Source organism: Streptomyces sp. NPDC057438 (genome assembly GCF_042802995.1).
Lineage (GTDB): Bacteria > Actinomycetota > Actinomycetes > Streptomycetales > Streptomycetaceae > Streptomyces.
This window is the reverse complement of record NZ_JBHVDD010000006.1, coordinates 1-115343: the sequence shown is the minus strand read 5'-3', so window position 1 is coordinate 115343 and position 115343 is coordinate 1. Positions and strand designations below refer to the sequence as shown.

The following is a 115343-nucleotide window of genomic DNA, read 5'->3' as shown; positions in this document are numbered from 1 at the left end:
CCGTGGTCCGCTCTCGCGCGCTTGCCGTTTGAACGAACGGGTTCGGGCAACCCGGTGCGAAACGGCCCGACGGGGCGAGACGCCCGGGCCGAGGACTCTGGAAGGCATTCATGTCCACAGGCTTGATCATCGCTTTGATCGTGATCGTGGCGGTCGTGGTCGTCGCGGCGGCCGTCCTGGCCCTGCGCGCCCGCGCGGGCGCGGGCGGCGGCGGATCCCTGAAGCGGCGTTTCGGACCGGAGTACGAGCGGGCCGTGACCCGCCATGACGGCGACGAGCGGGCAGCCGCCCGGGAACTCGCGGAGCGGGTGAAGCGGCACGGCTCCATGGAGAAGCGGTCGCTGTCGGGCGCGGAGCGCGAGCGCTACGAGTCCCGCTGGGCGGCCGCCCAGGAGCGCTTCGTCGACTCGCCCCGTGAGGCGGTCGCCGAGGCGGACCGGCTGCTCTCCGAGGTCGCCGCGGCCCGCGGCTTCCCGGACGGCGGCCACTACGAGACCCAGGTGGAGGCGCTGTCCGTCCACCACGCCCACCATGTCCACGGCTACCGCCGGGTGCACCTCGCGGCGCACACCGCACCGGGCCGTGACGGCACCGCGGACGGTGCCGGGCCCGGCACCGGTACCGAGGAGATGCGCGAGGCCATGATCGAGGCCCGCGCCCTGTTCGAGGAGCTGGTGACACCGGACCGCCGGGACGCGCGCGCGGACCGTCACGACACCGCCGGGCGACAGGAACCGGCCCGTCGTGAGGGCAGGGCGCGCGACGAAGGGCGCGACGGTGCGGCCACCGACGGCCGCCACCGGTCCCATCTGCCATGGGCGCCCACCAGGCGCCACGCGAAGGGGAGTTGAGGAGGATGGCTGACGACATGACCAGGAGCGACGGCATCCGCGAGCGCGGTGCGCGCGAGACCCGGGGCACGGGTCCGGAGCGTGACGGCATCAAGGAGAACGGGATCACGCCGGGCACGCGGGCGGCGGACGCGACCGGCTCGGCGGCCGGTACGGGTACCGGGGCCCCGCTGGTCGCGGGCCACGACACCACGACGGGCGGCACCGGCGGCCGTATCGGCACGACGATGGGCGTCGACGACGAGCCCGGCCGGGGCCGCGGCGAGGACAGCGGCAGGGGCGCCGCCCCGGGCGGCTCCCACTCCGCCGGGTCCTCCCTGCTGCCGCACGACGAGAACGACAAGCTGACGACGCGGCTGCAGCACGCGGTCGGCGGGTTCGTCGACGAGCCCCGGTCCGCCGTCGAGGAGGCCGACCAGGTCCTCGAAGAGGTCACCGCCCGCTTCACCGACGCGATGACCCGGCGCCGCCGCACGCTGCGCACGTCCTGGGAGACCCCCGCCGGCGACCGTGGGTCCACCGACACCGAACAGCTCCGGCTCGCCCTGCGCGACTACCGCGAGCTGACCGAACGGCTGCTGCGGCTGTAGCACCGCGGACAGCCACAGACGAGGCCGCGCCCCGGTTCGTGCACCGGGGCGCGGCCTCCTGCGTGCGCCAGGGCCTGTCGTCACCCACCCGTCCGCCCCGCGACGCCTGGCAGGCTCGCCCACGTGGCTCGCTCGAGCGGGAGGTGCCCCACCGACGCACCGGACGCCGCGGGGCCGCCCTTCGGGGCGACGACCGGAAAGTGACGACAGGCCCAGGACCGGAACCCCGGTCACACCGGCGCCCGCCGGTCACGCCTCTCGCGTCGCTCCAGGTCCCTCGCGCATCTCGCGCCTCTCTCGGCTTTCCCGCCACTCCCGTACGACCTCTTCCACGTCGTACGGCTTCAGGCCGAGGGGCGGTCCCGGTGGGGGTTTGAACATCATGTCGCGGATCTTGGCGTTGATCTCGGTGACGATCTTGCGGACGGCGTGTTCGGACCGGGCCACGGCGGCGGTCGCGAGAGCGTCCTCCGCCTCCTTGCGCAGGGCCAGGGTCGGGGGCAGGACGGAGAGGCCCTCACGGGCCATCTTCCGCTTGATCCACCAGAGTTCGTCGTAGGTCGTGTCGTCGTCCCCCAGGGGCCGGCCCGCGCCGGGGAGCGACGAGAAGTCGCCGCGCGCCTCCGCGTCGCGGATCTGTTTGTCGACGAAGGACTCGAAGCTGACACCGGGTGGCTTTCGCTCGGTCATGCGTCCATTGTGCCGGAGCCCGCACAGCAGGACGATCCCGCGATTTATCATGCGGCGGCGGCGTGCCAAACGTGCCGTGCGCAGCGACAATTGGAGTTTGACCCGTTAGGAGCGGTACGTGCTCGAACTCACCATGGCCTCGGTCTCCGAGGCGGACGCCGGGGCGACGGCCGGCATGCAGATGGCTGACGCGCCCAGCGAGCCGGGCGGCGTGCTCCGGGTGGGCCGCGATCGGGCGGTGTGCCGGCTCGCGACACCGGACGACTGGCTTTTCGTCTCCCGTGTGCACCTGGAGTTCCTGTGCGCCCCCGACGGGAGCTGGCAGGTCACCTGGCTGCGGGGCTCGCACGCCGACCCCTCCTCCGAGGTGCGGCTGACCCTGCTCGGCCACCAGCCCTCCCCACTGCCGTACGGCGGCACCGCGAAGCTCCCGCACGGCGCCTCCGGCGAACTCGTCATCTACGACCGCACGAGCCCCCGCAGCGTCAACGTGGGCTTCTACCACGAGGCCTGACAGGGGCCCCGGGCGAGGTCAGCCCAGCACCCGGGCCAGCGCGAACCCGTCGTACCCCTTGGTGCCCACCGTCTGGATCGCCGTACCGCTCAGCCTCGGGTGCGCGGCGATGAGTTCGATGGCGGCCCGGGTGCCGCGGACGTCCGGCTCGGTGCCGGCGGCGTCGGCGACCCGGCCGCCGCGTACGACGTTGTCGACGACGATGACGCTGCCGGCCCGGGTGAGGCGCAGGGCCCACTCCACGTAGTGCGGGTTGTTGGCCTTGTCCGCGTCGACGAAGACCAGGTCGAACGGCTCGGGGTTCTCGTCCGTCAGCTTGGGCAGCGACTCCAGGGCGGGGCCGACCCGTACCTCGACGATGCCGTCCAGTCCGGCGCGCGCGATGTTGCGGCAGGCGACCTCCGCGTGCCGGGCGCTGTACTCCAGGGAGACCAGCCGGCCGTCGGCGGGCAGCGCGCGGGCCAGCCAGATGGTGCTGTAGCCGCCGAGGGTGCCGATCTCCAGGATGCGGCGGGCGCCCTGGATCTGGGCGAGGAGATGAAGGAACTTGCCCTGGTTGGCGGCGACGTCGATGGCCGGGAGTCCGGCCGCCTCGTTGTCGCGCAGTGCCGCCTCCAGTGCCTCGTCGTTCGGGGCGAGGTGGGTGGTGAAGTAGGCGTCGACGTCGTCCCAGGTCCGCGACTCGCTCATGAAGCTGTGCCTCCCGCGCCTTTCGTCAGGGCAGTTATTTAGATCGGCTAAATAGGTGCGCTAATGAATATAGGCGCGGGCGGGCTCCCTGTCAGCGGTTCCCGGGGCGTGTTTCAGCCGATCGGACCGGACTTCGGGTCGGCCGGGGCTGCGGGCGCCTGCGGATGAGCCACCGGCGGCATCGGGGCGCCCTGGGGCGGGAACGGGCCCGGTGGCGGATACGCGCCCGGCTGCTGCGGGTACGCGCCCGGCGGCAGGAACGCCCCCGGCGGCGGCACGGGCGGCAGCTGCCGCTTCGCGTTGCGCCTGAGCACGATCGCGACGGCCACCCCCTTGATCGCCAGCAGGGCGAAGCCGATGCCGAACGACACCAGCCAGCCGGGGATGCCCCACACGCTCCACATCTCGTCCACGTGAATGACCTTTCGGTAGGTGTCGTCAGCCGCTGCCCGCCGCAGCGTGTGGTCGCCGGAGATCAGCTCCGGCCGCGGGAAGTCCTGCTCGACGGCGGTGAGGAAGTCCGTACCGCCCCGGGTGAGATCGCCGAGCGGACCCACTCGCCCGGCGAGGCGCCCGGCGAAGGTCACCTCCGGCGCGTCCCCGCCGATCGAGGAGCCGGGCTCCATCCGGTGCCCGGCGAGGACGTACAGGTCGAGGGCCTGCGGGGTGGTGGCCAGGCGGGACAGGCGCATCGGGTAGACCGGCGCGTCGGCGGCGAAGGCGAGATGCAGCGGGTCGAGGGTGCCGGTCAGCGGCCGACCTGCGGCGGTGTCCTCCGGCGCCAGCCGGACCGCCACGTACTCCCACTTCTTCTGCACGTACGGCTCCAGTGCCGTGTCCAGACGGTCCGGGAGCGCGAAGCCGTTCTCGTCGAGCCAGTCGCCGAGGGCGCCGGAGTCGGTGGCGGTCAGCCGGGCCACGTCGAACGGGCCGAGCCGTTCGCGGCCCACGACGTCCACCGGGGCGCCCGGACTCCGGGGCGCGGCGTCCCCGGCCGCGCCGTCGCCCTCGAACATGTCGAACGGCCAGTCGTGCGAGCGCGGCCAGAAGTACTCCCGCCGCTCGTACACGGGCGCGGTCTCCTCGGCGAGCCGCTCGAAGACGGCCGCGTCACCGAGCCTCACCGTCGCGCGGTTCGGCACCGGCATGATCCAGGCGGCCGTGCGGGCGTCGCCGGAGACCGTCAGACGCATGACGATCTGTTCCTCGCGGCCGTCCCAGCGCACCACGGACGTCTCGCGGTTCACGTACACGTTCCGCCGGCCGTCCGGCACCATCGCGCCGCAACCGCAGGCGTACGCCGGTGCCACCAGCGAGGCCAGCTGGAAGCCCAGCAGGGCGAGCACGACGACCAGAAGCCGTCCGCGCCCTCGTGCGCAACCGTTCATCCCCCGTGCTCCCCCCGCCGTGCGTGTGTGCCCGCGGCCATGTTTCCAGGTGATTGTCAGTGGCCTGTCACGGCCCTGCCCGTGCTGGGCATCCGTGATCGGCCTTGTGCCCCGACAGGGCGGACACCTCGCGCGCACTAGGGTCGTCCCGGACACAACAGAGGTGACTCTCAAGTGACGTAGGGGTTGCCCGTGTCCTACGCGGGGACGGTGAGAGCCCTTCTCGGTGGGACGTCGACGGCTCGGAGGGACGACAACGCGTGGCGACGGAGCAGAGCAGACCGGGCGATGCCGCCGGAGCGGGCCGGGCGGTGGGCCGGCTGGGGACGGCACGAGCCGTACTGTGGCTGGTCGCCGCGGTCCTGGCGGCGCGGCAGATCGCCGTCGTGCTCCGCACACCCAAGGGCGAGCGGCTGACGGACCTGGAGACCTGGGTCGGGCCCGGCGGGGTCCTGCACGTGAACGGGTCCCTGTACGACTCGACGCGGTTCACCGGCACCCCGTTGGCGGGCCTCGTCCTCAAGCCCCTCACCCGAACGGCCGAACAGGCCCTCGGCTGGGGCTGGACCTTCGGCACCCTCCTGCTGGTGGTCGCCCTCGGCCTCGTCGCCGCCCGCGCCCTGCCCGGGCCCGTCAGCCGCCGTACCGCCCTGCTCGCGGCCCCCGTGGCCGTCACCCTGCTGATGCTGTCGCTGCCCGTGCGCAACACGCTGTACCTGGGCCAGACCAGCATCCTCCCCGTCCTGCTCGTCCTCGTGGGCTGCTTCCTCGTCCGGGGCGAGCGTGCCAGTGGTGTCTGCGTCGGGCTCGCCGCGGCCTTCCAGCCGACCGTGCTGTTGTTCGTGCCGCTGCTGTGGTTCACCGGCCGCCGGCACGCCGCCGCGAGCACCGGGCTCACGTTCGCCGGGGCCACCGCGCTCGCCTGGGCCACGCTGCCGCACGACTCGTACACGTACTGGGTGCACCACCTCGCCGGTGTCGGCCTCGGCGGCCGGGCCGACGACCTCGCCAACCAGTCCCTGCACGGCGCCCTGCTCCGCTTCGGCCTCTCGGGCCCGCTGGAGATCGCCGTCTTCCTCGCTCTGGCCGCCGCCGTCGCCGTGATCGGCGTGCGACGGGCCGTCCGGTACGCCCGCGACGGGCAGTTGCTGCTCGCGGTCGCCCTCACCGGCTGTGTGGTGGTCGCCGTCTCGCCGACGTCCTGGCAGCACCAGCTGCTGTGGGTGCTGCTCACGGTGGTCGGCCGGGTCGGCACGAGGGCCTCCTCGCGCTACGCGTGGCCGCTCGCCGTCGTCCTGGTGCTGACGCTGCCCGCGAAGATGATGGTGCCGAACGCGGCCGTCCTGCAGCCGGTACGGGACAACGTCGTGCTGCTGGCCGCGCTCGCCGCCGCGCTCGTGGTGCCGTTCCTCTCCCGTACCTCGGAGTACTACCGGACGCCGGTCCCCACGCAGTACGCCCCGAAGGCGGAGACCCGCTTCCGCTGGGCCCCGCTGCTGCGCCGGGTGGTCACCCGCCCCAACCTGCTCCTCGAACTGCTGCTGATCCGCGTCACGTACGCGGCCTACCAGCGCACCCGGTTGAAGGCCACCGGAAGCCGGGGCGCCGCCGAGGAGCACGCGGCGCAGATCCTCGCCGTCGAGAAGGCCCTGTTCCTCGACGTCGAGCACTGGTTCAACCACACGGTCGTCGGGATCGGCTGGCTGCGGGGCTTCTTCGACTTCTACTACACGTCGTTCCACTTCGTGGTCCCGCTGACGGTCCTCGGTGTCCTCTACTGGCGCCGCCCCGCCGACTACCGCTGGGCCCGCACATCCATCGGCTTCACCACGGTCCTCGCGCTCGTGGGCTTCTTCTGCTACCCGCTGGCGCCGCCGCGCCTGATGCCCGGCCTCGGCATCATCGACACCATCCACGGCGTCCAGGACTTCTCCCGCCCGGACTACGGCAGGCTGACCGAGGTGGCCAACCAGTACGCGGCGATGCCGTCCCTGCACTTCGGCTGGTCGCTGTGGTGCGGGCTCACGATCGCGCTGGTCGCGCCCAGGATGTGGATGAAGGTGCTGGGCCTGCTGCATCCCTTCGTCACGGCCCTGGCGATCGTGGCGACGGGAAACCACTGGATCCTCGACGCGGCCGGCGGCGCGGTGGTGGTGGGCGCGGGCTTCGGCCTGACGTACCTCCTGACGGGGCCGAGGGCCGCCACGACCCGGCAGGGGCCCGGCGAACCGGGTGAGCGCCCGCGGGCGGACCGCGGCCTGTCGCCGGTCTCCCGGCACAACGACGGAGGCAGGGGCGGGGCTTAGGGGGGCTGCGCCCCTGCCTCCGTCGGGACGGGCCGACGGCGCCGGGAGGCCGTCGGCCCGAGCACTGCGGGGCGGGGCTCTCAGGCCGTGGTGACCTGGAGGTGCTTCACCCCGTTGATCCAGGCCGAGCGCAGCCGGCTCGGTTCGCCGGCGAGCCGGAGGCCGGGCATCGCGTCGGCGATCGCGTTGAAGATCAGGTCGATCTCCAGGACGGCCAGCGACTTGCCGAGGCAGAAGTGCGGGCCTCCGCCGCCGAAGCCGAGGTGGGGGTTGGGGTCGCGGGTGATGTCGAAGGTGTCGGGGTCGGTGAAGACGTCCGGGTCGTGGTTGGCGGAGGCGTAGAAGATGCCGACGCGGTCCCCCTTCCTGATCCGCTTGCCGCCGAGTTCCAGGTCCTGGGTGGCGGTGCGCTGGAAGGAGTTGACCGGCGCGGCCCAGCGGACGATCTCCTCGGCCGCCGTCGCCGGGCGCTCGCGCTTGTAGAGCTCCCACTGGTCGGGGTGGGTGAGGAAGGCGTGCATGCCGTGGGTGATGGCGTTGCGGGTCGTCTCGTTGCCGGCCACCGCCAGCATCAGCACGAAGAAGCCGAACTCGTCGGAGGTGAGGTTCCCCTCGTCCTCGGCGGCCACCAGGGTGGTGACGATGTCCTTCGCCGGGCACTGCTTGCGGTCGGCGGCCATGTTCATGGCGTAGGCGATGAGTTCCATCGCCGACTGCTGGCCGACCTCCTCGGTGATGGCGTACTCCGGGTCGTCGTACGAGATCATCCGGTTCGACCACTCGAAGATCCGGATGCGGTCCTCCTGGGGGATGCCGATCAGTTCGGCGATGGCCTGCAGGGGGAGTTCGCAGGCGACCTCGGTGACGAAGTCGAACGGGCCCGCGTGGGCGCCGGCCTCCCGGGCGATGGTGAGGGCGCGGTGGCGCAGGTTGTCCTCCAGCGCGCGGATCGCCCGCGGGGTGAAGACGCGCTGCACGATCTGGCGGACCCGGGTGTGCTCCGGCGGGTCCATGTTCAGCAGGATCAGCCGCTGGGCGTCGATCGCGTCGCGCTCGATGTGCTCGTTGAAGCGGATGATCGCGGTGTTGACCGTCGAGGAGAACAACTCCGGGTGCGTGGAGACGTACTTGACGTCCGCGTGCCGGGTGACGGCCCAGTAGCCCTCGTCCGCGAAGCCCGCGATGCCGGGTGCCTGCGGGATCCAGTGGACCGGTTCCGTGCGGCGCAGTTCGGCGAACTCCGGGAGGGGGACACGGTGGTGCAGCAGGTCGGGGTCGGTGAAGTCGAACCCGTCGGGCAGCGCTGGACAGGGCATCGGCGACTCCTGACGGAGCATCAGATAAAGAGAATTGCGGTGACCGTAGTAACGGGTTCTACAACAAGCAAGGGGTACGGGCTTTTCAGTTGCCGCACGCCCCTTGCGGTGGTGGAGCCGCGCTCAGCAGACTGCTGAGGAGAACTAGAACGCGTACTAGTTCTGCGTGGCGGGCCGGGCCGGGACGCCCCGCGCCGCGCGGGTAACCGTTGAGAGGAATCCCCATGGCCGCGGAACCCGTGATCGTCGAAGCCGTACGCACCCCCATCGGCAGGCGCGGTGGCGCGCTCGCCAACCTGCACCCCGCCTACCTGCTGGGCGAGACCTACCGTGAACTCCTCGGCCGCACCGGCATCCCCGCCGACTGCGTCGAGCAGATCGTCGGCGGCACGGTGACCCACGCCGGCGAACAGTCCATGAACCCCGCGCGCACGGCCTGGCTGACCATGGGCCTGCCGTACGAGACGGCCGCGACCACGGTCGACTGTCAGTGCGGTTCCTCGCAGCAGGCCTCGCACATGGTGGCCAACATGGTCGCGGCGGGCGTCATCGACGTCGGGATCAGCTGCGGCGTCGAGGCCATGTCCCGGGTGCCGCTCGGGTCGGGATCCAAGCACGGGCCCGGCAAGCCGTTCCCGGAGGAGTGGAACGTCGATCTGCCCAACCAGTTCGAGGCCGCCGAGCGGATCGCCCGGCACCGGGGGCTCACCCGCGAGGACGTGGACGCGCTCGGACTGCTCTCCCAGGGGCGGGCCGCAGCCGCGTGGGCCGAGGAGCGGTTCAAGAAGGAGACCTTCGCCGTCCAGGTGCCGACGACCGAGGCGGAGCAGGGGGCCGGGCAGGGCATGTGGCGGCTCGTCGACCACGACGAGGGGCTGCGGGACACGTCCGCGGAGGCGCTGGCACGACTGAAACCGATCATGCCGACGGCGGTCCACACGGCGGGCAACTCCTCCCAGATCAGCGACGGCGCGGCGGCGATCATGTGGGCCTCGAAGCGGATGGCGCGGGCGCTGAAGCTGCGGCCCCGGGCGCGGATCGTCGCCCAGGCGCTGGTCGGCTCCGACCCCCACTTCCACCTCGACGGGCCGATCGACGCGACCAAGGCGGTGCTGGGGAAGGCGGGGATGTCGCTCAGGGACATCGACCTCGTCGAGATCAACGAGGCCTTCGCGTCGGTGGTGCTGAGCTGGGCGCAGGTCTTCGACCAGGACCTGACGAAGGTGAACGTCAACGGCGGCGCGATCGCCCTCGGGCACCCGGTGGGAGCGACGGGCGCGCGGCTCATCGCGACCGCCCTGCACGAACTGGAGCGGACGGACAAGGAGTTCGCGCTGGTGACGATGTGCGCGGGCGGAGGGCTGGCGACGGGGACGATCCTCCAGCGGTTGTGAGGCGGGGAGGGCGGCGCCGGTTCTGACGGACTCGGGGCGGTCGCCCGCGCCGCTCGTCGGGCTGCGGGCGGGCGGCTGGCATGGCCGCCCGTAAGCCGAGGGTCCTCCGGCTGGTGTCCGGTGGCCAGGAGGGCCGCTGACCTGGGGGGCGTTCAGCTGATGGCTCGCGGCTGTGCGGCCGGCGGCTCGCGCGGCTGCCGCGGCCGTCGGGCCGTCGGGCCGTGGTCGTTCGGCGGCTGGACCGCACCGCCGGCGGGCTGTGGGGGCCGGTCGGTGGCGGGTTCCTCGGTGGGATGGCCGGTCGCCTGCGGCCGTTCGCCTGCCGGCCCGTGGCAGGGGCCGCCGGTGGCCCGTGCCGTCCGGTCGCGGACGGGGCGGCCGAGGCCATGGGTGACGGGGGCTGAGTCGGCGGTGGCCTTGCCGGTCGTCCCGCGGCCGGCAGGACCTTCCCCCGTGCGGCCACGTCCCCGGTCTGCCGCTGCCGGGCGCGGCCCCCGTACGCTCACTCACCCCGCCGGTCGTGCCGCGGCGGTCACCGGCCTCTGCCGGGCCGTCCACCGTGACCTCACCCCGCAGGAGTGGGCGCCGTATCTGCCGGACGGGGAGCCGGGCCGGGTGTGCCGGCCCTGGGACGTGGGCCGGGGGCGTCGACGACGGCGCTCACAGCTCAGGTGGGTCGAGGGCCGTCAGGTCGGCCGGGAGGAGCCCGGGGTGGTAGGCGGCCAGAGCGGCGCCGCCGAGCCACCAGCCCCGGTGGATCAGGGCCCGGCACAGGGACGGGCTGAGACGGTCGAAGACGGTGGGGACGAGGGCGAGGTCGCGGCCGTCGTGCGAGCGGTGCTCCGGGAAGGCCGCGCGCCAGCGGTGCGGGAGCGAGTCCGCGGCCGGGAAGTCCGTGGAGAGCTGCACCAGGATGCCCCGGCGGGCCCCGTCCGGGAGTTCACCGACGGGGCCGAGCGCCGCGGCGCGCCGGAAACGCTCGATCGTGGCCCGGGTGCGGAGCGTGGTGCTCTGGCGGTAGAGGAGCGAGTTGGCTCTCGCCAGGTCGCGGATCACCGGGACACGGCCGTACAGGCCGGGGCGCAGCAGGCCGCCCGCGTTGAGGGCGCACAGGAACGTATGGCGGTAGCGGTCGCTGTCGATGGCCTCCAGGCCGGTGTTGTCGTAGGTGCCGCCGTCCAGGAGGACCGGGTCGTGTTCGGCGCAGGGGAAGGGGGAGCCGTCGAGGACGACGGGCGGGAGGAGGCCGGGCACGGCCGCCGAGGCCGAGACGGCGCGGCTGAGGCGCAGGCCCGTGCCCGCGGTGCGGGCGAGGCCGATGGAGTAGTCGCCGTACACGTCGCGTTCGAAGGTGAAGCGGACGCCGGTGGTCATGCTGGCGGCGTTGACGATCCAGCGGACCTGGGGGTCCAGGTCCGCCAGCTCGGTTCCGCCGAGGAACCAGTCGTCGAGGCGCCGGGCCAGTAGATCGGTGCGGGTGGTGGGGCCGAGGGTGCGCCAGATGTCGCGCAGCAGCGACCGCTTGAGGGAGTGGGAGGAGACGTGGTCGACGACGGGGGCGGTCACCAGCTCGTCCACCGCGCGCGGGGTGAAGTTCCGCTCCCGCAGCGCCGGCCAGGCGGTGGCCAGGCACGCGTTCGCTATCGAGCCGCCGGACACCGACGACGAGTAGCGCAGGTGGCGGAGCAGCCCGGCGTCGGCCAGCAGACGGACGAAGCCCAGCGCGGAGAGCGTGGCGCGGAAACCGCCGCCGGAGAGGGCGAGGGCGACCGGGGTCCCGGTGGCGGGCGGCGGTTCGGCCGGGCGGAGCGGGTCCCCGCAGGGGCGGGCGGTCAGGCCGGTGCCGAGGGCGGGGGAGTCGACGGCCCACGACGGGCCGGCGGACGGGCCGGTGCGCGCGGCGGGGGAGGGGGCGGCGTCCGGCGGTGCGGGGAGGGGGGCGGGGCGGGTGAAGGTGTCCTGAGCGTGCCGGGACCTGGTCATGGCCGGTCTCCCATCGTGATGACGAGCGCCTGGTCGGCGGGGCCCCTGACATCGACCTCGAAGGCCCGGTCCGCCCGCAGTTCCGCCAGCGCCTCCTCGGCGAAGGGGATGTGGTTGGTGAGGTGGACGACGTACTCGTCCTCGGGCGCGCGGGACTCCACGAGCCACCGCAGGGTGTCCTCGCCCGGGTGGTGGTGGCGGACGCCGTCGGCCGAGATGACGTAGTGGTCGGCCCGGATCCGTTCGAAGAAGTCCGGCTCCACGTTGCGCTCGCTGCCGTGGTGCGGGAGCTTCAGCAGGTCCACGTGGAACGGGGCGGCGTCGTCGAGCAGGTCGAGGGCGCGCAGCCCGGCGAGGACGTGGTCGCCGCGGGCGTCGCCGGTGAGCAGGGCGGTGCCGTCCGCGTGCCGCAGGAGCAGCACGATGCTGGAGAGGTTCGGCACCGAATCGTCCGCGTAGGCCGCCGAGATGACCTCCGGGTCGCCGCGCCGTCTCGCCTCGTGCCACTTCTCCGCCAGCTCGGCCAGCGCGCCCTCGTCCGGTGCGACGACCGTGACGTCCAGGTCGTGCAGGGTCGTCTCGGCACCCTCGGCGAGAGGTCCGCGGAAGGGGGCGTTGCCGTCCAGGCTCAGGGCGACGGCCGCGTCGCGGATGTCCCGCCCCTGGTTGTAGCTGGCCGTCACCGCCGCCTCGGAGGCGGCGGCGCGTTCGAGGAGCGGGTGGACGGAGGCGCTCAGGCCGGGAGAGCGCTGGTCGACCAGCTCCTCCACGGAGTTGAGCCACAGCGCGTCCACCTCGTACGGCAGGGCCTCCCCGTCCTGCTGGGCCTGCCGCATGTCCCGGAAGAGGCGTACGAGTCCGCCCGCGTGGTCGTCGTCGACGTGGGAGAGGCAGACGACGTCGAGGTGGGGAGGGGTGCCCTCACGCGGGGGATCGTGTGCGGGCGGGTCGCCGTCCCGGTCCTGGCCGCCCCGGCGGGCGCGGGCCCCGTCCGGGCCGGTGAGCCGGTGCAACCGGCCCTGGAGGGAGGCCCGGTAGACGCCGGCGGGGCCGCCGTCGACGAGCATGACCCGCTCGCCGTCGGGGCTTCGCCCGTCCTGCGGGGCCTGTCCGTCCTGTTCCGCGTCCCAGCGGACGAGGAAGCAGTCGCCGTGGCGGGCGTCGAGGAAATCGAAGGTCAGCATGGTCGCCTGCCTTGCCGGACCGGTGGCTCGGCCGTCACACGGACTGCATGGCGCGCAGTACGTCGACGAGCCCGTGGCCCTGGAAGTCGCGTTCACGGGCGAGGTCGGTCGCCGTCGCGCAGAGGATGTCCTTCACGCGCTCGGGGCGGCCGAGCAACTCGCGGTAGCGGGCCAGCAGCATGGCCGCGGCCCCGCTGACGTGTGCCGCCGCCTGGCTGGTGCCGTGCATGGCGGCGATGCCCTCGCCGGGGATCGGTCCGTCGATGTCCTCCCCCGGCGCCACCAGGTCGGGCTTGGGACGTCCGTCGCCGGTGGGGCCACGGCTGGAGAAGTAGCTGACGCCGTGGCGGTGCGGATTGCTGCGGTGGGTGGAGCCGACCGTGATGACGGACTCCGCGTTGCCGGGGTCGGAGATGCTGATGTCCTGGAAGCCGGCCCCCAGGGTCCGTACGGTTCCGGTGAACCCGGCGTTCCCGGCCGCCGTCACCACGACCACGCCCGACCGGGTCAGCCGGTCGCACTCCACGCACACCGGTGTCCACCCCGTGGAGTGGGTGGCGACGTCGTGCGGCACCGACAGACTCAGGTTGACCCCGGCGATGACGAACCGCCCGGCCTGCTCGTTGATGTGACGGATCGCCTGCAGCGCGGTGACGATGGAGAACTCGTCGCCCTCACCGTCGTCGTTCAGCACCCGGAAGTCGTACAGCCGGATGCGGGGACAGATGCCCCGGAACTCCTGTTCCGGCCACCACCCGCCGATGATCCCGGCGATGTGCGTGCCGTGCTGGTCGCCCGGCGGTACGTACGGGTCCGGGTGCCCCGGGGTGGGCGGGCCGGGGGCCGGGCCGGTCTCCACGGACGGCAGCGCCGCCGACCAGTTCACCAGCCCGTTGACCAGCGCGTGGTCCGGGAGCTTCGCCCGTACGCAGGTGAAGTCGAAGGAGCGGGCGATGCGCGACTCCAGTCTGCGCGGCGGCGAGACGGCGGTGTCCCAGTCGTGGAACGCCGAGTGCCGCGCGTCGAGGCCGCTGTCCACGACGGCCCAGCCGATGGAGGCGCTGTCCACCGAGAACACCTGCTCGGCGGCGTCGGCCTTGATGGTCCGCCGGGACCGTACGACCGCGCCGGTGGCCCGGCGGTTCGTCGTCACGGAGACGACGGGGTACTTCAGCCGCCGGTCGACGACCTGTCCGACGGGGCTGTGGGCGCCTCGCACCGGGTACGCGTCCGGGACGGCCTCGGCCAGCATCCGGACCAGCGTGCCGGTGACGTCCTGTTCGCGCGTCGGCCCGCCCGCGTCCGCCACCACCCCGGCCAGCAGGTTGAGGAACCAGGTGAGTTGCCGGCCGCGTTCCTGCCGGCGCCGCATGTTGTCGTGGATCTCGCTGGTCGCGGGCGCCCGGATGTGCCCCCGCAGTGCCGCGTCGATCCCCTCCGCCCCGCTCTCGACGGCGAGTTCATGGGCGACCCGCACCACACCGGCGAGACTGGTCAACGGCAGCAACGCCGTCACCAGTTCCTCCAGCGTGAGCTGCGCCACGACGAAGCTCCCGGCCGCGACCGGCCGGGCCGCCTCCGTCAACCGCAGCCCCTGCAGGCGTTCCAGGGCCCGTTCGACCCCGTACTCCTCGCGGACGGCGAGGATCAGGTCCTGCCGGTACGGGAGCGGGGGCGGGGGCGGTGGTGCCGACGGCGAAGCCGGCGCCCGCGCCGAGGACTGCGGCGGTTCGGCGAAGGCCAGCCACACGTCGAAGTGCACGGGACAGTCGGTCGCCCAGAGGACGGGGACGGGACCCTTCCCGTAGAACACCGCCAGGAGTTCCGATCGGTCCATCACGGCTCCCGATGCGCGTGGCGTGGGAGGGACTTCAGGGACTGCCTCCATTCTCCGCCCCGGCCCCGGCCCCCGCATCCGGGACGGGCACGACGAAGAAGGCGGCGGCCCCGGGGATCGGGGGCCGCCGCCTTCGGTCCGGTTCGGCCGGGGTGTCCCGGCCGCATCGGTCATGCGGGTCTGCGGGTCGTGCGGGTCGTGCGGGTGGTGCCGGTGGTGCCGGTGGTGCGGGTCGTGCCGGATCAGTACCAGTTGTTGGCCTGCCAGAAGTTCCACGCGCCACAGGGGCTGCCGTAGCGGTCCTTCATGTAGTCCACGCCCCACTTGATCTGGGTGGCGGGGTTGGTCTTCCAGTCGGAGCCCGCGGAGGACATCTTCGAGCCGGGGAGCGCCTGGACCAGGCCGTAGGCGCCGGAGGACGCGTTGGTGGCGTTGACGTCCCAGTCGCTCTCGTGGTCCACGATGTGGGAGAAGCACGTGTACTGGGCCGAGTTCCCGATCATCTTCTTCGCGACAGCCTGGGCCTGGGAGGCCTCCGACGCGGCCTGGGCGGGCGCGGCGACGAGCAGGGCACCGGTGGCGGCGGCGGCCAGGGTGACACCGGCGAGGGCCTTCTTCGGGGAGGCGATGCGGCGGAGAGCGGAGCGGGTCACGGGGATCCTTTTCTACGGGGACATGGCCGTCGCGGGCATGCCTTCACCACGTGGTGTGCGGTGGGGGCGTACGTCGGCGCCGAGGCCCGGGTGGGCTCGTCGGCGCCGTGCGACTCCTCCAGAGAAACAGCCCGAGCGGGCGTCCGCAATGACCCCTTTTGCTAGTTGTGGTCGTATTCGCGCCGAAGGGTCTGTCTGTGACGTGGCTCTCATTGCGCAGGTCAGCGGGCATTTCCACATGTGCATGCCATGCACTTCGATCTACGACCCCGGTTCGTATGTGATGTGGGTCCTGTGGGGTGCTTCACGGATCGCGCGACGGACGGTGAGCCGCGATGCGCGGAGGGTTCACCGCGGCGGCGGTGTGAAGGTGACCGCGCTCTCGAACGCGGCCCTGCGGGTGGCCGGCGCAGCGCCTGCAGGAGCGGGGTGCCGAGGGTGAGGGAGGTGACGACCGCGCGGCCAGGTCCCAGCCGGGGGCGGGGCCAGGCGGTGCGCGAGGAGACGGGCGGACGCCCGAGCGCCGGGTTAGATTCGGGCCATGCGCACGGGGAGACTGCTGGGATCGGGCCGCACGGCCGACGTGTACGAACTCCACCTCGACGAAGGCGGGTCCGCACCGCCCGCCGACGTCGGCCTCGCCCCCTCCCGCGAACCCTCCGCCCCCGACGGACTGGCCGACCGTGACGGAGCCGACAGACGGACCGGCCACGACCTCCCCGACGGCGGTACCGGCCCCGGCGACCCCGCGAGCCCGGGAGGGACCACCACGGCCTGGGTGCTGAGGCGCTACCGGGGCGACTGGGGGGACGCGGCCGCCGAGGCCGAGGTCATGGCGTACGTACGGGCCCATGGGTACCCCGTCCCGTGCGTGCGCTCGGCGACCCGTACGGACATGGTGCTGGAGCGGCTGTCCGGCCCGACGATGCTGGAGGCGCTGGCCACCGGCCTGCTCGACCCGGCGCGGGCGGGTGCCACCCTGGCCCGCCTCCTGCACGCCCTCCACGCTCTCCCGCCCCGCGACCGGGCTCCTGCCGCTCTCCCCGGCTCCCGCGTCCTCCACCTGGACCTGCACCCCGACAACGTCATCCTCGCGCCCCGGGGTCCCCGGGTCATCGACTGGAACAACGCCGAGGAAGGGCCGCCCGGCCTCGACTGGGGCATGTCCGCCATGATTCTGGCCCAGGTCGCCGTCGACGTGGCCGACTCGCGCGCGGCGATGGCCCACGCCACGCTGGTCTCCCTCCTCGCCCACCGGTCCCAAGGACCCTCCGGCCTGACGGACGAGGGGCTCGCCGAGGCGGGGCGACGCCGGGCGGCCACGCCGACGATGACCGCGCGCGAGGTCGAACTCATCGCGGCCGCGGAGGAGTTGATCCGAACCCTCACGCACCCGGGAGGGGTGGTCCTCAGACCGCCACGTACGTGACCGGATCGCTCCCCGTCACCGCCTCCGCCCGCCCCAGCTTCACCAGCCGCCGGAGGTGTGCCTCCGCCTCGGAGACCGCGATGTTGCGGGAGCCGAAGGGGATCTGGGACCAGGGGCGGTTCCACTCCATGCGTTCGGCGAGCTGCCAGGGAGTGAGGGGGGTCGCGAGGAGGGTGAGCAGGCCGGTGAGCCGGGACTCGTGGTGGGCCAGCAGCTCCCCCACGCGGGCGGCGGCGTCGGTGAACGCGTACTGGTGGGCGGGCAGGACCTCGGCGGAGCCCAGGCGGCCGATGCGTTCCAGCGAGTCGAGGTAGTCGCCGAGCGGATCGGTGACGGTGTCGTCGTCCGGGTCCTCGTACAGGCCGATGTGCGGGCTGATCTCGGGGAGGAGATGGTCGCCGGAGAACAGGCGGCCGTGGCCCGGCAGTTGAGCGGGATGCGCCTCCTCCAGATGGAGGCAGACGTGTCCCGGGGTGTGCCCCGGCGTCCAGATCGCGCGGACGCGGCGGCCGGGGAGGTCCAGGAGTTCGCCGGGCACGATCTCGCGGTCGGGCAGCGCGGGGGAGAAGCCGGGCAGGGCGCGGGGGCGGCGCGGGGCGCGCAGCGGCGCGAGGTGTTCCTCCGGCGCGCCCGCCGCCGTGAGCTTGTCCGTCATGTACGTGAACCAGCGGTCCGGGCCGGTCCCGCGCGTGCGCCGGACGATCGCCGTGTCCGCCGCGTGCATCGCGATCCACGCCCCGGATGCCTCGCGCACCGCGCCGGACAGGCCGTGATGGTCGGGGTGGTGGTGTGTGATCACGACACCGTGGACCTCCGTGACCGACGTGCCGCACGCCGTCAGCCCCGCGGCGAGCGTGTCCCAGGACGCCGGGTCGTCCCAGCCGGTGTCGACGAGGACCGGCCCGCGGTCGGTGTCGACGACGTACACGAGGGTGTGGCCGAGCGGGTTGTCCGGGATGGGGACCTCGATGGACCGTACGCCTCCGCCGTGATCGGTCACGTGTGTCATGAACTCACTATAACTAGAACGAGTTCCACCGGGGCAGGGATGGAGGGGCGCGGTCGTCGGTGGGCGACATGGACTCCTCCCACGGGAACTGGTATCAGTTCCCTATCAGAAAACTGACGGTACGTCAGAGAAGTGGCTCCGGGAGGCAGCGGCCATGACCGAACTCGTGGAACACGGACAGCTGTTCATCGGCGGGGAGTTGACGGATCCCCTGGGCACCGACGTCATCGAGGTGGTCTCCCCGCACACCGAGGAGGTCATCGGCCGCGTCCCGCACGCGTCGCGCGCGGACGTCGACCGGGCCGTGGCCGCCGCACGCCACGCCTTCGACCACGGCCCCTGGCCGCGCATGACCCTCGACGAACGCATCGAGGTCGTCACCCGGATCAAGGACGCCTTCGCCGTACGCCACGAGGAGTTCGCCCGGATCATCAGCTCGGAGAACGGCACCCCCGTCACCTCCAGCGTGATGGTGCAGGCGCTCGCCTCGATGTTGGTGTGGGACGCGGCGATCACGACGGCTCGCGGTTTCACGTACGAGGAGCGGCGCGACGGCGTGCTCGGCAAGATCCTGGTGCGGCGCGAGCCGGTCGGGGTGGTCGCGGCGGTCGTCCCCTGGAACGTCCCGCAGTTCACCGCCGCCGCGAAACTCGCCCCCGCCCTCCTCGCCGGCTGCCCGGCGATCCTGAAGGTCTCGCCCGAAACCCCCCTGGACGCCTACCTGTTGGCGGAGATCGCCGCCGAGGCGGGCCTGCCCGAGGGCGTGCTGTCCATCCTTCCCGCCGACCGCGAGGTCAGCGAATACCTGGTGGGGCACCCGGGCGTCGACAAGGTCTCCTTCACCGGTTCGGTCGCCGCGGGCAAACGGGTCATGGAGGTCGCCGCCCGCAACCTCACCCGCGTCACGCTGGAGCTGGGCGGCAAGTCGGCGGCGGTGATCCTGCCGGACGCGCACGCGCAGACCGCCGTCAACGGCATCGCCCCCTTCGCCTGGATGATCAACGGCCAGGCGTGCGTCGCCCAGACGCGCATCCTCGTACCCCGCTCCCGCTACGACGAGTTCGCCGAGGCCTTCGCGGCCTACGCCTCCGCGCTGAAGATCGGCGACCCGCTCGACCCGGCCACCGAACTCGGCCCGCTCGTCGCCCAGCGCCAGCAGCGCCGCAGCCTCGACTACATCCGCATCGGCCAGGAGGAGGGCGCCAAGATCCTCACCGGCGGCGGCCGTCCCGCCGGCCAGGAGCGCGGCTGGTACGTGGAACCGACGCTCTTCGGTGACGTCGACAACTCCATGCGCATCGCCCGCGAGGAGATCTTCGGCCCGGTGATCTGCCTCCTGCCGTACGGCGACGAGGCCGAGGCCGTACGCATCGCCAACGACTCCGACTACGGCCTCAGTGGCAGCGTCTGGACCGCCGACGACGAACGCGGTATCGACATCGCCCGCCGGGTCCGCACCGGCACCTACTCCGTCAACACCTTCAGCCTCGACATGCTCGGCCCCTTCGGCGGCTACAAGAACTCCGGTCTGGGGCGGGAGTTCGGGCCCGAGGGCTACGGCGAGTACCTGGAGCACAAGATGATCCACCTCCCGGCCGGGTACGAGCCGCCCGGCACCGCCACCGTCACCGTCGACGAGGCGGAGTGACCGGCGATGGGTGACCGCTGGAACGTGGAGGTCGACCGCGCCGTCTGTATCGGCTCCGCCCAGTGCACGCACCTCGCCCCGGACGCCTTCCGCCTCGACTCCGCGATGCAGTCCCACCCCCTCGCCCCCGACACCGACGCCAACGAGCGCATCCTGAAGGCGGCCGAGGGCTGCCCGGTGGAGGCGATCGCGATCGCCCTGGCGGACAGCGGGGAGCCGGTGTTCCCGCCCGAGGAGTAGCGGCCTACGCTCTGCGGTCGGTACGAGAACGATCGGGAAGTCGGGGCGGGAAAGCGTGCGGAAGTCCGAGGCCAGGGAACTGATCAGACTGGCGCGGGAGGCGTGGGACGCCGAGGAGTGGCGGCGCGCCGCCGACCTCTACGAACAGGTGCTCGCCCATTACCCGGACGAGAGGCCGAGCGCGGAGTGGTGGTACGACGCCGCGCTCGGCCACAAGTTCCTGCGCGACTGGGACAAGGCGTACGAGCTGGGTGTCCAGGCCGCCGCCCGCGCACCGCGCGGAGAGGGCGACCCCGCCTTCTGGAACCTGGGCATCGCGGCCACGGTCCGCCGCGACTGGGCCGTCGCCCGCGACGCCTGGGCCGACTTCGGCATCACCCTGCCCGACGGCGAGGGCGAGATCCACGGCCGCTTCGGCCATGCCTGCGTCCGCCTGGACACCGAGGGCTCGCGCGAGGTGGTGTGGATCGAGCGGCTGTGCCCGACGCGCGGGCGCGTGCTGAACGTCCCCGTGACCGGCGGCCGTCGCCACGGCGAGATCGTCCTCCACGACGGAGAGCCCAACGGTGAACGCGTCGTCGACGGCTCGGCCTTCCCCGTCTTCGACGAACTGCTGCTCTTCGAGCCGTCCGACCTGCCCACGTGCCAGGTGACGGTCGCTGCCGGTGAGCCGGAGGACCTGGACGTCCTCACCGCCCTCTTCGCCGACCACGGCTTCGCCGCCGAGCCCGCGGACACCCTGACGACCCACTGCGCCTGCTGCAGCGAGGGCACCCTCCACAAGGAGCCCCGGGCGACCCGCGCGGGTGCCCAGCGCGTCTCCCTCGCAGCCCCGGAGGACGAGGCCCGCCGCCTGCTCGACCGATGGGCGGGGGAGAAGGCGATCGGGCGGAGCTGGAGCGGGCTGGAGGCCGTGGCGTAGCGGGAGGAACGCCCGCTCCGCCCGGAAATGCCGGAAATAGGAAAAAAAGTTCCCTTAGGGGGTTGTCTTCTGCTACGGGCGTTCTATTGTGGAAATCGGCCTACGAGACGAGTGAGGGAGCCGACCGAAGTAGCCGACAGCGGCGTGAGGCAGCAGATCCGCCGGTGCCGACGTCGACGGTCGGGCTGAGAGGCCGGAAGGCAGCACGATGGGGCCTGACGGTGAACCCAGCACCTGATGCCGGATGAGTGGTACCGGCACAGGAACCCGTCTCGTAGGTCTTTTCTCTGACGTTCTCCTCCGCCGTTTCCGGCCTGCTTCCGCCTGCCTCCTGCCTGCTTCAGGCCTGCGTCCGCCGGTCCGGGGCCGTCAGGTCGATCAGGCGGCACACCGTCTCGATGTCTATCTTCACCTGGGCGATCGAGGCGCGGCCGGACAGCCAGGTGATCAGGGCCGAGTGCCAGGTGTGCTCGATGACCCGGACCGCCGACAGCTGCTCCGGGCCCGGGTTCTCCAGCCCCATGGCGTCGAGGATGATCGCGGTCGTCTGGTGGGAGACCTGGTCGACCTCGGGGCTGACGCTGCGGTCGGCGAAGGTCAGCGCGCGGACCATGGCGTCGGCGAGATGGGGCTCGCGCTGCAGGGCGCGGAAGGCACGCATCAGGGTCTCGGCGACGCGCTCGGCCGCCGTCGCGCCGCTCGGCGGCTTCTTGCGGAGCGTGCCGTGCATGTGCTCCAGCTGGTCCTGCATCGTGGCGACCAGCAGATGGATCTTGGACGGGAAGTAGCGGTAGAGCGTGCCGAGCGCGACCTGCGAGGACTCGGCGACCTCCCGCATCTGCACGGCGTCGAAACCGCCCCGGCTGGCCAGCTGGGCGCTCGCGTGCAGGATGCGGCGCCGGCGGGCCTCCTGCCGCTCCGTGAGGGGCGGTGAGTCCGGTCGCCCGGCGCCGGCTTCCACCTTGACTTCCGCAGCCATGGGTCTCGTTCCGTGACAGTCGTGATGGTCGTGACGGTCGGTGAGGGTATGCGATCAAATAGCATGCCAGGGCGTGTGCCGTGGCGTGAATCACCTGATCCACCTCTCACAGCCGTTCTACCAGCCGGTAGATTCAGAGCCTCTTGAACGATCAACTCTGAAACTTGTTCTAGATTACCGTCTCGTCGTAATCTCACGGGAAATCGCAGTGAGAAGGGGGCCAGGAGTGACCGCGGAGGCCAGTCAGGCGGGGTCCCGACGTGACCTCGCCGCGGACGGCGAGCGACCGCTCACCATCGCCCTCCTCACCTATAAGGGGAACCCGTTCTGCGGGGGACAGGGCGTCTACGTACGGCACCTCTCGCGCGAGCTCGCCCGCCTCGGCCACCGGGTCGAGGTGATCGGCTCCCAGCCGTACCCCGTGCTCGACGAGGACGCCGTACCCGCCGACGGCCCGGGCGGGGTCTCCCTCACCGAGCTGCCGAGCCTCGACCTCTACCGCCAGCCCGACCCGTTCCGCACCCCGAAGCGGGACGAGTACCGCGACTGGGTGGACGCCCTCGAAGTGGCGACGATGTGGACCGGCGGCTTCCCCGAGCCCCTGACCTTCTCCCTGCGCGCCCGCCGCCATCTGCGCGCCCGGCGCGGGGAGTTCGACGTCGTCCACGACAACCAGACCCTCGGGTACGGGCTGTTGGGTGACGTGGGCGCACCCCTGGTCACCACCATCCACCACCCCATCACCGTGGACCGGCAGCTGGAGCTGGACGCGGCCGAGGGATGGCAGCGGCGGATGTCCGTGCGCCGCTGGTACGCGTTCACGCGCATGCAGAAGAGGGTCGCGCGGCGGCTGCCGTCCGTGCTCACCGTCTCCGGCACCTCCCGCCAGGAGATCGTCGACCACCTCGGCGTCCGCGACGACCGGATGCACGTCGTGCACATAGGCGCCGACACCGACCTCTTCTCGCCGGATCCGGCGGTGGCCCGGGTGCCGGGCCGGATCGTCACCACCTCCAGCGCGGACGTGCCGCTCAAGGGGCTCGTCTTCCTCGTCGAGGCGCTCGCCAAGGTGCGCGCCGAGCACCCCGCCGCCCACCTCGTCGTCGTCGGCAAGCGGCCCACCGAGGGCCCGGTCGCCCAGGCCGTAGAACGCTACGGCCTCGAAGGCGCCGTCGAGTTCGTCAAGGGCATCTCCGACGCCGAACTGGTCGACCTGGTCCGCTCGGCCGAGGCCGCCTGCGTGCCCTCGCTGTACGAGGGGTTCTCCCTGCCGGCCGCCGAGGCCATGGCCACCGCCACGCCGTTGGTCGCCACCACCGGCGGAGCCATACCGGAGGTCGCCGGACCCGACGGCGAGACCTGCCTCGCGGTGCCCCCGGGCGACGCGGGCGCCCTGGCCGCCGCCCTGAGCCGGCTCCTCGGCGACCCGGAACTCCGGCGCCGGCTCGGCCGCGCCGGCCGCGAACGGGTGCTCCGGCGCTTCACCTGGGCCCGCGCCGCCGAGGGCACGGTGGCCCACTACCGCGAGGCCGTGGCCCGCGCCGAGGGACGCCGGACGAGGACCGCCGCGAGCGCCGCGCCGGCGGGGGACCACTCCGCCGACGCCCCCGAGATCGCAGAACCCGTAGAAGCCGCGGAGGCCGTGGACACCCACGAGGCCGTCCCGGTCGCCGGTGACGTAGTCGAGACCAACCGCGAAAGCGCCAACCGCGAAAGCAGGGCCACGTGCTGACCGTCGATTTCTCCCGCTTCCCCCTCGCCCCCGGGGACCGGGTCCTGGATCTCGGCTGTGGAGCGGGCCGGCACGCCTTCGAGTGCTACCGGCGCGGCGCCCGGGTCGTGGCCCTCGACCAGAACGGCGAGGAGATCCGCGAGGTCGCCAAGTGGTTCGCGGCGATGAAGGAGGCGGGTGAGGCCCCCGAGGGTGCCACCGCGACGGCCATGGAGGGCGACGCCCTCGCGCTGCCCTTCCCCGACGAGTCCTTCGACGTCGTCATCATCTCCGAGGTGATGGAGCACATCCCCGACGACAAGGGCGTCCTGGCCGAGATGGTCCGGGTGCTGCGGCCCGGCGGCCGCATAGCCATCACCGTCCCGCGCTACGGCCCCGAGAAGGTCTGCTGGGCCCTCTCCGACGCCTACCACGAGGTCGAGGGCGGCCACATCCGCATCTACAAGGCGGACGAGCTGCTGGCCAGGATCCGCGAGGCGGGCCTCAAGCCGTACGGCACCCACCACGCGCACGCCCTGCACTCGCCGTACTGGTGGCTGAAGTGCGCGTTCGGCGTCGACAACGACAAGGCGCTGCCCGTGCGCGCGTACCACAAGCTGCTGGTCTGGGACATCATGAAGAAGCCGCTGCTCACCCGGGTCGCCGAGGAGGCGCTGAACCCGGTGATCGGCAAGAGTTTCGTGGCCTACGCGACCAAGCCGCACCTGCCACCCCTGGCCGCCAGGGACGCCGACGGCGTGTCCGAGGCGGCCGCCAAGTGACGACGCCCCGGACAGAACACCTGGTCCTGCCCGGGGTCCTCACCGCGGAGGAGGCCGCCGCCACCGTGCGGGGCATCCTCGCGGTGCAGCGCGCGGACGGTGCCATCCCGTGGTTCCGGGGACACCACCTCGACCCCTGGGACCACACCGAGGCGGCCATGGCCCTGGACGCGGCCGGCGAGCACGAGGCCGCCGAACGCGCCTACGCCTGGCTGAGCCGGCACCAGAACCCCGACGGCTCCTGGTACGCCGCCTACGCCGACGGGGACGCCGACGACGTCACCGACCGGGGCCGCGAGACGAACTTCGTCGCCTACATCGCCGTCGGCGTCTGGCACCACTACCTGGCCACCGGCGACGACACCTTCCTCGACCGCATGTGGCCCGCCGTCTACGCGGCGATCGAGTACGTCCTGCGGCTCCAGCAGCCCGGCGGCCAGATCGGCTGGAAGCGCGAGGACGACGGCACCCCGGTGAACGACGCCCTGTTGACCGGCAGTTCGTCCATCCACCACGCGCTGCGCTGCGCGCTCGCCATCGCCGAACAGCGCGAGGAGCCGCAGCCCGACTGGGAGCTGGCGGTCGGCGCGCTCCGGCACGCGATACGCCGGCACCCCGAGCGGTTCCTCGACAAGGACCGCTACTCGATGGACTGGTACTACCCCGTCCTCGGTGGCGCGCTGACCGGCACCGAGGCCAAGTCCCGTGTGGAGGAGGGCTGGGACCGCTTCGTCGTGCCCGGCCTCGGCGTCCGCTGCGTGGTCCCCAACCCGTGGGTGACCGGCGGCGAGTCGGCCGAACTCGCCCTGGCCCTCTGGGCGATGGGCGAGTCCGACCGCGCCCTGGACATCCTCCAGTCCATCCAGCACCTGCGTGATCCCGGCTCGGGCCTGTACTGGACGGGTTACGTCTTCGAGGACCGGGCCGTCTGGCCCGAGGAACTGACCTCCTGGACCGCCGGATCCGTGCTGCTGGCCGTGGCCGCGCTGGGCGGCGACGAGGCGACCTGCGCGGTCTTCGGCGGGGAGCGCCTGCCGCGCGGGCTGGACGACTTCGACGACTCCGAGTGCTGTTGAGGTGAGGGGGCGCGGCCCCGCTTCTCAAGGAAGCGGAGGCCGCGTGCCCAGCCCTCACGGAACCCGCACCCGCTCAGTGGCGGTGCATCCGGTTGGCGATCGCGTGCCCCACGAACAGGTAGACGACGGCCGCCAGACCGTAGCCCGCCACCACCCGCGCCCACTGCTCGTCGAAGGTGAACAGGTCGTGCGACCAGCCGGCGAGCCAGCGGGCCGCGTCATGGACGAACTGCACGAAGTCGTTCGCGCCGTTGGCGCCCAGCAGATACATCAGGATCCACAGGCCCAGGATGAAGGCCATGACGTCGGCGACGATCGCTATGACCCGCCCCGCCTGGTTGGAGCCGCTATATCGAGACATGCTCAACGGGTTGCCCGGATATCTGTCCTGAAACTCCCGCCCCCGCTACGAGTTGAGCTCCGCCAGCACCCGCAAGGTGCGCGGATCGGGTGCCAGCACCAGCAGATCCGTCACCGGCCCCTTGCGCCACGACTCCAGCCGCTCCGCGATCCGTTCGCGCGGACCGACCAGGGAGATCTCGTCGGCGAAGGCGTCCGGCACGGCGAGCACGGCCTCCTCGCGCCGCCCGTCGAGGAAGAGGCGCTGGATGTGCCGGGCCTCCTCCTCGTACCCCATGCGGGCCATGAGGTCGGCGTGGAAGTTGCGCCTGGCGTGCCCCATCCCGCCGATGTAGAAGCCCAGCATGGCCTTCACCGGCAGCAGCCCTTCGGCGACGTCCTCGCAGACCTGCGCCCGGACCATGGGCGCGACGAGGAAGCCGTCGGGCATCTGGGTCAGCGAGCCCTCGTAGACGTCGGTCCGGAAGGGCGACCAGTACAACGGCAGCCAGCCGTCCGCGATCCGGGTCGTCTGCGCGATGTTCTTCGGCCCCTCGGCGCCCAGCAGGACGGGCAGGTCCGCGCGGAGGGGATGGGTGATGGACTTGAGCGCCTTGCCGATGCCGGAGCCGTCCGGCCCGTCGTAGGGGAGCGGGTGGAAGCGTCCGTCGAGTGCGACGGGCCCCTCACGCCTGAGGACTTGGCGGACGACGTCGACGTACTCCCTGGTCGCGGTCAGCGGGGACCTCGGGAACGGCCGCCCGTACCAGCCCTCGACGACCTGCGGCCCGGAGAGCCCGAGTCCGAGCAGGGCCCGCCCGCCGGAGAGGTGGTCCAGGGTCAGGGCGTGCATCGCGGTGGTGGTGGGCGACCGGGCGGCCATCTGCGCGACGGCCGTGCCCAGCCTGATCCGCGAGGTGTGCGCGGCGATCCAGGTGAGCGGGGTGAAGGCGTCCGAGCCCCAGGACTCCGCGGTCCACACCGAGTCGTAGCCGAGCCGCTCCGCCTCCTGGGCGAGCGGGACGTGGTCCGCGGAGGGGCCGCGCCCCCAGTAGCCGAGTGCCAGACCGAGCCGCATCTGCCTGCCTCCTGACGATGTGTCAGCTGTTCGGGCGGGAGGCGACTGTACGACAGCGGCCCCCCGCTCGGAAGAGCGAGGGGCCGGCCGTACGACTGTGGGCTTCGTGCTGATCAGCCGCGCTGGATACCGCTGGTGTCCTGCAGTACGCCACGACGGCCGTCCTGCGTCTGGGCCACCAGGTTGGCGCCGCGCTGCTCGACCGCCAGGTACCAGGTACCCGGCGCGAGTTCGGCGATCGTCGACTGGGAGCCGTCCTCGGCGAACAGCGGGCGGGCCACCGGCACCGCGAACCAGAACGGCGAGAAGTCACCGGCCGGCGGCTGCGGGGCCGCGGCCTGCTGCTGCGGAGCACCACCGAAAGGCGCCCCCGGTCCCGGCTGGCCGGGCCCCGGCTGCCCCGCACCGAACGGCCCCGGCGCACCGGCGCCCGGGTACCCGTAACCACCGGGCGGCTGGGCCCCGTACGGCTGCGGCGCGGCCGGACGCGGGGCGCCGACCAGGGCGGCCTTGAGGGCGGGGACGAGGGGGGTGGCGATGGCGGCGCCGGCCAGGAGCAGGGTCGCGATCAGGCCGAGGATTAGGCCAGCACCGGAATCGGGCTCCGAGCCTCCGAGGCTGCCGAAGAACTCCTCCATCGCACCCAGCGGGTCGATGATCGACCAGAACGAGGTCCACGCGGCGAAGATCGTCAGCGCCACCCCGAGCTGGCCGAGGTCGAGACCGACGACCTTGGGCGGCTGCGGCAGCGCACGGGCGATGACGATCAGCACCGCACCGATGATGCCGCCGACGTACATGCTCATCACCAAGCCGAGGTTGTCCCAGGCATTGGGTACGTCGTCGCCGGAGCCGTCGAACGTGTCGAGGAACGACGCGATGAACAGCAATACCGCTGCTCCGATCACGACGCCGTCGCCTCTGGTGAGGGAGCGGATATTCACTTCAGGTCCTTCGTCAGTCGTCTCGTCGTCGGTGGAGGCGTCGCCGTCACCATGTCGCCGTCAGGCCGTGGTGGGAAGCGCGGGGGTGGCCCCTCATCGTAGGGACGACCTTATCGTCCGACCGACTTGGGTGTCCTCCGGGATCATCCCGGTGATCACGACCCGCCCGCTACCCTCGCAGGAAACTCACGATTTCCTCAGAGTCCCCCTGCTCCGCTTTCTGCCGCCACGCACCGCTGGTCGACGGTGCCGGGTCATGGATATCGCGCATCGCGGCGCGTAAGACGAACACGGCGGGAACCGTTGACAGATTGAGACCGCTCGCACTTCATTCCGTGGTGCACCGGGTTAGCGGCCGGAGTTCCCCCTAGGGGAGTGTTGTTCAATTTTCGAGGAAGCTCGTGATGCCGTCCGAGATTCCCCGGGCCGCTTTCTGGCGCCAGGGTCCGCTGGTGAGCCGGGCCGCGTCCTTGCTGTCACGCATGTTGCCGCACTCGATGAACACCTTGGGGACGGTGGAGAGGTTGAGACCGCCGAGGTCGGTGCGGGTCACGATGCCGGTGCCGTCGCCCACGTAGTTGGAGGGGGCGCTGCCGGTGGCGCGGACGAAGAAGCCCGCGATGCGTTCGCCGAGGTCGCGGGAGGGCGCGACGATCGGCCGGGTGTCGGCGGAGCCCTCGTGGACCGAGCCCGGCAGGATCACGTGGAAGCCGCGGTTGCCGGCGCCGGAGCCGTCGGCGTGGATCGAGACCACCGCGTCCGCCTTCGCCTCGTTGCCGATCCGCGCCCGCTCGTCGATGCACGGACCCCAGGCCCGGTCGTCGTCCTGCGTGAACTTCACCGTGGCGCCCCGCTGTTCGAGGAGGGTCCGCAGCCGCCGGGAGACGTCCAGCGTGAACCGGGCTTCCGGATAGCCGTCGTTGGTGGTCGTCCCCGTCGTGTCGCACTCCTTCGCGTGCGTCCCGATGTCCACCTTGCGGTTGATCTCGGCCGTGTGCTTGAAGTTGCCAGGGTTGTGACCCGGGTCGATGACGACGACCTTGCCCTTGAGGGGGCCGGTGGCGGCGGGCCCGGAGGCGGAACCGGAGGGGCTCGCCTGCTCGCCGTCCCCGCCGCTCGTGCCCTTGCCGCCGTCCTTGCCGCCGTCGGAGGCGGTCGGTGCGCCGGACGGGTCGGGGGACGTGGCCGGCGTCCCCGTCGACCGGGTCTGCGGCCCCGCCCCGCCGGCCGACCCGCCGTTCCCGCCCCCGGAATCCCCGACGGCCTGCCAGACCCCCCACCCGGCCACCGCCCCCACCACGACCGCGGCCACCGCCACGGTCAGCGGACGGCGCAGCGCGGAACGGCGGGACTGGGGCGGATCGAAGTCCGGACCTACGTACGACACGCCTGCCACCTTACGGGTCGGACCAGCCGCACAACGCCCCCGCCGTGGAAGGCCCCCTTTTCGGGTGCCGCCCGTCGGCGGCCCCTCCCTCCCGGGCCGACCGCCCGGGCGGCGGGCCGCGGGACCGGGCGGGGCCGGGTCGCTGACCAGCGGTAGGCGCGGGCGCCGTCACGGGATAAAGTCGGGCGGTTACGTCTGAAAGCCGGACGGTCACGTCTGGTTGTGGGGGCGGGGTTCCGGCGCGCGGTCGGTGGGCCCCGGTGGGAGGGCCTGCAGCACATGAGTCGTCGCTCCAACGGGTTGGCCGGCATCTGGGCCGAGGCACAACGCCAGCAACAGCGTCAGTCGGAGGAACGGGCCCGGCAGCAGCGCGAGTACGAACGGCAGCAACGCGCCTATCAGCGCGAGGTGGCCCGCAGCCAGCGGGAACAGCAGGCGGCGTACCGGCAGCAGCGCGATGCGGAGGCACGGCGGCGTACCGAGGAACTGGACGCGCAGGTCCAGGCGCTGGAGGGGCTGCTGGTCGCCGGCTGCCGGGCCCCGGCGTTCCGGGCCGCGTCCCTCACCCGCACCGAACGGCTGGAGCCGTTCTCCCCCGGGCCGCTCGCCCAGCCGGTCCCCATGCCGGACCCCGGCCACTATCAGGCACAGGGCGGCTGGACCGCCCAGCGCCGGGCACAGGCGCAGGCCGAGGCGCGCGCCCGGTACGAGCACGACTGGCACGCGGCGCAGGCCGCCGAGCAGCAGCGGCAGCGTCAACTGGCGCAGTACCAGCGGCAGTACGAGGAGTGGGCGGAAGGGCAGCGGGCGGAGATCCGGCGGCACAACGCCGGGCTCGCGCAGATGGCGACGGCCCTGCGCGACGGCGACCCGGAGGCCGCCGTCGACTACTTCTCCGCCGCCCTCTACGCCTCACCCGCCTGGCCCGACGGCTTCCCCCGGGGAGTCTCAGCGGCGTACGACTCGGCGGCACGGCACCTGGTCCTGGACTGGGAGCTGCCCCGGTACGACGTCGTCCCCGAGGCCAAGAGCGTCGTCTACATGCCGAGCGTCGACCAGGACAAGGTGCGCCCGCGTCCGGTCACCCAGCGGCGCGCTCTCTACCGCGACGTGCTCGCGCAGTGCGTCCTGCTCGTGCTCCACGACCTCTTCGCCGCCGACGAGTTCGGCGCCCTGGATTCCGTCGTCGTGAACGGGTTCGTGGACGACCACGATCCGGCGACCGGGCGTCGAACCCAGATCGTCCTGGCGGCCCTCACCGTGTCCCGGTCGGTCTTCGCCGAGCTGCGGCTGGAGCAGGTCAGCGCCGTGGACTGCCTGACGGACGGGCTCCGGGGCAGGCTCTCCGCCCGCCCCGACCAGCGCACGCCCGTCCGCCCCGAGCGCAGGCCCGACGACGTGGGCAACGGCGTCGTCACGCACGGCGGCGAGGACGAGCCCGACCTGCTGGAGATGGATCCCCTCGCCTTCGAGGCACTGGTCGCCGAGTTGTTCCGGGCCATGGGCATGCAGGCGGTCACGACCCAGCGCTCGGGCGACGGCGGGGTGGACGTCGACGCCCTGGACCCGGCCCCGATCCGGGGTGGCAAGATCGTCGTGCAGGTCAAGCGGTACCGCAACACGGTCCCGCCGACAGCCGTCCGCGACCTCTACGGCACGGTCCAGGACGCCGGCGCCAACAAGGGTGTCCTGGTGACGACGTCCAAGTTCGGGCCCGGTTCCCACACCTTCGCCAACGGCAAACCGCTGGAGCTGGTCTCGGGCCGCGAACTCGTCGACCTGCTGCACCGGCACGGGCTCCGGGGACGCCTGGGCACCGGCGAGCGCCCCGCGCCCGCGCCGGCGTCCTCGACGGCCCCCACCGTGGTGCTGCCCGCCCAGCGCACCCCGGCGGACGACCCGGACGCGTCGGGCTCCGCGGGAGTCCCGGGGGTCCCGGGTTCCTCGGACGGCGCGGACGGCACGGACCCGGGCCCGGCTCCGGACGACCACAGCGTGCTCGGCATGTACTGGACCGGCGGCGTCGCCCTGGACGTCTGCGCGCTCGTCTGCCACGGCAACCGGGTCCTCAGCGACGACCACTTCGTGTTCTACAACAACCTCCGCACCCCCGACGGCACCGTCCGCGCCGTCCCGCCGACCACGCCCGACAAGGCCGCGATCCTGGTCGCCTTCGACGCGCTGCCGGCCGAGGCCGACCGTCTGGTCCTGGTGGCGGCGATCGACCCCGAAGCAAACCCCGACGCCGATCTCTCCGGCTTCACCGACGCCGGTATCCGCCTCCTGGACCCCTTCCGGACCGAACAGGGCCGCCTCGACGTCTCCGACGGCCGCGCCGGCGAGACGGCCCTCACCCTCGGCTCCTTCCGCCGCCGCGCGGGCGGCGACTGGGACTTCGTCGTCGGCGGCAAGGGGTACCGGGGCGGCCTGGAGGAACTGGTCCAGGACCACGGCATAGAGGTGGCGTAACCCGCCGGCTCCGTGGCCGACGGACTCCCTGCGGGTGCCGCGGGTCAGATCCCGGCCCCGGTCCGCCGCAGCACCCGCAGGGAGTCCGTCGCGGAGACCTCCGTGAAGGCGCCGGAGGCGAGGGCGCGGAGGTAGACGCGGTACGGGGCCTGCCCGGTGAACTCGTCCTCGGGGTCCGGGAAGACGTCGTGGATGACGAGCAGGCCGCCCGGGGCGACGTGCGGGGCCCAGCCCTCATAGTCGGCGGTGGCGTGCTCGTCGGTGTGGCCGCCGTCGACGAAGACGAGGCCGAGGGGGGTGCCCCAGAAGGCCGCGACCTGCGGGGAACGGCCGACGACCGCGACGACGTGCTCCTCCAGGCCCGCCCGGTGCAGGGTGCGGCGGAAGGTGGGGAGCGTGTCCATACGGCCCACCTCGGGGTCGACGGTGGACTCGTCGTGGTACTCCCAGCCCGGCTGCTGCTCCTCGCTGCCCCGGTGATGGTCGACCGTGATCGCCGGCACCCCCGCCGCACGGGCGGCGTCGGCCAGCAGGATCGTCGACCGACCGCAGTACGTCCCCACCTCCAGCAACGGCAGCCCCAGCCGCCCCGCCTCCACCGCCGCGGCGTACAGGGCCAGCCCTTCACCGGCCGGCATGAACCCCTTCGCCGCCTCGAACGCGCCGAGCACCTCCGGCTCGGGCGCCGGCATGGGCGTGGGGTTCGCTGCCGCGGACATGGGTCCTCCGGGTGGTCGTACGTCACAGGGGGCGCCCCATGCTGCCATGCGGTGATCGACGGGAGGGACCGGGGATCGTGTGCGGGACCGGGGACCGGGGATCGTGTGCGGGTGCGGGTGCGGGTGCGGGTGCGGATCCGGGGCCGGGTGGGAGACAAGGCTTCGGCGGGCCTGGAAGGCAGTGGGCGCGGCCCCTGCCTTCCGGGGTGCGGGGAACTGCGCGAGAAGTCCCACCGGACGTGCACTTGCCCACTCACCCCAGGCGGCGCGGCGGGAAGGGGCGCGAGAGGGCGCCGGGGGCGCGACCTAGCGGGCGACGGCCGACGTGCCCTCCCTGGAGGCCACGTCGGCCTCACCCGCACGCTCACCCTCACTGCTCGCGCGCAGCGTCGGCGCGGGGCGCCGGTTCGGCAGGAGCAGGGCCAGCAGGAGGCCGACGGCGACTGCGGCCGTGGCGATGAGGAAGGAGACACGGAACCCGTGCATGGTCGGGATCGCGACCCCGCCGACGTGGTGCGCGGTGTCGGCCAGCACCATGCCGACGACGGCGCTCGACACGGACGTGCCGATGGACCGCATGAGCGTGTTGAGCCCGGTGGCCGCGCCCGTCTCGGACGGGTCGACGGCGCCGATGATCAGCGCGGGCAGCGAGGAGTAGGCGAGGCCGATGCCCGCGCCCAGGACCACCGACACGACCACGGTCTGCCAGGCGGCGCTCATCAGGCCGAGACCGGCGCCGTAGCCGACCGCGATGATCAGCAGGCCCAGGATGAGCGTGGCCCGGGGGCCGTACTTGGCGGAGATCCGGGCGTAGACCGGCGCGGTGAACATCATCGTCAGACCGAGCGGAGCCACGCACAGACCCGCGACGATCATCGACTGCCCGAGACCGTAGCCGGTGGCGGAGGGCAGCTGGAGAAGCTGCGGCAGGACGAGGGAGACGACGTAGAAGGAGACGCCGACCATGATCGAGGCGAGGTTGGTGAGGAGGACCTCGCGGCGGGCGGTGGTGCGCAGATCCACCAGCGGTGCGGGAACCCGCAGCTCCCAGACGCCCCAGAGGAGCAGGACCACGACCGACGCGGCGAACAGGCCGAGCGTGGTCGTGGAGGTCCAGCCCCAGTCGCTGCCCTTGGTGATCGGCAGGAGGAAGAGGACGAGGCCGGCGGAGAGGCCGACCGCGCCGAGGTGGTCGAAGCTGCCCGGTGCGCGCGTCTTCGTCTCCGGTACGGCGACGAGGGTCAGCACGATGGACAGGACGCCGAGACCGGCGGCGCCGAAGAACAGGAGGTGCCAGTCGGCGTTCTGGGCGACCGCGGCGGCGAGGGGCAGGGCGAGCCCGCCGCCGACGCCTATGGAGGAGCTCATCAGCGCCATGGCGGAGCCGAGGCGTTCGCGGGGCAGCTCGTCGCGCATCAGACCGATGCCCAGCGGGATCGCGCCCATGGCGAAGCCCTGGAGGGTACGGCCGACGATCATCGGAAGGAGCGCACTGGTGAAACCGCTGATCAGCGCGCCGACCACCATCACGGCGAGGCTGGCGAGCAGCATGCGGCGCTTGCCGAAGAGGTCGCCGAGACGGCCCATGATCGGGGTGGCCACGGCGCCGGAGAGCAGGGTGGAGGTCAGTACCCAGGTCGCGTTGCTGGGGGAGGTGTCCAGCAACTGCGGAAGGTCCTTGATCACCGGGACCAGCAGGGTCTGCATCACCGCGACGACGATCCCCGCGAAGGCCAGGACCGGGACGATCGCTCCGGGGGAGCGTGTAGGTCCCGTGCCCTCCGCGGCGGGGCGGTCGGCCGTCGGCGGTGCGTGGTGCGTCATGGGGCGGGGCCTCCTGGCCGGGTCAAGGTAGGTGTCAGCTGAACCTCGTGCGCCTGGGCAACTATTCCGTTGTTTTGAGTGACTAACGAAAACTTGACCCGCTCATGGAGAAATGACGGCGCGTCAGGGGCGCCGGGGGTCCACGCAGGCCCTCCGGGGCAGGGCTCGCGAACCTTCGGCGAGTCGGACACGCCCTCGGGCGCGGACCTGCAGGTCTTCGCGACGCCCTTCGGCATCGACCACCCCTCCGACGACGACCCCGAACGCCTCGTGGTCGGTCAGGTCGCCCCCACCGCCCAGGAGGTGAGGGTCACCTGGTCCGACGGCACCTTCGTCGACGTCAAGCGTCAGGGCGAGGGCGCCGGCAAGGCGGACCCGGGCGATCCCCGCATCGTCGAGGTGAAGGGCGCCGAGGCGAGCTGGTTCGTGGCCCTGGCGCCGGAGGGGGTGCAATACCGGTCGGTGGAGGTGGCGCTGACGACGTGACGCGGTGACGACGCGACGCGGCGACCGGACGGCTACAGCCATCCCTGCTGCCGGGCCTCCCTCAGCGCCTCCGTGCGCTCGCGGGTGCCGGTCTTGCCGATGGCGGAGGAGAGGTGGTCGCGCACGGTGGACTCGGAGAGGTGGAGCCGGGCGGCGATGTCGGCGACCGTGGCGCCGTCGGCGGAGGCGTCGAGGGTGTCGCGTTCGCGGTCGGTGAGCGGGTTGGGCCCGGCGCTCACCGCGGCCGCGGCGAGGGCCGGATCGACGACGGTCTCGCCGGTCAGCACCCGGCGGATCGCCCGGGCCAGCTCCTCCACGGGCCCGTCCTTGACCAGGAACCCGGCGGCTCCCGCGTCCATGGCCCGGCGGAGATATCCGGGCCGGCCGGAGGTGGTGAGGATCAGCACCCGGCAGTCGGGTGCCTCGTCCCGCAGCGCGGCGGCGGCGTCCAGACCGCCCATCCCGGGCAGCTCGATGTCCAGCAGCGCGACATGCGGCCGGTGGATCAGCGCCGCGTCCACGAGCGCGTCGCCCGTGCCGACCTGTGCCACGACCTGGATGTCCGGCTCCATGCCCAGCAGCAGCGCCAGCGCGCCCCGCATCATCCCCTGGTCCTCGGCGAGCAGAACCCTGATGGACTTGGCGGTCCGGTGATCCCGGGGCATCTCGTTCACGACCCAAGAGTAGGGCGAAGGCGACGATTCGGACGGGCGCGGGCGAGGGTGGCGGCGACCGGTGGTCCGCGACCGCACAGTCGAACTCCCGCGAAGGCTGGGTGCGCGCCGGCGGAGGCGTGTGCACGGAGTGCGGCAGGACGGATGTCATCGGTGGAGGGGGTGGAGCGAGGTGTATCTGACGTAGCGTCAGGAGTCTTCACAAGTGCACGCGGCTCGGCTATACAGAGGGTCGCCGGACTGGAACGCGTTCTAGGTGGGCGGGTTGCGGGCCGGTCGTGACGACCTCGGTGCGACCGCTGGTGCGGACGGTCGTACCGAGGTTTCTCAGTGCGGGCCGGCGTCCCCCGGCTCGCCCTCCGCCGGCCCACGCGCCGCCGGTCCCCCGTCCGCCACCCACCGCACACAGGAGCCCCATGCCCATCGACGCAGCCAAGGCGCTCGCGGCCGAGCCCCGTTCCGCCGAGATCGCGTGGAGTCGCAAGGACGTCCTGCTCTACCACCTGGGGATCGGCGCCGGTGTCCCGGCCACCGACCCCGACGAGCTGCGCTACACGCTGGAGTCCCGGCTGCACGTCCTGCCGAGCTTCGCGACCGTCGCGGGCGCGGGCTCACCGGACGTCATCGGCGGCCTGAACGCGCCCGGCGTCGACGTCGACCTGGCCAAGGTCCTGCACGGCGGCCAGCGCGTCGAGGTGCACCGGCCCCTCCCGGTCCAGGGGCGGGCCACCGCGACCTCGCGGGTGGCGGCGGTGTACGACAAGGGCAAGGCGGCCGTCCTGGTCATGCGGACCGAAGTCGCCGACACCGAGGGCCCGTTGTGGGTGAACGAGGCGCAGATCTTCGTACGGGGCGAGGGCGGCTGGGGCGGTGAGCGTGGGCCGTCCACCCGGCAGGAACCGCCCACGACCGCGCCCGACAAGGAGATCGAGCGGACCGTCCGCGAGGACCAGGCGCTGCTCTACCGCCTCTCCGGCGACTGGAACCCGTTGCACGCCGACCCGGAGTTCGCCGGGCGGGCCGGGTTCGACCGGCCGATCCTGCACGGGCTGTGCACCTACGGGATGACGCTGAAGGCCGTGGTGGACACCGTGCTCGGCGGGGACGTCGGCCGCGTCCGCTCCTACGGGACGCGCTTCGCGGGCGTCGTCTTCCCGGGCGAGACCCTCCGCATCCGGATGTGGCGGCAGGACGACCGCTCGGTGCGGGTGACGGTGGGCGCCGTCGAGCGGGACGACGCGCCGGTGCTGGCGGACACGCTGGTCGCACACGAATGAGCCCATCGGTACAGACGCAGGTCAGGTACTTCTGAGGGGAGCCGCACCATGCGCGCAGCCGTACTGCACGAGATCGGTCAGGACAAGCTCGACGTGCTCGACGACGTCGAGGCGACGGGCTTCGGACCGGGGCGGGTGAGGATCCGGGTGCGGGCCACGGGGCTGTGCCACTCCGACCTGTCCGCGATGGCCGGAGTGCTGCCGCAGCCCGGACCGTTCGTGCCGGGGCACGAGGGCGCCGGCGAGATAGTCGAGGTCGGCGAAGGGGTCGCCCACCTGAAGCCGGGCGACCGGGTCGTCGTGTGCTGGCTCCCGGCCTGCGGCACCTGTCCCGCCTGCAAGCGCGGCCAGACACAGCTCTGCCTCGCCGGATTCCTCAACGCCGGTACGCCCAACTTCAAGCGGCCCACCGGGGACGTCTTCGGTTTCGCGGGCACGGGCACCTTCGCCGAGGAGGTCGTCGTCGACGCCGGCTGCGCGGTGCCGATCCCGGACGACGTGCCCTTCGACATCGCCGCCCTCATCGGCTGCGGCGTCACCACCGGTCTCGGCGCGGCGCTCAACACCGCCGATGTGGAGGCCGGTTCGTCGGTCGCGGTCATCGGCTGCGGAGGCGTCGGCATCTCGGCGATCCAGGGGGCCCGGCTCAAGGGCGCCGCCGAGATCGTCGCCGTCGACCCGGTGGTCTCGCGGCGCGAGGCGGCGCTCAAGTTCGGTGCCACCAAGGCGATCTCGCCGGAGGAGCTGGCCGACACCAAGCAGTCCGTCACCGCCGGCGAGGGCTTCGACTACGTCTTCGAGGTCGTCGGCCGCTCGGCCACCGCCCGCACGGCGTACGAGGCCACCCGGCGCGGCGGCACCCTCGTCGTGGTCGGCGCGGGCGCTCTGGACGACTTCCTGCAGCTCAGCATGTTCGAGCTGTTCTTCGACGAGAAGCGGATCCTGCCGTCCATGTACGGCGGCGGGGACGTCCTGCGCTCCTACGAGCGGACCATCGCCCTGTGGCGGGCCGGCCGCATCGACCTCGCGGGCCTGATCACCCACCGGGTGCCCCTCGCCGACATCAACGAGGCGCTCGACCAGATGCGGACCGGTGTGGCGCTGCGAACCTGCATCGAGATCTGACCACCGCGCGAATGAGAGGGCGAGAGCGGATGGGAGCGGGTGGGAGCGGATGACAGGGGGAGAGGGGCTAGGGATGACTTCGACGCTCGGCGGACGGCCGCTCGAAGGACTGTCCGCGATCGTGACCGGTGCGGGGCGCGGGCTCGGCCGGGCCGAGGCGCTGGAGCTGGCCCGGCTGGGCGCGGCCGTGGTCGTCAACGACTACGGCCGGCCGGGACGGGACGGTTCCGGCGAGGTGTCCACCGGGCCCGCCGAGGAGGTCGCGGCGTCGATCCGCGCGGCGGGCGGCCGCGCGGTGGCGCACATCGGTGACGTGTCCGATCACGAACAGGCCGGGGAACTGGTCGCGTTGGCGGTCGCCCGGTTCGGAAAGCTGGACATCCTCGTCAACAACGCGGGCATCCTGCGCGACCGCATGGTCTTCTCCATGTCCGAGGACGAGTGGGACTCGGTCGTGCGGGTGCATCTCAAGGGGCACTTCAACACGATCCGGTTCGCCTCCGCCCACTGGCGTGCCCGGGCGAAGTCGGGCGAGGGCGGGGGACGGGTCTACGGGCGCGTCGTGAACACCTCCTCCGAGGCGTTCCTCGCCGGCTCCGCCGGACAGCCCAACTACGCGGCCGCGAAGGGCGGCATCGTCGGGCTGACCACCTCCACGGCCCTCGCGCTCGCCAAGTACGGCGTCACCGCGAACGTCATCTGCCCGCGCGCCCGGACCCGGATGACCGAGGACGTCTTCGCGGGCCTCCCGGGGGCCACGGCGGACGGCGACGGCACCGCCCTCGACCCGCTCGCGCCCGAGCACGTCGCCCCCCTCGTCGGCTACCTGGCCTCACCCGCCGCCGCCCGGGTCAACGGCCAGCTCCTCGTCGTGCACGGCGGCATGGTCGCGATCGTCGAACGCCCGCGTGTGCGGGCCAAGTTCGACACCAAACAGGACGCCTTCACCTACGACGAACTGGACGGCCTGCTCACGCCGCACTACGCCGACCGGCCGGAGGGGGAGACGTTCGCGGCGGCGGAGGTGTTGGGGCTGAGGCACGGTCGCGGGGCGGTGGAAGGGTAGCGGGGCGGTGGAAGGGTAGCGGGGCGGTGGAAGGGGAGCGGCCGTTCCCGGAACGCGAAGGCCCCGCTCGTCGAGGACGAGCGGGGCCCGGTGCAGCGGTGGTCGACTCTGGCGTCGCATGGACGTTTCTCCAGAGGTGACCGGAACGGACGCGTGCCGTCGGTCAGGCGGACGCCGTCGGCTCCGTGTGGTCCGCCGGCTTGCGGTGGCGCCCTCGGGGGCTCGTCCTCTCGGCCTCCTGGGCCGCGATCTGACCCCGGTGCTTTCCGTGGCCGTCCGCCTCGTGGGAGTCGGCCGTGGGCGGCTGGATCGTGTGCACGTCGCTCATTGGAAATGTTCCCCGTCGAATGATCTTCTTATCGGCGGGTGATTTTAACGGGCGGACCCGAGCGCCTCGAAAGCACCCGACGGGCGTGTCGCCGCGCCACGTCCACCTCGCCCGCGCCCCGCACCTCACCTTCACCCGACGGTCACCTCCTCGGGCACGCGCCCCTCCAGCGGCGCCTGTTGCAAGGGGACGGGCCGAGCGGCGACGGGTACGACCGGCTCCGCCCCGGACGGCTCCGCCCCGGACACCCCCGCGTCGGAGACCGCCGGCCCGGACACCCCCGCACCTGACGCTCCGGGCAGAGGTGGTGCGCCCGCGCCCCCCGGCCCCGGAGCCTCTCCGCGGTCAGCATCCCCGTCCCGGTATTCCCCTGGTGATCCCTCCGGCGCTTCCGGCTCGTCCGGGTCCCAGGCCACCCCCGTCCGGGCCACCCCGCACCTCACGAGCCCGGTCGCGTACGGCAGGTGCAGCACTCCCTCCCGGGTCCACGACCCGGCGCCTGTCAACCAGCCCTCGGGGGCGGGCAGGTGGAGGATCCGTCGGGCCGCCGGACGCCAGACGCCGACCCAGCTGCCCCGGGGGCCGTCCAGGCGCAGTGCGACCGCGCAGCTCTCGGGGGTCAGGATCTGGCCCGGCTGGATGGCGAACGGGGTGACGGCATGACCGTCCGGCACCCGCAGACACTCCGGGAAGCGGACCGGGAGCGTGCTGCCGAGCACGCCCCAGCCGAGCCGGTCGTGACCGGGGGAGGGCGCGTCCGAACGGATCAGGAGCAGCCCGCTGTCGGGGTCGGCGAGCAGGACCCGGTCGTCGCTGTCGTCCGCGATCTGCAGCAGCGGCGAGACCGCGCCGCCCTGCTCCAGGTCGACCGCCACCGACTTGGTCCGGCCGTCCCGTTCCTGGTCCAGGGCGAGAAGCCGGCCCGTACCGTCCAGCCAGACGCCGCCCGAACACCGCCCCGGCACCTGCGCCACCACCTCCGGCCCGAAGGCTCCGCCCGCCACCAGCCACACGGTCGTGGCGCTGCGGCCGAGGGCGAGGGCGTACGCCCGCTTCCCGCACGGCGCGGGTGGCAGCAGCCGCATCTCGGCCGCCGGGTCGGCGCATTCGACGGCGCCGAGCGGGAGTTCGCCGGTGCCGGGGCCGGTCGGGTAGAGGAGCGAGAACAGGTGCCGGTCGGCGGCCAGCCGGTGGATGAGGACCCGGCCGTCGGCCAGGGGGAGCACTTCCGTGCCGGGCTCCTCGGGCTGGTTGCCGGGCAGGGGCACGGCGTACGGTTCGGGGCCGTCGAGGGTCCAGCGCTCGGGGAACCAGGACTCGCCGTCGAGCGCGAGGCGCGCCGCGTACGACCCGTCGGCGGTGATCACACAGCCGGGCCCGGTCGCGGTCCGCCCCGGGGCCGCGACCGGCCCCGGCCGGCCCTCCCCGCCACCACCGCCCCCCGCGTGCACCCCGGGCCCCGCGTGCGCCCCGGGCCGCCCCGCGTGCGCGCCGGGCATCGCGTACGCCCTTGGCCTTGCGTACGCGTACGTCCCTGGCCCCGCGTACGTCCCCGGCCCCGCGTACGCGTCTGCCCCCGCGTACGTCCCTGGCCCCGCGTGCGCGTCGGCCCCCACGTCGACCGCGAGTCCCTCGCTCCCGAATCTCTCTCCGGTCGCGTCCGCGTCCTTCTCCTCGTCCCCCTGTCCCGACTCGTCCCCGTGGCCCGTCGAGGGTGAGGGGGAAGTACAGGCCGTCATGTTTCGATCACCTCCGGTGACGAAGCTAGTTTTCGCACGCACAGACGTGGGACAACCCGCACCCCCTTCACACATAAGGGTGTTCGTCCCGCGGTTCGCCTGAGGGAACGCCGATTCATGTGCTGCCGGACGGGGCGCGAGGGGGAGGCTGTCACCCCGGGGCGGGCGAGGCGGCCGAGGGGGCGGCTGGTCAACCGACCGCGGCCGGTCTGGGACGGGAGCGGTGCAGGTAGCCTTTGTCCGTGCCCCGTCTGTCTGAAGTCATCGCCGCGCTCGACGCCCTCTGGCCGCCCGAGAGGGCCGAGGGGTGGGACGCGGTCGGCACGGTCTGCGGCGACCCCGACCAGGAGGTCACGCGGGTCCTGTTCGCCGTCGATCCGGTAGGGGAGATCGTCGAGGAAGCGGTGAAGCTGGGCGCCGACCTGCTGGTCACCCACCACCCGCTCTACCTGCGCGGTACGACGACGGTGGCGGCCTCGACCTTCAAGGGCCGGGTCGTGCACACCCTCATCAAGCACGACATCGCCCTGCACGTCGCCCACACCAACGCCGACACCGCCGACCCCGGCGTCAGTGACGCCCTCGCCGGCGCGCTCGGCCTCAGGGTCGTGCGCCCCCTCGTACCGGACCCCGCCGACCCCACCGGCCGGCGCGGTCTCGGCCGGGTCTGCGAGCTGGACCACCCGCTGACGGTCCGGGAGCTGGCCGCGCGGGCCGCCGAGCGGCTGCCCGCCACCGCGCAGGGCATCCGGGTCGCCGGCGATCCCGACGCGGTCGTCCGCACGGTCGCCGTCAGCGGCGGCTCCGGCGACAGCCTCTTCGGTGACGTCCGCGCGGCCGGCGTCGACGCCTTCCTCACCGCGGACCTGCGCCACCACCCCGCCTCCGAGGCCGTCGCCCGGACGACGGAGGCCACCGCCACCCCCCTCGCGCTGCTCGACGCGGCGCACTGGGCCACCGAATGGCCCTGGTGCGAGCTGGCGGCCGCCCAGCTCGACGAGATCTCCGACCGGGAGGGATGGGACCTGCGCGTCCACGTCTCCAAGACGGTCACCGACCCCTGGACCGCCCACGCGGCGTCCGCCCACCCGTCGCCCACTTCTTCTGACCCACTGGGAGCCCCCAACTGAACGCCGCGCCCGCCGACCAGATCCGACTTCTCGACGTCCAGGGCCTGGACGTACGCCTGCAGCAGCTCGCGCACAAGCGGAGGTCGCTGCCCGAGCACGCCGAGATCGAGTCGCTGACGAAGGACCACACCCAGCTGCGCGACCTGCTCGTGGCCGCGCAGACCGAGGAGAGCGACACCGCCCGCGAGCAGACCAAGGCCGAGCAGGACGTGGACCAGGTGCGTCAGCGCGCCGTCCGTGACCAGCAGCGCCTGGACTCGGGCGCCGTCTCCTCCCCGAAGGACCTGGAGAACCTCCAGCGCGAGATCGCCTCTCTCGCCAAGCGGCAGGGCGACCTGGAGGACATCGTCCTGGAGGTCATGGAGCGCCGCGAGTCCACGCAGGAGCGGGTCGCCGAGCTGACCGAGCGGGTCGGCGCCGTACAGGGCAAGATCGACGACGCCACCGCGCGCCGGGACGCCGCGTTCGAGGAGATCGACGGTGAGGTGGCCACGGTGACGAAGGAGCGCGAGGTCATCGCGGCGGCCGTCCCCGCGGATCTCCTCAAGCTCTACGACAAGCTGCGCGACCAGCAGGGCGGCATCGGAGCGGCCAGGCTGTACCAGCGCACCTGCCAGGGCTGCCGCCAGGAGCTGTCGATCACCGACTTCAACGACGTCCGCAAGGCCTCGCCCGACACGGTCGTCCGCTGCGAGAACTGCGGCCGCATCCTGGTGCGTACGTCCGAGTCGGGCCTCTAGAGGCGGCAAGGGGCTGTCGGGGTGCGGGAGTTCATCGTCGAGGCCGACGGCGGTTCCCGGGGCAACCCGGGACCGGCGGGCTACGGCTCCGTGGTCCTCGACGCGGTGACGGGCGAGACGTTGGTGGAGGCCGCCGAGTACATCGGCATCGCCACGAACAACGTCGCCGAGTACCGCGGGCTCATCGCGGGGCTGAGGGCGGCGTACGAACTGGACCCGGAGGCGTCCGTCCGGGTCCGTATGGACTCCAAGCTCGTCGTCGAGCAGCTGTCGGGCCGCTGGAAGATCAAGCACCCCGACATGAAGCCGCTGGCCGCCGAGGCCGCACGGGTCTTCCCGCCCGGCCGCGTGACGTACGAGTGGATGCCGCGCGACCAGAACAAGCACGCCGACCGGCTGGCCAACGAGGCGATGGACGCGGGCAAGCGCGGCGAGCAGTGGTCGCCCGCCGCGTCCACCGCGGACCTGGACACGCGGGCGGCACGGTCCGCCGCTGCCGCCGCCCGGTTGGAGCCGTCGGGGCCGCCCGGCGACGCCGCGGCGGGTGCGGCGAAGGCGAGGGCCGCGCTGGCGGAGGCCAAGGGGGAGCCCGCGCCCGGGGGCAGGACCGGCGACGGACAGAACACGGGAGAGGGCTTGGCCGACCCGGCCGCCCCGTCGTCCCAGAAGGCTGCCGGAATCCCCCTGGCTGCCCCCGGCGCCAGCAGATTCGCTGGGGCGAGCGGGAAGCCCTCCGGTGGCGGCCGGTCCGCCGGTGCCGGAGCCGATTCCTTTGGCGGCGGTCGGTCATCCGAGACCGGCACCGCTTCCTCCGGTGGCAGCCGCTCTGCCGAGCCGGGCGCGGTGTCCTCCGGTGGCGCCCGGCCTGCCGTGGCCGGCACCGCTTCCTCTGGTGGCAGCCGGTCTGCCGGTGCTGGAGCCGATTCCTCCGGCGGTACCGGGTCCGCCGGTGCTGGAGCCGATTCCTCAGGCGGCGGCCGAGCCGCCGAGACCGGCACCTCGTCCCACGGCCGCAGCCGATCCGCCGGGGCCGACACCCGAGGTGCCGCCGCCGGCCCCCGAACCCCCGCCGGCCCCCGAACCCCCGCCGATGTCCGTGCCACCGCCGCTGCCACCGCCGATCTGCGCGCTGCCGAGAACGTCGCCTCTGTCGCCGCCGATCTCCGCGCCGCCAAGAACGTCGCCTCCGCCGCCCCCGATCTCGGGACCCCGGCCACCTTCGTGCTGCTGCGGCACGGCGAGACGCCGCTCACCCCGCAGAAGCGGTTCTCGGGGAGCGGTGGATCGGATCCGTCGCTCTCCGAGGTCGGCCGGTACCAGGCCGAGCGGGTCGCCGCGGTGCTCGCCGCCCGGGGCACGATCCAGGAGGTCGTGTCGTCGCCACTGGCCCGGTGCCGGGAGACGGCGGGCATCGTCGCGGCCCGGCTCGGCCTCGGTGTGACCGTCGAGGACGGGCTGCGGGAGACGGACTTCGGCGCGTGGGAGGGACTGAGCTTCGGTGAGGTCCGGGAGCGCTACCCGGACGACATGAACGCCTGGCTGGCCTCCCCGGACGCCGAACCCACCGGCGGCGGAGAGAGCTTCGAGGCCGTCGCGCACCGCGTCGCCGCCACCCGCGACGAGCTGGTCGCGGCGCACCGGGGCCGTACCGTCCTGCTCGTCAGCCACGTCACGCCGATCAAGACCCTCGTCCGCCTGGCCCTCGGCGCGCCCCCGGAGTCCCTCTTCCGCATGGAACTGTCGGCGGCCTCCCTGTCGGCCCTGGCCTACTACGCCGACGGAAACGCCACCCTCCGCCTCCTCAACGACACGTCACACCTGCGCTGAACGGCGGTCACCGAGGCCCGCCGCCTCCCGCGCCAGCCTCTCGATCCGCGCCCAGTCCCGCGCGGCCACGGCATCGGGCGGAAGCATCCAGGTGCCGCCCACACAACCGACGTTGGGGAGGGCGAGGTACTCCGGGGCGTTGCCCGGCCCGACCCCGCCGGTCGGACAGAAGCGCGCCTGCGGCAGTGGCCCGGCGAGCGACTTCAGATAGGCCCCGCCGCCCGCCGCCTCCGCGGGGAAGAACTTCATCTCCCGCACGCCCCGCTCCAGCAGCGCCACGACCTCCGACGCGGTCGACACCCCCGGCAGGAACGGCACCCCGGACGCCCGCATCGCCGTCAGCAGGACATCCGTCCAGCCGGGGCTGACCAGGAAACGCCCGCCCGCCGCGACGGCCTCCGTCACCTGCGCGGGAGTGATGACCGTGCCCACCCCGACCACCGCCGACGGAACCTCCGCCGCGATCGCCCGCACGGCGTCCAGCGCACCCGGCGTCCGCAGGGTCACCTCGATCGCCGGCAACCCGCCCGCGACCAGCGCCCGCGCGAGCGGCACCGCATCGCCGGGACCGTCGACGACGACCACCGGCAGCACGGGCGCGAGGTCCAGGACGGAGGCGTACGACGACGACATGGAGCCATCCTGCCCGGGGCGCACAGCACGCACAACGGCCGTTGCGCATGCTGCAATACCGGTTTCAGTGGACCTCGTCCACCAGCACATCCAGCGTCCACGGCTTCCCCGCCCCCACCGGAGGCTCCACCTCCACCACGTACCCGAGGTCCCGCAGCGCCTCCACCAGCTCCGCCGGGCCCTTGGGCGCGATCCCGGCCGACAGCAGACTCCGTACGATGCGGCCCTTGGTCGCCTTGTTGAAGTGGCTGACGACCTTCCGGGTGGGGGCGTGCAGCACCCGTACGGTCGCGGTCCGGCCGGCCACCTCGCCCTTCGGCTTCCACGCGGCCGTGTACGCCGAGGACCGCAGGTCGAGGACGAGTCCGCCGCCGGCCGCCTCGGGGAGCGCGGCCGCCATCGGCGTACGCCAGTACGAGCCGAGCGCCCCGAGACCCGGCAGCCTGACGCCCATCGAGCAACGGTAGGAGGGGATACGGTCCGTCACGCGGACGGCGCCCCACAGCCCCGAGAAGACCAGCAGCGAACGCGCCGCCCGCTGCTTGGCGCCGGTCTCCAGGGTGGCGAGGTCGAGGGCGTCGTACAGCACCCCGGTGTAGACCTGCCCCGCCGGCCGGGTGCCCGCCGTCAGCAGCTCCGCGTTCTTGGCGACCTCCCCGCGCAGCCCCTCGCTCAGCCCGAGCACCTCACGCGCCTTGTCCTCGTCGCCGGCGCACAACTCCACCAGCTCACCGATCACCGCCTCGCGCGCCCCGTTGAGCGCCGGCAGCGACAGCCCCTCCAGCTTCAGGGGAGCGCCACCCGCGGAGGGGGCCTTGCCTTCGGACGGGGGCAGCAGGACGAGCACGGGGGCTCCTTGTTCTCGGGGGTTTCCGGGGTCCCCGGGGGGTCTCGGGGCTTCCGGGGTTCGGGCTCCGCGACAGCGTACGGGGTCGGAGGGCAGGGCTCCGAAAGGCCAGGGGGTGCCGTCCCGCCCGCCCGGCCCTACGCTCGACGCATGCCCCGCCGCCACCTCCGCGTCAAGGGCGCCGCCGAGGCCCCCCTCCGGGCGGCCCTGCGCGCGCTGCGCGGGGAACTCGGTGTGCCCGACGCCTTCCCGCCCCAGGTCCTCGCCGAGGCGGACCAGGCCGCGACGTCACCGCGCCTGCCGTCGTACGACGCCACGGACCTGCCCCTCTTCACCATCGACCCGCCCACCTCCACCGACCTCGACCAGGCGATGCACCTGTCGCGACGCCCGGCCGACGGGGGCCGGGGACGCCACGGCGGCTACCGCGTCCACTACGCCATCGCGGACGTCGCCGCGTTCGTCACCCCCGGCGGCGCACTCGACGCCGAGGCCCACCGCCGGGTGACGACCCTCTACTTCCCCGACGGCAACGTCCCCCTCCACCCCGCCGGCCTCTCCGAGGGCGCGGCCAGCCTGCTCCCGGGCCACACCTGCCCGGCGGTCCTGTGGACGCTGGACCTCGACACGGACGGCCGCACCGAGACCGTCGACGTCCGCCGGGCCCTCGTACGCAGCCGCGCCAAGCTGGACTACGCCGGCGTACAGAAGGCGATCGGCGACGGTACGGCCGAGGAACCCCTCACCCTGCTCAAGGAGATCGGGCGGCTGCGCGAGCGCCTGGAGGTCGAACGCGGCGGCATCTCCCTCACCATCCCCGAGCAGGAGATCACCGAGCACCCTGCCCGCGGAGGCGGAGGCGGAGGCGGAGGCGGAGGCGGAGGCGGAGGCGGAGGCGGAGGCGGAGGCGGAGGCGGGTACGGCAGCGGTGGCGGCAGCGGCAGCGGCGGTGACGGCAGCAGCGGTGACGACGGCAGTGGCATAGGCGGCGCACGCTACGAGCTGACCTACCGCACCCCCCTCCCCGCCGAGGGCTGGAACGCCCAGATCTCGCTCCTCACGGGCATGGCCGCCGCCGAACTGATGCTCGCCCACGGCACCGGCGTACTACGCACCCTCCCCGCCGCACCGGACGGCGCCGTCGGCCGCCTCCGCCGTACCGCCAAGGCCCTGCACATCGACTGGCCCCACCATGTCTCGTACGCCCGGCTCGTCCGCTCCCTCGACCCGCACGACCCGCGCCACGCCGCCTTCCTCCTGGAGTGCACGACCCTGCTCCGGGGCGCGCACTACACGCCCTTCCGCGACGGCCGCCTCCCCGACATCACCACGCACTCCGCCGTCGCCGCTCCCTACGCCCACTGCACGGCCCCGCTCCGCCGGCTCGTGGACCGCTACGCCTCGGAGATCTGCCTCGCGGCGGCGGCCGGCGCCCCGACCCCCGAGTGGGTCCTGGCCGCCTTCGCCACCCTCCCGGACGAGATGACCGAGGGCACCCGACGAGCCGGACGTGTGGAGCGCGAGTGCGTCGACATCGTCGAGGCGGCACTGTTGAGGGACCGGGTGGGGGAGGTCTTCGAAGGGTGCGTGGTGGACGTCGAGGAGGATCGACCCGCTGCCGGAACCGTGCAGTTGGCGAACCCGGCGGTCATCGGCCGTGTCGTGGGCAGCCCCGGCGACCGGCTGCCGCTGGGGGAGCGGCTGCGGGTGCGGCTCACGCAGGCCGAACCGGGAGTGGCGAAGGCGCGTTTCGTTCCGGCGTGAACTCCCGCACCAGACGCACGAGTTGATCGGACTCGTCGGCGTGGAAGCGCACCAGGCGCACCTGCCTGGGGCGCCCGAGGAGGGTCAGGTACGTGACGGGCGTGGCCAGTTCGACGGTGACGGTGGTCTGCGAACTCATCGCCATGTTCAGCTCACCGTCCCGCTTCTCGTGCGTCGTACGCAGCTCACGCCGTACCGAGGCGACGGCGTCGAGCGGCACGCGCAGATCCACGGTGGCGAAGCGGCGCAGGCGCAGGGTCGTGCCGGCGAGGACGTGGGGGCGGGTGACGGAGGCCGCGTGGAGACCGACGACGATGAGGATCGTGTAGAGGTCGAGGACGAGGAAGGCCCCGTGCACGAGCGGGAAGTCGCGCAGCAGTACGGCCATGGTCACGGTCTCGACGACACACACGAACCCGAACCCGAACATCATGGCCCCCTGGCCGCGCGCGTACCCGAACGCCCGCCCGCCGTCCCCGACCCCGTGCGGCCGCCGCGCCACCCAGCGCAACAGGCCGGCCAGCAGCAGGAACTCATGACGGACGAGAGAGCGGGCGATCCGGTGGGCGCTCCTGAAACCTGTCATCGTCCCCGTGGTCCTCATGGGCGGTCCTCCCTCAGCATGTGGAGCGTGCGGCGGATGGCCTCCGCCTGGGCAGGGGCGAAGTCGGCGTAGAAGGCGCGCAGGAAACCGCCGCTGCCGCCGTCACCGCCGTCGGTGTCCATGTCGGTGTCCGGCGGGACCATGTCCGCGGGAACGAGTTCGGCGAGCACGCGGGCGGCCTCCGCCACGCGGGGGTCGTCGGGCTCGGCGTCGGCGAGCGCGTCGAGCAGCGCGTACGCCTCACGCACCCGCTCCACCGCGCCGGGGGCGGCCATCATGCTCTCCAGCGCGGCCAGCATCGCGGCACGGGCCTCCGGCGTCGCGGTGGTCTCCAGCAGCGCGAAGACCTCCCGGTCCTTCGCGGCCATCGGGGACTGCGGCGCGGGCCCGAACCTCCCGAACAGAGACGCGAGTTCGGGCGACACGGGCCCCTCGGCCGGCAGCCGCCCGGCACGCGCGTCCTCGATCAGAACCCGCAGCCGCTCGCGCCGCTCCCGGATCTCCGACTCCTGCCGGGCCAGATCCTCGTCCAGCTCGCCGAGCACCTCGACGAGCTCACGCCCGGCATCGTCCGCGAGCACGTCCCGCACCTCGGCCAGCCCGAGCCCCAGCTCCGTCAGCCGCCGGATCCGCGCCAGCACGACCGCGTGCCGCAAGGTGTAGTCCCGATACCCGTTCGCCCGCCGCTCCGGCTCCGGCAGGAGCCCGAGATGGTGGTAGTGCCGCACGGCCCGCGGAGTGACACCGACGGTCGCGGCCAGCTCTCCGATCCGCATACGCCCAGTAGAAACGTTGACGCTACGGCAAGGTCAAGTCATGGAGCGGTGTGGCCGACCGCGCGGTCCGCAGACCTCGGACCGGACCTCCTCCGAGCCCGCCGGGCGTCGTAGCCTGGAGCCGGGCGAAGGGGGAGACCGGAGTGAGCATACGCGGCGAGACACGGTGGACCCGGGCGACCCTCGGCCGTCCCGACCGCCCCCTCGACCTCCTCACCGCCCGCTTCGACCGCCACCGCTACGCCCCGCACACGCACGAGGAATTCAGCATCGGCATCTGCGTCCAGGGCGCCTCGTGCATCGACTACCGGGGCGGCGCCCTCACCGTGGGGGAGGGCTCCATCGTCGTCCTGGCCCCGGGCGAGGTCCACACCGGCGAGTCGGCCTTCGGCACCTACGCCTACCGCGGCCTCTACCCGGCCCCCGACCTCCTCACCGACGGCATCCTCGGCGGCACCCCGCACTTCCGCGACCCGCTCCTCCACGACCCCGAACTCGCCGCCGCCCTGCGCACCGCCCACATCGAGCTGAGCACCGGCCCCGACCCCCTGGAAGCCGAGTCACGCCTCCCCTGGCTGCTCACGGCGCTGGCCCGCCGGCACTCCACGTCCCGCCCGACCTCCGACGCGATCCCCGGCGCGAGCGGCATCGCCCTGACCGTACGGGACCGTCTCGCCGACGAGCTGGCGGCTCCCCCCTCCCTCGCCGACCTCGCCACCGACCTGGGCCTCTCCCGCTACCAGCTCCTGCGCGCCTTCCGTACGACCATGGGCATGCCCCCGTACGCATGGCTCGCGCAGCACCGGGTGAGCCGGGCGCGGGCGCTGCTGGAGGCGGGCGGGCGCCCGGCGGAGGTGGCCGGTCAGGTGGGCTTCGCGGACCAGGCCCACATGACGCGCTGGTTCAGCAGGGTGCTGGGAGTGACGCCCGCGGCGTACCGCAACAGCGTTCAAGACGTACACCGCTGACCTGACGAGAATCGTCCCATGACTGCACGCGGCTGGGCCTTGTTCTCCTTGATGGGAGTCCTCTGGGGCGTTCCCTACCTGATGATCAAAGTGGCGGTGGACGAGGTGTCGCCGTCCATGGTCGTCTTCGTACGCTGCGCCCTGGGCGCGGCCCTCCTGCTCCCCTTCGCGATCCGTCAGGGCGGACTGCCGGGTGTCGTCCTGGGGCACTGGCGCCCGATGCTGGCCTTCGCCGTGATCGAGGTCATCGGCCCCTGGTGGACCCTGACCGACGCCGAACGCCACCTCTCCAGCTCCACCGCCGGCCTCCTGATCGCGGGCGTCCCCATCGTGAGCGTCCTGCTGGCCCGCTTCTTCGGCGACACCGAACGCCTGGGCGCCCGCCGGACGACGGGCCTCGCCCTCGGCCTCGGCGGCGTGGGGATCCTCACGATTCCCCACCTGACCGGCGGAAACGTCCTCTCCCTCACCGAGGTCCTGGTCACGGTGGTCGGCTACGCGACGGCCCCCCTGATCATGGCCCGCCACCTCAAGCAGGTCCCCACGCTCCAGCTGATAGCCCCGGTCCTGCTCCTGTCGGCCGTCGTCTACGCCCCCGCGGCGGCCCTGACCCGACCGTCCACTCTCCCCTCGACCCCCGCCCTGATCTCCCTCGCGGCCCTCGGTGTGATCTGCACGGCCCTGGCGTTCGTCGCGTTCCTGGAACTGATCCGGGAGGTGGGCCCGACGCGGGCGACGGTCTTCACGTACGTCAACCCGGCGGTGGCGGTGGCGGCGGGCGCGATCTTCCTGGACGAACGCCTGACCCCCGCGGTCCTGTCCTCCTTCGCCCTGATCCTGGCGGGCTCGTTCCTGGCGACGGCGTCGACGGGACGGAGGACGGGTGGCCGCCGGGTAGCATGGTCGACACGGCAGACGAGCCGGGCGGACGGCCGCGTGGAGTCCCCCTGACGGGGAACTTCCCGAGGAACGTCCGGGCTCCACAGGGCAGGGTGGTGGCTAACGGCCACCCGGGGTGACCCGCGGGACAGTGCCACAGAAAACAAACCGCCGGGGACCTCGGTCCTCGGTAAGGGTGAAACGGTGGTGTAAGAGACCACCAGTGCCCAGGGTGACCTGGGCAGCTAGGTAAACCCCACCCGGAGCAAGGTCAAGAGGGGCCGCCGTAGAAAGCGGCCCTGCGCGGACGTCCGAGGGCAGCCCGCCCGAGTCCGCGGGTAGACCGCACGAGGCCGGCGGCAACGCCGGCCCTAGATGGATGGCCGTCTCCCCGGCCGCCGCGAGGCGGTTGGGTGACAGAACCCGGCGTACAGCCCGACTCGTCTGCCGCTACCTGCGGCTTTGTCTGAGAGAAGACCGCTGACCTGCGTCGGAGTCCTGTCTTTCGGTCGGGTCTCTCAGAGGCTGGCAACGGCAGGCGGTGAAAAGTCTTTCCGAAGTCCGTCGGACAGAGCTGACGCACGCCGGGAACCTCAAGGCTCGTGCCGCGCATTTCCCTGAGTGCCGATGTGCCGGCGAAGCGAGGGCTGGAGCGGTGGATGCTTGTTTGCCGAACTCGGGAGCGCGGCGGTGGCGTGTGCGGCCTGAAGAAGTGCCCATCGCACCTGAGCGGGGAAGATGACTGCGATGCCAATGCCACCCGGGGAGGGGAAGTGCAGCGTAGATGGTTGCTCGGCGCCGTGGTCGCCATGACGATCACGGCGGCAGGGTGCGGAGGGGGTGAACCGGGCGCGACGGACGACAACGGGGCGCGGCAGGCGGTGGAATCCTACGTTGATGCCCTCAACTCCCGTGACGCCAAGGCACTGATGCGCATCGGCGGCGTCCCTGAGGACCGGCGGGCGAAGAAGGAAGCCCAGCAGATCCTCGTGGAGAAGGGCGGCCGGGATCTGCGGATCGTCGATCTGAAAGTCGATCACGACTTCGGCCCGGACGTGGGCTCGGCCAAGCTGGTGGCGGATGCCAAGACCGGGGAGGATCTTCGTGAAACGGTGACTGTCACGCGCGAGAGTGGCGCATGGCATGTGGCGATCTTCGCCGACCGGCCATCGAACAAGTCGGCATCGGCAACGGACGAACCAACGTGATCGCCGGGCTCCGACCGCAACATGGTCGGGGCCGGGCCTCTTCGCATTGGGAGATCGCGCACGTCGACCAGCTGGCGACCCGTGTGGCCCGGGAGGCGGGCCCGGGCACTGTCAAGAGCCGGACCTATGACACTCGCGCCCTGAACGAGTGGCGGCAGTCCCCGGCTCCCCACAGGAGGTGGTCGACCTCTACCGCACCCGACGCCCAGTCGGGTGGCCGGCGGTTGCAGTCCGACCCCGTGGACCCCGATGTCGCCGACACCGTAGTTGGACTGTGCTTCACCAAGGGCGGCGACGGTGACGCTCTGCTGCTGCCCGTGCAGTTCACGACCGCCCGCCCACTGAAGATCGAGTACGACTACGACGCCGGGCCGGAGTTCGACTCGGGCTCCGGATTCCATGTCGAGGTCGGCTCCGAGACGGACGGGGCGAAGACCGGTTGCTGGGACTGAGGGCGCCAGGGGCGGGACGTGGGAGGGGGCGCGTTACTGCGGCGGGCGTGGCGCGGCTGAGCGGCGACACGAACTCCTGCCCCCCGCCTGACCCCCGTGGTCGTGAGGCACCGGCAGTAGCCCAGCTGCCGTCGACGGCTGAGAGGGTTGTCGGTTGCGTGAGCCGACTCTTCGTGGCCGCCGAGGAAAACCGGCCTGTAGTTAACGCTTCACGCATAGGTGAGCTGACCGTAGAATTCCGTATCCAGGGGGATCAGCGGGACTTGTGCGGCCACCAGGACAGTACGGACGTCTGTGGCCGCGCTTTGCGTTGACGGTGGGAGGGGCTGCCGTCGACGCCGGTGCTCCGTCGGCCCGGAAGCGACGACATCAGGGATCAGTGTGACGAACTCGGGTGACTTCGGGGGCAGCCAGGAACTCGACCGCCTCAAGGCGATTCTCGAGAGTTGGCGTACCTCCCTGGTGGACCTGAGCGGCCGCAACCGGCTGCTCAATTTCCGCCATACCAAATCGGCGACACTGGAGATCTCCACTCCATCCGCGCCGGAGCTCGTCAGAGGCCTCGGCCGCGGCTGGGATTTCGCGCCGCTCCCGGACGAGGAACCGGAGACTGGCGAGGACGCGCGATCCGGCGATGTGGTTTTCACGAAGAAGGGCGACCGCACCGACGGAATCGTCACCCAGAAGACCACCGCGCCCTCTCTCACGCGTGCCTTGAACAGCCTTCGCACCAAAGCGACCCAGGTCTTCAACGACTATGGCCTGTGGACCCTCAACCTCGGCGTCGGCATGCTCCGTTGGCGTGAGGACGGGGCTGAGACGAGCAGTGACGCCCCCTTGGTCCTGATGCCGGTGGTCATCGAGCGTGCCCGTAACGGCAGGCTCCGCCTCAGGGCGAGCGACGACGAGGAACCGCGCCTCAATCCGGCCCTCAAGGTGAAGCTCGACCAGTTCCGTGTCGACTGGGCACCAGTTGGCGAACAGGACCCTTCCGACCTGCAGGCGGTTCTCTCAGCGGCAGGTCGGGCGGTGGCAGGCAAGGCCGGCTGGCAGATTTCCGACCGTGTGGTGCTCGCACTCTTCGCCTCCCACAAGGAGGCGATGTATCAGGACCTGCTGGACAACGAGAGCCACGTCCTCGGCAGTGACCTCGTGCGAGCCATGGCTCTCGGTCCGAACTCCGGACTCGCCTCCGACCGTTTCGACTTCGACGAGATCAGCCTCGACCGGATCGACGAACTGAGTCCGCCCGAGGACAGTCCGCTGGTGCTCGACGCCGACGCCTCGCAGCGGCAGGCAGTCGCCGCGGCCGTGGCCGGCCAGTCGTTCGTCCTGGACGGCCCACCCGGCACCGGCAAGAGCCAGACGATCACGAACATGATCGCCGGTCTCATGCACGCGGGGCGCAGTGTGCTGTTCGTCAGCGAGAAGGCGGCGGCCCTCGATGTCGTCCTCGACCGGCTGAAGTCGGTCGGGCTCGACTCGTACGCACTGGCCCTCCACAGTCACAACACCAGCCGCAAGGCGGTGGCCCATGAGCTGGGCCGGGTGCTCGCGGAGGAGCCGCGTGCACCGCAGCTGTCACAGCAGACGCTGGCCCAGGCCAGGGAACTGCGTCTCGCGCTCAGCGCCTACGCCGAGGCGATGAACGAGGTCCGTGATCCGCTGGGACGGACCCTGCACGACGTGCTGGGCCGGGTCGGCCGACTGTCCGATGCGCCGGTGGCCTATCTGAGCCCCGGTGACGGCACCCGTACGGCACCGGAGGCGGCGTTTCGTCCCGCGACGCTCAGCGGCGAGGATCTGCGCCTGATCGTCGAGGCGACCAAAGCCATCTCCGACCACTGGGAGGCGGTCGCCGATCCATCGTTCCCCTGGCGTGACCTGCGGGCCGACCTGCCCCATCCCCGCCCTGTGCTGGATCAGGCCCAGGCGGCCCGTGACGCGCTCGCGGCGGCGACCGAGAGGTACCGGGATCTCGCGTCCGATGGAACACCCTTCACGGATCAGAGCGGAATCGACCGTCTGATCCTGCTTCTGGGGCTGCTCGAGGTGCGGAGCCCGGTGCCGGAAGCCTGGCTCACCACGGAAGCCTTCGCCGACGAGGTGGACGACCGGGTCGACGCGTTCCTGGCGGAACTGCGCAAAGCGCAGCGGACGAGCACCGTCGTCCGGGCGTCGGTGGGCGAGCGGTGGCAGGAGCTGTCCACCAGGCTGACCGCTGAGCCGGGGGAGGCCGAGAGGGCGCTCTCCGCGATGGCGCCGCGAGGCCTGGATCTCGCCGGACTCACGGAGGAACGCGCGCGACAGTTCGCCCGAGGGTTCGACACGACCGCTGGTGTGCTGGAGCGGACCCTGCAGAGCCTCACCCGAGTGTCTCGATCCGCCGGCCTCACGAATCCCAGCACGCCAGAGGAAGCGCGTCATCTGTGTGACGTGATCGCCGTGGCCGGATCCGAACACCGCCCTCTCGATGCGTGGTTGGTTCCTGACGGCCCAGTGCGGGCTGAGGAGGCGGCGGTCCGGTGCGTCGCCGACGAGCTGAGTGACTTCTTCGTCCGGCGTGACCATGTACTCGCCGCCCGCACCCTCGCGACGGACCATGCGGGCCCCGGGTGGTCAGAACTGGGCCCGGAACTGAGCCCGGAACGACCCGCCAACGAGCAGGCACTCGCCGCACTGGATCCGCCGGGAGCCGACATTGCGTCGCTGACCGGCCGTGCGGCCGCCGAGCTGGCCGACCGGTTCGGCATGCTCGCCGACACTCTCGAGCGGGCCGCCGGGCACGCCGACTCGGTGGCCGAACGCCTCGGATGCGACCGGCCGAAGGCGACGTCCGAGGCGGAAGACCTCGCCACGCTCGCGGAGCTGGCCACAGCTTCGGACCGCGCGCTCGAAGCATGGCTCGACCCACGGACACTTCCCGAGGTCCGGGCAGCCGTCGCGGAGATCTCCGCGGCCGCCGACGACCTGAGTGCCGCGGCGGAGGCGGCGCGCGACACCTTCCTGCCCGAAGTCGTCTCCGCGCCCGAGCTGCCCGGAGCAGTCCATCGGCTCCTGGCAGGACGGCAAGGACTCGCCGGAACGCTGTCTAGCGCCATCCGGGCCGACCGGAAGCTCGTGGCACGGTTGACGCACAGCGGTTCGTGGCGCGGTGAACTCTTCGACAAGCTGCCCCTCGCCGACGCCTGGTGCGCCGCACACGGGAGGCTGCTGTCGCTCGCGACGACCCACGCCGAGCTGATCGGTCGCTATCGGGGCACGGCGTTGCCCGATGTACCGGCCTTGCGCAAGGCTGTCGCGCACGCGGAAGCCGTCCACGCGCTCGCACCGGAAACCGTCGCCGACCCGTACCGCCGGGGTCTGCTCGCGACTCAACTGGCCGACGGGCGTGAGCCGCACTCCGCACTCGTCGAGCTGGGAACAGCACTACGCAGTGATCTCACCAAGTGGCGAGGGGCCCTGGGTGACCCGTCGCTCGCACCGCATGCGCCCGACCTCACCAAGCAGCCGCTCGACGACGAGGCTCGCTGGCTGCGTGCCCACCGCGCCCCCTTGCTGCAAGCCGCAGCGCTGTTGGACACCTTGGCGTCCGTCGGTCGTCGGGACCATGGCCCCGGTTCCGAACACACGCTTGCCTCCGCGCGTACGGCGCTCACAGCCGCGCACGCGGCACAGCGGGAGAGCACCGCGTTCACCGCGCGGGCCGTAACCGACCGAGGTCTGCTCGGTCCTTGGTACCGGGGCCTCGACACGCAGGCGGACGACCTGCGCGGTGCCACGCCCAACGCTGTGACGGGCCACGAGCCCATGGGGCGGCTTCTGAGCCGCGGCCTTGACCTGACGCGCCGGCAACCGGGCCCCTACGCCACGGAGCCACAGCGCGAATTCCTGGGCCGGTACGTTGCCGCCGGCGGTACTCACACCGAAGCTTTGCAGGCCGCCTTGGACGCCGCCAGGGTGATCGGCCGCCTCGCATCCGACACGCTCACGGAGCCGGCACGCCGGGCGAGTCTCATCGAGGTGCTGGCCGACGGCCGACCCCAACCACGCGAGCTCCTCACGCAGACGGACCAGATCCGCCGTGACCTGGACGTCTGGCAGGAATACACCGGGCAGGCACATGTCGCGACGGTCGGCACAGCGCTGGCCGTCCGCCCCCTTGAACGAGCGGCGAGCTGGCTTCGCGCGCACGTGGAGCCCTTGGAGGACGCGGCCGACCTCATCCGCTCGACCGCCCGGGTCGTGGACGAGCCGACGGGTCTCACCCTGTCCCGGGCCAGGGAAGTGGTGGCCGCCGTCGTCTCCGCCCGAGCCGCCGAGTCCTCCTTCGCGGAGAACGACGCCACCTACCGAAGTCTGCTCGGCTCCCTCTACCAAGGCACCGGGACAGACCGTGACGCGATCCTGGATGCCCTGGACTGGGCCCAGAAGGTCCGTCGTACCGCACACGGCGGCCACTCCGCGCCTCTGCCCAGGGCGGCGGCCCGGCTGATGCTGGCCGCGTCGGCCGACCCGTCCGTCGCCGACCGCGCCGACGACTGGAGCGGTCAGCGCGAGGCACTCGCCGGGTACTTCGAGTCCGGGAGGGCCGAGGAGCTTCGACGCGAACTCGCCGAGTCCCTCACCTCGGCGCACTCCGTCCTGTCCCGTCTCGACCGCGACCCCTTCGGCCCGGAGGCGTGGACCAGCTGCGCTGATGCGCTGACTCTGCTGCGCCGCTTCCATCTCGATGGACTGCCCGACCAGCTCGCCCGCCGCGAGGTCTCCGCTGAGGAGTTCCCGGCCGCCATGGAGCGTGCGGTGCTCGCCGCCTGGGTCGAACACCAGCTGACCACCGACCAGCGGTTGAAGCCGATGCGGGCCGTGGAACGCGACCAGTTGGTGGAGCGCTTCCAGAGGGCGGACCAAGATTTGGTCGCGGCAGCACACGCCGAGGTCATCGCCTCGTGCAATGCTCGCCGACCTCGCCGGACCTCGGTGGGGCAGGCCGCAGTGATCCGGCGAGAGGCCGAGAAACAACGTCGCCACATGCCCGTACGGCACCTGCTGCAGCAGACCCGTGACGTCGTTCGGCTGGTCAAGCCCTGCTTCATGATGAGCCCACTGACAGTCAGCCAGTTCTTGCCGCCGGACTTCGAGTTCGATGTCGTGGTCTTCGACGAGGCGTCCCAGGTCCTGCCCCAGGACGCGGTGAACTCGGTCTACCGAGGCAGGGCACTCATCGTGGCGGGTGACCAGAAGCAGCTGCCCCCGACCTCGTTCTTCAGCGCGGCCGGCGACAGCGACGACGGTGACGAGTGGGACGAGGACGCCACCGACGGCTTCGAGTCCATTCTCGACATGTGCAAGGCCAGCGGAGTCCTGCGCGGACTGCCCCTGCGCTGGCACTACCGCAGCCGCCACGAGAACCTGATTGCTTTCAGCAATCACGACTTCTACGGCAACTCCATGGTCACCTTCCCGGGCGCGCTGGAGCAGGGACCGGACATCGGAGTGGAGTTCATCAAGGCGGACGGCGTCTACGATCGCGGCGGAAGCAGCGACAACCCCCTCGAAGCCGCCAAGGTGGCCCAGCGCGTCATCCACCACTTCGACACCCGCCCCGAGCACACTCTCGGCGTGGTCGCGCTGTCGAAGGCACAGGCGGAGGCCATCGAGGAAGCGGTGCAGAAGGCGAGGGCCGCCCGCCCGGACCTCGACCACCACTTCACGGAGGGTCGCCTCGACGGTTTCTTCGTCAAGAACCTCGAAACCGTCCAGGGCGACGAACGCGACGTCATCATCCTCTCCATCGGCTACGGTCCCGACCACCGAGGCAAGCTGCTGTCGACCTTCGGCCCCATCAACAGGGAGGGCGGCTGGCGACGCCTCAACGTGGCCGTGACACGCGCCCGGCGCCGCATGGAAGTCGTCGCCTCCTTCCACGGAGGTGATCTGCCGGACAGCGCCAACAAGAGCGTGCAGCACCTCAAGAGGTATCTGCAGTACGCCCAGCACGGTCCGTCGATTCTCCGGACCGAGGCCGCCGATCCGGACGCGGCTCCGGAGAGCCCCTTCGAAGAGGAGGTCCTCGACGTCCTGCGCGGCTGGGGGTACGAGGTCCAGCCGCAGGTGGGGGTCGCCGGTTTCCGCATCGACATGGCGGTACGGCACCCGGGTGCGCCCGGCACGTACGCGCTGGGCATCGAGTGCGACGGCGCCATGTACCACTCCTCGCGTGCGGCTCGGGACCGCGACCGCCTCAGGGAAGCGGTCCTGCGCGACCTGGGGTGGAAGCTGCACCGGATCTGGGGTACGGACTGGTACCGGAGCCGGCGGGAAGCGATGGCGCGGCTGCGGGTCGCGGTGGAGGAGGCGTGCGCGGAGGATCCGCACGCCGTGCGAGTGGCGCCGCCCGTGGGGAGGGAAAGCAGTGGCGTCGACCTCGGCAACGGTGACGGTACGGCGGAGACCGTGGACGGCCCCCTGAGCGGCGGGAGTGGAGAAGCCGCAGAAGTGGCTGGTGCTCCGGCGGTCCCGCGAGTGGAGTTCGTGACCGTCGACGCCGGCCCCGCACCCTGGAGCCGCCCCTACCAGGAGGTCGACCCCGACCTCCTGACAGAGGTACGTGACAGGTCGAGCAGCCAGCGGGGCATGTGGGGCGCGGAGTTGCAGGACCCCGAGGCCCTCGACGTGGTGGCGGACGTGGCGCTGTGTGTGGTCGAGGTGGAAGGACCCGTCGAGAAGGAAGTGATCTACACCCGGGTCCGTCTCGCGTGGGGCCTGGGACGAGCCGGCCAGGTGATCCGCGACCGCATCGACCGGTCCCTTCGCCGCCTGCTCAAGCAGGGCAAGATCGTTCACGTCGGTACGGCTTACGACAGGCCTGGCCACGAGACGGAGTTCGCCCGCACACCCACTGAGCGGTGCGCCCGACGGGTGGCGGAGGTTCCTTCCGCAGAGCGGCAGCTCGTGCTCAGAAACGTGGTCGATGAAGGACCGGGCGTGCAGCGTGAGGATCTGCTGCGGGAGGCGGCGCGCTTCTTCGGCTGGGCGCGGCTCGGCACCGACATCCGGGACGCGCTCACTGCTGACATCGACGCGCTGGTCGCCGCCGGGAAACTGATCGAGTCGGAAGGTGGCCTGATGCCTGCGGAGGGTCCCTGATCCAGCGGCGGGGTGCTCCGGTGTACGGACCTCAGTAGGAGAGGCCCGGCACGGCGCCCACCACCGCGATTGCGATCACCGGCACGACTGTCAGTACCGCCAGGTACTCTCAGCACAACGTCAACGCGGCCCGACGGGCTTCCGCTCCATCCCGGTGGAGTCTCGAAGGACATGCCCCCACCCGCACGAGTCTTTTCGTGCTGCCTGGGGGAAGTCCTTGCTGTTCCGCGCGTCCGCGAAAACGGTCGCCGTCATGGCACTCGACGGTTCGCTGTTCCTGCACCTCACCGACCAGTTCGTCCATATGCACGGCTATCGGCCCGGCGCCTCGGAGGTGCGCTCCTGGGAGCGCAGCATCCCCGCCCTGGCCGCCACACTCAACGACGCCGGCCTGGGCGACGTGGAGGTCATGCTGGAGTACGCGCTCCCGCTGAACAGCAAGCGTGCCGATGTGGTCCTCGCCGGAGTGCACCCGGTATCCGGGGAACCGTCGTACGTGGTGGTGGAACTGAAGCAGTGGAGCCAGGCACAGCCCCACGAGGACGACCCCACCCTGTGCCATGTCGATGCCTATGCCCATCCGGTTCTGAACCCCATCGAGCAGGTGCGCCGTTACTGCGAGTACCTCGTCAATTTCAACGGGGCGGTGGCGGAACACGGGCACCGGGTGGCCGGAGTGGCGTATCTGCACAACGCCACCGAGTTCGGTGTGACCGGGCTGAGAGAGATCGAGCGCGACGGCCACGGTCTGCTCTTCACCGCGGAACGCCGCGGGTCCTTCATCGACCACATCCGTACGCGGCTGAGCGACAAGCACCCGGGGGCCCGGGCGGCGGACGAACTTCGGGCCGGCGCCACCGTGCCGTCGAAGCAGCTCATGTCCGTGGCCGCTGAGGAGGTGCGCGAGCGCACCCAGTTCGTCCTCCTCGACGAGCAGCAGGTCGCGTACCGGATGGTGCTCAACGCGGTGGAGAGGGCGAAGCACGCCGATCGCAAGGAAGTTGTCATCGTCACGGGCGGCCCCGGCACCGGCAAGAGTGTCATCGCTCTCCAGCTTCTGGGTGAACTCTACAGGCGTGGGGTCCCGGCCCTGCACGCCACCGGCTCGCAGTCGTTCACCAAGACGATGAGGAAGGTCGCCGGAGCCCGCAAGCGGGAAGTCCAGGACCTGTTCAAGTACTTCAACAGCTTCATGACGGCGGAGAAGAACAGCCTGGGTGCCCTGATCTGCGACGAGGCGCACCGCATCCGGGAGACCTCGGCCAACCGCTACACGCGCGCCGAGAACCGTACCGGCAGGGCACAGATCGACGAACTCATCGATGTCGCCTACGTGCCCGTCTTCTTCCTCGACGAGCATCAGGTGGTACGCCCCGGCGAGATGGGCACCGTGTCCGACATCAGGGCGGCAGCGGCCACGCGGGACATTCCATGCCATGTGGTGCCGCTGGACAGCCAGTTCCGCTGCGGGGGCAGCGACGCCTACCTGCGCTGGGTGGTACGGCTCCTCGGGCTCGAGGCCGGCGGTCCGGTGATCTGGGAACCCGACGACCGCATGCAACTGCTGGTCGCGGACAGCCCGCAGGAGATGGAGGCGTTCCTCGAAGCCCGCCGTGCCCAGGGCTATGGCGCACGCATGTCGGCCGGTTACTGCTGGCGCTGGTCTCCGGAACCCAAGCCCGGCCACCCGCTGCCTCCGGACGTCGTCATCGGTGACTGGGCCCGCCCCTGGAACCTGCGCGGCGACCGTGCCGTCTCCGGCGCACCACCGGCGGCCCTGTGGGCCACCGATCCGGCCGGCTTCGGCCAGGTCGGCTGCGTCTACACGGCTCAGGGTTTCGAGTACGACTGGTCGGGCGTCATCATCGGGCCCGACCTTGTCTGGCGAAGCGACCGGTGGGTCACGGACCGCACGGCGTCCAAGGACCCGGTCTTCAAGAGGTCCACCCCGGACGCCGACGTGGACCGCCTGATCCGCAACACCTACAAGGTTCTGCTGACCCGAGGCATGGTCGGCACGATCGTGTACTCGACGGACTCGGAGACGCGGGAGAAGCTGCGGGAGCTTGCGGGTGGGGTGGCACGACAGACAGTCCCGGGTTGACAGTACGGACGGGTGTCGGCGCGCTCGCGAAGTCGGAGTAAGAGCGGCGAACGTCGGACCAGAACGGCTATCTCCTGGTCAGCGAGCTGAGTTCACACAGGGTTCGGTGGTAGCGCAAGTACGTTTCGTCGATCTCGTGGTCGCCGTGTCGACGGAGAGGGCCCAACGAGTCGTCTTCGTGCGTCCACTTGACGACGCCGTCCACGTCGACATAGATCTCGAGGCCGTCGAAGAGAACGTGGTGGTTGGGGCACAGACAGAGCAGGTTCGGCAGTTCGTCCGGGCCGTTGTGCGGGGACCCGAGGCCACGGATGTGAGCTGCCTGGCTGTAGGGCCGCCGCTTGTACTGAAGGCGGGTCTCACAGATCTGGCAAGCGTGGCCGTGCAGCTCTTTGACCTGCGTTGCGAGCGCGGCATTGCGAACCAGGCGTGAGGCCGTGAAATCCCGGCGCTCCGTCGGGCCGCTCGTCCGCTCCACATCGGCGGCTTCTTGGCCGTCATCGTCCTCGTCTCCGTCGACCATGCCATCGGCGGTCGCATATCCGGCGAGGCCCACTCGGCCGAGCAACTCGCGCTGATCCATGTCGTCGAGGTGAGTGCTGCACAGCTCGACGACGGCTTCGAGGCGGGTGAGAGGGTTCTGCAGCAGTTCGGCACTTGCACGGGTGAGACCCGCGACAGGTTGGATCGTGTCGAGGCTTTCGGCCTGCGGCATAGGGCCGGTATCACTGGGTACGCCGTGCACTTCCCACAGACCGCTGTCCTGCAAGTGCCAGAAAAGATCCTCCGGTGCGGCCACGGAACCGGGCAGGCCGAAGGCAGGCAGGAGAGGACCGACCTCCGTGCGGAACGAGGACCATGGCGCCAGACGTGGCTTTCCTGCTGCGATCCGGGAGATCGCCCACAGCAGTGCCACTTTTTGATGGCGGGCGGATATTTCCCTCCCTGAGTCACCGCCAGTGTCGAGAGAGCCGACCCGATCCAGCAAGTCCCCGGCTGTCAGTGTGGGAGAGGAAGCTGGACCAGGTGTCGCACGTCGCGCAAGCGCCGACCGGTGCGGCTCGGGGAGAAGTTCCGCAACGCTGCGGTAGTCCTCGGCGGACCGCAGGGTGAGGCTGCGCAGAGGTACCCGAGCGTCCAGACGACGCAGTATGGGTGCGGCGAGAACAGGCGTGGGGAACTCCTCTACCCCTCCGAGGGCCATGATGTGTTCCCAGGTGGCGTTCTTTTCGTCGGTTCCCCAGATTCTCCGCGCCACGGCCGGGCTGTCGAACAGATGGAGGATATGGGCCCGAGCGATGAAGTGGTTCTCCGCGTAGAAGAGCACGTCGTCGCCGACTCGGCGATTGCGTAGTGCCCTGACTTTTTCGTTGTTGGCCTGCGTGGTCGGAGTGGCCCCCCACAGCCGAGCGATCCCGTCCGGGTACAGGGCCGTCAGCACATCCGCCTGTTCGCCGAGCGCATCCTTGATCTCTGCGATCTCAACACCCTGTCGTACGGACTTGGCGAAGTTGCGCGGGCCACGGACCGGAGGTCCGCCTCGAGGCTGGAGAAGTATCTGCGCATCTCGGCTCGGCTCGTCCGTGACGTCGGTGCCATCCATCACCGTGAAACCGAGCGCACGCAGACGATGTGCCACGGTGCGCGCACCGCCACTGAAGTCGTCAGCCGACAACAGGTTGCCGACCGAGTACAGGTGCGCAACCCCGGCAATGGCCTTCGAGTCAAAGCGATGCCCGTCCAGGGCCAACTCGTAAGTGACAGCCCGGCCGAAGCCGTACCGGAGGCGAAACTGTTCTCGTCCCAGTTGTAGACATTCGTCGACCGCAGCCATCACGCCAGCACGCGTCACATCCCCAAGTCCCATACACGGGAGCCTAGTAGGACGGTATGACAATCACCTCGACGTGCGGTGTAGAGGCGTCGCCCGCCGTCGATGCCATGCGCGCGCTGGACGCCCCAAGAGGAAGAAGGCCGGAGGATCAGGCCCTTCCCGTCCGGGAGGGCGTTTTGCGCTGATACGTGATGAAAAGAGTGTGGTGCAAGTCGGGACCGAACAGGGGAAACATGCGGTTGCCGCCTCTCGGGCCGAATGTCCCATAGTCCCGTTCTTCGCGGGCTCTACCTACGTAGTAGGCAACCACTAGGATCTGCGGCAGGTCCGACCTCGGGGAACGGCGGGCCTGAGAGGACCGGACGAGTGGGGACAGGCATGCGGGAAGGCCGGTGGGTCACGGTCACCGAGTCCGAGTTCGATCACGAACGCCGCGGCCTGGAGGCGATCCGGGAGAAGCTCCCGGACTCCGACCCCTGGCGTGCCTGGTCGAACTTCACCTTCACCGCGAACACCGGCCACGTCCGCGAGGTCGACCTGCTCGTCGTCGCCCCTGGCGGCGTCTGCATGGTCGAGCTGAAGGACTGGCACGGCTCGGTCACCTCCGAGAATGGCACCTGGGTGCAGACCACACCGGGTGGCCGCCGCCGTACGCACGGCAACCCGCTGCACCTGGTCAACCGCAAGGCGAAGGAACTGGCCGGCCTGCTCGCGCTGCCCGGCCACAAGCGGGTCTGGGTCGCCGAGGCCGTCTGCTTCACCGACAACAGCCTCCGCGTACGGCTCCCCGCACACGACCAGAACGGCGTCTACACCGTCCACCAGCTGGTCGAGATGCTCAAGGCACCCCCACGTGACGAGCGGCGCCGCGTCACGGCGATCGGCTCGCGCGAGATCGAGGCGGCCCTCAAGAACATCGGCATCCGCAAGAGCGACGCGCAGTACAAGGTCGGCCCGTACGAGCTGCAGCGGAAGTCCTTCGACTCCGGGCCCACCTGGGCCGACTACCTCGCCCGCCACAGCGACCTGCCCGAGGCCGCCCGCGTCCGCATCTACCTCAGCGAGCGCGGCTCCGACGCCTCCCTGCGCCAGTCCGTCGAGAACGCCGCCCGCCGCGAGGCCGCAGTGCTGGGCCGGTTCAAGCACCCGGGCGCCGTCCAGCTCAAGCAGTACTTCCCCTCCGGGCACGCCGCCGGCCCCGCGCTGATCTTCGACTACCACCCGGACACGTTGAAGCTGGACGAGTACCTGGTCCAGTACGGCGAGAAGCTGGACATCCTCGGCCGGATGGCGCTGGTCCGCCAGCTCGCCGAGACGATGCGCTCCGCGCACGCCAGCCGCATCCACCACCGGGCGCTCGCCGCCCGCTCCGTGCACGTCGTCCCCCGGCCGCGCGGCCGCAAGGGCCGGGCGGTCGGGGAGGAGGCCGCCTGGCTGACTCCGGAGCTGCAGATCTCCGACTGGCAGATCGCCACCCAGCGCAGCGGCGACTCCTCCCAGGGCCAGGGCATGACCCGCTTCGCGCCGACCGCCCTGTCCGCGATGCACCTGGCCGACGACGCCGACGCCTATCTCGCCCCCGAGCTGACCGCCCTCAACCCCGACCCGGTCCACCTCGACGTGTACGGGCTCGGCGTCCTCACCTACCTGCTGGTCACCGGCAAGGCCCCGGCCGCCAGCCAGGCCGAGCTGCTGGCCCGCCTGGAGGCGGGGGAGGGCCTGCGCCCCAGCTCCCTGGTGGACGGACTGTCGGAGGACGTGGACGAGCTGGTCCAGGCCGCCACCGCCTACCGCCCCGGCCAGCGCCTCTCCAGCGTGGACGAGTTCCTGGAGCTGCTGGAGGTCGTCGAGGACTCCCTGACCGCCCCCGCCCCAGCGGCCCCCGACACGGAGGCGCCCGGCGAGGAGGACGGGGCCCCCGCCGACAAGGACCCGCTGGAGGCCGTAGCCGGTGACGTGTTCGCCGGCCGGTGGGAGATCCGCCGCCGCCTCGGCACCGGCTCCACCAGCCGCGCCTTCCTCGTCCGCGACCTCCAGGCCGAGGCCCGCAAGACCCGCCCGCTGGCCGTGCTGAAGGTCGCCCTCTCCGACAGCCGGGGCGAGATCCTGGCCCGCGAGGCCGAGGCCATGGCCCGCCTGCGCGCCCACTCCGGCATCATCCGCCTCGTCGAACCCGAGCCGCTGCACATCGGCGGCCGTACGGTCCTGGCGCTGGAGTACGTCGGCGACGAACGCGACGACACCGGGCAGGGCGGCGAGGCCGGGTCCCGCCCGCGCCGCCGCGAGGAGACGGTCGCCCGCCAGCTCCGCGAGAACGGCCGCCTCCAGGTCGACCAGCTGGAGGCGTACGGCGACTACCTCTTCGGCGCCGTCGACTTCCTGGAGGGCGAGGGCGTCTGGCACCGCGACATCAAGCCCGACAACATCGCCATCCGCATCCGCCCCAACCGCACCCGCGAACTCGTCCTCATCGACTTCTCCCTCGCCGGCTACCCGGCGAAGAGCACCGACGCGGGCACCGACGGCTACCTCGACCCCTTCGTCGACGTCATCACCCGCGGCTCGTACGACTCGCACGCCGAGCGGTACGCCGTCGCCGTCACCCTGCACCAGATGGCCTCCGGCGAGCTGCCCAAGTGGGGCGACGGCAGCGTCCTGCCGCGGATGACCGAGGCGAAGGACTGGCCGTACCCGACGATCGCGGCCGAAGCCTTCGACCCGGCCGTACGGGACGGTCTCGTCGCCTTCTTCCAGAAGGCCCTGCACCGCGACGCGGCCCAGCGGTACCCCGAGCTGAAGCCGATGCGGGACGCCTGGCGCAAGGTCTTCCTCGACGCGTCCCAGACGGTCCCGTCCAGCCACCGCGCCCGCGCGTCGGCCCCGGCGCCCACGACCGCCGGGGAGGGCCTGCCCGCCCAGGGCGCCGCCGCGGCGGGGATCGCGGACGCCGAACCCGAGAGCGCCGAGCAGCAGCGCGACCGGCTCGCCGCCGAGGTCACCCGGGACACCCCGCTGACCGTCTCCGGCCTCACGCTCGCGGCCCAGTCGTTCCTGTACGGCCTGGGCCTGACGACGGTCGGCGAACTCCTCGACTACAGCCGCCGCAAGCTGGTCAACGCCCCCGGCCTGGGCGCCAAGACCCGCAACGAGGTCCAGCAGCGGCAGCGGGAGTGGGGCGAGCGGCTGCGCGAGATCCCCGTCTCGCCGCTCACCCCGAAGGGACGGGCGGAGGCCAAGGAGGAGCTGGAGCAGCTCACGGCAGCCGAGTCGGCCCTGGTCGGCCACCTCGCGACGGGCGAGTCGGCGGGGATGCTGCCCGCCCGCACGCTGCGCTCGGTCAGCCTCGACACCCTCGCCACCGTCTTCGTGCCCGCCGTCAACAACAACGGCTCCAACCGCAACAAGGCGGAGATGGTACGGCTGCTGCTGCGCCTGCCCGACGAGCACGGCGTTCTGCCGGACATCGGTGTCTGGCCGAAGCAGAAGGACGTCGCGGAGGCTCTCGGGCTGAGCCAGGGCCGTATCCCGCAGATACTCAAGGACGAGCGCAAGCGCTGGAAGGCGGAGCCCGCCGTCCAGGCGCTGCGCGAGGAGATCATCGACCTGCTGGTCGGCATGGGGCGGGTCGCCTCGGCCGTGGAGATCGCGGACGCCCTCGCGGTCCGGCGCGGCACGCATCTCGCGGGGCGCGAGCAGCGGCGCGCGATGGCGCTGGCGGCCGTACGGGCCGTGGTCGAGGTGGAGCAACTGGTCCCGCAGGAGGCCGAGTTCCAGCACCAGCCGAACCGCAAGGCGACGGACGAGTCCCTGGGCGCCGGCCTGCTCGCCCTCGACGTACGGGAGGACGACGGCCCGGACACCCCGACGGCGCCCGGTCTGCTGGAGTACGCGACCCGTCTCGGCCGTACGGCGGACCGACTGACCAAGCTGGACACCCTGCCGACGGCCGCGACGGTCCTGGCCGAGCTGGGCGCGCTGACGCCCCCGCCGGGCGCGGTCAACTGGGACGAGCGGCGCATGGTCGAGCTGGCGGCATCCGCCTCCGTGAACGCCGCCGCCACTCCGCGCCTGGAGATCTACCCGCGCGACCTGCCGCTGGTCCGGGCGCTGCGGCTCACCCAGGCCGGGCTCGTCCGCTGGATTCCGGGCGTACCGGAGGGGCGGCAGCCCGGCCTGACGGGCGAGGACGTGCACGAGCGGGTGCGCGCCCGCTTCCCCGAGCTGGTCGTGGTCGACGGCCGGGGCGGCGCCTCCCACGAACTCCCGACGGGCGGCCCGCTCACCAAGGCCCTGCGCGACGCGGGCTTCGAGCTGTCGCTCAACACGCGCGAGGACACGGGCACGCTGCGCTACCTGCCGACGCGGGTGGACGACGCGTCCAGCTACCTCACGACGGGCGCGTGGCGCCAGTCGACGCGTACGGGTGCGGTGACGCGGTACGCGGACGACCCGCAGCTCGCGGGCGCGGTACGCGCGGAGGAACGGCTGCTCGCGTCGGCCCGCCGGGACGGGTACCGGGTGCTGACCGTACGGCAGCAGCTGGTACGGGACGCGGTGCGGGAGCTGGGCGCGGAGCGGCTGGGCGCGGGGGCGGTGTCGGTGACGGAACTGTTCCTGGAGGCCCTGCACGCGCAGGTCACGCCGGGTACGAAGCCGACCTGGGAGACCTTGCTCAAGGCGGACGCCGCCGAGCCGGGGTCCAAGGGTGCCGTGAAGTTCGCGGAGTACGTGCGGACGGCGTGGGGCGCGGTGGAGCCCCGGGTGGCGGAGTTGCTGGGCGACGGGGGTGGCGGTGGTGGCGGGGTCGGTCCTGTTGGCCCTGCCAGTCCTGTGCTGCTGACGGAGGCCGGGGTGTTCGCGCGGTACGACGCGATGGGCGTCCTGGACCGGCTGGCGTCGGCGGCCCGGCGGGGCGGGCGGGGGCTGTGGCTCCTGGTCCCGCAGAGCGACCCGTCGCGTGAGCCCCGGCTCGGGCAGGTGGCCGTGCCGTACCAGGCCGGCCTGGGGGAGTGGATTCAGCTTCCGGACACGTGGGTGGGCAACGCCCATCGCGGGTCCGGTGAGGGCGAGGGCATGGCGAGTGCCAGTGCCGGTGGTGTCGAGGGAGACGTCAAGTGATCGACCGCAAGGCTCTGTTGAACGACCTGAAGCAGCAGGTCAAGGCGGTCGAGATCGACCTCGGGCGCCAGGTGAAGGCGCTGGGGGAGGTCGGTGCCCGGCTGAAGGCCGAGTACGACCAGGCGCGCAAGCTGGGGCGTACGGCGGCGACATGGACCTCATGGCTGGACGAGCGGGTCACGCAGGTCGCGGTGGCGTGGGTGCTGGGGACCGTGTTCGTACGGTTCTGCGAGGACAACCGGCTGATCCCGGAGCCGTACCTGACGGGGCCGGACGGTGACCGGCGGGAGCTGGCGGAGTCTCGGTACGACGCGTATGTGGAGTCGGACGAGGACCCGACGTACCGGGGCTGGCTGGAGAAGGCGTTCGAGGAGCTGGGGCAGGGCCAGGCGGGTCGGCTGCTTTTCGACAAGCGGCACAACCCGCTGTATCAGGTTCCGCTTTCGCATGACGGTGCGCGGGAGCTGGTCGAGTTCTGGCGGGGGAGGGATGAGGCGGGTGTCCTCATCCACGACTTCACGGACCCGCTGAACGAAGACGGCACGGAGGGCTGGGACACGCGGTTCCTGGGCGACCTGTACCAGGATCTGAGCGAGGCTGCGCGGAAGACGTACGCGCTGCTCCAGACGCCGGAGTTCGTGGAGGAGTTCATCCTCGACCGGACGATGAACCCTGCGGTGCGGGAGTTCGGGTACGAGGAACTGAAGATGATCGACCCCACGTGTGGGTCGGGGCACTTTGTGTTGGGGGCGTTTCGGCGGTTGCTTCGGCTGTGGGGGGAGGGGCAGCCGGGGCGTGATGTGCATGAGCGGGTAGCGGCTGCGCTGAATTCCGTGCACGGGGTCGACATCAACCCGTTCGCTGTGGCCATTGCTCGGTTCCGTTTGCTGGTTGCGGCTATGGCGGCGGGTGGTGTGAGAACGCTGGTGGAGGCGGCGAACTACGAGTGGCCTCTGCGTTTGGCGGTAGGCGACTCGCTGATCAAGTCGCGTCGCTCCCAACAGGGAAATCTGTTTGGTGGGGTAGACGAGGATTTCGTGGACGAGCTGGCCGAGTTCAAGTACGCCACGGAGGATTTGCACCAGTACCCGGAGATTCTTCGGCCGGGGCGGTATCACGTGGTAGTGGGGAACCCGCCTTACATCACAGTGAAGGATAAGAAGCTAAACGATTTGTATCGAGATCTTTATCCAGCGTGTGCGGGTGCATACGCACTGTCGGTTCCCTTCGCCCAGCGGTTCTTCGAATTGGCCACGCGCGGAGATGCCGAGGGTCGAGGTTACGGCATGGTCGGGCAGATCACCGCTAACTCCTTCATGAAGCGCGAGTTCGGCACGAAGCTCATTGAGGGCTTCTTTGGGCATGCGGTCGAATTGACTGAAGTCATCGACACCTCCGGCGCTTACATCCCCGGGCATGGCACGCCGACGGTCATCCTCGTCGGCAAGCAGAGGGGCGGAGGCGGCCGGTCGCCGGTGATCCGGACCGTCCGCGGTGTGCAGGGAGAGCCTGCTGCGCCTGAGAATGCCGAGGACGGACTTGTCTGGAAGGCCATCGTGGATCAGATCGACAAGCCAGGCTCGCCGGGTCGGTGGGTCTCGGTGGATGACCTGGAGCGGGGGCGATATTTCGGTAAGCAGCCATGGATTTTGGCCGATGGCGGTCTTGAGATGGTTGAGCAATTGGGGAAAAAGTCTACCAGCGTACTCGGTTCGCATAGTGATGCTATCGGGCGGAGTACACACACCGGTATGGATGACGCCTTTTACCTGCCCGAGGTAGCGGCGCATACGTTGTCGCTGGGTTCCTCCTGTGTGCCTGTTGTGCTCGGAGACGGCGTTCGAGACTATGAGATCGATGCGCCGATTTTCACCTTCTTCCCTTATGACTCACGGGGAAATGTGCGTCAGCTCAGTGCTCGGGAGAAGCGTTTCCTGTGGGGTAATCGAACTGGACTTCGTCGGCGTATGGATTTTGGGCAGACGCCCGCTGAGCGTGGTTTGCGCTGGTTTGATCACAGCATGTTTTTCCCGAATCGTTACGCGGCCCCCCTTGGTCTGGCTTTTCCGTTTGTGTCAACGCATAATCATTTCGTACTGGATCGCGGCGGAAAAGTCTTCAAGCAGACCGCGCCGGTGATCAAGTTGCGGGAGGGGGCGAGTGAGGAGGAGTACCTGCAGTTGCTCGGGCTGCTCAATAGCTCTACGGCTGGGTTCTGGCTCCGGCAGGTCAGCCATGATAAGGGGCGACCTGGTGCGGACGTAGCGGGAGCTGATGAACCGTGGGAGCACCGGTTCGAGTTCACGGGAACAAAGCTTGAGGAATTCCCGCTTCCTTCTGAGTTCCCTTTGAAACTGGGGATTGCTCTGGACAGCCTTGCTCGGGATCTGGCTGCCACGAGCCCCTCCGCTATCGCCTCCGGCAGTGCGCCTACTGCGACTGTGCTGCGTGAAGGGCGTGAGAAGTGGGAGGCCATCCGTGGCCGCATGATTGCCACGCAAGAAGAATTGGATTGGCAGGTCTATGCTCTCTACGGTCTGCTCGACCAGGAGATCATTGCATCCACTGAGGACCTTCCTGTGGTGAACCCTGCTGAACGGGCCTTCGCTATTGTGCTGGCCCGCAAGAGGGAGCGTGGCGAGGTCAACACGTCGTGGTTCGGGCATCACAATCACAAGTTTGAGCCCGTCACCGATATCCCCTCCCACTGGCCAGCCCCCTACCGCGAGATCGTCCAGAAGCGGATCGACGCCATCGAGTCGAACCGCGCCATCGGTATGGTCGAGCGCCCCGAGTACAAGCGGCGCTGGGCCACCGAGGGCTGGGACGCGCTCCAGGAGAAGGCCCTCCGCTCCTGGCTGCTCGACCGTATGGAGAACCGTGACCACTGGTTCGACGAGAACGGTCAGCCCGCCATCCTCACCCTGGCCCGTCTCACCGACGCGCTCTCCCGTGACGAGGACTTCGTCTCCGTCGCCAAGCTCTACGCGCCCCGCAAGGAACTCGCGAAGGTCGTCGCCGAGCTGATCAGCGACGAGCACGTGCCGTTCCTCTCCGCCCTGCGCTACAAGCCCGCCGGCATGAAGAAGCGCGCCGACTGGGAGGAGGTGTGGGACCTTCAGCGCAAGGAGGACGTCGCGCCCGACGAGCCCGCCAAGCGGAAGATCCGGGACTCCATCCCCGTGCCGCCGAAGTACACCTCGGCCGACTTCCTTCGTCCCTCCTACTGGAGGGCACGCGGCAAGCTCGATGTACCCAAGGAGCGGTTCATCTCCTACGGGCAGACCAACGCCGCCACTCCCGAGCTGTACGGGTGGGCCGGCTGGGACCACCGGGAGCAGGCGCAGGCCCTCGCCACGTACTTCACCAACACCGCGCTGTCCACCGAGGAAATCACGCCCTTCCTCGCCGGCCTGCTGGAACTCCAGCCGTGGCTGTCCCAGTGGCACGGCGAGTTCGACGTGCTCTACAGCGGCTCCCCGGCGGACTTCTTCGCCGCATACCGCCAGCAGAAGCAGGGCGAGCACGGCCTCACCGACGACGACCTCCGTAACTGGCGTCCCCCGGCCGCGACCCGAGGTCGTCGCGCAGCAGCGAAGCCGTAGTCAGGAGTAGTTCGACGTCGGTCGGTTTGGGGGCCACCCGGGGCGGGCGCGGGTGGCCTCTTTGCTGCATGCGCAGTTCCGCCCACACGGTTTTGCCCAGGGCGGCATGGCGAGGGGCGACACCCCAGTCGTCTGAAAGGGCGGCGACGAGGAGCAGGCCCCGGCCCGACTCGGACAGCGAGTCGGTCACCCCAGGGCTGGACGGAGGCTGCTTCTCGGCGCGGGTGTCGGTCACCTCGACGCGGACGATGCCCTCGCCCAGGACGAGGTGAAGGTGGAAGTCCCGGCCGGGGACATGCCCGTGGCGTACGGCGTTGGCGGCGAGTTCCGCCGTGATGAGGGTGAGCGTTTCGTTGACGTGGGTGGTGTAGGGGTGGCCCCAGTCGTCCAGGCGGTGTGAGACGAGTCGGCGGGCGAGACGGGCACCGCGCGGCGTTGAGGTGAAGCGCATGGTGAACTCGCGTTCGGGTGCGAGGCGTTGTGGCATATGGCCGTTCGGGGGAGTTGCTGACTTCATGGGTAAACGGTCGCGGACTCTGCGTAGCTTTGACCAGGAGCGATGCGCTGACGAGTACGGGCTGTACACGCGGGCGGCGCGCTTGTACGTGGTGGTGGGCGTGACCGGTTCCCGGGCCCTGAGTTGGCCGACCGGGCGGTTGTACGAGGGGAGCTGTGGCATGGACGACGAGGTTCAGCAGCCGGAGTACGAGGTCGGTACGGGCATGCTGTGCGTGTTCGGGAGGCAGTTGAAGCTGTTCCGGGAGCGGGCGGGTATGGACCGCGCGGCGCTCGGGTCGCTGACCGGGTACTCGGCCTCGACGATCGCGTCGTTCGAGCAGGCGAGACGTATCCCGCCGCCGAAGTTCATCGACCAGGCGGATGAAGTGCTGGGCGCGGGTGGGGTGTTGAGCGCGAGCAAGGGGGAGGTGGCTCGGGCTCAGTATCCGGCGTTCTTCCGGGACGCGGCCAAGCTGGAGGCCGAGGCGGTTGAGCTTCATGTGTACGACACTCAGTTGGTCAATGGTCTCTTGCAGACCGAGGAGTACGCGCGAGCGGTGTTTGCCATGTGGCAGCCACTCCTGGACGAGGCGCGCATCGAGCAGAGGGTGGCCGCACGACTGGCTCGGCAGGAGATCTTCTCTCGACGTCCGGCGCCGCATCTGAGTTTTGTGATCGAGGAGGCTGTCCTGCTCCGGCCGCTCGGCGGGGAGGCTGTCTGGCGAGGCCAGTTGGAGCACCTCAGGCTGACCGCGGAGAAGCGCAACGTGGTGATCCAGGTGATGCCGCTGTCCCGGCAGGAACATGCGGGACTCGCTGGCCCGTTCACCTTGATGGAGACCAAGGATGGGCGCAGGATGGCGTACACGGAGGTACAAGGCGACAGCCGTGTCCACACGGAGCGTCTGAAGGTGCGAGAACTTGAGCGTTCGTACGGGATCCTTCGCGCGCAGGCCCACACTCCGACAGAATCACTGGCGTTGATCGAGAAGTTGCTGGGAGAGAGATGAGCGGGGACAAGGCCGGGCCGGACGCTGATGGCCTGGAATGGTTCAAAAGCAGCTACAGCGCCGGTGACGGCGGCCAGTGCGTTGAGGTTGCGGCCGGGATGGGTGCCGTCCACGTCCGCGACTCAAAGGACACAACCCACGCCGCCCTAGCCGTACTACCCACGGCGTGGACCGCCTTCATCGAGTTCGCGGCACTCTGACGAGGGCAGGCCCTCTGGGCAGGCGCGCTTGCTCAGTGGGCCTGTGGCCCACGCCGTCGTCAACGCACCCTTCGCCGAAGGCCCTCCAGACCTTCTCGCACAAGGCGACACTGCCGGCGCCGTCCGACCACAGTTGGGCATGCCAATCCCCGGCGACGACCAGCGCATCATGGAGAACCCAGAAGCCCTTGACAGGCGCGATCTTGACACCAGCCCGACCGTGTCCATACCGACCATCCCGCTGAGGTGGTCGAGTTGGCCCCCCAGCACCCATGGCGGACGGCCGCCTCGCTATCGGCACCGCAGGCAGAGCCGGCCGGCGCGCGCCTCCCTCACCCGCAAGCCACCCGTCGGCGGGAGAGTCGATCACCGGGGCTGTGAGACGGGTCGGGTGTGGCACCCCGGGAGAGACGCCCGAGCCCCCTGGGCCGGGGAGTTGACGTTCCCGCCCGAGGGTAGGGACATGGCAGCGTCGGCGGGGACGGGGGCGGGGCGCGATTTACGCGACAGGGGGTACGGGAGATGCGAGTACGGGTCACTGTGGAGGGCGGGACGCCGGGGGACGCGGACGACCTGCTGAGCTGGCTGCTGAAGGACCCCGACGGGGCGAAGACCCAGCCTTCCCTCACCGGCGGGAGCCCGGACCAGATGGGCACCGGGGAGACCGTTCTGGCAGTCGTCAATACGGCGATCGCCCTCGGCGGGTTCGTCATCACGGCCGCGACCTGGCTGGACGCCCGAAAGGAACGTCGTGCGGAACGGCGGCGACGGCTGCGTATCGAGCGCGAGGGGACCAGAAGGGTCGTCACCCTCGAAGACGCCGACCCGGAACGGATCGAGGAGGCCCTGAGAGCACTGCTCGCAACCGACGGGGACTCGGAGCCGGAGGGACAGTGACCCTGCCCGACATGGCAGGGAGCCGGGCGGTCCTGATCGGCAACGCCTCCGGAGTCAAGAACACCGACCTCGCCGACATGCCGGCTGTCGTGCACAACGTCAGGGCGCTGCGTGCCGCCCTGACCGACGGGACGGTCTGGTCCCTGCCGACGGAGAACTGCGTCGAGTTGCTTTCGCCGGAGTCCAACGAAGTGGTGATGAGAGCGGTCAAGAAGGCCGCGGAGGAAGCCTCCGACACACTGCTTGTCTACTACGCCGGTCACGGTGTGAGGGCCGGTTCGGACGACTCGCTCTATCTGACCCTGCCCCACATCGAGGACTTCGACGAGGGTCTGCGCTACAACGACCTGCGCTCCCGTCTCCAGCCGCCGACCCGGAAGGGGTGGCGCACTGTCGTCATCCTGGACTGCTGCTACGCGGGCCTGGCCGGTGACGGGCACATGGGCGGGGAGGGCGACAGCAGCGCGGAGTTCGCGAAGCAGGCGGAGGTCGACGGAGTCGGACTGTTCGCGGCCGCCGCGGCGACCCGGAAGGCGCTCGCCCCGCAAGGCGAGCGGCACACAGCGTTCACCGGAGCACTGCTGGACGTGCTCCGGGCGGGAGACCCGAGGGGGCCCGAGTACCTCGGACTCAGCGATGTCTTCACGGCGGTTTCCCAACGCCTCTCCGAGCGTCGCAAGACGCTGCCGCTGCTGCCGGAACCCGAACTCAAGACCAAGGGCCTCGGCTCCCGGATCATCCTTGCCCGCAACGGCTCGTACCGGGCGCCCGGACCAGCCGGAAGCCCGCCGGTGCCGGTACCGATTCCGGCACCGGCACCGGCACCGGCACCGGCGCCCGCGCCAGTTCCTGCGCCGCTCCCACGGGACGAGATCGTCACTCTGTGCCGGGCGCACAAGCTGTCGGTCCGGTCCGATCCGAACACGTCCAAGCGCATCGCCAACAAAGTGCGGGACGACCTGGTCCACGAGAGGAAGGAAGAACTGCTCGCCTTCTACCGTTGGCGCAGAGGCATCGACCCACCGCGTGCGATCGCCGTCACGGACTGGGGTGTGCGTCTCCATTCGGGCATGCAGAGGATGGACATCTCCTGGGCGAGTCTCAGTCGCTACGAGTTCAGGCGACGGGTGGAGCAACCCGCCAGGACTCCCCAGGGCAACGGACCGACGCCGGTCTTCCTCGAAGTCACAGGCCCAGACAGCCGAAAGTTCCTGCTCAGTCAGCCCATATGGCTGTTCGGGGGGCCTTCGGCGAGTGACCTCCTCGGACTACTTCTGGGACTGCGCGCGTTGACGGCTGGGTGAGCGGCGGGAGTCGGCGCGCGTGCGAGTCGGCCTCAGTAGTGGTAGCGGGCCTTGAGGATCTTGACCTCCTTCTCGTCCACCCGGTAGACGAGCTGGTGCTCGTCGTCGATCCGCCGTGACCAGTAGCCGGACAGGTCGCCCTTCAGGGGCTCCGGCTTGTGCCGGGCGCGGGCGATCAGCTGTCTGCGGAGTGGGCGTCGGCGAGGAGTTGTGCCGTGAGTTCCATGCAGCGCATCCGGGCGGGTGAGAAGTCGTAGGGCATCTTGATGGTCGCTGCGGAGGCGCTCATCTGCATGTCTTCCTCCCCCCGGGCACATCGGGACGCTCCTCGTTCGAGCGGTGGCTCCGTAACAGACCTTGGCCGAGAGCGTCTTTGGTGCTCGGCGGGGGCTCGTCCCTTGCCCAGCGTGTGGCGCAGCCCGCGATCCCGCCCAAGGAGGAACCGCGTGGAGCTGATCTCCAGCGCAGAGCGCAACCAGCTCTTTGAGAGCTTCGCGCAGGACGCATTCCACCTGGAGCTGAGGGACGACTACTCCGTCCCCGACGAGGACGGCCCGTTCACGAGCTGGCTCCGCGGCGAGAGCGTCGACTACTCCTACACGGAACCGTGGACGCGGCGCATCAGGCGCGTCACCGGGGAAGGGAAGACAGTCCGACGCGTCCGCGTGATCACCGAGCCCCACACCCCCACATCCAGTGGGGGCACGTCATGACGGTCAACGTTCGGCCAGAGGCGGCCGGCTCCCGGCGGAGGCCGCCTTCCCGGATGACGATCGACATCGCGAGGGGAGCCGACCACACGTCACCGTCACTCACACAGCGAGACCTCAACGGAGCCTACAGAGTCCGGTCCTTGGGGCCCGGAGCTACGGTAAGTTCTTGCCATGAAGCAGGGTAAAGAGGTCGAGAACCCCGAGTCGCGCTTCTCCGCGGTGCTGCTGGCGGCAGCGAAGCTTCCGGGTGTGCGCATCAACAGGGAGGCGTACCTCCGCAGTGCGCTGGCTCGCCACTGCTCCGAGGACGACATCCGAAGAGCGGTAGAAGAGTCTCCCGCTGCGGCGGGCATCGACGTCGAAATTCTCGACAAAGTGGCCAACGACTCCATCCGCTTGGAGACCGCCAAGGTGAGCGCTCTCTCCGCGGCTGCCGGGATACCCGGCGTCCTCGCTCTTCCCGCCACCGTGCCCGCCGACCTGGCCCAGTACTTCGGCCACATGCTGCGTATCGCGCAGAAGCTCGCGTACCTCTACAGCTGGCCCGATCTGTTCTCCGACGACGGCGATGACGTCGATGACGCGACCATGGGAGTACTCACGCTGTTCTTCGGCGTGATGTTCGGCACCCAGTCGGCGAACACCGCTGTGGGGAAGGTCGCGGCGATGATGTCGGAGCAGGCTGCCAAGAAGTTGCCTCAGAAGGCACTCACCAAGGGTCTCATCTATCCCATCGTCAAAAAAGTCGCTGGCTTCCTCGGCGTCAAGATGACAAAGGATTCCTTCGCGAAGAGCGTTTCGAAGGCGATCCCCGTCGTTGGGGCCGTTGTCTCCGGCGGGCTCACCCTTGCGACCTACCTACCGATGGCCAAGAGGCTCAAGAAGCACCTCGCCGGCCTGCCACTGGCGGAACCCTCGCCCCGACTGATGGATGGGGAAGTCGTGGACGGCGAAGTCGTGGAAGACAAGGTGCCTTTCGCCACCCCACGTGCGGAAAAGCACGGCGCAGAGGCAACCGGCGGCAAGCTGGAGGAACCTCAGCCCTGATGCCGCAAGCGCACTCAACTGCTCTCCCGGACCCGCACCGCACTCGGAGACGTGGACGAGGGAATCGCGCTGATGACCGACGTCGTTGAGCGACGGGAACGCAGCCTGGGCCCTGAGCATCCCTTCACGGTGGTGAGCCGACAACTGCTGGACGCCTACCGGTCAGGGCGATGGCGGCCGTAGTGCTTACGGCGGGAAGCGCGGCGCGCGGACGGCGCTGGTCCGGAGCCGGCAGACCCGCGCCGCGTGCCGGAGACCGGCTGCGGCACGGGTCGCACCCTCGCCCACCTCGCTGAGCACACGGCATCGCCGCCAGGTGTGTCTATCTGTCTGCCGTGACGTCGGGAACGGTGGCCGCGTGATCAGCCCAACGGCAGACGCTGTGGGGCGACGTCGTCGCCGTCGGCCGGTGAGCGGACGATTCCCGTGGGATCAGGAGAGGTGAGTCCGGCCAGGAGGGCGGCTGTGGCCGGGGCCTCGGCGGCGCCGATGGCCTGCTGGATGCGCAGCGCTTCGCCTACCCGTTCACGAGCGGTTTCGAGGTCGCCGATCGCTTCGGCGGCCCGGCCCAGCCCGGCCAGTGCCTCCGCCTCTTCGAAAGGGCTGCCCAGACTGCGGGCGATGTCCAGGGCGGATGCGTGCGCGACCGAGGACGCCGCAGGCCGGCCGACGGACAGTTCGAGTTTGCCCAGGGAGTTGTTCGTCGCGGCCAGGCCCAGACGTTCGCCGAGTTTGCCGTAGAGGTCGTACGCCTCGGTGAGGCGCTGCCTCGCCTCGGTCGGCCGGTCGGTGCCCAGCAACAGGTCGGCGAGTTCCTTCAGCGCGCACGCCATGCCCAGCTCTTCACCGATCGCCTCGAAGAGCGTGAGGGACGAGGCGAAGGCGTCCTCCGCCTCGCCGTGCCTTCCGAGTTTGTGCAACGCGGCGCCATAGTCGATGAGAAGTTCCGCTTCCAGGGAACGGTCGGCGAGCCTGATGGCCAGTTTCCTGGCCTTGGCGAGCAGTTCGGCGGATTCCTCGTAGCGGCCCATCAAGCGCAGGACGCTGCCCAGCTTGGTCGTCGTCTGCGCTTCGACGAGAGCGATCCCCAGCTCCTGGGAGAGCGCGAGCGCCTTGCCGAGGGCGTCCTGGGCCTTGTCGTAGCGGTCCATGAAGTACCAGGTGTTGCCGAGGTTCTTGAGTGCCGTGACCCGGCCCAGGACGCTGTTCAGCTCCTCGTGGAGCGCGAGCGCCCTGGTGAGCTGCCGCTCGGCCTCCGGGTAGTCGTCCCGGAAGTAGGCCAGGGTGCCGAGTTCGATCAGCGCGTTCGCCGTGCCCGGCCGGTCCTCCGCGGCGCGGCTCAGTTCCAGCGCCTGGCGGAACCGGTTCGCGGCGTCGTCACTTCTGCCGGTCAGGTAGCACACCGAGCCCTGTTCGAGCAGGGCGGCGGCCTGACCGTGCGCGTCGCCCGACGCGGAGAATGCCTTGAGGGCGGCCGCCGTGGCCTCCTCGGCCTGTGGGTACTCGCCGTGGTTCCGGTGGGCGCTGCCGAGTTCGAGCAGGGCGGCGGCCTCCGCGACCGGATCCTCGAGGGCCCGTGCCGCCGAGACCGCGTCCCCGTGCAGCCGAGCCGCGACGTCCCACGGACCGCTCAGCCGCAGATGCTGCGCCATGGCGGCGGTCAGGGTGACCACGCGTGACGGGTCGTCCGAGGCGGTACGCAGGCAGGCGAGCAGATTGCCGCGTTCCGTCGCCATCCACGCCAGCGCCGCCTTGCGGTCCGCGAGCGGCGGCAGATCGTCACGTTCACGGGTAGTGAGGGCGGCCGACACGAGTGCGGGCGGGGGCGAGGCCGCCGCCTCCCGGAGCAGACGGTCGGCGTCGAGGGCGGCGTCCCGGAAGTAGTCGAGCAGCCGGTCCACCGCATTCCGCCGGAGGTTCGGGTCCCGGTCCTGGTTCAGGCCGCGCAGGTACTCGGCGATCAGGTCGTGGAGTTCGTAGCGGCCGAGAATGTGTTCGTCCAGCAGGTTGTCGTCGTAAAGGGCCTCCATCTGCCGGGTGGTGTCGCGCGGTGTGCCCGCCGTGAGCGCGGCGCCCGCGTACGCGTCCAGGTCCGGGCCCGGATGCAGCCCCAGCATCGTGAAGAACTCCTGCCGGGCAGAGGGCAGGGCCCGGTAGGACAGTTCGAAGGCGGCCGCGACCTCGACGTTGCGGACGCGCAGCGCCGCTAAGCGGTTCACCCCGTCACGCATCTCCGCCACCAGACGTTCGACGGTGAGAGCCTTCCGGTTCCTCACGCGTGCCCCGAGCAGGGTGATGGCCAGCGGAAGGTACCCGGCCAGCTCCATCAGTTCGCCCACCGGACTGCCCTGCGGCAGCGGACGCTGGGCGGTCCGGCGGAACAGGCGCTCCGCCTCGTCCGGTGGCAGCACGTCCAGGGCGATCGTCACCGCGTCGAGTCCGGTCATCCGGTGCCGACTCGTCACCAGCACCAAGGACGAGGGCGAGCCCGGCAGCAGGGGGCGGATCTGGGTGTCGTCCGACGCGTTGTCCAGCACCAGCAGCACCTTGCGATCGGCCATCACGCTTCGCCACAGCGTTGCCCGCTGCTCAAGGGTGCTCGGCAGTCCTCCTGGCGGGACACCCACCGCGGTCAGCAGCTGCGCCAGCGCTTCCGCCGGCAGCACGGGCGGCTCGTTCGAGAAGGCGTGCAGATTCACGAACAGCTGACCGTCGGGAAACCTGTTCCGCAGCGCGTGACCGGCGTGCGTGACGAAGGCCGACTTGCCCACGCCCGGTTTGCCGTCCACCGCGTGCACGGCGATCACCCTGTCCTGAGCCCTCGCCGTCCGTACCGCATCGGTGAGTGACTGGAGTTCACGCTCACGGCCGGTGAAGTGCGGTGTGTCCCGTGGCAGTTGATTGCGTGGCGGTATCTGCGAGGTGATGTCGGCCGCGGCGGAGAGACTCTCCAGGGCATCGAAGAGACCGAGCACGTACGCGCGGCGGGGGTTCGAGACCCCCTTCGGCTCCCCGATGACCTTCAGGCAGTGGTCGACGTAGTTCTCCACCAGCGACCGGTCGAAGGCACGCTTCCACTGGCCGCGCTCGATCGCCGAGATCGTGGCGTCCTTTCTGCCGGTCGGTTCCTCCAGGTCGACCTGCCGGAGCCCGGCCTCGCGGCGCAGCCGCGCCATCTCAAGGCCCAGCGCCCGCTTCTGCGGATCGATCATGTCCTGTCCTCCTGTCGTCGCCCTTCCAGTGGATTCCAGCGCGACGATCGCCGCCACACCACGCCCACCTGCAAGAACGTCCATCTCTTTGTCGTCGGTTCCGGAGTTCGGCCAAGGACGGCGGCCTGGAACGCACGCTGAGCCCGTACACGCGATTCAGCTCCAGGCCGCCCGGCAGGGAGCGCGGACAGGCAGCGAGAACGGCGAAGAGAATGACAGCGCAACCGCGTACCGAACACGAGCCCTACGGCCCCGGCACACTGCGGTCGTACCTGTTCCTCTGCACGATGTGGGCGCCGGCCCGAGGTGGTGTGCCCGCGTTCAACCGTCTGTTCGCGACCGCGATGGCGGAGGCCGGACACCGCACCGCATGCCTGGTCGAGAGTGCCACCGCGCAGGAACACGAGGACGCGCGGCGGTGCGGTGTGAAGCTGCTGACCGCTGAGATGACCCCGGCCGGGCCGGACTTCCTGCTGCGCTCCACCTCCGCCGTCGACTTCGGCGCCGACGTGGTGGTGGGGCACGACCGGTTCAGCGGCTGCGAGGCGTGGGCCTACGCCCGCAAGTACGCATCCGCGCAACTGGTGTACATCGCTCACACCGTGCCCGCGGAGATCGAGCGCTACAAGAACACGGGGGAGGCCACGTCCCGGATCGAGGAGCGGGAGCGGATCATCCGAGGGGTCGCCGCGGAGGCCGACGTCGTGGCCGGCGTCGGGCCGCGGATCGCGCGCTGCACGGACGACCTGCTCGCCGGGGAGGACATCACGGGCGTCAGCGGCGTCGTCCGCCTCGATCCCGGCCTCATCACGCCGCCGACTCCCACTTCCCGGCGTCCGCCCGCCATGCGGCACGTGCTGGTGCTCGGGCGCACCGAGGACATCGGCCTCAAGGGGCTGGACATCGCCGCACGCGCCGTCGCCGACGTCCCCGTGCTGCCCGGACCGCCCCTGACGCTCCTGGTCAGGGGTGCTTACGCCGAGGAGTGCGACGGACTGCACAGGACTCTTGTCAAGGTGTCCCGGCTGGCCCCGGAACGCATCGACGTCCGCCCCTACACCGTCGACCCGGCCGAACTCCGGCGGGACCTCGCCCGTTCCGCCCTGTGCCTGATGCCCTCCCGCGTCGAAGGCTTCGGCTTGGTGGCACTGGAGGCGATCGCCGCGGGTACGCCGGTTCTGGTGAGCGGGAGCAGCGGTGTCGCCGAGCTGTTGCGCGAGGTGCTCGGGCGCAGCGCGGAGCCGATGATCGTGGAGATGTCCGGCGACGAGAAGACCGACGTACGCCGCTGGAGTGGTGAGATCGCGAGGGTCACCTCGGACCTCGTCGCCTCCTTCAAGTACGCCGAGGACGTACGGACGCGCCTGGCCGGGCGGCTCGACTGGCGAGCGACCGCCCGTACTCTGGCCGACGCCGTCGGCCGTGCCGCAGCCGCCGCTCGCCCCACCCTCCTGGCACGTCCTTCCTGACCCGCGCGCGAAAGCGTGACGCGGGGTCAGGGTGCCCGAGATGCGGGTATGTACCCCACCGAAACCGGCGTACCGGGGGAGGCGGCGGAGATGCTGTCGGTGATGGTCAACATCGCGGTCGGGCTCGTGACCAGCGTGATCAGCGGTAGCTGCGTCTGGTTGTGGCAGCGTGGCAAACACGCGCGCGCACTGCGGCGCAAGGAGACGTTCTTCGGGATCACACCGGGCGGGGAGTGCCTGATCGTGATGAACGACAAGTACGACAGGCCCGGCAGTGCGGCCCATCGGGACGTGCGGGCGATGATCGAGGTGGCGACACTGGCGAGCGACTTGGGCTGCCAGGTGTCCGTGGAGTCGAGCAAAGCCTTCCGCGCGAGCAACGACGGCCGGACCGAGTTCTGTATCGGAGGCCCGTGGAGCGGCTCCAATCAGCGCACGGGCGGCCACTTGACCGCCCATGTTCCCGGAGTCGCGTGGCATCCGTACGGTCCCGGACCGGACTGCAACGCGATCGAGGTCGGGGGCGACCGGTTCCTGTGGGACCGAGGCAACGAGGAGTACGCGCTCGTCGCCAAATTCACCCCGCCGGAGTCGACCAGTCCGGTGTTCCTGGTCTGCGGACAGAGTTCGCTGGCCAATCACGCCGCGGTCCACTTCCTCAAACGTACTCATCCGGAGCTGGCGAGGGCCGTCGCATCGATCGACCGGTTCTGCATCCTCGTGCGGGTCTCGTCCATCGCCACCTACGGCTTTCAGCGCACCGGCCTCGAACGCGACGTCACCGCGGCTGCCTTCGCCGCCGCGGTGTGACCGCGTGTCGCCTCACCCTGTCCCACTCAGCGGCCTCCTACGCCGAACTCGTCCGCTTCCACGCTCCCGGTCGAAGCCAGCGAGGCGTCCCGCATCTTCCACATCCCGACGAGCGGCGGGGTCGGCCTGACCGCGTAGTCGGGTGCGACGAAGTGCATGCCGCCGTCGGGCCACAGGGCGAGGTACGAGGTGGCTTGCCGCCGTGCAGCAGGTGCGGTGCCGGGGGGGACTGCACCGATGACGGTCACGGGCGCCGGGTCGGGGCCCGTCCACTCGGCGGTGAAAAACTCCGGCTCGGTCCCCAACTGCTGGGTGATCGCCGAGCGGAAGTGCGCGATCGACTCCTCGACGCCGGCCCGCGAGGAGAACTTGCGACCGATGTACGTGGGTACTTCCCGGTGCTGTCGACGGCGGTTCCCGAAGAGTGGCACTGTGTCCTCCGATGACGTGAGTGCGTGACGGACAGCGTGTGACGGTCGGCCGCAGCGGCGGCGGCCCAGCACCGCCGCCGACCGCGGGACGAGTGGGGTGAGGCTGTCGTCAGCCCGCCACGACACGGACGTGGGGATCGGCGGCGTTGAACGCGTCGGCGACCTTGGTGATCAGTTTCCGGGCGTGCATGCCTCCGGTGAGACCGTGCGGTGCGTAGAGCTCCACGGAGCGCGTCGTCCCCCGGTCCCACACGTACATGTGGACCGCGGTCCCGTTGCCCTGACCGCCACCACCGAATTTGGGGACGAACACCCCCACCATGAAGTCGGGCGGGTTGTCGTCCAGGCTCGAGAACGGTGAGTCGTCGGTCGGGGTGAAGTAACCGCTCTGGTCGTTGCCCATCACTTTCGCCGCCGCGCCACCGAGCATGGAACCCACGCCCCGTGCCTTCTGAGCTCCGACACGGAACACTTCAGCGCATTGCTTCAAGGTGAGCGAGGTGTTCAGTTGCGTCTGCTTGCTTCCCATGTACCGGCCTCTCCTTCGTGTACGGCTCTCCAGCAGCCCCTGACCCGTGCGAAGCCATGACGGGCGTGCAGGAAACGGCGCCGCGAGGGGGAGGGACCGACCGCCGACCACCCTTGACGCCCCATCGCCCCGGGCAACACCAGCCCCCGCCCCTCGCGACGGAAGAAGCGTATGGGCGGCGTGGGGGCCTCAGTCTTCGTTGCCTGTTGCCAAATCAACCGGCTTTCGTGCAACCCGCGCAGCGCAGCGCAGCCGTCACGCGGGCATGCAACTCCCGCATGCCGGGGCGAGCGTGTCGACGGCGCAACGACACGGCGAGCATGTGGAGCTGGGTGCGGACGACGTGGGAGCACAGCCCCTCGGAGTCCTTCAGCAGGCCGTCCACCACCGGGGTGACGGCGCCCAGTTCGCCGGCGGCTGCGAGGCCGAGCGCGAGCCGAGCGGTGAACAGGGAACGGAGCCTGGTCACTCGAACCGGTAACCGACCCAGGCCGCTGCGGATCATCGCGGCAGCCTCGTCCGGTCGCCCGAGGTCGTACAGGCACCAGCCGCCCACCAACTCACCGAGATCCGGGGTGCACTCCGAGCCGATGAGCAAGGTGGTCGGCCGAGGGTTGGCTTCCCGGCTCGTTCCGTCTCCGCTTCCCCTGCTCACCGCGAGGCTGGTTACGGTGGCTGCCTGCAGCAGTTCACCTGCCCGGTCCAGGGCAGCCGCGCAGAGGTCTTCGCTCCCAGCCAGTGCCAGGCCCTGAGCCTCCCGGAAGGCGGCCAGTGCTTGGATGCGTGGGCTGTCCTTCCCTCGCCTGCCGGCCTCGACGGCGTACTCGGTGACACTTCGCGCGTCCCCCTGGTACAGAGCCAGGCCGGCCCTGCGGATCAGGGTGTGGTCGGCGAGATCGAACGCGCCGGCTTCGATGGCCAGAGACTCGGTGCGTGCGATCCACCGCTCCGCCTGTGACGGATCCCCTGATTCCTGCGCCATCCATCCCGCGAACTCGCAGTAGAACGCGAGCAGTTCCAGGTACTGACGGCGAGCCGTGGGAGTCCGCGCGGCTTGGGCCAGGGTTGCCAGCAGATGGATGGAGCCGTCCGCCAGCCGGAGGACCGACATCGGCGACACGCGCTGCGCGAGGCGACGCAACTCGACCAGATGGACGGCGAAGTGGGTAGCGGACCGTGTGTCGTCCTCTTCGTCCGCCGCCGGCAACGCCACCGGGCAGAAGGCCGAGGTCCGAGGCGGGTGGGAGTCGTCGTGTGTATCCGGCAGTTCTTGTGCCGCGCTCGGTTGCCGGACGGACACAGAGGACGAGGAAATTCGACGAGCAGGTGACGGCAGCAAGCCGGAAAGTTCCCCGTTGGCGCCCAGCGCCGTGTCGCAGAGTCGGGCCAGTTGCTGGCTCGCCTCCCGTTTCCCCGACTCGACCCGGCTCAGGAAGGAGGGCGAGTAGTGGACGAGGCAGGAGAGTTCGGACAAGGACAGTCCGGCTCGTATGCGGTGTAAGTGAAGTGCTTGCCCGAAGGGGACTGACGGCACGGCGGTACTCCTGCTCACGGCGGTGAGTCAGGACGGTATCGGTTGAACTGGCTACTTGTCCGCCGATTCCCGGTGAATCCTGGTTGCGGATGACGCGCGGCACGCGGATCCGTCACGCCCTCTACGGATCCGCGTGCACTCCGAGACCATCAGGGCATTCGCCCGAGCATGGCGTCGACCTCGTCGACCAGCCGCTCCAGGTCGGCCGGCGCGTACCTGTGGTGCAGCCGCAGGCTCTGGTGACTGCTCAGCTTCGCGATGGCCGGAGGCAGTTCATGCTCCTGCGGTAGATTCGCGTTCAGCAGGACCGGGACCACCCGCACCCCGCTGTGGAACGCCTGAAGGATCTCCCTGCGCACCCAGTCGGCCGGATTGCGCAGACGCGGCTTGCCGTAGCGGTCGGCAGCGTCGAGCCAGCGCGGACCGATCACCGCCAGCAGTACCGAGGAATCCTTCACCGCGTTCAGGATGGCGTCCGCGAAGTCCTCGCCGGGAAGGATCGACCGTGGGGCGCGGAAGACCGACTCCGGCCCGAAGCGAGCGCACAGCGCGGAGTCGATCAAGGCCGCGCCGAACGGCTCGTCGCCGGTCCGGTAGCTGATGAAGATGCGTGTCGAGGGTTGGCCGGCCTGCTGCCGCCGGTCCACCGAAGCGGGGGTGTCAGTGCTCATGACGGGATCGAAGCGCAAGCCGGTGGGTGAAAAAAACGGCCTCGAGGTGAAAACGGGCCGCTCCCTCGGGCGGCATCCCGCTCCGGCTCTCACAGTTCCCCCCGGCTTCGCCGCCACCTGGCAGGAGTTCCGTTCGGGCCTGCGCCAGGTCCACACGGCCGCTGCACTCGCGCTGGGCGATGACCGCGAAGCGGAGATCGAGGCACTGCGGTCGGTGGCCCAGAACCCGGTCTTCGATCTCTTCGGCCCCCGGGACGGCTGCACCGACGTGGAACGGGGGCGATGGCTCGCGGACCGGGTCGCCCGGGGCGTGCAGCAGGCCCGTGACACCGTTCCCTCGGTCGCCCCTGGCGGCCTGGGCGGTGCAACGGGCCAGGCCCTGGTGCTCTGGTGCCTGCATGTCGTTCTGGGTATCCCGCTCGATGAACTCGCCGCCGCTCAGGACGGCGACATCGATCCCCCACTGCAAGGGCGGGACCTGGCTCAGAAGATCGAGGGCCGGATGTGGCTCAGCGCCAGACCGACCGGCAGGGCGGAGCCCGGCATCGTCACCCTGTACCACGAGGTTCAGGCCGCGCTCCGGGACCGCTTTCCCACCAGGGAAGGCGGTGCGGACGCAGAGCTCGCCCATGCCCACTTCGGCTACGAATGGCGCCGCCTCACACGCCTCGGCTGGGAACACGAACGCGATCTGCTGACGTTGCTGAGCACTCTCGCCCCCGACCCGCTGCCCGTCTCCTTCCTCGCCGGTGCATGGGGCCCGCTCCCCGGCCCCCTGCGCGACCTGGGGACCAGCACGCACCTGATGGCCCTGGCCCTGCGTCGGCTGCTCGACCGCGGTCTGCTCCTGGTGACCTCTCGGGAGGACAACCGGCTGGTCGGCATCCCTGTGCTACTGCACTCCTTGCCCGCGGAAGCCCTGGAGGCGGGACAGCGCCGCCGCTGGGCCAATATCGCCCTGCGTTTTCTCGGCGTGGCCCTGCGGGAAGACACCCACGACCACGACTCGTGGTCCGAGTGGCGTGATGCCCGGCCCCATGTGCTGCACCTGGTCGACCTGGCCGAGGAGTACGGCGAAGGACTCCAGGAGGCCGCCGACCTGATGGACCGCCTGTCCGTCTTCCACCGGGTACGCGGGGATGACCAGGACGCCTTGTCGGCGGCCCGCCGCGCCCTGCGCCTCTACGAAGCGGCGGGGAACCCCGGGCCCGTCAAGCACGCCACGTACCTCACCAACTACGCGATGGCCGTGCGCGTCGTCGACGGCCCTGCCGCAGCTCTGGAGCCCGTCGAACGTGCGCTCGTCATCGAAGCGAATCGGTCCGACGCCGACCACGCCCAGACACTCAACCTGTACGCCTCGATCCTGGAGAGCGCCGGACGACTCCCGCAGGCCGACGAGGCGTACCGTCAGGCCCTCGCCATCGCTCGTGACGTCCACGAGGACACCGCCGCCGAAGAGGACGCCGAGTCGCTCGCCATGGTGCTCAACGACTACTCGGTGCACCTGCTGCGTCACGCCCCCGAGCAGGGCACCTCGGCACGTGCCGTAGCCGCTGACGTGCTGCGGATGCTGGACGAGGCCGAGAACGTTTCCCGGCCCGGGGGCTACGGCACAGAGCAGATCATGTTGAACCGAGCCGATGCCCTGCGTCGACTCGGTCGTCTCGAGGACGCCCGTGGGGTGCTCGAACGGCTCGTCGCCCTGTGCGAGGACTGGGACGAGCCCACGATGTTGCTGTTCGCCGCTCTCGTAGCCCTGGCCGAAGTCCTCTCCGACCTGGGCGACTCCCGTCACGAGGAGGTTCTGCGCCGGGCGCATGAGGTCGACGATCTCCTCACGGTTTCCTGACCGGCTCCAGAGGTGTTCACCGGGCCCCCGCCCTTACGGATGTTCCCCTACGATCTGATCAGTGAGGGACGAGCCTCGGGCAGGGGCGGCAGGTGAACGAAGCGATAGGAGAGCGCCGTGTTCGGCTCAGAGCTTGACGACGACCATGCGGTCGGCGCACAGGCTGCGCATGTCGTCCTCGTCCGACGTGAACACGGTGACCGGACCGGGTTGTCGCAGGTCGACAGCGGCGAGGGCCGCGTCGATCGCGTAGTTGTGACCGTGCGGCCCCACCTCCGTCGGAAGGCCGGTCACCGGCTCGACGCGGATCTGGCCGGTTCCGCCTCGGCGATCTCCCTGTACTCGGACGCCCACGACCGCACCGCCTCGTGCAGCCGCTCCCGCTCTCGCCGGCGCTCTATGGCGTGCGTGACATGGCGGCTGAAGTCGCCGGGCCTGATCGGGCAGCCGGCCGACAACGGACATCCCGCATGATCGAGTACAAGCGGTGGCGGAGGCCACCAGATGGAGAACGTGACCGGTAATGGCACAGCAGCCGCCCCTCCTCCGCGATGTCATCGACATCAAGGAATCCATCTCCACGTCGGACTTCGTGCTCTCCCTCGCCGAGGCGACGACACCCGAGGGTGCCCAGCACGCGCTCAAGGACTACGTCGTCACCGAGCGGCTGCTGGAGAACTTCGACGAGGCGCTGGCCCTCATCAAGTCCGCGCTGGACGGACACCGCTCCAAGGCGGCCTATCTGCACGGCTCGTTCGGTTCCGGTAAGTCGCACTTCATGGCCGTGCTGTACGCACTGCTCAGCGGCGACCCGGCCGCCCGCTCCCGCACCGAGTTCGACCCGGTGCTGACCAAGCACGAGTGGTTGAGCACGGACGGCAAGAGGTTCCTGCTCGTGCCGTACCACATGCTCGGCGCGAAGGCACTGGAGCAGCGCGTCCTCGGCGGGTACGTGCACCACGTCAAGAAGCTGCACCCGGCGGCGCCGACCCCGCAGGTGTACCGGACCGACTCCCTCTTCGCGGACATCCGCGCCATGCGCGCCAATATGGGCGACGAGGCCGTCATCCGTGGGCTCGGCACCGGCGTGGACGACGATGACGAGGACGAGTGGGGCGAGGGCTTTGCCTGGACCCCGCAGCTCCTGGACACCGCGCTCGCCGCCGAGGAGAACCACGAGGCGGGCACCGCGCTCAACCTCACCAACCCCTCCACCCCGGCCGAGCTGCGGGCCAAGCTCGTCAATGACGCGGGCACCACCCTCCTCCCCGGCTTCACCAGGAACGCCGCCGAGGACGAGCACGGCTTCATCTCGTTGGACGCTGGTCTGTCCGTCATCGCCGAGCACGCCAAGTCGCTCGGCTACGACGGGCTCATCCTGTTCATGGACGAGCTGATCCTGTGGCTGGCCACCCTCATCCACGACCAGAAGTTCGTGGCCCGCGAGGCCAGCAAGATCACGAACTTCGTGGAGGGCGGCGACGCCCGCCGCGCCATCCCCGTCGTGTCGTTCATCGCCCGCCAGCGTGACCTGCGCGAGCTGGTCGGCGAGGAGGTGTCCGGCGCGGCCGAGTCGTCCATCCAGGACACCCTGAACCTGGCCTCCGGCCGGTTCGACAAGATCACCCTGGAGGACCGCAACCTCCCGCAGATCGCCCACGCCCGCCTCCTCAAGCCCAAGGACGACGAGGCGGCCCAGCAGGTCGACGCCGCCTTCGAGCAGACCAAGCGGGTCGGACCGCAGGTCTGGGACACCCTGCTCGGCTCGGAGAAGGGCACCACCGGCGCGGACGCGGAGTCGTTCCGACTGACGTACCCGTTCTCGCCGGCGTTCATGGACACCCTCGTCCACATCTCCTCCGCCCTGCAGCGCTCCCGCACCGGTCTGAAGCTGATGGGGCAACTCCTTGCCGACCACCGCGATGAGATCCGCCTCGGACAGCTAGTCCCCGTCGGCGATCTGTACCCGGTGATCGCGGAGGGCGGCGACAAGCCGTTCACCGACAGCCTGAAGGTCGTCTTCGAGGCCGCGGACAAGCTCTACAAGACCAAGCTGCGGCCCTACCTGCTCAGCTCGTACGACATCACCGAGGACGACGTCGAGCAGTACCGCAACCGGCCCGACTCCCTCACCGACCCGAAGCGGCTGAACGGCTGCCGGATGTTCGTCGGCGACAACCGGCTCGCGTGCACGCTGCTGCTGTCCGCACTCGCGCCCAGTGTGCCCGCGCTGTCCGAGCTGACCATCCGTCGGCTCGGCGCGCTCAACTACGGGTCGGTCCTCGCGCCCATCCCGGGTGCCGAGGTCGGCATCATCAAGAACAAGGTCGCCGAGTGGGCTGCCAGGTTCCCCGAGATCAAGGAAACCGGCACCGACGCCAACCCCGGCGTACGACTGGAGCTGTCCGGCGTCGACGTGGACTCCGTCATCGCCAACGCCCAGGTCAACGACAACCCCGGCAACAGGGTGGCGCTCGCCCGCCGCCTGCTGTCCGAGGAACTGAGCGTCGAACACGGCCAGTTGAGCGACCAGCTCGGCTTCACCTGGCGCGGCACCGCCCGCACCGCCGAGATCGTCTTCGGAAACGTCGCCGACGAGGACGAGCTGCCCGACCACGACCTGATGCCGCAGGAGGAGGGCCGCTGGCGCATCGCCATAGACCTCCCCTTCGACGAGGGCGAGTGGGGCCCGGTCGAGGACGTCAACCGCATCCGGCGGCTGCGTGAGCGGCAGCAGGGCGAGCGGTCGCGTATCGCCGCCTGGCTGCCGGCCCATCTGTCGGCGCAGCGCTTCGCCGACTTCCGCCGCCTCGTCGTCATCGACAAGGCCCTCGCTGACGAGCACCGCTTCGACACCCAGTACGCTGGCCACCTCAACGCTGACAACCGCAGCCGCGCCAAGGGGCTCCTGGAGACCCAGCGCGAGGCTCTCCTCAAGCAGGTCAAGGGCGCCTTCAAGCAGGCGTACGGACTGGCGCAGAAGCAGGCCGCCGACGTCGTACCCGACTTCGACGACCACCTCGTCGCGCTGCCCGATGTCGACGGCCTCACCCTGTCCTTCGGGCAGAGCCTGCACGACGGCATTCGGCACGTCGCGGGCAGGCTGCTCGCGCACCAGTACCCGGCCCACCCCGACCTCGATCCCGACGCCACCGGCATCGCCGTGAAGCCCGTCGACACCAAGAAGGTGTTCGCCCACGTCCGCGCCGCCGCCGAGGCGCGCGACGGGCGGGTGGAGGTCCCGGCCGCCGACCGCAGGCTCATGCAGCGGATCGCCGGGCCCCTGCGGCTCGGGCAGCAGAAGGAGGCGTACTTCGAGCTGTCCCGCTACTGGGCCGATCACTTCCGGCAGCTCGCCAGCTCACAGGGCGTCACCGGAGACCTGTCCCTGATCACGCTCACCGACTGGACCGACAAGCCCGACCCCCGCGGCCTGCCCGACTTCCTCGCCCGACTCGTCGTCGCCGCCTTCGCCGAGATGGACGACCGGGTGTGGGTACGCGTCGGCACCGTCCTCGACCCCGCGCCCGAGCTGTCCGCGATCAAGGACCATGACGCGTTGCGCAGCCAGCCGCTGCCCGGCGAGCCGGACTGGGACACGGCCCGGCAGCGCTTCGAGACGATCTTCGGGCAGAAGGCTCCCGCCCTGCGGCGCGGCCGGATGGTCAACCAGTTCGCCCGCCAGATCATCGAGGCCGCACGCGCCCACCGGGACCACACGGCGGACCTGGTGCACCAGTTGGAGGCACACGCCACCTTCCTCGGCCTCGACCAGACCGCCGACACAGGGCGGCTCCCGCTGGCCCGGCGCGCTCTGGAACTGCTGGACGCCCTCACGGCGGAGGCAGGCAAGGGCGCGGCCGGGGCGAAGAAGACCGTGGAGGCCCTCGCCTCCTTCGATCTGGGCGAGACCAGCGCCGACCGGTACGGCACCTCCATCAAGCAGGCCCGCAGCGTCGCGGAGGCCGTCGCCTCAGCGCCCTGGAGCACCCTCGAACTCGCCGCCGGACTCGGTCCCGAGGGCGCGGCCCTGCTCGACTCGCTGCGCAACGTGGCCCGCGACGATCAGCGCACCGCGGACCTGCGTGACGCGCTCGCACGTACTCAGCGCGAGGTTGTCGCCCTGGTGAAGCGCAGCCAGGCTGCCGCCCCGCCTCCCCCTCCCGTCGCGCCGCAACCCACGGCCGACGACCTGTCCCTGAACACACCGACCAGCGACCCTCGCATCCCCTACGCCCCGCCGACGGCACCCACAGCGGCCTCCTCGGGCAGCGGCTCTGCGCGAACGGCCGGTGGCCGCCGTACGACCGCGGCGCGTGCCGCCGCCGACCTTGAGGCGGAACTGTCCGAACTGGCCGCACGCCATCCCGACGCGACCATCGAGATCACGTGGAAGGTCGTCGAATGACGGACACCGTCGCCGCTGCCCCAGGTGCCGTCCGGCTGAACACTGCGACCGTCACCCAGTACCTGTCCTCACAGTCCTCCCTCGCCGCCGCCCTCACCGGAGAAGAAGGGGGCAGGCGTCGGGTCGTGCTGCTGCGGTCCGCCCCCCAGTGGGACGGTCCCGCCGAACCCGCCTGGGGCGAGGACCGGACGGCCGGCGTCGGGGTGGCGCCCTCGCCGCTCGCGGTGCACGAACTGGTTCTCGACCACCTGACGGGCCGTCGCCCCGGCCCTGCCGTCCTGGTGATCCTCACCGACCGTGAACAGAACGAACTCGACCCGGCGATCACCGCGCGCGTCCACAAGCAGCGCATCGACACGGTCGACAGCTGGGACATCGTGCGGGAAGCGTTCGGAGCCCGGCAGATCGACCCGCGGCTCAAGGACGTCAACTGGGCCGCCGAAGCCCTGCTCGACGCGACCCCGCCCGGTGGCTGGCAGCCGGTGCCCGGCGGCTGGCTGTCCCGGCAGTACGCCCTCACCGCGCTCGCCCAGCGTCGCCTGCGCCTCGGCCGCTACGACACCGAAGATGACACACGACGCCTGGGGCCCGGCGACGATCGGCTCGACGCGCAGACCCTGCTGCACTGGTCGACCCGGCCCGGAGCCCCGGAGCGAGTGCGGGGCCTGCGGGGTCCCGAACGCGCCGGACTGACCGCCTTCCTCGGCGAGGAGGACCAGGCCGGTCTCGCCGGACGTGCTCTGCTCGCTCTCGTCGACGCCGAGCGCGGCGCGGACGCCGCTGCCTTCGGACTCGTGTGCGAAGCACTCTGGCAGCACGCTGTGCCCGCCCCTGAGACGTACCAGGCCCGGGGCCGTGCCGAACGCTACTTCGGTGACCAGCCCCCAGCCGTCGGCGAACAACTCGATGCCCTGGTGCGCGTCTTCGGCCGGTCCGCCGAGAAGTACGTGAGCACGCTGCTCACGGCCGGACAGCGGGGCGGCGGCGCAGACGCCGATCAGGCCCGTGAGGCACGCCGCACCAGCGGCATCCTGCTCGACCGAGCCGCCGCGCTGGCCCGACAGTTCGGCGCGGAGGCGGCCGTCTCGGCGAGCCCCGTTCTGCGCGGCGGACTGGAGGCCCGATTCACCGCTGTGGGCAGGGCGCTCGCGGCGGGGGACCCGAGCGCGGCTTCAGAGGCCGTGCGACGGCTCGCGGACCACAGGCTCGCCACCGATCCGGAGGAATTCGCCCGCATCGAACGCGCCCGCATGGGGCAGCGCCTCGCCCTCTGGCTGGCCACCGACCCGCCCGCCGACGCTCCCACCGTCGCCGACGCCATACAGCGGCACGTCACCGAGACGGGCTGGGTGGATCTCGCCCTGGAGCACATCGAGGCCGGAGGCGACCCGGATGCCGTTCTCAAGACCGCCTACGACACGCTCGGTGCGCGCGTCAGGGACCGGCGGCGGCACATCGACGCGTCCTTCGCACGCTCGCTGGCCGGCTGGACGCAGGACGGAACCCCGCCGGGCGGCATGCTCACCGTCGAGACCTTCCTCGACCGAGTGGTCGGCCCCGTCGTCCGGCGCAGGGAGGAACGGCGAGTGCTGCTGCTCGTGCTCGACGGCATGAGTGCGGCCATAGCGAACGAGCTCGGTGAGGAACTGCGCCGTTCCTGGGCGGAGTTCGACCCGCTGGTCGAGGACACCCCGCGTCGGCGGGCGATGGCCGCCGCCCTCCCCACCGTGACGGCGGTGTCCCGGACATCGCTCTTCACGGGCGTCCTGATGAAGGGCACTCAGGCTGATGAGAAGAGGCTCTTCCCCGCGCTGAAGCTGTGGGGCGGGGCCCCGGCCGCCGTCTTCCACAAGGACGACCTGCGTACCGAGACCGCGGGCGACACTTTCGGTCCGGCCCTCACGGAAGCAATCACCGACGGCCGAACCCATGTTGCCGTCGTCCTCAACGCCATCGATGACCGTCTCGCCAAGGAACAGAAACTCGGCGACGGAGCGTGGCGGGTCGACGACGTACCCGGCCTGCGCGACCTCCTCCGGGTGGCGGCCGCCCAAGGCATGGCGGTCATCGTCGCCAGCGACCACGGCCACGTCGTCGACCGACACGGAACGAAGGCCGACACGCCCACCGAGCCCGCGTCCGCGCGGCACCGCTTGCCGGGCGGCCCGCTGGGTGAACGGGAGATCGCCCTCCGCGGACCGCGCGTGGTCTGGCCCCAGCCGGGTGCCTCTATCGTCGCGCTGTGGGACGCGGACTCCCGTTACACCGCTCTCAAGGCTGGCTACCACGGTGGTGCCTCCCTCGCCGAGTTCACCATTCCGGTGCTCGCCTTCTTGCCGTTCGGGGCGGAACCGCCGAAGGGATGGCGTGAGTTGGGGGACCAACGACCCGCATGGTGGGCTTCGGACGAGGTGGTCGGGCCGGTACCGGGCGAGCGTTCGGCTCCGGTGGCGGGCGCCGCCCCCAAGAAGGGGGCGGCGAAACCCCGGAAGAGGCAACCCGAAGCAGGGACGCTGCCCGAGGCCCTCTTCGACGTGGCGCTGACCGCCGGAGGAGACGACGCCCTGCTCACACCGGTCGTCGTTTCCCGGACCGAGGCGCTCGTCACGGCGCTGCTCGATTCGGAGACGTATCAGGTACAGCTCGACGGTCTGGCCCGCAAGCCGCAACAGGAGCAGGTCCACAAGGCCCTTGCCGCGCTGCTCGACGCGGGCGGCACCCTGCCGGTGACCGCGCTTGCCCAGCGAGCGGGCATGCCCACCACCCGTGGCGACGGCTTCGCGGCGGTCCTGCGCCAGCTCCTCAACTACGACGGCGTGCAGGTGTTGGAGACCTTGCCTGACGGGCGCACGCTACGGCTCCATGAGGGGCTGCTCCGCGAGCAGTTCGCCCTCGGGGCGAACTGACAGCGGTCGGGGTGCCTCCGGCGTTCACCTGAAGGCATCCCGAGCTGCGTGTTCGCTGCTCTCGGATCGCTGTTCCCAGGCGAAGTCTCACGCGCGTAGGCGGTGAACACGGCTTCGAGCCCCGGGCATGAACGGTGCCGGGTGCGACGACGGTCTCGACGCAGTCGGCGCCACTCGTACCTCTGGAGTTGCTGGGCTGCAGCGAGCCCGTGGCCTGTCGTGTGCTCCGCACGCGGTCATCCTGCGGGCCCAATGTCAGTGCGGATCATTACAGTTGTTTCGCCGGCCGCGCCCGTGCGGCCGGATCCGTTCTCGAAGGAGCTCCTGAAGTGCCCACACGAAGACGTGCGGCGGGTGTCGCGATGGTCTTAGCGGCCGCGTCGTTCAATCTGCTCGGTGCCCCCGGCACGGCAGCGGCACAGCCCCAGGGCGGCATCGTCCTGCCTGTGCGGTCGCACTGGCAGACCCTCGCCGACAGCCGCCATGTGTATGTCAGCGCGCCCGGCGACGACGCCGTGCTGGCCACCGACCACGACGGGCGGGTCGTGAAGAAGGTGGAGGGTCTCGACGGGGCGCGGGGCATGGCCGAGTCGGCCGACGAGTCCACCCTGTATGTGGCGCTCCCGGGCGCTGACGCGATCTCCGTCATCGACACCGCGACCTTGACCGAGACGCGGCGCATCTCCACCGGGACCGACACCGAACCGGAGAGCGTCGCCCTCGCCGGCGACCGGCTGTTCTTCGGCTACCAGGCCACCACCTTCGACGCCGGCATCGGGTCGGTCGCCATCGCCGAGGCGAGCCCGACCGTCCGCCTGGACGACAACCCCGTCTGGTACGGCAAGCCGCGACTCGCCTCGTCGTCGGGCGCGCCCGACCGGCTCGTCGCCGCTGAGAGCGAGGGCGCGGCGGGCATGCGTGTGTACGACGTGGGCTCCGGCACGCTTCAGGAGATCGCCTACAGCGACGCCGTCGGCGCTGTCGAGGACGTGGTGGTGACGCCGGACGGCAGCAGTGTGATCACCGCGAACGGCTCCAACTACTACCACCAGCGGTGGCGCCTGTCGGACCTGACGGAGGAGGCCCAGTACGACACGGGTGCCTACCCCAACTCCGTCGCTGTCGACTCCCACGGCACGGTCGCCGCGGGGGTCGTGGCGGGAGGAGACTGGGACGTCTACCTCTACCGCCAGGGAGAGACCACCGCATACCGCACGGTCGCGTTGTCGTGGCCGTACATGGATCTGCTTCGCCGGGGCGTCGCCTGGGCGCCCGACGGCAACCGGCTGTTCGCCACCCGCTTCCCCTACTCGGGCGAGGTCATCCTCGACATCGTCACCGACGTCGCCAAGGCATCCAGCACGATCACTCTGTCCGCCCCGCCGACGAACCCCGTCGGCACGCCGGTCACCGTGACGGGGAAACTGACCTCCCTGATCTCCTTCCCCAAGCACAGAACGGTCACGGTGACGCGGAACGGCGTGGAGCTGCCGGATGTGAAGGTCGCACGGGACGGCACCTTCCACTTCAGTGACACCCCGCCTGACTGGAACACGTATCCCCAGTACACGGTCACCTACGCGGGCGACGCCACGCATGTGCCCGGCACGGCGACCGTCATGGTCGAGTTCGTCGGCTGACCGGGCCGGGCAGTTTGCCGATCCCGTCACAAGGGGCCGGTGTCCCGGAGGACGCCGGCCCCACACCGCGCCGGCGTACCGGATGTCGTTGGGCCAAGGGCTCTCACTGGCTGTTCTCTATCCGCTCGGGTGGTCGGCGGGGTTCGAACAGGGGCCTGGTTCGGGTGAGTCGGCTGGTACGGGTGCATGGAAGAAGGGCCTCTTGATAGCTCGCGGATGTCGAGTCCAGCGAGGAGCAAGAGGCCCTGTTGTCGTGTCGCGTGGTCAGGTTGCCGGGTCCAGTCCGTCCACTCGTGGGTGTGACTGTCTCGCCCACAGGTTCGGGAACGCGGCTGACCGGCCGGGGCGCCGGCCTCGGTACGGCTCGGACGTGAGCGATGCCGAGTGGGCTGTGGTGAAAGGTCAACTGCCGGTTCCGGGCTGGCTGGCGGGCCGAGACGGCCGGCCGACGGGGTTCTGCCACCGGCAGATGATCGACGCGGTGCGCTATCTCGTCGACAACGGCATCAAGTGGCGGGCGATGCCGTCCGATTTTCCGCCCTGCCCGCGGGTCCATGCCTTCCTCGCCCGCTGGCGGGACACCGGGCTGGTGGGCGAACTGCGTGATCGCCTGCACCAGGCCGTTCGCCAGGCCGAAGGGCGTGGCCCGGAGCCGAGTGCGGCGGTGGTGGACTCGCAGTCGGTGAAGGCGGACGCCACCGTCGCCCACACCTCACGGGAGTTCGACGCGGGCAAGAAGATCAACGGGCGCAAGTGGCACCTGCTCACCGACACGCTCGGGCTCCTCCTGGCCGTGCTGGTCACGCCGGCGTCCGTGACCGACCAGGACGGCGCCCGGACCCTTCTGCCGACGGCAGCCGGCCGCTTCAGGCGGCTGGCACGGGTCTGGGCCGACGGCGGCTACACCGGCCACCTCACCGACTGGACCAGCCAGCACCTGGGGATCGTCCTCGACATCGTCCGCCGAGGCCAGGACGTCCGCGGCTTCCAGCCACTGCCCCGCCGCTGGGGCGTCGAGCGGTCCTTCGCCTGGTTTCTGCGCAGTCGGCGCCTGGTCCGGGACTACGAACGCCGCACCGACACGAGCGAAGCAGTCATCCGCTGGTCGATGATCGCCCTGATGAACCGCCGCCTGGCCGCGCAGTCTCATCAGCCCGCTGTCCTGCCGGCAGGGTGAATCTTCCGGGCTTCACCTCCACCAGCCAGCTCGTTCCACCAGCCTCTTCAGCCGTGCTCGTGCACCCTCGACCCGTGAGGCGGAGGCGCTGTCCCAGCCCAGCACCACGGCCGCCCGCCGGGCACCCAGCCCGTCCTCGCCGACCTCCGCCGCAGTCTCCATCACCGCCTGGTAGTCCACCGACAGGTCCTCGAGGCCGGCCGCGTTCTGGCGATGCGGCACCGCACGGCGCGGTCCCACCGACTTCCTTCTCGACAGACCGACAGTCATCTCGGCAGGCTGTTCTTCTTCGGCCAGCGCTTCCAGAAACCGCCTTCGCCTGCATGAACGCCGATCCCGCCTCCCGCGCCTACTACGACAAGCAACGCGCCCGCGGCAAAACCCACACCCAGGCCCTCCTCCGCCTCGCCCGCCAACGCATCAGCGTCCTGTTTGCCATGCTCCGAGACGGCACCTTCTACGAATCCCGCACACCCGCGGACGTCGAGCTCGCCGCATGACCTCAGCAAGACCGAATCACCCCAAACCCGACAGGGGTGCCTTGACGAAGGACATAGAGGCACCCCCCCCGCACAGCTGCGGCCTTCCGCCGTGCTTCCAGAACCGCCCGCATCGATGGCATCCGCCCTCCACAGCAACTTGGTCAGCAACGACTGAGGCTCCCGCGGCAGCCGCAATCTCATGCCTGACCAGCAGAATCCGCACCGGGTTCGGAAAGAGAACCACCTCTCAGGCTCAGGGAATGGATCGTGAGAGGAGACGGCGCATCTGGAGTGACGGCCAACCAGTCCACCTGCCTGGCTCCAATCCCACCAGAGTGACGGCCACGGCGGGCACAGGCGAGTGGGAGGCCGTGATCTCGCTACCTCTCGACCAGGTCGCCCGCGAAACTCTCGAAAGAGCTCATGGACGCGGGCCCCTGGTTCACCCTTCGCCGCGACACCTCAGCCGTCGGACCAGCCAGAGAGATTCCGACGACCTCAGTCGTCTTCGGCTGATCGTCATTCCCTCGCCGTCACAGCCAAACCTCCGCGACATGATCGGCCGGACAAGTCCTGGGCGAGACGGGCACTTATCACCTCTTGCCGGTCCAACCTGCCGCTCACCTTCCGAGACCGCCACCCGCTGCCTCAGGACACGAATGCCCGTAGCACCTTCGCGAAGGTCGTCAGCTCGTCGAGCAGCTCCTGCGGAAGCGGCTTCTCGTCGAAGTGGGCGATCCGGTTGCGGATGTCCTTCACTCGTTCCAGGCGGCCGATGAACTGTTCCCTGGGCATGTTGGGCCACTTCAGGGCTTCCCAGTTGGCGTCGGCGCGTTCGGCCAGCGCGGTCTTCGTCTGGTCGCCGTCAAGGAGCCTCAGATAGTCACCGAACATGAGGTCGGAGACCTGGCCGGTGCGGTGCTCGGCCTTCTTGTTCGTCTGAACGGCCTTGATGGTTTCCTCGTCCAGCGCCGCGCCCAGGCAGCGGCGCAGCAGGGACTCGATCTCCCCCACGATGAAGAACGGCCGTGCCGCGCCCTCGAAGCGGTCCGTGACGTCCGCGGCGGTGACGATGCCCGAGAGACAGCCGTCGTCGCCTCGGACCAGGAGATACCCGTGTTCGCGGATGACCGGCAGGGCGGAGAAGAACTCCTGGCGGGTGTCGGCGACCGGAAAAGAGTCCTTCTCCATCGCGTTGTCCAGTGTCGGCTGCTTGCCCGCCTCGTACATCTTGGCGACGGACCCCCAGGTGACCACCCCGTGGACCTGCGCCATGCCGGTGGTCACCGGGACCTGGGCGAGGCCCTTCGTGCGCATCAGGAACGTGGTCTGCGCCAGGGGCGTACCGGGACCGACGGACACCAGGCCGCGCCGCGCCGACGGGATGTCCCCGAGCAGCAGACGCTGCGGAAGAGCGGCCGAGGGCAGAGCTTCCTCTGTCTCGTCCTCCTCGGCGTCCGCGGGCGTGGCCTGCGCGGGGATCGACGCGAGTGGCACCACATCGACGTTGCTGCGCTGGCCGCAGACGGCGAAGTCCGGCAGCGTCGTCAGCCCGGCGTCTGTGAGTGCCTGCGAGATGCGGTGCACCGTCCGGTGGTCACGGACCCTGACCTGGAACAGGTCCAGAATGTCCTGCACGGGCACGGTCCTGCCCTTGAGCGCGGCGAGGTCCTGCCCGCTCGGAGTGATCGTCATCGGGCGTCGCCCTCCGCGAGGTCACGGAGCATGGTCCTCTTGCCCATGGCGGCGTGCACGAGATCCTGCAACTGCTTGGAACGGTCGTTGTAGAACCGTTCGTAGTCGTTGTCGCGGAGTGCTTCCGGATCGATGAGGTGGGTGGCGAGGACGTCGTCGAACCACTCGGGGCGCATGTCGGAGGCGGCGACCATCGTCGACAGGTAGGACGCCGGTGCCCCGGTCATGTCCATCGCCGCGCGGTAGGACAGAGGGGTCTTGTTCACGATGGAGTTCGTGGGCAGGTCTTGGCTGTTGCCCCGCCGGAACCAGGTTTTGGGGAAGATCTGCCGGACGTCCACGCTGTACTCGTCCAGCCTGCCGGGCTTGAGCGGGCTGTCCGTGTGGTGCCAATCCACCGCCCCCTGCTTGATCAGCAGGGCGTAGATGCCCTTGTAGGCGGCGCTGTTGCGGGTGGTGAGGCTGTCGAGGCGGTCGGCGAAGAAGAACGCGTCCGTGACGGTGTCGGGTGCTCGGTCGTCCTGCGCGATCCAGGGGACGAGTTGCTCGACGTCACGGGTGAAGCGGGTCTCGGTGGAGCCGCCGTACATCTCCCCGAGGACTCCGCACCAGTACCACTGCTCGGTCTTCTCCTCCGCGCCGAGGCCGTCCAGCGCCGTGTCGAGGATGGCGCGGACGGCCGCGAGCGGAACGAGCTGTGTCTTGTACGGCAGATCGTTCGGGCGGACGATGCACTGCCGTTCCAGGAAATCGCCCACCCAGGCGAAGGCGTCCGCGAGTTTCGGCGCCAGCCGGACGAAGTCAGCCAGCGGGAGGTCCAGCAGATCACGGCGCTTGCACGACACCGTCGCCCCGGTGCCCGCCTGCTTCCGTTCCCAGGTGCGCACCAGGGCGATGGCCTGCAGGAAGTCGATGCTGCTCAGCCCGTTCTCGATGCCGTTGCCCAGACGGCCGAAGACCGGGTACTTGGCCGCCAGCCCCTGCTTGATCTCCCGCCACACCTTGGGGAGCTGGTAGTAGTCCCCGGTCCGGTCCACATGCTCGCGGTCCCCGGCGTAGGTCGCGGTGAGCAGTTCGAAGACGTTCAGGGGCACTCCGCCCGTGTTGACCCGCTCGAACACCGCGCAGACGGCGTCCATGGAGGTGGTGGCGGCCAACCGGATCATCGGAACCTGGAAGGCACGGATCTGCTGGAGGACCGACTCGTCGAACTGGCCCCACAGGTCCCAGTTCCGGTCTTCGTCCGCCTTGATGTACGCCTTCTTCCACTGGTTCACGCGCTGGGCGTCGAAGACGAGGTGCAGAGGGAAGAGGCCGGCCGCGCACTCGTCCTCGGTGGTGCTCAGGTCCAGCACCACCGTGCGGTTGAAGTCGGTGCGGAGCACCTTGTCCGCCGGGACGGACAGGATGGCTTCGTCGCGGTCGGCGGACGGGCCGACGGCCTTCGCGATGTCGACGTAGTACCACCGCTCGATGGGCTTACCGCGGGCATCCGCGGTCTCCACGGGGGCATCCATCCACAGGGCCTGGAACAAGGACGTGAGGCGCTGCTGCCCGTCCAGCAGGAGAAGGTCCGCGGCCGGATCCCCGTCCGGGCGTGCTCCGGTGAGCGTGCGGGAGCGGAAGCGGGTGGCGCCGCCGGTCTGCAACGTCATCACCACGCCGAGCGGATAGTCCAGCGTCACGGTCGCGATGATGGCGCGGATCCGGTCGTCGTCCCACTTCCAGTTCCGCTGGAAGTCGGGCAACTGTAAGGAGCCCGATGCCACGTCCGCGAGAACGTCCTTCAGTTTCACATTGTCGAGTGCCGCCACGTTCGTCCCACTCCTACCCAGGTGTATGTACGGAGAGTGATTTCAGCAGCGTCTCCGAGTGACCGTCAACCGATTCGACGAAGTGGGGGTGCCTGGTCACGGTTGCCGAGCGAAGCGCGGGCCGGTCGACGGCTGCCTCCTGCCCCGTACGGGCGTGCCCGTGGAAATGGAAGACTGGCCCCTGTGAGCACCACCGGATCCCAGCGCCCCGCCCAGGTGAGCGCCGCCCGCCGCCGTACCGTCATCGACGCGCTGCGACGCGGTGCCGTGCCCGACAGCGGCCTCGACTTGCTGGCCACCGGACTCGACCGGTTCGAAGCGGCCCTGGACGCGGAACTGGACTCGGTGGCGTCGGGCGGGTCCGTGTTCAAGGCCGTGCGGGGCGAGTACGGGTCCGGCAAGACGTTCTTCACCCGCTGGCTGGGGGAGCGGGCCAAGCGCCGCAACTTCGCCGTGGCCGAGATCCAGATCTCGGAGAACGAGACACCACTGCACAGGCTGGAGACGGTCTACCGGCGGCTCACCGAACGGCTCACCACCTCCAGTTTCCCGCCCAGTGCTCTGCGGCCCGTGGTGGACGCCTGGTTCTACGCCTTGGAGGAGGACGCGCTCGCGGCGGGTGCGACCGAGCAGGCGCTTTCGAGCGAGGTGGAGAAGCTGCTGGGCGCCCGGCTCGCCGAGGTCTCCCGGCACGCCCCGTCGTTCGCCACCGCCCTGCGTGGTTATCGGGCCGCTCTGGCAGGCGGCGACGAGGCGACCGCCGCGGCCGTCCTGGCGTGGCTCGGCGGGCAACCGCACGTGGCGGTCTCCGCCCGTCGATCTGCCGGGGTACGTGGCGACCTTGACCACTTCGGCGCGCTCGGGTTCCTGCAGGGGCTCCTCACCGTGCTGCGAGACTCCGGGCACACGGGGCTGTTCGTGGTCCTCGACGAGGTGGAGACGCTGCAGCGGGTCCGGTCGGACGCCCGCGACAAGGCACTCAACGCGCTCCGGCAGCTCATCGACGAGGTGCACTCGGGCCGCTTCCCCGGCCTCTACCTGGTCATCACGGGCACCCCGGCCTTCTACGACGGTCAGCAGGGCGTGCAGCGCCTGGCCCCGCTCGCTCAGCGGCTGGCCACCGACTTCACCACCGACCCGCGCTTCGACAACCCTCGTGCCGTACAGATCAGGCTCCCCGGCTTCAACCAGGAGTCCCTGGTCGGACTCGGCCTCACCATCCGTGACCTGTACGCCGATGCCGCAGAAATGCCTGAACGGGTACGAAAAGTCGTCGACGACGCGTACGTCGCCGACCTCGCGCTAGCTGTCGGCGGAGCGCTGGGCGGGAAGGTCGGAGTGGCTCCCCGGCTGTTCCTGAAGAAACTCGTCGGGGACGTGCTCGACCGCGTGGACCAGTTCGACGACTTCGACCCACGGAAGCACTACCGGCTCACCGTCGCCGACAGCGAACTCACCGACGTCGAGCGGAACCTGGCCGCCACCATGTCCGGTGGCTCCGCGTCGGCCGATGACATCGACTTGGAGCTGTGATGGCGGACGCCGGAGCTCCAGCGGGGAAAGGCCCAGGTGACGAGGACGCCGATGTACTGGACCGACTCGACCCCGTCGTCCTGCATCACATCGTCAACACCCTCGGCTGGCCCGATCTGCGCCCTCTGCAGCGCGCGGCGATCACACCGCTCATGGGGGGACAGGACGCCGTACTGCTGGCTCCGACGGCGGGAGGTAAGACCGAGGCGGCCTGCTTCCCTCTGTTGTCGGCGATGGCCGAGCAGAAATGGACCGGCACGTCCGTGCTGTACCTGTGCCCGCTCAAGGCACTCCTCAACAACCTCGTCGTCCGCGTCGACTCCTATGCCCAGTGGCTGGGGAGGCGGGCCGCGCTCTGGCACGGCGACACCAAGGAATCGCAACGCCAGCGCATTCGGGCTGAGGCGCCGGACATCCTGCTGACCACGCCCGAGTCGCTCGAAGCGATGCTGATCGGCGTCAAGACCGACCACGCACGCCTGTTGGGGAGCGTGCGCGCCGTCGTAGTCGACGAAGTGCACGCGTTCGCAGGGGACGACCGAGGATGGCACCTGCTCGCCGTGCTCGAACGGCTGGAGCGGGTCACCGGACGGCCCATCCAGCGCGTCGGGCTCTCGGCGACCGTCGGTAACCCGGCCGAACTGCTGCACTGGCTGCAAGGAGCGGGTGTCGGCCGCCGCACTGGTCAGGTGGTTGCGCCCGGAGTGCACCTGCCCACCACGGTCGGCAGCCGGCACGGCGCCCAAGCGAGCCCCGAACCATCCCACAGGCCCGCGGGCGAAGTGGAACTCGATTACGTCGGCTCCCTCGACAACGCGGCCAAACTCATCGCTGCGCTGCACCGAGGGGAGAAGCGGCTTGTCTTCTGCGACTCACGCCGTCAGGTCGAGGAGCTGGGCGCGGAGCTCCGCGCGCGCGAGGTGACCGTCTTCCTGTCCCACGCCTCGCTCTCCGTCGATGAACGCACCCGTTCCGAGCAGGCGTTCGCCGAGGCACGCGACTGCGTCATCGTGTCCACGTCGACCCTCGAGCTGGGCATCGATGTCGGTGACCTGGACCGCGTGATCCAGGTTGACTCACCTGCCTCCGTCGCCTCTTTCCTGCAGCGCATCGGCCGTACCGGTCGGCGTGCCGGGACCGTGCGGAACTGTCTGTTCCTCACCACCTGCAAGGACACACTGCTGCAGGCGGCGGGCCTGTTGCTGTTGTGGTCGCGGGGCTGGGTGGAACCAGTGGTCCCTCCGCCGGAGCCGCGTCACCTGGTGGCCCAGCAACTGCTTGCCGTCACCCTGCAACAGCACAAGCTCGGCGACCGGATGTGGGATCGGCAGTGGAACGGCCTCGCCCCCTTCGACGAATCGGCTGCCCCCATCCTGCGCTTCCTGACCGAAGAGGGCTTTCTCGACAGCGACGGCGGAATGCTGTTCGTCGGCTCCGAGGCGGAACGCCGCTTCGGCAAGAGGCACTTCATCGAACTCACCGCCTCATTCACCGCACCTCCGCAGTTCACCGTCCTGTCCGGACGCACAGAGATCGGTCGCACCGACCCGAGCGTGCTCACCGAGGAACGCCCAGGCCCCCGGAGGCTGCTCCTCGGCGGACGCAGCTGGCAGGTCACGTACATCGACTGGTTGCGCAAGCGCGTCTTCGTCGAGCCGGCCGACGGCGGAGGCATCGCCAAGTGGATGAACGGCGGCGTCGCCGGACTGTCGTACGCTCTGACGCGTGCCATGCGCGAGGTGCTGCTCGGCGCGAGCCCTCCCGTTTCCCTCACGCGGCGGGCGGAGGGGTGCCTGGCTGAGCAGCGCGAGACCGATGCACCCGACACCGTGCATCCTGGCGGCACGTTGATCACACGCGTCGGCGCCGACATTCGTTGGTGGACCTGGGCCGGTTACCGTGCCAACGCCACATTGGCAGCCACACTCCCGTCGGTCACAGACCCCCTGCAACGGCCCACCGACAGCTGGCTGCGCCTGCGCGAGAACCTCACCCCGGCTGCCTGGCGAACGGCCCGTGAGAGCGTCGGCGAGAACCTCGTCCTGCCCGACGTGGACGCCAGGGCCGTACGCGGCCTGAAGTTCTCCGCCGCCCTCCCGGAACGCCTCGCCGTGGCCACGGTGGCGGCACGCCTGGCCGACTTCGAGAGCGCCCGCTCGGTGCTCGGGGAGGCGGAGCGTTTTCAGTACGACGGTTGAGCCGGAGAAGCTGCCAAGGCCGTTTCAGGTCCGTGTCTCGTCTCATGCTCGCCCCAACTGCTCCCCGTCACGTCAAGGCTCAGACGCCTGGGCCCCGTCGGTCGTGGCGCTTCCGGCTCCACCACACGTTCCCGATCCGTACGCTCGGTGGGGCCCCGGACCTCGGCGTCGTCGACACCGCCCTCGTCGACCACCTCTGCGCACGCTACGCGGAGGCGGACCGGCTCCTTGACGCGGTCGCCCTGCGCCGCGACCACTTCGGCGCCCGCCGTTCCCTGCTCGCGTACCAGCAGCTGCGCGCCACGGCGCGGGCCGCCGACCGCTGGCCGGCCGAGCGCGCGTCCGCGCTGGCCCTGCCGCGCAACGATGCGGCGGCACGCCGACAGGGCCTGCACGTCGGCCCGGTGCTGATCGACGCACTGCTCGACGACCAGGACGCCTCGGCCGCCTGGCAGGCCGCGGTCGAGACCGGCGCCCACGACGACCAGTGGCTCACCCTCGCCGACCGGGTTCGCCCCGACCGCCCCGCCGACGCCCTCGATGTCTACCTCCGCCTCGCCGAACCGCTGACGGTACAGACCGGCAACGCGGTCTATGAACGCCTCGTCGGCCTGCTGCTGGGCATCCGTGACTGCCACCGCCGTCTGGGGACACCGGACGAGTTCACGGCACATGTCACAGCTCTCCGCGCCTCCCAGCGGCGCAAACGGAACCTGATACGGCTGCTGGACGAGCACGACATGTGAGCACCCGGCCACGATGGGGCGTGTTTCGTGGCACTGGGCGCCGGCTCAGCCCAGAACGAGGGGCAACCTCGCCGCCAGGGTGCCCAGTTCGGTCAGCTCGGCGTCCGTCGCTTTCCTCCGCCCCGTCCCGGCCAGCAGCGCGTCCCTGTCCGTGAACGAGCCCGGGAACGCCGCCCCCGCGATCCTCTCCAGTGCCGTGCGGGAGTGGGCCAGGCCCTGCGGGGGCGGTTCTGGGGCCTTCGCGAGGTGGGCCGTCAGGTCCAGGTGGTGGAGGGTCCATTCCAGGACGTACGCCGTGAGGTAGTCCTCGACCGTGAGGATCTGGCCCTGGGTGGTCACCCGGGTCGTGGGGGTGGCGAGTTCGGCCGCGCGGGCGGCAGCGGAGCCCACGTCGTCCAGATGGAACTTCAGGAGGGCCGGGTCCTCGTACGCCGCCGCCAGGCGGACCGTCAGTGCCGACAGAGGGTCCTCGGCGGCAGGCGGGTCGTTCGTGACGTGCCAGTACGTCGTCGCATCGGCTGTGGGGGTCCCGTCCGCCGGGGTCGCCAGGGTGATCAGGACGTCCTGCGCGTCGATGACCAGGTGGCAGACGAGGTCCCTCACCAGCCAGCCCGCGCAGCCCGAGGGCTGTTCGAAGTCCTCGTCCGTGAGGTCGGCGACCGCCGTGCGCAGCGCTGCCCAGGAGTGTGCGAAAGGGTCCACCCCCGCAAGGTAGTTCAAAGGTGGTTCCATCCATTGACCCCTGGCCGGGCACACGCTTTCATCGCCTGCACCACTCTCGTGAGTCCTGTGCGCAGGGCCGGGGCGGCGGGGTGCGAGGGGCGGCCGGGGGTCGCCCTGACGAAACGGGGAGTCGAGTTGATGAGACCTTCCTTACGCGTGCTCGTGAACGCCGTTCTGCTGGCGGCCGTCGTGACTCCCGTCCTGCCCGCGCAGGCCGACGGCGCGGACGAGGCGCCGAGCCTCGCGCCGAGGACCGAGCGGATCAGCGTCGCAGCCGACGGCACCACCGGCGGCAACCACCACTCCACCGACCCCGTCGTCAGCGCGGACGGGCGCGTCGTCGCCTTCACGTCGTCCGCGACCAACCTGGGGCCCGGCACGGACGTGCGCAACAGCGTGTACTACCGGACCGGGCCCGGGGAGCCGTTGCGGCGCGTCGTGGTGCCGGGGGAGACGACCTCGACACCTCAACTGTCCGACTCCGGGCGGTATCTGACCTTCGGCTCGTACGCGGCCACGACCGCCACGTCCTCCGTGCACGTCATGGACCTGAGCGACGGCAGCGTCGAGCGGCTGGCGCCCGCCCTGGGCGACGGCTACCTGGCCTCGTACGGCATCGCGCCGATCAGCGCCGACGGACGGTACGTCGCCTTCGTCGCCCGGCCCGCCCCCGACCCGAACGGGGCCTTCTCCTGCCGGGTCATGCTGCTCGACCGGAAGACGGGCGCGGTGCGGCGGGTCAGTCGGGAATCGGACGGGTCCAAGAACTTCCATCGGTGCGACCAGATCTCCCTCAGCGCGGACGGGCGCAAGGTCGCCTATCTGGAGGGCTACTCCGGGCCGGCCCCCGACGACCAGGGCGACATCGTCGTCTACGACCGCAGGACCGGACGTACCGTGCAGGCCGATGTCACCCATGACGGGGCGGCGGCCAGCACCTCGTCCATCGCCCCGGTGCTGAGCGCCGACGGCTCCAAGGTCGCCTTCACCTCGATGGCCACCAACCTGGTCCCGAAGCCCGACACCAACGACGGCTGGAACGCCTTCGTCCGCGACCTGCGCACCGGCACGCTCAAGCGGTACGACGGCCATGCCCCCGCCGATCTCACCCTCGTCTCGGACCTGTCCCGCGACGGCTCGAAGCTGCTGCTGAACACGGCGGACGCGAACCGCACCTCGCTCGGGCTGATCCTGCGCGACCTGTGCACCGGGCAGGAGGAGCTGCTGTCGCCGGGGCAGGACGGCAGACCCCTCACCGTGGGGAAGGCGGCGCTGAGCACGGACGAGTCCACGGTCGTCTTCGACTCCTACCACCCCGGCCTCGTGCCCGAGGACACGAACCTGATCGGGGACGTGTTCGTCCGCACCCTGCGCTGAGCCGCTGAGCCGCTGAGCCGCTGAGCCGTCCGACCCAGCTTCGCGCCGTCGGACGGCCTCAGCCCCTCAGCCAGCCCCTCAGCCGCGCACCCCGACCACCTCCGCCAACCGCCCCCACGCCTTCCGGGGCAGTGCATCCCCTGCCCCCTCCTCCAGCACCTGCAGCGCCACATGGTCCGCCCCCGCCCTGTGGAACTCGTCCACCCGCGCCCGGATCCGGTCGTCCTCGCCCCACGCGTACACCGCGTCGACCAGCCGGTCGCTGCCGCCGTCCGCCAGGTCCGCCTCGGTGAAACCGAGGCGGAGGAAGGTGTTCGTGTAGTTCGGGAGGGTCAGGTAGAAGGCCAGGTGGGCGCGGGCGATCGTCCGGGCGCGGTCCGCGTCGGGCTCCAGGACCACCTTCAGCTCGGGGGCCAGGAGCGAGTCCTCGCCGAGTGCCTCCCGGGCCTCGGCCGTGTGCTCCGGCGTCACCAGGTACGGGTGGGTGCCGGCCGTGCGGTCGCGGGCGAGGCGGAGCATCCGTGGGCCGAGTGCGGCGAGGACCCGGCGGTCGGCGGGCACCCCCGCCGCGTCCAGGGCGTCCAGGTAGGTGACCATGGCCGCGTACGGGCGCCGGTACTGCTCCGCGAGCTTCGCGTGGCTCACACCGAGGCCGAGGAGGAAACGGCCGGGGTGGGCGGCCTCCAGCTCGGCGAAGCGTGCGGCCGTGTCGGCGGCCTCGTGCTGCCAGATGCTCTGGATGCCGGTGGCCACGGTGATGTGTGACGTCGCCTCGACGAGCGGGACGGCGTGATGGACGGTCGTGCTGCCGCCGAGCCAGATCGCGCCGAAGCCCAGCTCCTCCAACTCGGCTGCGGCCTCGCCGAGTTCGCCGCGCCGGGCGGGTTCCTCCGAGCGCAGCCCGATGCTCCAGATGCCGTAGCGACCGAGGTTCTGTTTCACCATGCAGGGGCCAACCCGTCGGCCTCCGTGATCTATTCCAGGGGCAGGGCTCCAGGGGCCCGTCGACACAAAATCCAGGCGCATCGTGTCGCATCCATTGACGTCTCTCCTGTCTCACCCTTACCTTCTGGCCGAAGTTACGCACAACGTTCGCAATATCGAACAATCTCCCCCTCTCGAGCCGCCCCCGAAGGGACTTGCCGTGTTCCGCATCCAAGTCCGTCACTGGGTGACGTTGGGGGCCGCGCTGCTGGCCCTCTTCGCGTCACTCCTCGCCGTCCAGCCGGCCGCGCCCGCCGCCGCGGCCGACGGCAAGCCGTACACCAATCCGGTCAAGTCGCAGAAGGGCGCCGACCCGTGGCTGGAGTACTACAACGGCAACTACTACCTGGTGACGACCTCGTTCACCGGTGAGCTGACCATGCGGAAGTCGCCCACGCTGGCCGGGCTGAGCACCGCGCCCAGTGTGCAGGTGTGGTCGGACAGCACGAGCACCCGCAACTGGAACATGTGGGCCCCGGAGATCCACTTCTTCGACGGCAAGTGGTACCTCTACTACTCCGCCGGGCCGCGCGCCTCCGCCTGCTGCGACGACCAGCGGACGTACGTACTGGAGAGCGCCGGGTCCGACCCCATGGGGCCGTACACCTTCAAGAACCAGCTCGCCGGGTCCAACCTGAACCCGGGCGGCTGGCTGATCGACGCCAGCGTGCTCAAGCACGACGGCAAGCTGTACCTGCTCGGCAGCGGTTCGGCCGGCGGCAGCAAGCAGAGCCTCGTCATCGCGCCGCTCAGCAACCCCTACACCCTCGCCTCCTCCACCTTCACCGTCATCTCCAGCCCGACCCTGAGCTGGGAGACACAGAGCGGTGAGGTCAACGAGGGCCCCGAGCCGCTGTACCGAGGCGGCCGCACCTTCCTCGTCTACTCCGCGAGCGCCTGCTGGGGCCCCGACTACAAGCTCGGGCAGCTGGAGCTGACCGGCTCCGACCCGCTGCTCGCCTCCTCCTGGACGAAGAAGCAGACCCCGGTCTTCCAGCGCAGCGACGCCAACAGCGTGTACGCGCCCGGCCACAACGGGTTCTTCACCTCGCCCGACGGCACCGAGAACTGGATCGTCTACCACGCCAACGACGCCGCGAGCGACGGCTGCGACAACGGCCGTACGACCCGCGCCCAGAAGTTCACCTGGAACGCGGACGGCACGCCGAACTTCGGCACCCCCGTCGCCCTCGGAGCGACCATCGCCGGCCCCTCCGGCGAGACCGCGACGACGCCGACCGCGTACACGATCGTCAACCGCAACAGCGGTAAGTGTCTGGACGTCACCGGCGGTGGCACGGCCGACGGCACCAACATCGCCCAGTGGACCTGCAACGGCGGGGCCAACCAGAAGTGGCGGATCGAGGACCGTGCCGACGACACCAGCCGCCTCGTGAACGTCGCCACCGGCAAGGTCGCCGACGTTGCGGAGTGCGCGAGCGCCGACGGCACCGACATCCGGCAGTGGTCGTGGCTGAACAACAACTGCCAGAAGTTCCGCATGGTCTACCTCGGCGGCGACTACGTCCGGATCGTCAACGCCTCCACCGGCAAGGTCATGGACGTCGCCGACTGCGGCACCGCCAACGGCACCGACGTACGACAGTGGTCCTGGCTGAACAACAACTGCCAGCAGTGGCGGCTCGTCCCCACGACTGCCTGAACCGCCTGAACCAGGAGAGAACACCCATGAGACATCTCGCCAGACGGGTCCTCGTGGCCTCGGCGGCCGCGTTCGCCGTGCTCACCACCATGACCACCCCCGCTCAGGCGGCCGCCCCCGCGTCCCCCGCCGTCACCTTCACCAACCCGATAGCCACCCAGCGGGCCGACCCGCACATCTTCAAGCACACCGACGGCTACTACTACTTCACGGCCACCGTCCCCGCGTACGACAGGATCGTGATGCGGCGGTCCACCACCCTCCAGGGCCTCGCCACGGCCGCGGAGACCACCATCTGGACCAAGCACGCCAGCGGTGACATGGGCGCCCACATCTGGGCGCCGGAGATCCACTTCATCGACGGCAAGTGGTACGTCTACTTCGCGGCCGGCGCCTCCAACGACATCTGGAAGATCCGCCCGTACGTCCTGGAGACCAGCGCGGCCAACCCGCTGACCGGAACCTGGACCGAGAAGGGGCGCATCTCGCTGCCCCTGGACACGTTCTCGCTGGACGCCACCACCTTCACCGTCGGCTCCACCCGCTACCTCAGCTGGGCCCAGAACGACCCCGCGGTCGGCAGCGGCACCAACCTGTACCTGGCGAAGATGTCCAACCCCTGGACCATCAGCGGCAGTCCGGTGATGATCTCCAAGCCGGAGTACTCCTGGGAGACCGTCGGCCACCGTGTCAACGAGGGCCCGGCCGTGATCCAGCGCAACGGCAAGGTCTTCATGAGCTACTCGGCCAGCGCCACCGACGCCAACTACTGCCTCGGCCTGCTGACCGCCTCCGGGACCGCGGACCTGATGAACCCCTCCTCCTGGGCGAAGGGTTCGGCGCCGGTCTTCAAGAGCAACGACCGGACCGGCCAGTACGGCCCCGGCCACAACACCTTCACCACGTCCGAGGACGGCAAGTCCGACGTCCTCGTCTACCACGACCGCAACTACAAGGACATCAACGGCGACCCGCTCAACGACCCCAACCGCCGCACCCGCTACCAGAAGCTGTATTGGAACGCCGACGGCACACCCAACTTCGGCATCCCCGTCGCCGACGGCGCGACCCCGGTCCGGTTGTCCTCGTTCAACTACCCGGACAAGTTCATCCGGCACTGGGAGTACCGCGCCAAGCTGGAGGCCGACGTCACCAACCTGGCCGACTCGCAGTTCCGGATCGTCACCGGGCTGACGGGCAGCGGCACGGTCTCGCTGGAGTCGGCGAACTTCCCCGGCTACTACCTCCGCCACAAGAACAACGCGGTGTGGGTGGAGAAGGACGACGGCACGGCCCTCTTCGACGCCGACGCCTCCTTCTTCCAGCGGGCCGGTCTCGCCGACACCGCGGCCGGGGTCTCGTACGAGTCGTACAACTTCCCCGGCCGGTACATCCGGCACTACGAGAACCTGCTCCACACCCAGCCGGTCAGCACGACCCTCGACCGGCAGGACGCCACGTTCTACAAGGAGTAGACCCGCCGCAGCGGCCCCTCACTCCGGCGGGGTGACCCGCACCAGGCCCGACTGGTACGCCATGACGACCAGTTGGGCCCGGTCGCGGGCCCCCAGCTTCGTCATCGCCCGGTGCACGTGGGTCCGTACCGTCAGCGGGCTGACGTACAGCTTCTCCGCGATCTCGTCGTTGGAACTGCCCTCGGCCGCCAGGGACATCACCTCGCGTTCGCGGCTGGTGAGCGTGCTCAGCCGGTCGGGGGTGGTGAGGCGGCTGCCGGGGGCCGGGGCGGCGAGGAAACGGGTGATGAGCGTGCGGGTGGCGGCGGGGGAGAGCAGGGTGTCGCCCGCGGCCACCGTGCGGATGCCGTCGAGGAGCAGATCGGCGGTGACGTCCTTGCCCAGGAAGCCGCTGGCGCCGGAACGCAGCGCCTGGGCCACGTACTCGTCGATCTCGAAGGTCGTGAGGATCAGGACGCGGGTGTCGGCCAGTTCCTCGTCGGCGCAGATCACGGACGTGGCCGTGAGCCCGTCGGTGCCGGGCATCCGGATGTCCATGAGGACCACGTCGGGGCGATGGACACGGACGAGGTCGACCGCCTCCTGACCGTCGGCGGCCTCGGCGACCACCTCCATGTCCGGGCAGGAGTCCACGAGGATCCGGAACGTGGCCCGCAGCAGGGCCTGGTCGTCGGCGAGCAGGACGCGAATGGTCATGGTGCAGTTCTACTTCCGCAGGTCATGGGTGGCTGCCGCGTCCGGTTCGAAAGTGGCGGGGCGGGTGCGGGCGCGGGGGCGCAGAGGGAGGTCGGTGGTGACCTCGAAGCCGCCCTCGGGACGGCGGCCGGCGCTCAGGCAGCCGCCGACGGACTGGGCGCGCTCGCGCATGCCGATGAGCCCGAAGCCCCGGCCGGGTCCCGGAGGGCCGCCGGGGCCGGGCGCGCCGTCGTCGGTGACTGTGATCGTCAGATGGGACTCCTCGTAGACGAGGCGGATGTGGGCCGCGTCCACCGCGGCGTGCTTGCTGACGTTGGTGAGGGCCTCCTGCACGATCCGGTAGGCGGTCAGGTCCACTCCGGGGTCGAGCGGTCCGGGGACGCCCTCCGTGGCGACGGTGACCGTGAGACCGGCGGACTCGCAGGCGACCGTCAGCTCCGGGAGCCGGCCGAGCCCGGGGGTGGGCGCCAGCGGCGCCTCGGGGTCGTCGGGCCTCCGCAGCACCCCGACCGTGCCCTTCAGCTCGCGCAGTGCCGCCGAGGTGGTGGCGGTCAGGTCGGTGAGGATGCGGTGGGCCTGCTCCGGGTCCGTACGGGTGAGGTGCGCGGCGGTGCCCGCCTGGGCGTTGGCCAGGGCCAGATGGTGGGCGACCACGTCGTGCAGGTCACGGGCGATGCGCATCCGTTCCTCGGTGACCCGCAGACGGGCCTCCTCCTCCCGGGTGCGCTCGGCGTGCTCGGCGCGGGACTGCACCGACTTCAGATAGGCCTGCCGCGCCAGCGTGCCCCGGCCCGCGGCGAGCGGCAGCAGCAGCCAGAACGCGGGGCCGATGGTCCTGAGCACCAGCGAGAGCTGGTCCATGGAGTCCGAGAACACCGCGGCGAGGGTCATCGCCGCGATGGTGGTGCAGCCGTAGACGCGGGTGGTCCGGCGGTCGGTGAGCGAGGCCAGCCAGTACAGCGACGCCATGATCGGCGCCAGCAGCAGGGGGGTGAGCAGATAGCCGAGCGCGACGGCGACGCAGGTGCAGACGGCGGTCACGACGAGGGTGACGCGCGGGTAGGCGCGGTGCTTCAGCAGCGCGAGACACGACACGCCCATGAGCGCCATACCGACCTTGTCCTGGTCCGGCGGCCTCGCGCCCGGCAGGGTGAGCGCGCTGCCGAGGGTGGCGCAGCCCATCAGGGCCAGGGCCAGGACCAGGTCGACGACGACGTGGTGGCGGTCGGAGAACTCCTCCAGACGGTCCGTGTAACGCCGTTCTTGGCTGAGAGGACGAAGGCTCATCGGTGACTCCGGTCGGGGGACTGGGACCATCGTGGTCGACGTGGTGCGCGAACGCCCCGGGGGCCGCCCGTGGCCTT

The 115343-nt window shown here is 70.8% G+C and carries 85 protein-coding genes, 1 other RNA gene and 3 pseudogenes; 50 read left to right on the top strand and 39 right to left on the bottom strand.

What is annotated here, in order from left to right:
- Positions 1–110: 110 nt before the first annotated feature.
- Both ACFU5F_RS06265 and ACFU5F_RS06260 read left to right on the top strand, forming a co-directional pair.
- Complete coding sequence (locus ACFU5F_RS06265; protein ID WP_383882703.1) at positions 111–851, top strand: hypothetical protein; 741 nt, start codon at positions 111–113, stop codon at positions 849–851.
- A 5-nt stretch (positions 852–856) separates the two neighbouring features.
- On the top strand, positions 857–1441 hold the full coding sequence (locus ACFU5F_RS06260) for a hypothetical protein (RefSeq protein ID WP_383882701.1): 585 nt from the start codon (positions 857–859) through the stop codon (positions 1439–1441).
- Positions 1442–1690: 249 nt separating this feature from the next.
- Here ACFU5F_RS06260 and ACFU5F_RS06255 read toward each other — a convergent pair whose 3' ends face one another.
- The gene (locus tag ACFU5F_RS06255) at positions 1691–2131 is read right to left on the bottom strand and encodes a DUF1992 domain-containing protein (protein WP_383882698.1); all 441 of its coding nucleotides are present in this window, start codon (positions 2129–2131) and stop codon (positions 1691–1693) included.
- 118 nt (positions 2132–2249) lie between these two features.
- Between ACFU5F_RS06255 and ACFU5F_RS06250 the strand changes: the two genes are divergently transcribed.
- Entirely contained in the window at positions 2250–2645 is a 396-nt protein-coding gene (locus tag ACFU5F_RS06250; RefSeq protein WP_383882695.1) for a hypothetical protein, read from the top strand.
- A gap of 18 nt (positions 2646–2663) precedes the next feature.
- On the opposite strand, the gene ACFU5F_RS06245 is transcribed toward ACFU5F_RS06250, so the two are convergent.
- The gene (locus ACFU5F_RS06245; protein ID WP_383882692.1) at positions 2664–3335 is read right to left on the bottom strand and encodes an O-methyltransferase; all 672 of its coding nucleotides are present in this window, start codon (positions 3333–3335) and stop codon (positions 2664–2666) included.
- A gap of 113 nt (positions 3336–3448) precedes the next feature.
- The gene (locus ACFU5F_RS06240; protein ID WP_383882689.1) at positions 3449–4723 is read right to left on the bottom strand and encodes a DUF2330 domain-containing protein; all 1275 of its coding nucleotides are present in this window, start codon (positions 4721–4723) and stop codon (positions 3449–3451) included.
- Positions 4724–4983: 260 nt separating this feature from the next.
- On the opposite strand from ACFU5F_RS06240, the gene ACFU5F_RS06235 reads away from it, so the two are divergent.
- Positions 4984–7029 carry a bifunctional glycosyltransferase 87/phosphatase PAP2 family protein gene (locus ACFU5F_RS06235; RefSeq protein ID WP_383882686.1) on the top strand — a complete coding sequence of 682 codons (2046 nt, stop codon included), beginning with the start codon at positions 4984–4986 and terminating at the stop codon, positions 7027–7029.
- Positions 7030–7109: 80 nt separating this feature from the next.
- Here the strand turns inward: ACFU5F_RS06235 and ACFU5F_RS06230 are convergent, their stop codons facing one another.
- Entirely contained in the window at positions 7110–8345 is a 1236-nt protein-coding gene (locus ACFU5F_RS06230; protein WP_383882683.1) for a cytochrome P450, read from the bottom strand.
- A gap of 224 nt (positions 8346–8569) precedes the next feature.
- Between ACFU5F_RS06230 and ACFU5F_RS06225 the strand changes: the two genes are divergently transcribed.
- Positions 8570–9739, top strand: a complete 1170-nt coding sequence (locus tag ACFU5F_RS06225; protein ID WP_383882680.1) for a steroid 3-ketoacyl-CoA thiolase — start codon at positions 8570–8572, stop codon at positions 9737–9739.
- Between the two features lie 660 nt (positions 9740–10399).
- Here the strand turns inward: ACFU5F_RS06225 and ACFU5F_RS06220 are convergent.
- From ACFU5F_RS06220 to ACFU5F_RS06205, 4 genes are all read right to left on the bottom strand, one after another.
- Positions 10400–11722, bottom strand: a complete 1323-nt coding sequence (locus tag ACFU5F_RS06220) for a patatin-like phospholipase family protein (protein ID WP_383882677.1) — start codon at positions 11720–11722, stop codon at positions 10400–10402.
- Complete coding sequence (locus ACFU5F_RS06215) at positions 11719–12906, bottom strand: ComEC/Rec2 family competence protein (RefSeq protein ID WP_383882674.1); 1188 nt, start codon at positions 12904–12906, stop codon at positions 11719–11721. Before ACFU5F_RS06215 ends, ACFU5F_RS06220 begins: the two co-directional genes overlap by 4 nt.
- Positions 12907–12940: 34 nt before the next feature.
- Positions 12941–14743 carry a S8 family serine peptidase gene (locus ACFU5F_RS06210; RefSeq protein WP_383882672.1) on the bottom strand — a complete coding sequence of 601 codons (1803 nt, stop codon included), beginning with the start codon at positions 14741–14743 and terminating at the stop codon, positions 12941–12943.
- Positions 14744–14985: 242 nt separating this feature from the next.
- On the bottom strand, positions 14986–15396 hold the full coding sequence (locus tag ACFU5F_RS06205) for a transglycosylase SLT domain-containing protein (protein ID WP_383882669.1): 411 nt from the start codon (positions 15394–15396) through the stop codon (positions 14986–14988).
- Between the two features lie 541 nt (positions 15397–15937).
- On the opposite strand from ACFU5F_RS06205, the gene ACFU5F_RS06200 reads away from it, so the two are divergent.
- Positions 15938–16825: a phosphotransferase gene (locus ACFU5F_RS06200; RefSeq protein ID WP_383882666.1), complete on the top strand. Its 888-nt coding sequence runs from the start codon at positions 15938–15940 to the stop codon at positions 16823–16825.
- Here ACFU5F_RS06200 and ACFU5F_RS06195 read toward each other — a convergent pair.
- On the bottom strand, positions 16806–17834 hold the full coding sequence (locus ACFU5F_RS06195; RefSeq protein ID WP_383882663.1) for an MBL fold metallo-hydrolase: 1029 nt from the start codon (positions 17832–17834) through the stop codon (positions 16806–16808). The genes ACFU5F_RS06200 and ACFU5F_RS06195 overlap by 20 nt on opposite strands.
- A gap of 154 nt (positions 17835–17988) precedes the next feature.
- Here ACFU5F_RS06195 and ACFU5F_RS06190 point away from each other — a divergent pair, with 154 nt between their 5' ends.
- From ACFU5F_RS06190 to ACFU5F_RS06180, 3 genes are read left to right on the top strand one after another with little or no spacing between them, the layout of a single operon-like run.
- Positions 17989–19482: an aldehyde dehydrogenase gene (locus ACFU5F_RS06190; RefSeq protein WP_383882661.1), complete on the top strand. Its 1494-nt coding sequence runs from the start codon at positions 17989–17991 to the stop codon at positions 19480–19482.
- A 6-nt stretch (positions 19483–19488) separates the two neighbouring features.
- On the top strand, positions 19489–19722 hold the full coding sequence (locus ACFU5F_RS06185; protein WP_383882660.1) for a ferredoxin: 234 nt from the start codon (positions 19489–19491) through the stop codon (positions 19720–19722).
- A gap of 55 nt (positions 19723–19777) precedes the next feature.
- Positions 19778–20644, top strand: a complete 867-nt coding sequence (locus ACFU5F_RS06180) for a tetratricopeptide repeat protein (protein WP_383882658.1) — start codon at positions 19778–19780, stop codon at positions 20642–20644.
- Positions 20645–20984: 340 nt separating this feature from the next.
- Here ACFU5F_RS06180 and ACFU5F_RS06175 read toward each other — a convergent pair whose 3' ends face one another.
- A complete protein-coding gene (locus ACFU5F_RS06175; RefSeq protein WP_383882657.1) occupies positions 20985–21623 on the bottom strand; it encodes a TetR family transcriptional regulator in 639 nt (212 codons plus the stop codon).
- A 226-nt stretch (positions 21624–21849) separates the two neighbouring features.
- Here ACFU5F_RS06175 and ACFU5F_RS06170 point away from each other — a divergent pair, with 226 nt between their 5' ends.
- From ACFU5F_RS06170 to ACFU5F_RS06160, 3 genes are read left to right on the top strand one after another with little or no spacing between them, the layout of a single operon-like run.
- The gene (locus ACFU5F_RS06170; RefSeq protein WP_383882654.1) at positions 21850–23355 is read left to right on the top strand and encodes a glycosyltransferase family 4 protein; all 1506 of its coding nucleotides are present in this window, start codon (positions 21850–21852) and stop codon (positions 23353–23355) included.
- Positions 23349–24116 (top strand): class I SAM-dependent methyltransferase, encoded by a 768-nt coding sequence (locus tag ACFU5F_RS06165; RefSeq protein ID WP_383882652.1) that lies wholly within the window; start codon positions 23349–23351, stop codon positions 24114–24116. The genes ACFU5F_RS06170 and ACFU5F_RS06165 overlap by 7 nt, the downstream gene beginning before the upstream one ends.
- On the top strand, positions 24113–25192 hold the full coding sequence (locus tag ACFU5F_RS06160) for a prenyltransferase (RefSeq protein ID WP_319365075.1): 1080 nt from the start codon (positions 24113–24115) through the stop codon (positions 25190–25192). The genes ACFU5F_RS06165 and ACFU5F_RS06160 overlap by 4 nt, the downstream gene beginning before the upstream one ends.
- 73 nt (positions 25193–25265) lie before the next feature.
- On the opposite strand, the gene ACFU5F_RS06155 is transcribed toward ACFU5F_RS06160, so the two are convergent.
- The 4 genes from ACFU5F_RS06155 to ACFU5F_RS06140 all read right to left on the bottom strand — a co-directional run bounded on the left by ACFU5F_RS06155 (position 25266) and on the right by ACFU5F_RS06140 (position 28940).
- Positions 25266–25553: a hypothetical protein gene (locus ACFU5F_RS06155; protein WP_033527342.1), complete on the bottom strand. Its 288-nt coding sequence runs from the start codon at positions 25551–25553 to the stop codon at positions 25266–25268.
- 45 nt (positions 25554–25598) lie between these two features.
- Positions 25599–26609 carry an LLM class F420-dependent oxidoreductase gene (locus tag ACFU5F_RS06150; RefSeq protein WP_383882648.1) on the bottom strand — a complete coding sequence of 337 codons (1011 nt, stop codon included), beginning with the start codon at positions 26607–26609 and terminating at the stop codon, positions 25599–25601.
- Between the two features lie 113 nt (positions 26610–26722).
- Positions 26723–27553, bottom strand: coding sequence for a hypothetical protein (locus ACFU5F_RS06145; RefSeq protein ID WP_383882645.1), 831 nt, complete (start codon positions 27551–27553; stop codon positions 26723–26725).
- Between the two features lie 382 nt (positions 27554–27935).
- Complete coding sequence (locus tag ACFU5F_RS06140) at positions 27936–28940, bottom strand: N-acetylmuramoyl-L-alanine amidase (protein ID WP_383882643.1); 1005 nt, start codon at positions 28938–28940, stop codon at positions 27936–27938.
- A 279-nt stretch (positions 28941–29219) separates the two neighbouring features.
- On the opposite strand from ACFU5F_RS06140, the gene ACFU5F_RS06135 reads away from it, so the two are divergent.
- Positions 29220–31409 carry a restriction endonuclease gene (locus ACFU5F_RS06135; RefSeq protein ID WP_383882640.1) on the top strand — a complete coding sequence of 730 codons (2190 nt, stop codon included), beginning with the start codon at positions 29220–29222 and terminating at the stop codon, positions 31407–31409.
- 44 nt (positions 31410–31453) lie between these two features.
- Here the strand turns inward: ACFU5F_RS06135 and ACFU5F_RS06130 are convergent, their stop codons facing one another.
- Together ACFU5F_RS06130 and ACFU5F_RS06125 are read right to left on the bottom strand one after the other, a co-directional pair.
- Entirely contained in the window at positions 31454–32128 is a 675-nt protein-coding gene (locus ACFU5F_RS06130; protein ID WP_383882637.1) for a class I SAM-dependent methyltransferase, read from the bottom strand.
- A 306-nt stretch (positions 32129–32434) separates the two neighbouring features.
- Positions 32435–33952 (bottom strand): MFS transporter, encoded by a 1518-nt coding sequence (locus ACFU5F_RS06125; RefSeq protein WP_383882633.1) that lies wholly within the window; start codon positions 33950–33952, stop codon positions 32435–32437.
- Between the two features lie 93 nt (positions 33953–34045).
- Between ACFU5F_RS06125 and ACFU5F_RS06120 the strand changes: the two genes are divergently transcribed.
- A complete protein-coding gene (locus tag ACFU5F_RS06120) occupies positions 34046–34438 on the top strand; it encodes a hypothetical protein (RefSeq protein WP_383882630.1) in 393 nt (130 codons plus the stop codon).
- Between the two features lie 32 nt (positions 34439–34470).
- Here the strand turns inward: ACFU5F_RS06120 and ACFU5F_RS06115 are convergent, their stop codons facing one another.
- The gene (locus ACFU5F_RS06115) at positions 34471–35103 is read right to left on the bottom strand and encodes a response regulator (RefSeq protein WP_383882793.1); all 633 of its coding nucleotides are present in this window, start codon (positions 35101–35103) and stop codon (positions 34471–34473) included.
- 425 nt (positions 35104–35528) lie between these two features.
- Between ACFU5F_RS06115 and ACFU5F_RS06110 the strand changes: the two genes are divergently transcribed.
- The 3 genes from ACFU5F_RS06110 to ACFU5F_RS06100 all read left to right on the top strand — a co-directional run bounded on the left by ACFU5F_RS06110 (position 35529) and on the right by ACFU5F_RS06100 (position 38580).
- On the top strand, positions 35529–36389 hold the full coding sequence (locus tag ACFU5F_RS06110) for a MaoC/PaaZ C-terminal domain-containing protein (RefSeq protein ID WP_383882627.1): 861 nt from the start codon (positions 35529–35531) through the stop codon (positions 36387–36389).
- 48 nt (positions 36390–36437) lie between these two features.
- Complete coding sequence (locus ACFU5F_RS06105) at positions 36438–37514, top strand: Zn-dependent alcohol dehydrogenase (RefSeq protein WP_383882624.1); 1077 nt, start codon at positions 36438–36440, stop codon at positions 37512–37514.
- 73 nt (positions 37515–37587) lie between these two features.
- Positions 37588–38580, top strand: a complete 993-nt coding sequence (locus tag ACFU5F_RS06100; protein WP_383882621.1) for a 3-oxoacyl-ACP reductase — start codon at positions 37588–37590, stop codon at positions 38578–38580.
- A 163-nt stretch (positions 38581–38743) separates the two neighbouring features.
- Here ACFU5F_RS06100 and ACFU5F_RS06095 read toward each other — a convergent pair whose 3' ends face one another.
- Together ACFU5F_RS06095 and ACFU5F_RS06090 are read right to left on the bottom strand one after the other, a co-directional pair.
- A complete protein-coding gene (locus ACFU5F_RS06095) occupies positions 38744–38908 on the bottom strand; it encodes a hypothetical protein (RefSeq protein ID WP_383882618.1) in 165 nt (54 codons plus the stop codon).
- Between the two features lie 131 nt (positions 38909–39039).
- Positions 39040–40647 (bottom strand): hypothetical protein, encoded by a 1608-nt coding sequence (locus ACFU5F_RS06090; RefSeq protein ID WP_383882615.1) that lies wholly within the window; start codon positions 40645–40647, stop codon positions 39040–39042.
- 242 nt (positions 40648–40889) lie between these two features.
- On the opposite strand from ACFU5F_RS06090, the gene ACFU5F_RS06085 reads away from it, so the two are divergent.
- Genes ACFU5F_RS06085 through ACFU5F_RS06075 form a run of 3 tightly spaced genes read left to right on the top strand, consistent with a single transcriptional unit; the run spans position 40890 to position 44344 of the window.
- Positions 40890–41777 carry a Nif3-like dinuclear metal center hexameric protein gene (locus tag ACFU5F_RS06085; protein WP_383882613.1) on the top strand — a complete coding sequence of 296 codons (888 nt, stop codon included), beginning with the start codon at positions 40890–40892 and terminating at the stop codon, positions 41775–41777.
- Positions 41774–42517: a zinc ribbon domain-containing protein gene (locus ACFU5F_RS06080; RefSeq protein WP_383882790.1), complete on the top strand. Its 744-nt coding sequence runs from the start codon at positions 41774–41776 to the stop codon at positions 42515–42517. The genes ACFU5F_RS06085 and ACFU5F_RS06080 overlap by 4 nt, the downstream gene beginning before the upstream one ends.
- A gap of 21 nt (positions 42518–42538) precedes the next feature.
- On the top strand, positions 42539–44344 hold the full coding sequence (locus ACFU5F_RS06075; protein ID WP_383882610.1) for a bifunctional RNase H/acid phosphatase: 1806 nt from the start codon (positions 42539–42541) through the stop codon (positions 44342–44344).
- Here ACFU5F_RS06075 and eda read toward each other — a convergent pair.
- On the bottom strand, positions 44330–44977 hold the full coding sequence (gene eda, locus ACFU5F_RS06070) for a bifunctional 4-hydroxy-2-oxoglutarate aldolase/2-dehydro-3-deoxy-phosphogluconate aldolase (protein WP_383882608.1): 648 nt from the start codon (positions 44975–44977) through the stop codon (positions 44330–44332). The genes ACFU5F_RS06075 and eda overlap by 15 nt on opposite strands.
- Positions 44978–45041: 64 nt before the next feature.
- The gene (gene yaaA, locus ACFU5F_RS06065) at positions 45042–45824 is read right to left on the bottom strand and encodes a peroxide stress protein YaaA (RefSeq protein ID WP_383882606.1); all 783 of its coding nucleotides are present in this window, start codon (positions 45822–45824) and stop codon (positions 45042–45044) included.
- Between the two features lie 150 nt (positions 45825–45974).
- On the opposite strand from yaaA, the gene ACFU5F_RS06060 reads away from it, so the two are divergent.
- Complete coding sequence (locus tag ACFU5F_RS06060; RefSeq protein ID WP_383882603.1) at positions 45975–47588, top strand: RNB domain-containing ribonuclease; 1614 nt, start codon at positions 45975–45977, stop codon at positions 47586–47588.
- On the opposite strand, the gene ACFU5F_RS06055 is transcribed toward ACFU5F_RS06060, so the two are convergent.
- Positions 47539–48174 carry a hypothetical protein gene (locus ACFU5F_RS06055; RefSeq protein ID WP_383882601.1) on the bottom strand — a complete coding sequence of 212 codons (636 nt, stop codon included), beginning with the start codon at positions 48172–48174 and terminating at the stop codon, positions 47539–47541. The two genes, ACFU5F_RS06060 and ACFU5F_RS06055, sit on opposite strands and share 50 nt — an antisense overlap.
- Positions 48175–48188: 14 nt before the next feature.
- On the bottom strand, positions 48189–48968 hold the full coding sequence (locus ACFU5F_RS06050) for a MerR family transcriptional regulator (RefSeq protein ID WP_383882597.1): 780 nt from the start codon (positions 48966–48968) through the stop codon (positions 48189–48191).
- Positions 48969–49111: 143 nt separating this feature from the next.
- Between ACFU5F_RS06050 and ACFU5F_RS06045 the strand changes: the two genes are divergently transcribed.
- From ACFU5F_RS06045 to ACFU5F_RS06015, 7 genes and pseudogenes are all read left to right on the top strand, one after another.
- Positions 49112–49936 (top strand): helix-turn-helix domain-containing protein, encoded by an 825-nt coding sequence (locus ACFU5F_RS06045; protein WP_383882594.1) that lies wholly within the window; start codon positions 49112–49114, stop codon positions 49934–49936.
- Between the two features lie 18 nt (positions 49937–49954).
- A pseudogene (locus ACFU5F_RS06040) lies at positions 49955–50734 on the top strand (DMT family transporter); the annotation flags it as partial.
- A gap of 118 nt (positions 50735–50852) precedes the next feature.
- Positions 50853–51262, top strand: an RNA gene (gene rnpB / locus ACFU5F_RS06035) — RNase P RNA component class A.
- A gap of 155 nt (positions 51263–51417) precedes the next feature.
- Positions 51418–52023 (top strand): hypothetical protein, encoded by a 606-nt coding sequence (locus tag ACFU5F_RS06030; protein WP_383882591.1) that lies wholly within the window; start codon positions 51418–51420, stop codon positions 52021–52023.
- Positions 52024–52247: 224 nt separating this feature from the next.
- Positions 52248–52475, top strand: a complete 228-nt coding sequence (locus tag ACFU5F_RS06025) for a hypothetical protein (RefSeq protein ID WP_383882588.1) — start codon at positions 52248–52250, stop codon at positions 52473–52475.
- Positions 52476–52856: 381 nt separating this feature from the next.
- The gene (locus tag ACFU5F_RS06020; RefSeq protein ID WP_383882586.1) at positions 52857–59624 is read left to right on the top strand and encodes a DUF3320 domain-containing protein; all 6768 of its coding nucleotides are present in this window, start codon (positions 52857–52859) and stop codon (positions 59622–59624) included.
- Positions 59625–59841: 217 nt separating this feature from the next.
- Positions 59842–61728 (top strand): DNA/RNA helicase domain-containing protein, encoded by a 1887-nt coding sequence (locus tag ACFU5F_RS06015; protein WP_383882583.1) that lies wholly within the window; start codon positions 59842–59844, stop codon positions 61726–61728.
- 67 nt (positions 61729–61795) lie between these two features.
- On the opposite strand, the gene ACFU5F_RS06010 is transcribed toward ACFU5F_RS06015, so the two are convergent.
- Positions 61796–63595, bottom strand: a complete 1800-nt coding sequence (locus ACFU5F_RS06010) for an HNH endonuclease (RefSeq protein WP_383882580.1) — start codon at positions 63593–63595, stop codon at positions 61796–61798.
- Between the two features lie 345 nt (positions 63596–63940).
- On the opposite strand from ACFU5F_RS06010, the gene pglW reads away from it, so the two are divergent.
- Both pglW and pglX read left to right on the top strand, forming a co-directional pair.
- Positions 63941–68680, top strand: a complete 4740-nt coding sequence (gene pglW, locus ACFU5F_RS06005; RefSeq protein WP_383882577.1) for a BREX system serine/threonine kinase PglW — start codon at positions 63941–63943, stop codon at positions 68678–68680.
- Positions 68677–72285, top strand: a complete 3609-nt coding sequence (gene pglX / locus ACFU5F_RS06000; RefSeq protein WP_383882574.1) for a BREX-2 system adenine-specific DNA-methyltransferase PglX — start codon at positions 68677–68679, stop codon at positions 72283–72285. The genes pglW and pglX overlap by 4 nt, the downstream gene beginning before the upstream one ends.
- Here pglX and ACFU5F_RS05995 read toward each other — a convergent pair.
- Positions 72212–72802, bottom strand: a complete 591-nt coding sequence (locus ACFU5F_RS05995; RefSeq protein WP_383882571.1) for an ATP-binding protein — start codon at positions 72800–72802, stop codon at positions 72212–72214. The genes pglX and ACFU5F_RS05995 overlap by 74 nt on opposite strands.
- 160 nt (positions 72803–72962) lie before the next feature.
- On the opposite strand from ACFU5F_RS05995, the gene ACFU5F_RS05990 reads away from it, so the two are divergent.
- The 4 genes from ACFU5F_RS05990 to ACFU5F_RS05975 all read left to right on the top strand — a co-directional run bounded on the left by ACFU5F_RS05990 (position 72963) and on the right by ACFU5F_RS05975 (position 76194).
- Positions 72963–73793: a helix-turn-helix domain-containing protein gene (locus ACFU5F_RS05990; protein ID WP_383882568.1), complete on the top strand. Its 831-nt coding sequence runs from the start codon at positions 72963–72965 to the stop codon at positions 73791–73793.
- Positions 73790–73993: a DUF397 domain-containing protein gene (locus tag ACFU5F_RS05985; RefSeq protein WP_383882566.1), complete on the top strand. Its 204-nt coding sequence runs from the start codon at positions 73790–73792 to the stop codon at positions 73991–73993. Before ACFU5F_RS05990 ends, ACFU5F_RS05985 begins: the two co-directional genes overlap by 4 nt.
- 522 nt (positions 73994–74515) lie before the next feature.
- The gene (locus ACFU5F_RS05980) at positions 74516–74890 is read left to right on the top strand and encodes a hypothetical protein (RefSeq protein ID WP_383882563.1); all 375 of its coding nucleotides are present in this window, start codon (positions 74516–74518) and stop codon (positions 74888–74890) included.
- A gap of 11 nt (positions 74891–74901) precedes the next feature.
- On the top strand, positions 74902–76194 hold the full coding sequence (locus ACFU5F_RS05975; protein WP_383882561.1) for a caspase family protein: 1293 nt from the start codon (positions 74902–74904) through the stop codon (positions 76192–76194).
- A 32-nt stretch (positions 76195–76226) separates the two neighbouring features.
- On the opposite strand, the gene ACFU5F_RS05970 is transcribed toward ACFU5F_RS05975, so the two are convergent.
- Positions 76227–76424 (bottom strand): Txe/YoeB family addiction module toxin, encoded by a 198-nt coding sequence (locus tag ACFU5F_RS05970; RefSeq protein WP_383882787.1) that lies wholly within the window; start codon positions 76422–76424, stop codon positions 76227–76229.
- Between the two features lie 216 nt (positions 76425–76640).
- Between ACFU5F_RS05970 and ACFU5F_RS05965 the strand changes: the two genes are divergently transcribed.
- Both ACFU5F_RS05965 and ACFU5F_RS05960 read left to right on the top strand, forming a co-directional pair.
- On the top strand, positions 76641–76907 hold the full coding sequence (locus ACFU5F_RS05965; protein WP_383882558.1) for a DUF6879 family protein: 267 nt from the start codon (positions 76641–76643) through the stop codon (positions 76905–76907).
- 171 nt (positions 76908–77078) lie between these two features.
- Positions 77079–77954 (top strand): hypothetical protein, encoded by an 876-nt coding sequence (locus ACFU5F_RS05960; RefSeq protein ID WP_383882555.1) that lies wholly within the window; start codon positions 77079–77081, stop codon positions 77952–77954.
- A 362-nt stretch (positions 77955–78316) separates the two neighbouring features.
- On the opposite strand, the gene ACFU5F_RS05955 is transcribed toward ACFU5F_RS05960, so the two are convergent.
- Complete coding sequence (locus ACFU5F_RS05955; protein ID WP_383882552.1) at positions 78317–81166, bottom strand: tetratricopeptide repeat protein; 2850 nt, start codon at positions 81164–81166, stop codon at positions 78317–78319.
- Positions 81167–81378: 212 nt separating this feature from the next.
- On the opposite strand from ACFU5F_RS05955, the gene ACFU5F_RS05950 reads away from it, so the two are divergent.
- Positions 81379–82635, top strand: coding sequence for a glycosyltransferase family 4 protein (locus ACFU5F_RS05950; protein WP_383882549.1), 1257 nt, complete (start codon positions 81379–81381; stop codon positions 82633–82635).
- Positions 82636–82725: 90 nt separating this feature from the next.
- The gene (locus ACFU5F_RS05945) at positions 82726–83445 is read left to right on the top strand and encodes a hypothetical protein (RefSeq protein WP_383882547.1); all 720 of its coding nucleotides are present in this window, start codon (positions 82726–82728) and stop codon (positions 83443–83445) included.
- 26 nt (positions 83446–83471) lie between these two features.
- Here the strand turns inward: ACFU5F_RS05945 and ACFU5F_RS05940 are convergent, their stop codons facing one another.
- From ACFU5F_RS05940 to ACFU5F_RS05925, 4 genes are all read right to left on the bottom strand, one after another.
- Positions 83472–83876 carry a hypothetical protein gene (locus ACFU5F_RS05940; RefSeq protein WP_383882545.1) on the bottom strand — a complete coding sequence of 135 codons (405 nt, stop codon included), beginning with the start codon at positions 83874–83876 and terminating at the stop codon, positions 83472–83474.
- Positions 83877–83985: 109 nt separating this feature from the next.
- On the bottom strand, positions 83986–84405 hold the full coding sequence (locus tag ACFU5F_RS05935; protein ID WP_383882542.1) for a hypothetical protein: 420 nt from the start codon (positions 84403–84405) through the stop codon (positions 83986–83988).
- A 214-nt stretch (positions 84406–84619) separates the two neighbouring features.
- Complete coding sequence (locus ACFU5F_RS05930; RefSeq protein WP_383882539.1) at positions 84620–85939, bottom strand: helix-turn-helix domain-containing protein; 1320 nt, start codon at positions 85937–85939, stop codon at positions 84620–84622.
- A 149-nt stretch (positions 85940–86088) separates the two neighbouring features.
- Positions 86089–86610, bottom strand: a complete 522-nt coding sequence (locus ACFU5F_RS05925) for a toll/interleukin-1 receptor domain-containing protein (protein WP_383882536.1) — start codon at positions 86608–86610, stop codon at positions 86089–86091.
- Here ACFU5F_RS05925 and ACFU5F_RS05920 point away from each other — a divergent pair.
- The gene (locus ACFU5F_RS05920; RefSeq protein WP_383882533.1) at positions 86609–88462 is read left to right on the top strand and encodes a hypothetical protein; all 1854 of its coding nucleotides are present in this window, start codon (positions 86609–86611) and stop codon (positions 88460–88462) included. The two genes, ACFU5F_RS05925 and ACFU5F_RS05920, sit on opposite strands and share 2 nt — an antisense overlap.
- Positions 88463–88588: 126 nt before the next feature.
- On the opposite strand, the gene ACFU5F_RS05915 is transcribed toward ACFU5F_RS05920, so the two are convergent.
- Positions 88589–88756 carry a hypothetical protein gene (locus ACFU5F_RS05915; protein WP_383882530.1) on the bottom strand — a complete coding sequence of 56 codons (168 nt, stop codon included), beginning with the start codon at positions 88754–88756 and terminating at the stop codon, positions 88589–88591.
- A 229-nt stretch (positions 88757–88985) separates the two neighbouring features.
- Here ACFU5F_RS05915 and ACFU5F_RS05910 point away from each other — a divergent pair, with 229 nt between their 5' ends.
- The 4 genes from ACFU5F_RS05910 (at position 88986) to ACFU5F_RS05895 (ending at position 98593) form a co-directional block, all read left to right on the top strand.
- A complete protein-coding gene (locus tag ACFU5F_RS05910) occupies positions 88986–92870 on the top strand; it encodes a phage resistance protein (protein WP_383882527.1) in 3885 nt (1294 codons plus the stop codon).
- The gene (gene pglZ, locus ACFU5F_RS05905) at positions 92867–95776 is read left to right on the top strand and encodes a BREX-2 system phosphatase PglZ (protein WP_383882523.1); all 2910 of its coding nucleotides are present in this window, start codon (positions 92867–92869) and stop codon (positions 95774–95776) included. The genes ACFU5F_RS05910 and pglZ overlap by 4 nt, the downstream gene beginning before the upstream one ends.
- 362 nt (positions 95777–96138) lie before the next feature.
- The gene (locus ACFU5F_RS05900; protein WP_383882521.1) at positions 96139–97416 is read left to right on the top strand and encodes a hypothetical protein; all 1278 of its coding nucleotides are present in this window, start codon (positions 96139–96141) and stop codon (positions 97414–97416) included.
- A gap of 370 nt (positions 97417–97786) precedes the next feature.
- On the top strand, positions 97787–98593 hold the full coding sequence (locus tag ACFU5F_RS05895) for an IS5 family transposase (RefSeq protein WP_383882518.1): 807 nt from the start codon (positions 97787–97789) through the stop codon (positions 98591–98593).
- Between the two features lie 12 nt (positions 98594–98605).
- Here the strand turns inward: ACFU5F_RS05895 and ACFU5F_RS05890 are convergent, their stop codons facing one another.
- Positions 98606–98863 carry a hypothetical protein gene (locus ACFU5F_RS05890; protein ID WP_383882805.1) on the bottom strand — a complete coding sequence of 86 codons (258 nt, stop codon included), beginning with the start codon at positions 98861–98863 and terminating at the stop codon, positions 98606–98608.
- Between ACFU5F_RS05890 and ACFU5F_RS05885 the strand changes: the two are divergent.
- Positions 98767–99093, top strand: a pseudogene (locus ACFU5F_RS05885) (hypothetical protein); the annotation flags it as partial. The gene ACFU5F_RS05890 and the pseudogene ACFU5F_RS05885 sit on opposite strands and share 97 nt — an antisense overlap.
- Positions 99094–99723: 630 nt before the next feature.
- Here the strand turns inward: ACFU5F_RS05885 and ACFU5F_RS05880 are convergent.
- Positions 99724–100770, bottom strand: a complete 1047-nt coding sequence (locus ACFU5F_RS05880; RefSeq protein WP_383882515.1) for a CBS domain-containing protein — start codon at positions 100768–100770, stop codon at positions 99724–99726.
- Positions 100767–102584 (bottom strand): DUF262 domain-containing protein, encoded by a 1818-nt coding sequence (locus tag ACFU5F_RS05875; protein WP_383882513.1) that lies wholly within the window; start codon positions 102582–102584, stop codon positions 100767–100769. Before ACFU5F_RS05875 ends, ACFU5F_RS05880 begins: the two co-directional genes overlap by 4 nt.
- Positions 102585–102767: 183 nt before the next feature.
- On the opposite strand from ACFU5F_RS05875, the gene brxD reads away from it, so the two are divergent.
- The 3 genes and pseudogenes from brxD to ACFU5F_RS05860 all read left to right on the top strand — a co-directional run.
- Positions 102768–104117, top strand: a complete 1350-nt coding sequence (gene brxD, locus ACFU5F_RS05870) for a BREX system ATP-binding protein BrxD (RefSeq protein ID WP_383882510.1) — start codon at positions 102768–102770, stop codon at positions 104115–104117.
- On the top strand, positions 104117–106315 hold the full coding sequence (locus ACFU5F_RS05865) for a DEAD/DEAH box helicase (protein ID WP_383882507.1): 2199 nt from the start codon (positions 104117–104119) through the stop codon (positions 106313–106315). Before brxD ends, ACFU5F_RS05865 begins: the two co-directional genes overlap by 1 nt.
- Before the next feature lie 152 nt (positions 106316–106467).
- Positions 106468–107061: pseudogene (locus ACFU5F_RS05860) on the top strand (hypothetical protein); the annotation flags it as partial.
- 45 nt (positions 107062–107106) lie between these two features.
- Here the strand turns inward: ACFU5F_RS05860 and ACFU5F_RS05855 are convergent.
- Positions 107107–107763, bottom strand: a complete 657-nt coding sequence (locus tag ACFU5F_RS05855; RefSeq protein ID WP_383882504.1) for a maleylpyruvate isomerase N-terminal domain-containing protein — start codon at positions 107761–107763, stop codon at positions 107107–107109.
- Between the two features lie 159 nt (positions 107764–107922).
- Here ACFU5F_RS05855 and ACFU5F_RS05850 point away from each other — a divergent pair, with 159 nt between their 5' ends.
- Positions 107923–109161 (top strand): TolB family protein, encoded by a 1239-nt coding sequence (locus ACFU5F_RS05850; protein ID WP_383882502.1) that lies wholly within the window; start codon positions 107923–107925, stop codon positions 109159–109161.
- 78 nt (positions 109162–109239) lie between these two features.
- Here ACFU5F_RS05850 and ACFU5F_RS05845 read toward each other — a convergent pair whose 3' ends face one another.
- The gene (locus ACFU5F_RS05845; protein WP_383882499.1) at positions 109240–110106 is read right to left on the bottom strand and encodes an LLM class F420-dependent oxidoreductase; all 867 of its coding nucleotides are present in this window, start codon (positions 110104–110106) and stop codon (positions 109240–109242) included.
- Positions 110107–110305: 199 nt separating this feature from the next.
- On the opposite strand from ACFU5F_RS05845, the gene ACFU5F_RS05840 reads away from it, so the two are divergent.
- Both ACFU5F_RS05840 and ACFU5F_RS05835 read left to right on the top strand, forming a co-directional pair.
- Positions 110306–111808, top strand: a complete 1503-nt coding sequence (locus tag ACFU5F_RS05840; RefSeq protein WP_383882497.1) for a family 43 glycosylhydrolase — start codon at positions 110306–110308, stop codon at positions 111806–111808.
- Positions 111809–111834: 26 nt separating this feature from the next.
- Positions 111835–113283 (top strand): family 43 glycosylhydrolase, encoded by a 1449-nt coding sequence (locus ACFU5F_RS05835; RefSeq protein ID WP_383882494.1) that lies wholly within the window; start codon positions 111835–111837, stop codon positions 113281–113283.
- Positions 113284–113301: 18 nt separating this feature from the next.
- On the opposite strand, the gene ACFU5F_RS05830 is transcribed toward ACFU5F_RS05835, so the two are convergent.
- Both ACFU5F_RS05830 and ACFU5F_RS05825 read right to left on the bottom strand, forming a co-directional pair.
- Positions 113302–113979, bottom strand: a complete 678-nt coding sequence (locus tag ACFU5F_RS05830) for a response regulator (RefSeq protein ID WP_383882491.1) — start codon at positions 113977–113979, stop codon at positions 113302–113304.
- Between the two features lie 9 nt (positions 113980–113988).
- The gene (locus tag ACFU5F_RS05825; RefSeq protein ID WP_383882488.1) at positions 113989–115266 is read right to left on the bottom strand and encodes a sensor histidine kinase; all 1278 of its coding nucleotides are present in this window, start codon (positions 115264–115266) and stop codon (positions 113989–113991) included.
- Positions 115267–115343: the final 77 nt, after the last annotated feature.

What these genes read in the sequence shown, in the direction of transcription:
- ACFU5F_RS06265 (WP_383882703.1), top strand. Translation starts at nt 111, where the DNA reads ATGTCCACAGGCTTGATCATCGCTTTGATCGTGATCGTGGCGGTCGTG.
- ACFU5F_RS06260 (WP_383882701.1), top strand. Translation starts at nt 857, where the DNA reads ATGGCTGACGACATGACCAGGAGCGACGGCATCCGCGAGCGCGGTGCG.
- ACFU5F_RS06255 (WP_383882698.1), bottom strand. Translation starts at nt 2,131, where the DNA reads ATGACCGAGCGAAAGCCACCCGGTGTCAGCTTCGAGTCCTTCGTCGAC.
- ACFU5F_RS06245 (WP_383882692.1), bottom strand. Translation starts at nt 3,335, where the DNA reads ATGAGCGAGTCGCGGACCTGGGACGACGTCGACGCCTACTTCACCACC.
- ACFU5F_RS06240 (WP_383882689.1), bottom strand. Translation starts at nt 4,723, where the DNA reads ATGAACGGTTGCGCACGAGGGCGCGGACGGCTTCTGGTCGTCGTGCTC.
- ACFU5F_RS06230 (WP_383882683.1), bottom strand. Translation starts at nt 8,345, where the DNA reads ATGCCCTGTCCAGCGCTGCCCGACGGGTTCGACTTCACCGACCCCGAC.
- ACFU5F_RS06225 (WP_383882680.1), top strand. Translation starts at nt 8,570, where the DNA reads ATGGCCGCGGAACCCGTGATCGTCGAAGCCGTACGCACCCCCATCGGC.
- ACFU5F_RS06220 (WP_383882677.1), bottom strand. Translation starts at nt 11,722, where the DNA reads ATGACCAGGTCCCGGCACGCTCAGGACACCTTCACCCGCCCCGCCCCC.
- ACFU5F_RS06215 (WP_383882674.1), bottom strand. Translation starts at nt 12,906, where the DNA reads ATGCTGACCTTCGATTTCCTCGACGCCCGCCACGGCGACTGCTTCCTC.
- ACFU5F_RS06210 (WP_383882672.1), bottom strand. Translation starts at nt 14,743, where the DNA reads ATGGACCGATCGGAACTCCTGGCGGTGTTCTACGGGAAGGGTCCCGTC.
- ACFU5F_RS06200 (WP_383882666.1), top strand. Translation starts at nt 15,938, where the DNA reads ATGCGCACGGGGAGACTGCTGGGATCGGGCCGCACGGCCGACGTGTAC.
- ACFU5F_RS06195 (WP_383882663.1), bottom strand. Translation starts at nt 17,834, where the DNA reads ATGACACACGTGACCGATCACGGCGGAGGCGTACGGTCCATCGAGGTC.
- ACFU5F_RS06190 (WP_383882661.1), top strand. Translation starts at nt 17,989, where the DNA reads ATGACCGAACTCGTGGAACACGGACAGCTGTTCATCGGCGGGGAGTTG.
- ACFU5F_RS06185 (WP_383882660.1), top strand. Translation starts at nt 19,489, where the DNA reads ATGGGTGACCGCTGGAACGTGGAGGTCGACCGCGCCGTCTGTATCGGC.
- ACFU5F_RS06175 (WP_383882657.1), bottom strand. Translation starts at nt 21,623, where the DNA reads ATGGCTGCGGAAGTCAAGGTGGAAGCCGGCGCCGGGCGACCGGACTCA.
- ACFU5F_RS06155 (WP_033527342.1), bottom strand. Translation starts at nt 25,553, where the DNA reads ATGTCTCGATATAGCGGCTCCAACCAGGCGGGGCGGGTCATAGCGATC.
- ACFU5F_RS06150 (WP_383882648.1), bottom strand. Translation starts at nt 26,609, where the DNA reads ATGCGGCTCGGTCTGGCACTCGGCTACTGGGGGCGCGGCCCCTCCGCG.
- ACFU5F_RS06135 (WP_383882640.1), top strand. Translation starts at nt 29,220, where the DNA reads ATGAGTCGTCGCTCCAACGGGTTGGCCGGCATCTGGGCCGAGGCACAA.
- ACFU5F_RS06130 (WP_383882637.1), bottom strand. Translation starts at nt 32,128, where the DNA reads ATGTCCGCGGCAGCGAACCCCACGCCCATGCCGGCGCCCGAGCCGGAG.
- ACFU5F_RS06125 (WP_383882633.1), bottom strand. Translation starts at nt 33,952, where the DNA reads ATGACGCACCACGCACCGCCGACGGCCGACCGCCCCGCCGCGGAGGGC.
- ACFU5F_RS06115 (WP_383882793.1), bottom strand. Translation starts at nt 35,103, where the DNA reads ATGCCCCGGGATCACCGGACCGCCAAGTCCATCAGGGTTCTGCTCGCC.
- ACFU5F_RS06110 (WP_383882627.1), top strand. Translation starts at nt 35,529, where the DNA reads ATGCCCATCGACGCAGCCAAGGCGCTCGCGGCCGAGCCCCGTTCCGCC.
- ACFU5F_RS06105 (WP_383882624.1), top strand. Translation starts at nt 36,438, where the DNA reads ATGCGCGCAGCCGTACTGCACGAGATCGGTCAGGACAAGCTCGACGTG.
- ACFU5F_RS06100 (WP_383882621.1), top strand. Translation starts at nt 37,588, where the DNA reads ATGACTTCGACGCTCGGCGGACGGCCGCTCGAAGGACTGTCCGCGATC.
- ACFU5F_RS06095 (WP_383882618.1), bottom strand. Translation starts at nt 38,908, where the DNA reads ATGAGCGACGTGCACACGATCCAGCCGCCCACGGCCGACTCCCACGAG.
- ACFU5F_RS06090 (WP_383882615.1), bottom strand. Translation starts at nt 40,647, where the DNA reads ATGACGGCCTGTACTTCCCCCTCACCCTCGACGGGCCACGGGGACGAG.
- eda (WP_383882608.1), bottom strand. Translation starts at nt 44,977, where the DNA reads ATGTCGTCGTCGTACGCCTCCGTCCTGGACCTCGCGCCCGTGCTGCCG.
- ACFU5F_RS06060 (WP_383882603.1), top strand. Translation starts at nt 45,975, where the DNA reads ATGCCCCGCCGCCACCTCCGCGTCAAGGGCGCCGCCGAGGCCCCCCTC.
- ACFU5F_RS06055 (WP_383882601.1), bottom strand. Translation starts at nt 48,174, where the DNA reads ATGACAGGTTTCAGGAGCGCCCACCGGATCGCCCGCTCTCTCGTCCGT.
- ACFU5F_RS06050 (WP_383882597.1), bottom strand. Translation starts at nt 48,968, where the DNA reads ATGCGGATCGGAGAGCTGGCCGCGACCGTCGGTGTCACTCCGCGGGCC.
- ACFU5F_RS06010 (WP_383882580.1), bottom strand. Translation starts at nt 63,595, where the DNA reads ATGGGACTTGGGGATGTGACGCGTGCTGGCGTGATGGCTGCGGTCGAC.
- pglW (WP_383882577.1), top strand. Translation starts at nt 63,941, where the DNA reads ATGCGGGAAGGCCGGTGGGTCACGGTCACCGAGTCCGAGTTCGATCAC.
- ACFU5F_RS05995 (WP_383882571.1), bottom strand. Translation starts at nt 72,802, where the DNA reads ATGAAGTCAGCAACTCCCCCGAACGGCCATATGCCACAACGCCTCGCA.
- ACFU5F_RS05990 (WP_383882568.1), top strand. Translation starts at nt 72,963, where the DNA reads ATGGACGACGAGGTTCAGCAGCCGGAGTACGAGGTCGGTACGGGCATG.
- ACFU5F_RS05985 (WP_383882566.1), top strand. Translation starts at nt 73,790, where the DNA reads ATGAGCGGGGACAAGGCCGGGCCGGACGCTGATGGCCTGGAATGGTTC.
- ACFU5F_RS05980 (WP_383882563.1), top strand. Translation starts at nt 74,516, where the DNA reads ATGCGAGTACGGGTCACTGTGGAGGGCGGGACGCCGGGGGACGCGGAC.
- ACFU5F_RS05975 (WP_383882561.1), top strand. Translation starts at nt 74,902, where the DNA reads ATGGCAGGGAGCCGGGCGGTCCTGATCGGCAACGCCTCCGGAGTCAAG.
- ACFU5F_RS05960 (WP_383882555.1), top strand. Translation starts at nt 77,079, where the DNA reads ATGAAGCAGGGTAAAGAGGTCGAGAACCCCGAGTCGCGCTTCTCCGCG.
- ACFU5F_RS05955 (WP_383882552.1), bottom strand. Translation starts at nt 81,166, where the DNA reads ATGATCGATCCGCAGAAGCGGGCGCTGGGCCTTGAGATGGCGCGGCTG.
- ACFU5F_RS05950 (WP_383882549.1), top strand. Translation starts at nt 81,379, where the DNA reads ATGACAGCGCAACCGCGTACCGAACACGAGCCCTACGGCCCCGGCACA.
- ACFU5F_RS05945 (WP_383882547.1), top strand. Translation starts at nt 82,726, where the DNA reads ATGCTGTCGGTGATGGTCAACATCGCGGTCGGGCTCGTGACCAGCGTG.
- ACFU5F_RS05935 (WP_383882542.1), bottom strand. Translation starts at nt 84,405, where the DNA reads ATGGGAAGCAAGCAGACGCAACTGAACACCTCGCTCACCTTGAAGCAA.
- ACFU5F_RS05920 (WP_383882533.1), top strand. Translation starts at nt 86,609, where the DNA reads ATGACGGGATCGAAGCGCAAGCCGGTGGGTGAAAAAAACGGCCTCGAG.
- ACFU5F_RS05925 (WP_383882536.1), bottom strand. Translation starts at nt 86,610, where the DNA reads ATGAGCACTGACACCCCCGCTTCGGTGGACCGGCGGCAGCAGGCCGGC.
- ACFU5F_RS05910 (WP_383882527.1), top strand. Translation starts at nt 88,986, where the DNA reads ATGGCACAGCAGCCGCCCCTCCTCCGCGATGTCATCGACATCAAGGAA.
- pglZ (WP_383882523.1), top strand. Translation starts at nt 92,867, where the DNA reads ATGACGGACACCGTCGCCGCTGCCCCAGGTGCCGTCCGGCTGAACACT.
- ACFU5F_RS05900 (WP_383882521.1), top strand. Translation starts at nt 96,139, where the DNA reads ATGGTCTTAGCGGCCGCGTCGTTCAATCTGCTCGGTGCCCCCGGCACG.
- ACFU5F_RS05890 (WP_383882805.1), bottom strand. Translation starts at nt 98,863, where the DNA reads ATGACTGTCGGTCTGTCGAGAAGGAAGTCGGTGGGACCGCGCCGTGCG.
- ACFU5F_RS05880 (WP_383882515.1), bottom strand. Translation starts at nt 100,770, where the DNA reads ATGACGATCACTCCGAGCGGGCAGGACCTCGCCGCGCTCAAGGGCAGG.
- ACFU5F_RS05865 (WP_383882507.1), top strand. Translation starts at nt 104,117, where the DNA reads ATGGCGGACGCCGGAGCTCCAGCGGGGAAAGGCCCAGGTGACGAGGAC.
- ACFU5F_RS05850 (WP_383882502.1), top strand. Translation starts at nt 107,923, where the DNA reads ATGAGACCTTCCTTACGCGTGCTCGTGAACGCCGTTCTGCTGGCGGCC.
- ACFU5F_RS05845 (WP_383882499.1), bottom strand. Translation starts at nt 110,106, where the DNA reads ATGGTGAAACAGAACCTCGGTCGCTACGGCATCTGGAGCATCGGGCTG.
- ACFU5F_RS05835 (WP_383882494.1), top strand. Translation starts at nt 111,835, where the DNA reads ATGAGACATCTCGCCAGACGGGTCCTCGTGGCCTCGGCGGCCGCGTTC.
- ACFU5F_RS05830 (WP_383882491.1), bottom strand. Translation starts at nt 113,979, where the DNA reads ATGACCATTCGCGTCCTGCTCGCCGACGACCAGGCCCTGCTGCGGGCC.
- ACFU5F_RS05825 (WP_383882488.1), bottom strand. Translation starts at nt 115,266, where the DNA reads ATGAGCCTTCGTCCTCTCAGCCAAGAACGGCGTTACACGGACCGTCTG.